Source organism: Rhizobium bangladeshense (genome assembly GCF_001662075.1).
In the GTDB taxonomy this organism is placed as follows: Bacteria; Pseudomonadota; Alphaproteobacteria; order Rhizobiales; family Rhizobiaceae; genus Rhizobium; species Rhizobium bangladeshense_B.
The window spans coordinates 1-114791 of the sequence record NZ_LYPL01000011.1 but is presented as its reverse complement, the minus strand read 5'-3'; the positions used below and the strand labels follow the sequence as shown (position 1 = coordinate 114791).

The following is a 114791-nucleotide window of genomic DNA, read 5'->3' as shown; positions in this document are numbered from 1 at the left end:
GCTCGACGGAATCGATGATCTCGTTTCCCGCCTCACGCACCATTTTAAAACGCCAATACCAGATGACAGCGCCGCTGATCGCCGCGACCAGAATACCGAGAAAAGCCATCACGAAACCCCACGATAAAACCCCCTCGTTTTAGAGCGTGTTCCCTTGTCAGGTTCAAGCCTGCAGTTGCATTCATCACCGCCCCAGATAGTTCTCGATCACCTTAGGATCGGCGCTGACGAAGTCGATCGAGCCTTCCGCCAGCACCGAGCCTTCTGCAAGGCAGGTCACCTTGACGCCGAGGTCGCGGATGAAGCCCATATCGTGTTCGACAACGACGACCGAGCGGGTCCTGGCAATGTCCTTGAGCAGGATCGCCGTCTCCGCCGTTTCCGCATCGGTCATGCCGGCCACCGGCTCGTCGACGAGCAGCAGCTTCGGCTCCTGCGCAAGCAGCATGCCGATCTCCAGCCACTGCTTCTGCCCGTGCGAGAGGTTGGCGGCCAACTCGTCGCGTCGGTGCGTCAGCCGCACCGTCTCGAGAATCTCCTCGATGCGTGCCGTGTCCTCCCCCGAAAGCCGGTATAATAGCGTCGAAAACACCGAGCGGCGGCGGTTAAGCGCCAGTTCGAGATTGTCCCACACCGTATGGCTTTCGAAGACCGTCGGCTTCTGGAATTTGCGGCCGATGCCGAGTTGGGCGATATCGGCTTCGTCCTTCTTGGTGAGGTCGATGGTGCCGTTGAAGAACACCTCGCCTTCGTCAGGCCTGGTCTTGCCGGTGATGATGTCCATCATCGTCGTCTTGCCGGCTCCGTTCGGGCCGATGATGGCGCGAAGTTCGCCCGGTTCGATGACGATCGACAGCGAATTCAATGCCTTGAAGCCATCGAAGGAAACCGAGACGCCGCTGAGATAAAGCACGCTGGTGGGTTTGACGTCAGGGATCATGACCTTCACTCCGCTGCCTGAATTTTCGGCTCGACACCGTCTTCCTGCACCGCCGGCGGCACAGGCTTGCTGACGACTTTCCGCTTGGCGAAATAATGCGAGACCGTGCCGACGACGCCCTTCGGCAGGAACAGCGTGACGGCGACGAAAAGACCGCCGAGCGCAAACAGCCAGAACTCCGGAAAGAGACCGGTGAAGATCGTCTTGCCGCCATTGACGAGGATCGCGCCGATGATCGGCCCGATCAGCGTCCCCCGCCCACCGACCGCCGTCCAGATGACGACTTCGATGGAATTGGCCGGCGCGAACTCGCCGGGATTGATGATGCCGACCTGCGGCACGTAGAGCGCGCCGGCTATGCCCGCCATCATCGCCGAGACGACGAAGGTGAAGAGCTTGAAATGCTCGACGCGATAGCCGAGGAAACGCGTGCGGCTTTCCGCATCGCGCACGCCAACCAGCACCTTGCCGAATTTCGAGCGCACGATTGCCGAGGCGATCGTAAGCGACAGCGCCAGGAAGACCGCGGTCGCGGCAAAGAGGCTGGCGCGCGTGCCGTCGGCCTGGATGTTGAAGCCGAGGATATCCTTGAAGTCGGTCATGCCGTTATTGCCGCCGAACCCCATGTCGTTGCGGAAGAAGGCAAGCAGCAGCGCATAGGTCATCGCCTGGGTGATGATCGAGAGGTAAACGCCGTTGACGCGCGAGCGGAAGGCAAACCAGCCGAAGACGAAGGCGAGCAGACCGGGCACGGCGAGCACCATCAGCGCGGCGAACCAGAACTGGTCGAAACCGTACCAGAACCAGGGCAGCTCCTTCCAATTCAGGAACACCATGAAGTCCGGCAGAACAGGATCCCCATAGACGCCGCGCGAGCCGATCTGGCGCATCAGATACATGCCCATCGCGTAACCGCCGAGTGCGAAGAAGGCGCCGTGGCCGAGCGAGAGGATGCCGCAGAAACCCCAGACGAGATCAAGCGCCAGCGCCAGCAGCGCATAGGTCAGATATTTGCCGAACAGCGCCATGATATAGGTCGGAATGTGCAGCGGATGGCTCGGACCGGTCGCAAGGTTCAAGACCGGCACCAGGATGGCGGCCGCCAGCAACAAGGCGACTGCGACAGAGATCCTACGATCGAGAGACCGGAGAAGGAAGGCCGTTATCATGCTTCCACCGCCCTTCCTTTGAGTGCGAAGAGCCCGCGCGGACGCTTCTGAATGAAGAGAATGATGAGGACGAGCACCAGGATCTTACCGAGCACGGCGCCGGCGAAGGGCTCGAGAAACTTATTGACGACGCCGAGTGACAGGGCGCCAACCAGCGTGCCCCAGAGATTGCCGACACCGCCGAAGACGACGACCATGAAGCTGTCGATGATGTAGTTCTGGCCGAGATTCGGCGAGACGTTGTCGATCTGCGAGAGCGCCACGCCGGCCATGCCGGCAATGCCGGAGCCGAGCGCGAAGGTGAAGGCGTCGACCCAGCCGGTGCGGATCCCCATTGAGGAGGCCATGCGCCGGTTCTGCGTCACCGCGCGCATCTGCAGGCCGAAGGCGGAGCGCTTGAGCAGCATCAGCAGCGCCAGGAAGACGACCATCGAGAAGACGATAATCCAGAGCCGGTTCCAGGTGATGACGAGCCCGCCGAAATCGAAGGCGCCGGACATCCAGCTCGGATTGCGGACCTCGCGATTGGTCGGGCCGAAATAGCTGCGGATTGCCTGCTGCAGGATCAGCGAAACGCCCCAGGTGGCGAGGAGCGTCTCCAACGGCCGGCCATAGAGATAGCGGATCACCGAACGTTCGATCACCAAGCCGACGAGGCCGGTGAAGAGGAAGGCAGCCGGCACCGCAAAGGCCAGCGAATAATCGGCAAGCGAAGGAAAGGCCGAGGCGATCGTTTCCTGCACGACATAGGTCGTATAGGCGCCGATCATCACCATTTCGCCATGCGCCATGTTGATGACACCCATGACGCCGAAGGTGATCGCAAGGCCGATCGCAGCAAGCAGCAGCACCGAACCGAGCGACAGGCCGTACCAGACGTTTTGGACGACATCCCAAAGCGCCAGATCGCGGTTGATCGAACTGATCTCGGCCTGGATCGCCGGCTTCAGATCGTCGGGCGCGGTCGCCATCGCCATCGACAGGATCGTCATCGCATTCCGGCCGCCGCGGCCGGCGATCGTATCGATCGCGGCCTTCTTCTCCTCGATGCCGGCGTCGCTCTTCAGCACCATCACCGCGCGCGCCGCTTCCATGGTGTTTTTGATCTCACCGTCCTTCTCGGCAGACAGAGCCGAACTCAGGAGATCGAGATTGGCGGGATCGGCATCCTTGAGCATGCCCTCGGCCGCTGCGAGCCGCGCGGAGCGATCCGGGCTCAGCAGCGTCAGCTGGCTCATCATGGTCGTAATCGTCGTGCGCAGCGCGTTGTTGATCTTGACCTTCGACATCACGTCGGGGTCGATGTCAGCGACCGCCTCACCGGTGATCGGATCGGAATAAACCGGCTCGTCCTCCGTGCCGCCCTGCACGAGAACGGGGCCGCCTTCCGAATTGACGTAGAGCTGGCCGTCGCTCAAGCGCTGCAGGATCTGGCTGACATGCGAATCCCCGGAAGCGACGAGTGCCCGGATCGCCGCATCGCGCTCGGGAAAGCCGCCGACGCCGAGCGCATCGACAAGGACGTGCACATCGTCCTGGGCGCGAACGCCGGCACCCGGTAGCGTCAGCCCCGAAATCAGGCACAATGTCAGAAGAAAAATCTTGATGGCGCGAAACATCGGCTCTCTCGCCTTGATTGTCGTTGAGCTGGAGGCGCAGCGGTAAGGACGGAGCTTCCGCCCGGATCAGCTCCGGACGGAAGTCTTCAGGCTGTCAACGGATCAGGTCTTCCTCAGGAGCCCTTGCCGCCGCACTTACCGGTCGCAACATTGAAGTTGCCGCAGTTGAGGGGCTTGCGCCAATCGGAGATCAGGTCCTTGGAGTCGGGCAGGTAATCCGACCATTCGTCGCCGACGACGGCAGGCGTCTGCTGGACGATTTCGAACTGGCCGTCGGCCTGGATTTCACCGATCAGCACCGGCTTGGTGATGTGGTGGTTCGGCATGACGGTGGCATAGCCGCCGGAGAGGTTCGGAACGGTGACGCCGATGATGTTGTCGAGGACGGCATCGGTGTTGGTGGTGCCGGCGGCCTGCACGGCCTTTACCCAGGCGTTGAAGCCGATATAGGCGGCCTCCATCGGGTCGTTGGTCACGCGCTTGTCGTTCTTGGTGAACGCATGCCATTCCTTGATGAACTTCTTGTTGGCCGGGCTTTCGACCGACTCGAAATAGTTCCAGGCGGCGAGGTGGCCGACGAGCGGCTTGGTGTCGAGACCGGCAAGCTCTTCTTCGCCGACCGAGAAGGCGACAACCGGAATATCGGTTGCCTTGATGCCCTGGTTGCCGAGTTCCTTGTAGAAGGGCACGTTGGCATCGCCATTGATGGTGGAGACGACCGCGGTCTTCTTGCCGGCCGAGCCGAATTCCTTGATCTTGGCGACTTCCGTCTGCCAGTCGGAGAAGCCGAAGGGCGTGTAGTTGACGAGAATGTCTTCCTTCGGAATGCCCTTGGATTCGAGATAGGCCGCAAGGATCTTGTTGGTCGTGCGGGGATAGACGTAGTCGGTGCCTTCGAGCACGAAGCGCTTCACGCCCTCGGTGTTCATCAGGTAGTCGACGGCCGGGATCGCCTGCTGGTTCGGCGCTGCGCCGGTGTAGAAGATGTTGCGCGAGGATTCTTCGCCTTCATACTGCACCGGATAGAAGAGCAGCGAGTTCAGCTCTTCGAATACCGGCAGGACGGATTTGCGCGAGGACGAGGTCCAGCAGCCGAAGACGGCGGCGACCTTGTCCTTTTCGATCAGCTCACGCGCCTTTTCGGCAAAGAGCGGCCAGTCGGAAGCCGGATCGACGACAACGGCTTCGAGCTTCTTGCCGAGAAGGCCGCCCTTCTTGTTCTGCTCGTCGATGAGCATCAGCATGGCGTCTTTCAGCGTGGTTTCGGAAATCGCCATCGTGCCTGAAAGCGAATGCAGCACGCCGACCTTGATCGTATCGTCGGCGGCAACCGCGCCGCTGAAGGCAGCTGACGCCGCCATGACGGCGCCAAGCGCGGCACCTGTAATAGTAGTTCTGAGATTCATCTGATTGAACTCCCCTCTTTTGTTCCGCAACAGGCCGGAAACGGAAATCAACTGTTGCCGAGGGGACTATCGGGTGCCGCAGCGCAAAAACACATACGCAAAATGACGTAGGCGCAGGGATAAACGGGCAGGCCGGGAAGCAAGGGCATCCCCGCAGCCGGGAACGCCCTCCATCCTGAGACGGAAATCAGCCCTCGATCGTCAGCGTAACCGATGTCGGACCGTAGGAGAGGCTCGCCTTATGGCCGGAGATGGTGAACTTGCCGAAGCTGCCGGTGACGTTGCCCGCTTTCAGGATCTCGATCTTTGTTCCGGGGGTCGGGGTGAAGCCGTCGGCAAGCGTCACGTCGAGGTCGCCGGCGAGCTCTGCCTTGCCGTTGACAACGAGGGTGCCCGCGCCGTTCGCGCCGAGTGCAAGCTTTGCCACTGCATTGGCGATCTGCTGATAATCGCCCCGCACGCTCAACGGCTTTTCGGCCGCCACGACGAGCGAACCGCCGTTCACCGTCAGCGCGCCGGTGCCGAAAGCCGTAGACGAACTGGCGACCAGCACGCCTTCTTCCAGAACGGTACCGCCCGCATAGCTGTTGGCGCCCGATAGCCCAAGGATGCCGCTGCCGCTCTTCACCAACCTGCCCTTGCCGCCGATGTCGTTGCGCCAGGTGTCGATTGCGCTGAAGCCGCCCTTGGCCGCATCCATCGTTACGGTCACGTCCTGGTCGAAAGCACCATAACCGTCGGCGGCAGCAAACAGATTGAGGCGGCCGTAACCTTCCGCGTCGTCGAGGAGCGGATAGCCGGAAGCGATTTCCGTCGTCTTCAGAACCTCGCGGCGCTGTTCGCTGTCGAGATAAGGCAGACGCGTTTCGAGCAGCGCTTCGGCGCCCTGCGGCACGCGGGCCGGCTGGTCGGTTGCATGAATGATCGGCAGGCCGTAGCTCAGGCGCTGCAGCACGTAGGCGCGGTTGGCGTCATGATCGGCGAAGCGGTCCGCGGCGAGCGGTGCGGCATGGGCAGCGACTTCGAGCGCATCCGCATCGGCAACGCCTGATTTGGCGATGAGCCATGACTGCGCCTGGGCATAAGCATCGCTCTTCAGCGCAGCATTATCGGCCTTGTTCAGATTGTAGACGACTGTCGCGGTGCCGAGCATGCGGCCGCCCATCACGTCGAGCGGAGAATGCATGCCGGAAAGAATGCGATCTTCGCCCAGTTCGCTGGCGCGCGTGATCATTTCCTGAAAGCGCTGCGGTACGAGATAGGCCATGGCGAGCGCATCCCGCCAGGCTTCCGCCGTATGTCCGCTCGGGAAACCGCCATCCTCGACCGGCTTGCCGCTCTTGGCGGGCACCAGGGTCGGGACAACCGACACGTCCTGGCTCCAGCGGTAGGGGCGGCCATATTTGAAATAGCGCTTGGCGGGTTCCGTCGAGCCGTCAGCGCTTGCGGCGTTGATGAAGTCGATCGCAAGCCCCATGTCCGGGTTGGCCTCGGTCTTGTTTTCGGTGTCCGGCTTGCTGCCGGCGCCGCGGTTGTTGCCCTTGTCGTCATATTTGACCGTCGTCGCGTCGGCCGCCACCTCGGTGATCGTGGTGGTCTGCTTGGAGCCGGCCTTCCAGGCATCCGTCAGCGGACCGAGGCCGTCGACGATGCTGGCGTTCTTGCCGCGCCGGTCGTCGAGATAGGCGGCAACCGCCTGCTCGTCTGTCCGCGCCTTGGTCACCTTGACGGCATAGGCGATATTGGCGTCATGGACGAGCTTGTTGACGATCTGGCCATCGGTTTTGCTGAGGGGAATGCCGTCCCAATCCGTCTTGGCGACCGCCGGGCAATTGTCCTTGGCCGGCGCTTCGACACCCGCGTCGACAAAAGGCGTGCGCGGGGTCCAGACTTCGAGGAAGCCGGAGAGAAGGTGAACCGCGGCATTGGTGTCCACCGTCGAGAAGCAGGCATCACCGCGTTTGTTGGTGTTTCCGGCCTCGACATAAGGCGATTTCGCCACCGTGGCCTGCTCAGCGCCGGCAAGCGAGGGCACGATCGAAATGAGGCAGACGAGAGCGGTGCTCAGGCGGAAAAGGCTTGAAACAGACATGGGTGGCACCTGAAATGGTTGAAGGAACGGCGGGAGGGTTTAGAGGGCTAGTGTGACAGAGCGGCTTCAAAAATATGGCAGTTCAGTGAATCTCCCAGTGCTCCGCCCCTTGCCTTTCTCACCCATCCCGCCAAAACTGTTTCGAGACGATAGGCCAACCGGAATGCCGGAAGGAAGACATGGCAGCGCGCCAACGCATCATTCCGGTAAGACGCGAGTATAATCGCTGGGTCGCCAACCAGACGCTGGAAGATTACGCGCTGCGCTTTACCGCAAAGAGCGCCCGCCATTTCTCCTCCCAACGCATCGCACAGACGGCGATCGGCGCGATCTCCTTCCTGGCGCTCGAGGCGATCGGCGGCGCCATCACCCTCTCCTACGGCACGACCAACGCCTTATACGCCATCATCGTCGCTTCGCTCGCCATGCTGGCAATCGGTCTGCCGATCAGCCGATACGCCATCCGCCACGGCGTCGATATCGATCTGCTGACGCGCGGCGCCGGTTTCGGCTACATCGGCTCGACCATCACCTCGCTGATCTATGCGAGCTTCACCTTCATGCTGTTTGCGATCGAGGCCTCGATCATGTCCGGCGCGTTGGAGCTGGCGCTCGGCATTCCCCTCTGGATCGGCTATATCGTCAGCGCCGTCATGGTGATCCCACTGGTGACGCACGGCGTGCGGCTGATCAGCAAGTTCCAGCTGATGACCCAGCCCTTCTGGATCGTGCTGAATATCCTGCCCTTCCTCTTCATCGCCTTCATGGACTGGGAGAAATTCGATCTCTGGCGCGCCTTTGCCGGCATCCGCCATGTCTCAGGCCCGCCCGGCACCGTCGCCGATTTCGATCTGGTGGAGTTCGGCGCCGCCTCCGCCGTCATCCTCGCCCTGATGTCGCAGATCGGCGAACAGGCCGACTTCCTGCGCTTCCTGCCGCCGGAGCCGCGGCGCAAGTGGCGCCATCGCCTCGCCGTCTTCCTTGCCGGGCCCGGCTGGGTTGTCATTGGCGCGCCGAAGCTGCTTGCCGGTTCCTTCCTGGTTGTGCTGACCTTGGCCTCGGGCGTGCCGGTCGATCGCGCCGCCGACCCGGCGCAGATGTATCTGACCGCCTTCGGCTATATGGTCCCCTGGCCTAATGCCGCGCTGTTGCTGATGGCGGCCTTCGTCGTCGTCTCGCAGTTGAAGATCAACGTAATGAACGCCTATGCCGGCTCGCTCGCCTGGTCGAACTTCTTCTCGCGGCTGACTCACAGCCATCCCGGCCGCGTCATCTGGCTGGTCTTCAACGTCGCGATCGCCCTTTTGCTGATGGAACTTGGCATCTACCGGCTGCTGGAGGAGACGCTCGGCATCTTCTCGATCGTCGCCATGGCCTGGCTTTGCACGATCTTCGCTGATCTCTTCATCAACAAGCCGCTGGGGCTCGCTCCCCCCGGTATCGAGTTCAAGCGCGCTCACCTCTACGACATCAATCCGGTCGGCCTTGGGGCCATGGCGATGTCGGCAACGGTGTCGCTGATCGCTCATTTCGGCGCCTTCGGCCCGCTCGCCGCCTCTCTTGCCCCCTATATCAGCCTCGCCGTCGCGCTCATCGCCTCGCCGGCACTCGCCTGGGTGACGAAAGGCAAGTTCTATCTCGCCCGCAAGCCGCGCCAGAGCTGGAAGAACCTGACGAACATCACCTGCTCCGTCTGCGAGCACCCTTTCGAGCCGGAGGATATGGCATGGTGCCCGGCCTATGCCGCGCCGATCTGTTCGCTCTGCTGCTCGCTCGACAGCCGCTGCCACGACATGTGCAAGCCGGCCGCCCGTTTCAATGCGCAGGTCGGCACCGTCGCCAAGGTCCTGCTGCCGGAAACCGTTCTCAGCAAACTGACGACGCGCCTTGGCCGATACGGCATCGCCGTCGTTCTGGCCTTGGCCGCCATCGGCGCGATCCTGGCGATGATCGCCCATCAGGTCGCCGCCGCCTCCCCCGAGACGGCCGAGGTGGTCAACCGCACCATCCTGGTCGTCTTCTTCGTCTTTTCGGTGATATCCGGCGTCGTCTGCTGGTTCTACGTGCTCGCCCATGACAGCCGCGTCGTCGCCGAGGAGGAATCCTCGCGCCAGAACACCCTGCTGCTCAAGGAAATCGCCGCCCACAAGAAGACCGACGCCGCCTTGCAGAACGCCAAGGAGATGGCCGAGGCCGCCAACCGCGCCAAGAGCCGCTATGTCGTTGGCCTCAGCCATGAGCTTCGCACGCCGCTGAATGCCGTGCTCGGCTATGCCCAGATCCTGGAGCGTGACGAAACCATTCCTGCGCCGCGCCAATCCTCAATCAAGGTCATCCGCCGCAGCGCTGAACATCTTTCCGGGTTGATCGACGGCCTGCTCGATATCTCCAAGATCGAGGCCGGCCGTCTGCAGGTCTACTCGAACGAGATCAACATCCAGGATTTCCTCGACCAGATCGTCGAGATGTTCCGGCCGCAGGCACAGGCAAAGGGGCTTACCTTCGCTCACGATCGCTCGCCGGCCCTGCCGCAATTCGTCCGCACGGACGAAAAACGGCTGCGCCAGATCCTCGTCAACCTGCTCTCCAATGCCATCAAGTTCACCGACGAAGGCAGCGTCAGCTTCGATGTCGGCTATCGCAGCCAAGTGGCGACCTTTACCGTTGCAGATACCGGCCGCGGCATCACCGAGAAGGACCTCCCTCGCATCTACGAACCCTTCCAGCGCGGCGAGGCCGAAAGCGTGCGGCCGATGCCGGGTCTCGGGCTCGGTCTCACCATCACCCGGCTTCTGACCAACACGCTCGGCGGCGAGATTTCGGTCTCGAGCGTCAAGGACGAGGGTTCGACCTTTCGCGTGCGGCTGATGCTGTCGGCGGTCATGCGCGCTGCCGCCCCGCCGCAAGAAAAGCGCATCATCGGTTATGACGGTTCGCGCCGCACTGTGGTTGTCGTCGACGACAATGAGGATCACCGCGAGATGATGCGCGAAATCCTGGCGCCTCTCGATTTCATCGTCCTGACCGCGGCAGGCGGCACCGAATGCCTGACGCTGATCGACGGCATCATGCCGGATCTCTTCCTCGTCGATATCCTGATGCCCGGCATGAACGGCTGGCAGCTCGTCTCGCGCCTGCGCGAGGCCGGCCAGACGGCGCCGATGGTAATGCTGTCGGCCAATATCGGCGATGCCGCCGTTCTGAGCGATAGCGACGACAGCCACAATGATGCGATCGGCAAGCCGGTCGATATCCGCCAGCTGCGCGACAAGCTCGCTTTGCATCTCGGCCTGAATTGGATCTATGCCGACGACGCCCACGCCGTTGTGGAAGAAACCGAAGCGCCGATGCTCAGTCCTGGACCAGCCCATGTGCAGGAATTGCTGCGGCTCGGCGAGATCGGCTATATTAGAGGCATCGAAGCCAAGCTTTCGGACCTTGCAAAGCTGGAAGCAAATCGGCCATTCACAGAGGAGCTTCGCGCCTATGTCGCCGCGTTCGATATGACCGGCTTCATGGCCTTCCTGCACGACTTCGACGAAAAGGTGGAATCCATTGGCTGAGCCGGCCCTGCCCCGCGACATCGTTCTGCTTGTCGATGACTCGCCCGAAGCGCTCGGCTTCCTGACCGATGCGCTCGAACAGTCCGGCTTCTCCGTGCTGATCGCCACCTCCGGTACGGCTGCCCTTGGGATCGTCGAGCGCATCACGCCCGATCTCATCCTGCTCGACGCTGTCATGCCCGCCATGGATGGCTTCGAGACCTGCCGCAGGCTGAAGGCGAATGCAGCTGTGGCGCAGGTGCCCGTTATCTTCATGACCGGCCTGACCGAGACCGAACATGTCGTGCATGCGCTGGAATCCGGCGGTGTCGATTACCTCAGCAAACCGATCAATATCGACGAGCTGCGCGCCCGCATTCGCGTCCATCTCAGAAATGCCCGCTCGACCCAGAGCGCCCGCGTCGCCCTCGACGCCGCCGGGCGCCATCTGCTGGCAGTCAAGGGCGACGGCGCGATCCATTGGTCGACGCCGCAGGCAACGCGTCTTGTCGATGCCGCCATGGGCAGCGACGACGGCATGGAAATCGTCGTCCGCCATATCGCCGGCTGGATGCGCGACCGCGCAAGTGCTGGGCGCGACGGCATCATCTCGATCGCCCATGCCGGCCGGGCGGCGCTGCAGCTCGCCTTCCTCGGCGCGATCGGCCCGGACGAATATCTGTTTCGCCTCACCGCTGCCAATCGGCGCAGCGACGACGAGGCGCTGCGCCAGCACTTCTCGCTCACCCAGCGCGAGTCCGAAGTGCTGCTCTGGATCGCCAAGGGCAAGGCCAACCGCGACATCGGCGAAATATTGGGATTGTCGGCGCGCACGGTGAACAAGCATCTCGAACAGATCTACGTGAAGCTCGGAGTCGAAAACCGGGCATCGGCCGCCGTGAAGGCGACCCATGTGCTGCACGAGATGTGAGAATAAAGCACGTCGCATCAAATTCGATTCATGCGACGCGCTTTAGCTCTTTGTTTTGATGCATGTCGTTGTCCCGGAACCATACATTAGTTTAGTTGGCGGCATGGGATCGCCGCCGTCGAAATTGCCGAGGATCTTCGCGTGACGGCCGTTTTCGGGCAGCCCCCAGGCAGCAGGTAGGTGGCCCCGCCACGAACGGAAATCGAAACCTTCGTAAAACAAAGAAGCCCGGTCGGAACCGGGCTTCGATCTCAGATCCCAAAGGGGAGGTTTATGCTTACATGCCTTGCGGGACGTAGGTGTACTTGCCGTCCGCGCCCTTCTTCCATTCGTACATGATGTAACCAGGAATCTTCGGGTCGCCCTTTTCGTCGAACGAAATGTCGCCGAGAACCGTCGGGAACGGGCCCTTTTCCTTCATGGCCGTGGCAACGGCTTCAGGATCCACCGAACCGGCAGCCTTGGCCGCACCGGCGATCGCCTGCATCGCAGCGTAGGAGTAGAGCGTGTAGGCTTCCGGGTTGAAGCCGGCGGCCTTGAACTTTTCGACGAGTTCCTTGTTGGCCGGGTTCAGCGTCGGGTCAGGACCGAAGGTATTGAGCGTACCGGCAACGGCGTCACCGGCGATCGAGGCCAGTTCGTTCGAAACGATACCATCGCCCGAAACCAGCGTTGCCTTCAGGCCCTGGTCGGCAGCCTGGCGGATGATGAGGCCGGCCTCGGTGTGCAGGCCGCCCCAATAGATGATCGAGACGCCGGCTTCCTTCATCTTGGCGATGAGGGCCGAAAAGTCCTTGTCGCCGACGTTGATGCCTTCGTACATGACTTCGGTCACGCCGGCGGCATTCATCGCCTTCTTGGTTTCGTCTGCAAGGCCCTGACCGTAGGGGGTCTTGTCGTGAACGACGGCGATCTTGGCGTCCTTGAAGTGGTCGGCAAGATACTTGCCGGCGATGGCGCCCTGCTGGTCGTCACGGCCGCAGGTGCGGAACGTGTTCCAGAGACCGCGCTCGGTGAACTTCGGGTTGGTAGCGGCCGGGGTGATTTCGAGAATGCCGTTTTCGGCATAAACTTCCGAAGCCGGGATCGAAACGCCCGAGTTGAAGTGGCCGATGACGAACTTGACGCCGTCAGCAACGAATTTGTTGGCGACCGAAATGCCCTGCTTCGGGTCGGAGACGTCGTCGCCGAGCTCGATCTTGATCTGCTCGCCGTTGATGCCGCCGGCAGCGTTGATGTCGGCGGCCGCCTGCTCGGCGCCCTTCTGAAGCTGCGCGCCGAAAGCGGCATTCGGGCCGGTCAGCGGACCAGCGACAGCGATGAGGACGTCGGCCCAGGCGTTGCCGCTGAAGGCGACCATCGCCGTCAGAGCCACTGCCGACAGAAGAGACTTCTTCATATTGTTACTCCCAATTTTTGGGCGGGTTCCGGTCCAAGACCCGGCGCATTACCCACCATTGACTGCGCCAGGAAAGCTGTTCCACTCTGAAGGCAATTCATGCCTAGTTTCAACGGACTGTCAATGTTTGTCCTTCCACGAAAACGCGGAAGTTTTTTCGTACAGCCAGTAATAGTTGTTGACCATTTGGTTGGTGCGGCGAAAGCGGAAGCCGGCGGTCGAGAAGACCAGCAACGTCACGAAGTCGATGCCATAATAGAGGGCGCTGAGCATCGGTCCATTGAACAAGGCGTGGTGCAGAAACTGCATCGCCCAGGCGAGCAGGAAGGTATAGACGACCGCCAGCGGATAATTGTTCCAACCGTCGGCGACTGCCTTGCCAGCCCGCCACGCGGTCCAGAAGCCGATCAGCACGACAAGGGCGCGAATGACGAGACGGACGCTGTCATCGCTTTCGAAGAAAAGTCCCTGCATCTCAACTCTCCCTTCGAGCTAGTGTCTTCCGCCTTCGAGATAGGCGGCACGGACCTCGGGATTGGCGAGCAGCTCCTTGCCGGAACCGCTCATCGTCACCTTGCCGTTCACCATCACATAGGCGCGATGCGAAAGCCTCAGCGCCGCGAAGGCGTTCTGCTCGACCAGGAACACGGTGAGGCCTTCCTGCTCATTGAGCTTGCGGATTGCCTCGAAAATGCCCTTGACGATCAGCGGCGCGAGGCCGAGCGAGGGTTCGTCGAGCAGCAGCAGCTTCGGGCGCGCCATCAGGGCGCGGCCGATCGACAGCATCTGCTGCTCGCCGCCCGAAAGCGTGCCGCCGCGCTGGGCGTGACGTTCCTTGAGACGCGGGAAGAGCGTAAAGATCTTCTCGACGTCCTCGGCGAAGTGCTTGAGATTGTCGAGGCCGGCGCCCATCTGAAGGTTTTCCAGCACCGTCATTCGCGGGAAGATGCGGCGTCCCTCAGGCGACTGCGCGATCCGCAGGCGCGCAATCTCGTGTGTCGGCAGCTTGGTGATATCGCGGCCCTCGAAGACGACCGCGCCCTTGCGGGCTTGTGGGCTGCCGCAGATCGTCATCATCAGCGTCGACTTGCCGGCGCCGTTGGCGCCGATCAGGCTGACGATTTCGCCCTTGTTGACCTGGACATCGATGCCGGCCAGCGCCCGGATATTGCCATAATAGGTTTCGACGCCATTCACCTGAAGGAGCGGTTGACCCGTCATTACTTCGTCGCCCATCAGTTTGCGCCTCCTTCGAGCTGCTCGACGGTTGCGATCACTTCTTCCACTTCCTCATCCTCGACGCCGAGATAGGCCGCGATGACCTTCGGATCGTTCTTCACGTGATCCGGCGTGCCATCGGAAATCTTCTGGCCGTATTCGAGGACGACGACGTGGTCGGAGATTTCCATGACAACCGACATGTCGTGCTCGATGAGCAGAATGGAGGTTCCGGTTTCGGCGCGGATGTTCTGCAACAGCGCATTCAGCGTTGCCGATTCCCGCGGGTTGAGACCGGCCGCCGGCTCGTCCAGGCAAAGCAGCTCCGGGCCGGTGCACATGGCGCGCGCAATCTCCAAACGCCGCTGGGCGCCATAGGGCAGATCACCGGCCGGATCGTCGGCGCGGTCGATCAGATCAGCCTTCTCAAGCCAGTGCCGTGCAAGCTCGACCGCAGCCGTCGCCTCTCGCCGATAGGGACCGATGCCGATGAGGCCGAGGATCGTATAACCCGATGCCTGCATCAGCTTGTTGTGCTGGGCAACCAGCAAATTTTCGAGAACGGTCAGGCCGGAGAACAGCCGGATGTTCTGGAAGGTGCGCGCCACCTTGGCTTCTTTGGTGATGCGAAAGTCCGGCAGACGCTCCAGCAGGTACTGTTTGCCGTTACTCTGATTGAGCGTAATCATCCCCATCGTCGGCTTATAGAAGCCGGTGATGCAGTTGAAGACAGTGGTCTTGCCGGCGCCGTTCGGCCCGATCAGCGCGGTGATGTCGCCGCGCTTGGCTTCGAAGGAGAAGTCGTTGATGGCCATCAGGCCGCCGAACTTCATCGACAGGTGCTCGACCTTGAGCAGCGTATCGCTCGACATCGTGTTGGTCACGGGGCTCATCAACCATGGCCCTCCTTGGTAAAGCTTCCGGATATTGCCTTGCGCTCCTTGAGGAAGGCGGTCGGTTCACGCGAGCCGACGAAACCGCGCGGCTTGAACAGCATGACGACGACCATGGCGAGGCCGAAGAGCAGCATGCGGTAAAGTTCCGGCGTGAAGTCCGGCCCGAAGACCGCTTTCAGGAAGTCCATTTCGCGCAGCGCCTCGGTGCCGCCGACCATGACGATCGCAGCGATCGCGATGCCCGTCAGCGAACCCATGCCGCCGAGAACGACGATGGCGAGAACGACCGCCGATTCCAGGAAGATGAAGGATTCCGGCGAAACGAAGCCCTGGCGCGCTGCGAAGAACGAACCGGCGAAGCCGCCGAACATCGCTCCCGTCGCGAAGGCCGTGAGCTTGGTTGTCACCGTGTTAATGCCGAGCGAACGGCAGGCGATCTCGTCTTCGCGCAGCGCTTCCCAGGCACGCCCGATCGGCATGCGGCGCAGCCGGATGGTGACGTAGGCCGTCAGCATGCAAAGCGCCAGGATGAGATAGAAGAGGAAGATCTTATAATAGGCGGAGGACATCGGCAGCTGGAAGAGCTTGGCAAAGCCGCCGGCTGTCGCATCGAAGGGGATGCCGAAGAGCGTCGCCTTCGGAATGCTCGAGATACCGAACGTCCCCCTGGTCACATCGGTCCAGTTGATGAGGACGAGACGGATGATCTCGCCGAAGGCAAGCGTGACGATGGCGAGGTAGTCACCGCGCAGGCGCAGCACCGGAAAGCCGAGGATGACACCCCAGAGTGCGGCCAAGATGCCGGAAAGCGGCAGCAGCACCCAGAAGGACAGGCCGAAATAGCTCGACAGCAACGCGTAGGAATAGGCACCGACCGCGTAGAAGGCGACATAGCCGAGATCGAGCAGGCCGGCGAGACCGACGACGATGTTCAGCCCCCACGCGAGCATCACGTAGATCAGGATCTGGATGCCGAAATTGTCCACCCATTTCAGCGAACCCTGGGCACCGACGAGTGCCACGATGACGACAGGATAGAGCACCAGCGCGAGCAGCGCGATCTTCAGGAAATGGCGATGAAAAAAGCTCTTCTCGGTCGAAATGTCGAGATCGCCTTGCCGTGCCTTTCTGAGCTTGCGGCGGTCGATGTTCGGCTTGATGAATACGACCATGACGAAACGGCCGATCGCGGCGACGGCGACGAAGATCGCAAGCAATCCCCAGCGCTGGACGATGATCAGCTCGTTGTTGATGTTCTGGTCGGTCTTCAGACCAACATAGAGGACGAACATGCCGAGTGACAGGACGGCGGCGAAAAGGGCTTCGGTAAGGCCTTTGCGGACAAGTCCGGCATCGGGCTTGCCTGCAGAATTCTCGATGTTTGCCATGACGTTATACCTTCTCGACTTCCGGCCGCCCGAGGATACCTGTCGGCTTGAAGATCAGCACGAAAGCGAGGATGGCGAAGGTCGCCACATCCTTGTACGCGATGGTGAAATAGGCCGACCACAGCGATTCGATCAGACCGATCATCAGCCCGCCGAGAACGGCGCCCGGCAATGAGCCGATGCCGCCGAGAACGGCTGCGGTGAATGCCTTCACACCCGGCGTAAAGCCATCGGCGAACGAGGCAACGCCATAATACATTAGATACATCGTGCCGGCGACGGCAGCCAGTGCCGCACCCATGACGAAGGTGATCGAAATCGTCTGGTCGACATTGACGCCGAGCAGCGCCGCCATCTTGCGGTCCTGCTCGGTGGCGCGCTGGGCGCGGCCAAGGGCGGTACGATTGACGATATACCAGAAGGCCGCAAGCAGTACCGCTGTGATCACGATGATGATGATCTGCTTCAGCGACACCGAGATATTGCCGAACTGATAGACCGAGCTCACCATCGGCGGGATCGGCTTGTTGCGCGGTCCCTGCGTCACCTGGATGAAGTTGGACAGCACGATCGACATGCCGATCGCGGTGATCAACGGCGCCAGGCGGAATGAACCGCGCAGAGGACGGTATGCGACGCGCTCGATCGTCCAATTCCACAAACTCGTCATCAGCATCGCCACGACAAGCATCGCCAGCAGCAGAATTGCCACCGGAAGACCTGCGAAGATGGATGTGAGGACGAGGAAGACGATAAGAGCGGCGAAACCACCGAGCATGAAAATGTCGCCATGGGCGAAGTTGATCATGCCGATAATGCCATAAACCATCGTATAGCCGATAGCCACAAGGCCATAGATGGATCCGAGCGTCAGCCCGTTGAAGAGCTGCTGGACGAAATACTCCATATGTCGTTTTCCCCTGGATGCGAGCCGAATATGCTGCATCTCTTTTTGGTTCTTCGGTCGCCCGTTTCAGGCAACCTCATGACCGCATGCATAGCGGTTTCGTTGCAAATGTGAAGACAAAAAGGATTTACTCCGGCAGATTCTTGTTCGAACAGGGCTAAATGGCGCATTTTGCACCAAAATCCACAGAAAATCGGCGAAGCCCGTCCTGTTTTTAGCCAAAAACTGGCGTCGAATTAACCATCCGGCGATTTCGCCTTCAATTTCACGAACCTCTTGCGGCGTAACCTATTCCACAGAATTGGAAGATGGAGCAAATTCAGACCCGTAGCGCGGCGCTTTGGCGAATCCCATTCCAGCGAATGACTGCCATCTTCGTCTGACAAGACCGAAAGCTTATGGTAGCATCGCAGACTGCGTTATTGGGGTGCGGAGCGCGGGGCGAAACACCATATAAGATTGACTATGGTGGCAGGGATGGTTTGCGGACGAGCGACAACGGGGTGCTCGCCGCGCGGCGAACGGCAAAGGACAATGCTGAGGACATTCGAAAAGGCGGCGCTCGAAGCCGGCAGGGCCATCATAACGGTCTTGCGCGAAGGCTTTCCCGTCGCCATGAAGGCGGACGCAAGTCCGGTCACGGTCGCCGACGAGGAGGCCGAACGGATCATCCTTGCGCATCTTGCCCGAGACTATCCCGAAATACCGGTCGTGGCGGAAGAGTCGGTCGCGGCCGGCAGGGTGCCCGACATCAGCGGTCGGGGCTTCTTCCTGGTCGACCCTCTTGACGGCACGCGTGAATTCGTCGACGGGCGGCAGGAATTCACCGTCAACATCGCTTATATCGAAAACGGCGCTCCGGTGGCCGGGATCGTCTACGCGCCGGCGCTCGGGCTTGCCTTCTCGGGAGAACGCGGCCACGCCGAAAGGCTCGTGGTTACGGAGGATTTCATCGTCGGCGCACGCAGTGCAATCACCGTGCGCGAACAGCCGGCCGACAGGCTGGCGCTCGCGAGCCTTCGCCACAACAGCCCGGAGACCGGAACCTTCCTCGCCGACCATGCGATTTCCAAGTGCACCAACATCGGCTCGTCACTGAAATTCTGCCTGCTGGCCGAAGGCAAGGCCGACGTCTATCCCCGTTTCACCCGCACGATGGAATGGGACACGGCGGCCGGCGACGCAGTGCTTCGCGCCGCCGGCGGTTCGACCGTGACGCTCGACGGAGCGCCACTGACCTACGGCAAGACCGGAACCGCGGCTGATTTCGATTTCGCCAACCCGAACTTCATTTCCTGGGGCGGCAGGAAACGCGTCCTGGAACCCGCCTGACCGCCCGCGAGAATCGCTGAAAGCCGCGGGCGTGCTTCTTCATCCGTCGCCCTCCCCCACATGCCGACTATCTCAGCTCCGCCGGTCATCAACTGATTCGCATGGCCGGGTGACAGACCTGATTCTGCGCGTTAGCCCCGTGCCCCCACACCTTCTGCCTGCAAAAGCTCGTCGATCCCGCCTTGGTTTTGTCACATTTTGGCACTGTTAGATAACAAGCCGACCGTTCTCGCGAAAAAATTTCGCCCCGGTTTCTGTTAAGAAATGGCGCTTGCGGGCAATGCGGTACGTGCCGTAAAGGCACGTCCTAAGCACCCCGGAAGCCCCCGCCAAGAGCCTAAAAACCTTGACGAAATTCCAATTCTTAACGAAATATCATGAGTTTGCCTCAACTTAACGCAAGTGCGAAAGATTTGTTGCGATGCGATATTTCTCTGGACACCATTACACAATTGTCGCATTTTTCCGTTTTAGTAGGGTTACCAACACCTGAGTGCAGCCCTGGTGACAGGGTAAACCATTGATCGCCTATTGCCGCCGCGCCCCTCGAAGACAACAGAGTACGATCCTTGAGCATCACGGAACTAAACAACACCATTTCGACAGAGTCCTTCCGGCCGAGCCGCCGCCAGCAGCCGAGCCTGAAGATCCAGACCCCTGTAATCCACAGCGATGCGCCGCAGGCGCCGTGGGTGGATCTCGCCCTGAAGCGGGCGTTCGACATTGTTTCGTCGTTGAGCGCCCTCCTCGTCCTCGCGCCCTTACTTCTTCTCGTCGCCCTCTTGATCAAGCTGGACAGCCCCGGACCGGTGCTGTTCAAGCAGACTCGTTGGGGTAGGAACTGCAAGGCCATCAAAGTCTACAAGTTCCGCTCCATGCGCACCGATCTCTGCGATGTCTCGGGCGTTGCTCAGACGGTGAAGAACGACCCGCGCGTCACCCGTATCGGCGCCATTCTGCGCCGCACGAATATCGACGAGTTGCCGCAGCTGTTGAACGTGCTGTTGGGCGACATGTCGGTTGTCGGTCCGCGCTGCCACGCGATCGGCATGCGCGCTGGCGGCATGCTCTATGAAGAGCTTGTGCCGGAATACCACCAGCGCCATGCGATGCGTCCGGGCATGACCGGTCTCGCCCAGATGCGCGGCCTGCGTGGCCCGACCGATCGTCCGGCCAAGGCGCGCGCCCGCATTGCCAGCGATCTCTATTACGTCGAGAATTTCTCGATCTGGATGGATATGCGCATCATCGTCGGAACCGTCGCATCGGAACTGGCCGGCGGAAAAGGCTTCTAAGCTTTTTGTAAGAACGGGCCGGCTGCTCGGAGCAGCCGGTACCGGAAGCTCGGGCGACTGCCCGTATGCGGTTGAGCGAATCACGCCTGCCATCGCATTCCTCAGATACCCCGCGATCATATGCAACGAGAGATCGAGAATCGCCTCTCGTTACGGCTCTTGCCGTCAGCCGACCCAGCGCCGCTTCTCTGAGGCGCTGCCGCACTTTGGATAAGTTCAGGCATCCCCGTTGCCTACTTCCCTGCCGGCATGGGGCCACTGCCTAACAAGGCGAAAATGTATTGTTTCAGGTCAGCGCCATGCAATGCGAAGGCGACGGTATTTCTCACCGCATCCTCGAAGAGCGCGTCGATTTCCTGATTGACCGCCCTCCTCGCAAACGCCCCTTCCACACAGAAGATCGCCGAGATCGTCCGTTCCATCGCCGTCACCGGTCTGCAGCAATAAAAGAGGTCGGAGGCCTGGTAACGCTGACGAGGCTTGGCTGCCGATTGCTGATCAACGTTTTCAATACCGGCGACGAGAAGCGCACGCCGGAGTGTCGACGAAGACCGATTGGCTGCGTAAGCAAGGACAGGAGGCATCAAATCGTACGAATGGGGCCGATACGGGGGGATCGGCGACGAAGTCTTGCGAGCAGACGCCCATTCATCGGCCACTCCGGGCGTCTAAATTTGTTATCAAAGTCTTACGTTGGGCTTAGGCAATTTTTAAATGTGGCAGGCTAGAGTGGCGCTCGTGGTCTTGCGTTGTGTAGAGAGTCCAATGACCGAAATGATACGTCCCCGAGTAAAATATGTCATCGGCCCCGATGGCAGCCCCCTGACCATCGCGGACCTTCCGCCGCCCAATACGCGGCGCTGGGTGATCCGCCGGAAGGCAGAGGTTGTCGCGGCTGTTCGCGGTGGCCTGTTGAGCTTGGAAGAGGCCTGCGAGCGTTACACGCTCACGGTCGAAGAGTTCCTGTCCTGGCAGTCGTCGATCAACAGCCATGGCCTCGCCGGCCTGCGCACCACGCGCATTCAGCAGTATCGCCACTGATCGCACGCCAGAATCGACGATTTATTTCGGGCCGGACGCATCTCCCGTTAGGGAGTGCAGAAGGCCCGAAATCATTGACGAGGCCGCGTAGCACCACAGGCCAGGCTGAGTGAATGCATTCGCCAACCCCGTCGCCTTCGCCGCCGCAATGACGATCGCGACCAGCAGCACGTCCATCATAGACCACTTGGACAGATGCGGCACGACGCGACGATAAAATAGACTGCCGGCCCCGCCGCCGGCACCTGTCGCCTCCGCAGCGATCCCAACCATCTTCAGAATCGGAAGCACGATCGACACCAGTGCGACGATCGCCGCCAGCAGCCCATCCCCGCCCTGCCAGAGCGAGGAGACGATTTCGACCAGCGACGGGGTCTGATCGAAGAAATACAAAGTCTCGAATCGGACCAGCGGCAAGATGAGGCCGAGCGCCAGGAGGAACGGCGCCGCCACGAGCAGTACCGGGCGGATCATCGAAAACGCCCTCATTCGCGCGAACCTTGCACCGATCCGATCCTTTTCATGAACACTCTGTCTCCTCGAGGAATTGCCTCGCGGGCTTGGCATGATCTCGGCGCCATGTCACCGTCGCCGGCGACAATATCCCCATCCCTCTGCGAGGAAAGACAATGGACATTCGAAACGAGGAAGGCCCTTCCGGCGGCCGTTATGCGACCGAGGTGGAAGGGCATGGGGCGGAGATGACCTATTCGCGCACCTCGCCGACACTCGTCATCATCGATCACACCGCCGTTCCCGATGCCCTGCGCGGCAAGGGCGTCGGTCAGGCACTGGCGATGCATGCGGTGGAGGCCGCTCGCACCGGCGGCTGGAAGATCATTCCGCTCTGCCCCTTTTTCAAGGCGCAGGCGCAGCGCCACCCGGAGTGGCACGACGTCGTGAACTGATTCCCGTGGCTTAGCCGCCCGGCTGCGATTTCCAAAGCGCCGCGCGTCTTTTCAGGCGCGCAAAGAGTGCTGCAACACTTCCGCGTGTGCCTTCGAAAAGCGATTTGGATTCTTTTCGTCCCGGTGCGCCAAGCGGGCGATATGGAGACGGAAAACGGCAAACACCAAAAGCCATGTATGACGGACCAGCGCGCCCATCATACATGGCTTCTCTGTGGCGATCCCCGGGGCGCCGAAGCCGGCGCCCTTCGTTTTCACTTACGCCCGTGCTCGAGCGCCGCTGTCACGTTCTTCCAGCGCCGACGCCCTTGCATATTCCGCCTGCATCTCCTCAAGCGCCAATTCCAGCGCCTCTTCCTGCATCTTCAGTTCCTTGACTGAAACCTGCAGGTTGTCGGCCCGCTGACGCGCAGCCTTGGCGAAGGTCGGATAAGCAAAGTGATTCGGGTCGGATATACCGGACTTCTTTTCCTCGACGACGATCTGGCTCTCCAGATCCTTCGTCATCCGTTCGAATTCGGACATCATCATCTGCAATTGCTGCAATTGACGTCGTTTTTCGTTCACCTGAAACTCTTTCAGGCGAACGAGACTTTCTCGCGACTTCATACGCATTACTCCCGTGATGCGAGACCCCGGCTCAACTTGAAACCGCCCTGCGCGCCGCTTTGACACGGTTTGCTAAAAAATTTCCTGCGATATTAACAAAAACCTACCGCTGGTAACCTTTCGTTTACGGGCATCGTTAATGATAGGCCCGATGATTTAAGGGTCGGTAAATGCCGCGGCATGAAGTTCGACCCTTTTCATTGGCGAGTCGGATGAATCACTTAGCGCTGTTTCCTAATGTTAAAATTGAGGAAAGCCTTTTTGAGATTCCTATTGGAAAACAGAGAAATGGAAAAATTATTTAATAAATTCGATACTCCTTGCCAGAGTGAATCAGAATTTGTTAACCATTTCGTGGCAGCTTCCAAATCACGTAGCTTGTTCGGTAGCGTGTAGGGGGCCAGACCACCTTTCGGCGGCGGTAAAGGGGATAATTATGCGGGTACTTCTCATCGAGGACGACAGCGCTACGGCGCAGAGCATCGAATTGATGCTGAAATCAGAGAGTTTTAATGTTTATACCACCGATCTCGGTGAAGAAGGCGTCGATCTGGGCAAGCTGTATGATTACGATATCATCCTTCTCGATCTGAACCTGCCCGACATGTCCGGATATGAAGTGCTCCGCACTCTCCGGCTGTCAAAGGTCAAGACACCGATCCTCATTCTGTCGGGCATGGCCGGTATCGAAGACAAGGTTCGCGGCCTCGGCTTCGGCGCCGACGACTACATGACCAAGCCGTTCCACAAGGACGAGCTCGTCGCCCGCATCCACGCCATCGTCCGCCGCTCCAAGGGCCATGCCCAGTCAGTGATCATGACCGGCGAACTGATCGTCAATCTCGATGCCAAGACCGTGGAAGTCGGCGGCCAGCGCGTCCATCTGACGGGCAAGGAATACCAGATGCTGGAGCTGCTTTCGCTCCGCAAGGGCACCACGCTCACCAAGGAAATGTTCCTCAACCACCTTTACGGCGGCATGGACGAGCCGGAACTGAAGATCATCGACGTCTTCATCTGCAAGTTGCGCAAGAAACTCGCGAACGCCGCCGGCGGCGCCAACTATATCGAGACCGTCTGGGGCCGTGGTTACGTTCTTCGCGAGCCGGATGGCACCGAATATGCGGAAACCGCCTGAGCTTCCAATCTTCCGATCCCCCTTATCGGATGACGAAATCCCGCCCCTCCGGCGGGATTTTTCGTCTTTGGCTGGCAATGAGTGAGATGGCCTGAGGCCCTGGTCGACCTGAAGTCCTTCATCTCGGTAAGGAAAGGAGAAGGAGAGCCACTGCACCAACCGGGCGTCCGCCCTCTTTTGGCGGAACGCTCTGGGAATGGATGATGTCGGCGGAATGCGCCTGCCGTCAGGCAGCGATCGCGCGGTTTCCAAAAACGGCGGTCAGGATCTTGCGATCGAAGGGTTTCAGCAGGAAATCGGTGGCGCCGGCCCGTTTGCCCGCCATCAGTTTCTTCAGATCCGCTTCGATGACGCAATAATAGATTTTGACGTCCTTGCCCCCGTCCATGGCGCGGATGGCGGCAATGAGGTCGAGGGCGCCATCCATGCCGGAATCGACGATCAGATATTCCGGCAATTCCGCCTGGCAGCGCTGCAGCGCCTCGCTGGCATTGGAAGCCTCGCTGACGAGAAAGTCGAGTTCGGAGAGAATGCGCTTGCCGACCTTGCGGACGATGTCCGAATTATCGGTGATCATGAACCTTTGCATGACTGCTCCTTTGCCCCCGCATTCGTCGCAACAAGAGGCCTCTTACAACCCTGGAGGATAGGTCCATCAGGCTAAGGAATCGTTACCGGACGGGCACCCGGACCCGTCCGAGCTCCGATATCAAGCAGCAGCGACCACCGCCGTAAACACCAATTCTTCGGCGCTGGCGCTATGATCGAGCGTCATTCCGCACTCTTCAGCCAATAGCACGGCGTAATAGGGCTGTATCGAATGGGCATCGATTGCCTCCTCGATCGTGCCGGTCGATATTTCAACGAATTTCGGCGGCAAGCGCATCATCTTGCCCTTGGCCGTGAGCGTGAACTTGGCGTCGAATTCGGGATTTTCGAGCGTCACTTCGAGCACGCCGCCGCGTGGAATGGAGGAATAGGCGACGAGGAAGAGATTAAGCAGCAGCTTGACCCGGTTCTTGGCAACGATGGCGCGCGGCCCGTTCCAGATCACCTCGGTTTTCTTCTCCGCCAGCGCAAAATCCTTGGCGGCCCGCTCGGCCTCGCCGGTGTCGATCGAGGCGCCAACGGAACCGGACGCGCCGAAGGCCAGACGCGCGAATTTCAGCCGGACGGAAGCATTGAGCGCACTGGTGCGGATCAGGTCCATCGCATCGGAATCGGCGCCGCCCTCATCGAGAAGTTCCAGACCGTTGTTGATCGCGCCGACGGGCGAGATGACGTCGTGGCAAACGCGACTGCAGAGGAGCGCGGCCAGATCCGGGCCGGACAGGGTAAGGTTCGGGTTCTTGGACATCATCGTCTCCTGAGGGGCGGCAATCTCATCGCGCCCGGTAATATGCGTCATCTAAATTGCGCGAAGTTTGCGATCGTATTCGGTGCCATAATGACACCATATTTGGTAAACCGATTGTTAAGATCATCGGCGCAAAATGCAGCAATTGACGCGAGCGGTTGTCCGCTCCCGACCAACGACGAACGGATGACACCATGCGCCCTCGATTTCCGCACCGATTCATCGGCTTCTGCAGGTTGCTCTCGGCCCTCGTCTTCTCCTCGATGATGGTTGCCGGGCCGGCTGCCGCTCAGAACAACAACGGTCAGTATACGATGCAGGAAATCATCGATACCGGCCACTCCTTCTTCGGCTCCGCCAGCGGCGGTCTTGCCAAGGTGGTGGAAAGCGCCTTCCAGAAATACGGCCTGCCGAACGGTTATATTCTCGGACAGGAAGGCGGCGGCGCCTTCATCGCCGGCCTCACCTATGGCGAAGGCCAGCTGAACACCAAGAATGCCGGCGAGCATCCGCTCTACTGGCAAGGTCCCTCCCTCGGCATCGATTACGGCGGACAGGGCTCGCGCGTCATGATGCTCGTCTACGATCTGCCCTCCATCGATGGCATCTATGCCCGCTTCGGCGGCGTCAGCGGCTCGGCCTATGTGATTGCGGGCTTCGGCATGACGGTGCTGAAGAACAACGACGTGCTGGTCGTGCCGATCCGCACCGGCGTCGGCGCCCGACTCGGCGTCAATGTCGGCTACCTCAAGATCACCCAGGCGCCGACCTGGAACCCCTTCTGAGGCCGCAGGACCGCTGGAAACTGCCGCCACCCGCATCGGCGGCCTTGCCCCGATGCGCCATGCGTGCTTAATCATCACGGATGACCCGGAATAGGACGCCGAAAGCGTAATCGGTTTTCGGATGTGAAGTTCCGGCCAACGGAGAACGGGATCCAGACCTTAGGCCGACTGGGCTGAAATCCTGTTCTAGTATCAACGTCGAATCGATGGCCCCGCCGTGATCGAATACGCTCTCTTGTTCGGACTGGGCTTCCTGACTGCGGCCTTCCTCGTCTTTCTGATTTCGCCGGCCGTACACCGCCGCATCGTCTGGTATACCGAAAATCGGCTGAAGGCGACGATGCCGTTGAGCCCGCAAGAGGTCCGCGCCCAGAAAGATATGGTGCGCGCCCTTTATGCCGCCGAAAACGCCCGCACCACCCAGGAACTTCTGCGTGAACGCGAAAAGTCCCTCTCGCTTCAGCTGCGGCACGATGCTCTCGCCGTCGATGCCGGCAGGCTTGCCGCCGATGTCAGTGAGTTGCAGGCCCAGATCGGCGAGATGCATGTCGAGGCGGCCGAGCAGCGCTCGCACCTGCGCAAGGACGAGAACTATATCAGCCAGTTGAAGACCAATCTGCATATCGCCGAGCAATCCGCTGCCAACAAGGAGAGCGAACTGGCGGCGATGCGGACGCGGCTGAGCAAGCTCAGCGAACAAACCGACGGGCTGAGGATTGATCTGGCCGCGCGTGAAACAGAGGCGGAAAGCCTGAAATCTCGCGCCAACGCGCTGCGCGACGAACGCGACACGCTGCGCCAGGACGTCACCCTGCTGCAGAAGCGAGCCAAGGATGCCGAGCAGAAACTGACGCAGCAGCAGCATATGGTGATCCGCCTGGAAGACAGGGCCTCGCGTGAGAGCGCATCAGCCGCCGAGAAAGAAACCCTGCTCGCCCGCCGTCAGCAGGAAATCGTCAAGCTGAAGGAGCAGTTGAAAGCCGCCAATGCCGAGATCCGCAGGATCAACCGGGTGCTGCGCGACGCCGGCCTGGCCAAATTGGCGGCGGACCTGCCGGCGGAACTGACAGCCGAAGACACAGCCGCGTCCATGTTCGATACAGCCGCGGTGACGGCTGAGATGGGCGAGGATGTCCGCAAGCGCAGCGCCGCCCTTGCCGAGCGCCTGCAGAAGGCAAAGTCCGTCGCTGGACGTGATGGCGCGATCCGCGAGGAGATCGCCTCGATCGCCGCCAACATGGTAGCGCTGACCGCACTCAACGAAGGCCCTTCCTCGCCGATCCGCACGCTGCTGGCGGATGCCGGGACCAAGAACCCGAACGACCGCGTCAGCCTTGCCGACAGGGCGGCCGCCATCATCGCCAATCCGGTGCGTTAAAGCATGTCGCGCAAAAGTGTGCAGCGGTTTTGCGATAACGACATGCGAGAAGATCGCGACGTACTTTAGGGGTCAGATGCGTCCCATGGCCGAGGCCATGGAAAACAACGCGATCCCCGTTGCCGTCGCCGCATTGAGGCTATCGAGCTCGTCCGATTGCGGGATGCGCGCGCTCTGAAAGCGGGCCAGCAGCGCCGCCGGCAAGCCCTCGCCCTCCGTGCCGACGACGAGCGCCATGCGTGCCGCAGCCGGAATGGCGCGAATGTCCGTTTTCCCACGCGGTGAAAGCGTCCAGATGGCAAAACCCCGTTCGGCGAGTGCAAGGAGCAGGTCCAGTGCCTTGCCGCCCCGCCGGTGTGGAACGCTCAGCACCGACCCGACCGAAACACGCAGCGCTTTGCGATAAAGAGGATCACAGGAGGTTTCGTCGAGCAGCACGGCATCTGCCCGGAAGGCGGCGGCGTTGCGGAACATCGAGCCGGCATTGTCGTGATTGGAAATGCCGCAGCCGACGAGGACCAGCGCCCGTTCCGGCAGGGCGTCCAGAAGCGCTGCCTCGTCACGCTCCTCCCGCCGGCCAAGCGCGAGAACGCCGCGATGCAGGTGGAAACCGACAATGCCGGCAAGCGCGTCGGCCTCGGCGACATAGACCGGCACGTCGGCGGGAAACCGGTCCAGGATCGGCAGGATGCCCTCGACGCGATTGCGCAGCAGCAGGATCTTTTCCGCGCGAAAACCGCGGCCTTGCGCATGCGCCTCGGCGAGCATTCTAAGCACGACGGTACCCTCGGCGATGAAGCGGTTTTCCCGTCCGGTCAGATCGCGCTCGCGGATGTCGCGGAATTCCGCGACGCGCGGATCGTCGGCATTCGCGATGTCGATCGGGGGAGCGGCCATGCCGGCCTCAATTGCCCGTAATGATGACGTCGGCGACGGTACGACCGGTCCTAAGGTCGAACACCAGCGCCTTGTTCCGGCCTTCGACCGTCTCGCCGTAAAACAGGATCTGCCCCGCCGAAAACGAGGTCGACTGCACCTTGAAACCCAGCGGCAGGGAAACGGTCGCCGCGAGCGGCGCCTCCGAGGGCACACCAGAGGCGGCGGTAGCGGCAGCCGTGTCCTTCGGCTCGCGCATCGTCTTGTAGACAACTGCACCGAAGACCGCCATAAGGCTGACGAACATGATGGCGCCGGAAACGATCTGCAGGCGGACCATCTTGCGCCGGACACTTTCCATCGCCGGATCAAGGGGCTTCTCTTCCTGGTCGTCTGGCTCGATTGCAGTCATCTGTGCGTCCCGTTCTAAAAATACGTCGGAGAAGAAGCGTCTTGAGCGACCCCTTTAAACAAGCAGTTGGCATTAGAAAAGTCCTGACCGCCGATGAAACCGCGGAAGGCCGGCTCGACGCCTGGCTGACGGCGCAGGTCGGCGAGGATTTTTCCCGCAGCCGCATCAAGGCGCTGATCAAGGACGGCCAGGTTTCGATGCGCGGCCAACCCGTCACCGATCCGCAGCGCAAGGTGCGCGTCGGCGACAGTTTCGAGATCACGCTGCCCGAGCCGGAAGACCCGACGCCCCGGGGCGAGGATATTCCGCTCGATATCCTCTATGAGGACGATGACGTCGTCGTCATATCGAAACCGGCCGGCCTGGTCGTCCACCCCGGCCCCGGTAACTGGACGGGAACGCTGGTCAACGCGCTGATCCATCATTGCGGCGATACGCTCTCCGGTATCGGCGGCGTGCGGCGCCCCGGCATCGTCCACCGTCTCGACAAGGACACGACAGGCGTCATGGTCGTCGCCAAGAATGACATTGCCCATCGCCATCTCTCGCTCCAGTTTGCCGATCATGGCCGCACCATGCCGCTCGAGAGGGCCTATCAGGCAATCGTCTGGGGGCGGCCCCGGTCACTGACAGGCACGGTCGACGCGCCGCTCGGCCGCGCCACCGGCGATCGCACCCGGCGCGCCGTCAAGCGCCCCGACAGCCATGACGCCGACGAGGCGATCACCCATTACGAGGTGATCGAGCGCTTTCATGAAACCCCGGACGCGACGGCGCTCGCCTCGCTGGTCGAGTGCCGCCTCGAAACCGGCCGCACCCATCAGATCCGTGTGCACATGGCTCATATCGGCCACCCGCTGCTCGGCGACACGATCTACGGAGCCGGCTTCAGGACCAAGGCCAATCTGCTGCCCGAAGAGATCCGCAAGGTGGTAAACGGGTTCGACCGCCAGGCGCTGCATGCCTTCATGCTGCAATTCGAGCATCCGCGCACCGGCGAACTCCTGCATTTCGAGGTACCGCTGCCCGAGGATATGGCGGAACTTGTCGAGGCATTGCGGAGTTAGAAGGGACTGCGGAATTCCGCCTCCCCCGTCTCACACGTGCGTGAGCGGCGCCTTGAACCGCCGTTTCGCCATACTTATCTGTATATAGACTTAGTGCGGGCTTGGGTAGAAAGCCGCACGTCCCGGTTTGCCTTTTCGACGCGGGGACGCGTTTTCATCGGGAACCGGAATTCACTTTAGGAGGGTGCACTATGGCCCGAAATACCTTGCCGTCCATTACCGCCGGCGAAGCCGGCCTCAATCGTTATCTCGACGAGATCCGCAAATTCCCGATGCTCGAACCGCAGCAGGAATATATGCTGGCCAAGCGTTATGCCGAGCACGGCGACCGCGACGCCGCCCACAAGCTCGTCACCAGCCATCTGCGCCTCGTTGCGAAGATCGCTATGGGCTATCGCGGCTACGGGCTGCCAATCGGCGAGGTCGTCTCCGAAGGCAATGTCGGCCTGATGCAGGCGGTCAAGAAATTCGATCCGGAGCGCGGCTTCCGCCTCGCGACCTATGCCATGTGGTGGATCAAGGCCTCGATACAGGAATATATCCTGCGGTCGTGGTCGCTGGTGAAGATGGGCACGACCGCAAACCAGAAGCGCCTGTTCTTCAACCTGCGCCGGCTGAAGGGCCGCATTCAGGCGATCGACGACGGCGACTTGAAGCCGGAGCACGTATCGGAAATCGCCACCAAGCTGAACGTCTCGGAGGAGGAGGTCATTTCGATGAACCGCCGTCTCTCCGGTGACGCCTCGCTGAACGCGCCGATCAAGGCGGCCGAAGGCGACAGCGGCCAATGGCAGGACTGGCTTGTAGACGATCACGACAGCCAGGAAGACGTGCTGATCGAGCAGGACGAGCTCGAAACCCGCCGACGTATGCTGAGCAAAGCGATGAGCGTGCTGAACGAACGCGAGCGCCGCATCTTCGAGGCCCGCCGCCTTGCCGAGGAGCCGGTGACGCTGGAAGACCTGTCAGCCGAATTCGACATCAGCCGCGAACGGGTCCGCCAGATCGAGGTTCGCGCCTTCGAGAAGGTGCAGGACGCTGTCCGGAAGGAAGCTCTGGAACGCGCCAAAGCCGTCCGCGTCGTCGAAGCCACAGCCTGAAAAGGCTGAAGTCTGGAATTGGCAACGCTACCTCCCCGGTGCGGGAGGTGGCGTTTTCGTTTGGGTTGTGCGACCGGCTGGATAGTAATTGGCCCCTCACCCTAACTCTGTCCCCGTAAAAACGGGTAGAGGGGACATGCCCTGCGAGAGGTCAGCGAGGAACGGGGAGATGGCGGCTATCCCCTTCGCCCCGTTTACGGGGGTCCGAAGGACGGGTCGAGACCCGTGGCTCGACCTCGGTCGGATGCCGGCAGGCGGATGAGGGACGTGAGCGGCAGAGCCGTGAATGCGCTGAGCGCAAGCGAAGGGCAAGGAACTCCCTTGCCCTTGACCACCTCACTGGCTCGTCGAGACATCCCCGAGCGCGGTCCATTCCTTGATGGCGGTATTGAAGGCATCCGCTCCCGTGCCGCCCTTGTCCACCGTCAGCAGCGCGCGGCGGCCGTTGCGGTAGGTGATCGGGATATCGATCCAGTTGCGGGTCGACATCAGGTCGAGATTGGCCTTGCGCGCATCGGGGTAATCGTTGAGCGCGATCATGTGGAAATCGTCAGTGATCTTGGCGGGAACCGCAATCAGCGCGTCGCCGCGATCCTGTTCCGTGCGCTTCATCGAGATGCGCTGGACGCTGTCGATACTGCCGCCTTCAAAATTGGGCGGCACGGAGAAGACGATCTCGACAAGATGGCTTGCCGGCAGCGACGGATCGGAGTTGCGCTTGAAGGTGACGAGCGCCGAGAGATTGCGCTCGGGCACGGTTATATTGCCCTGGACTGTCGCCTCCTGCCGGCCACCCTGGCCGGCCTCGTGCTGTACACTCCAGACGACCGTTCCCTCGATCGCCGTCGGTGAGCTCTGGCCGATACGCTCCTCGTAGAGGAACATCTTTTCCGACGACCCAACCGGGGCGGCCTGCTGCGGTGATACCGCAGGACCGTTCGGCGTCAGCGTTTCCGGCCGGGCCGTACCACCTTGGGCGCTAGCAGCCGGCGTATCCGCAGCCGCGACATTCTGCTCGGCCACCGATTTCCCCTCGGCGGTCGGCGTTCCCGGCACAGCCGCCGGGCCGCTGTCGACTTCGCTTCCATCGGAAAGCAGTCGCTGGGTGAATTTGGAATTGGTCGCCGCACCGTCACTGTTCAATGACGCCACTTGCTGGTTCGGCTCGGCCGGTGCCGGCGGCGTATTCTGCGCTTCCGGGGTAGCTGGCTCGGCTGGCGTCGGCGTGCTCGTCTGAGCAGGCGTCTCGGGTTCCGCCGGCGTCGTTGCCGCCTCGTTCCTGGTGGACTGCGATGGTGCCGAGCTGACAAGCCCATCGACCATCGCCACCAGCGCCTCTCTGTTCGTCCAGCCGGCATAGACGCCGCCGATCAGGATAAGCGCGAAGATCAGGGTGATCACGGTGCCGATGCCGAAGCGGCGCCGCTTCGGCTCCATGCGGAAATTCTTGCCCTGCAGTTTGGCGGCGACGATCTGATCGATATCCATCGCCGGATTGGCGTCGTCATCGTCGGCGGCGACCGAGCCGGGCCGGTCATAGCCACGCAGTGCCTTGGCTTCGCGCCATCCCTCGTTCGGCGCGCCGGCAGCGGGCGCGGCCTTGCCGTCATGCACTTCAGCAAAGATATCGACATCGTCGAAATGCGAGGAAACCGGTGTCTTCTTGTTGCTGCCGGCCTCGATCGGCGGCAGATCGTCGAAGGCGGCCGTTTCCCAGGAAAAACTTTCCTTGGCAGCCGGCATGACGGCCGCGGGTGCTATCTTCTCGAGGCTCGATATCACCTCTTCGAAGGCGCGCGCCGAAGTGTCGGCGGCGGCCGGAGCGGTTTCCGAATATTGCCGGAGCTCCTCTTCCGCCCATTCGGTCTCAGCATCCTTCGGCGCCGGAGCCAGTGTTTCGGCAGCGGGTTCGGTCCAGACGGGGTCGAAATGCGCCGCCGCATCCGCCTGCAGCGGCTCCTCGCGGCTATGTTCGACGAATTCCTGGGCACGATCGAAATCGGCAACCGGCTCGACCAGCCGATTGGATGCATGCTCTAGGCCGCGTGTGACCGGCTGAAACGATTCGATGGGCTCGTAAGCCGCCTCGGCCTTCGGCTCATGGCTTTCAACAGTTGCCGGTTCGGCCGCGACCTCTTCGGCTTCCGCGGGATGCTGTTCATCGGCACGATCGTCGTCGGCTTGCTCGTAGCCATGCCCGGCAGGCGGCGGTTCGAAGCTGTCATGGTCAGAAGCCACCTCTTCGCCAGCGACCTCACGCGCTTTGCCGGCATGCCATTCCTCGGCCGGCGCCTCCTCCTCATGGGAGGGATGCCAGTATGACTGAGCGGGCACATCCGTCTCAGTGGAAACAGGTCTTTCGACGAACTCGGGCTCTGCAGGCTGAGGTTCCGCAGGCTCGGCTTCCGCGGGCTGCAGCTCCTCGACCACCCCTTCTTCCGGAGCTTGCTCGTGTGCACCGGCTTCTGCGGGCTCTGTTTGCTCGCCGGTCTCTGCCGCCGACGGCTCTGCATCGGCTTCCTCGGCCGGCTCGTCGACGGTCGGCTCTGACACAGGCGCCGGTTCGCTTTCGCCGTGAGCCGCGTATTCCTCAACGGGCTCTGGCACAGCGACGGCGTCAGCCGCCTCATCGAGTGACAGCGCCTCGGAGTGTTCACCCTCCACTTCGCGGATGGCGGCCTCCAGCTTTTCGAGCTGGCGTTGCAGCATGGCTTCCGGCGGACGCGGCTTCATGTTCTCGAGCTGCCGCTGCACTGCGCCGCGAGCACGTTCGTAGACCTTTACCCGCATCTCGGGGGTATTTTCGGCCAGGCCGTCGACGGCCCGCCGAATAACTGCAATAAAATCCGCCATCAGTACTTTCTCAAGAAGTCCGGTACTCTCCCGAACCTATCCTCCGCAGTGACCGGTGACCTTAATCCTCAAACGGATCGGTCACAAGTATCGTGTCGTCCCGCTCCGGGCTGGTGGACAGGAGCGCGACAGGCGCCCCGATCAGCTCTTCGACCTGGCGAACATATTTGATCGCCTGTGCCGGAAGATCTGCCCAACTGCGGGCGCCGACGGTCGATTCCTTCCAGCCCTCCAGCGTGATATAGATCGGTTCGACTCTAGCTTGCGCTCCCTGGCTTGCGGGAAGATGATCAATCTGTTCGCCGTCGAGCATATAGCCGACGCAGATCTTCAGTTCCTCGAGGCCGTCGAGCACGTCGAGCTTGGTGAGCGCGATGCCGGTGATGCCGTTGGTGGCGACCGACTGGCGCACCAGCGCAGCGTCGAACCAGCCGCAGCGGCGCTTGCGCCCGGTCACGGTACCGAACTCATGCCCCTTTTCGCCGAGGAATTGGCCGATTTCGTCGGTGAGCTCGGTCGGGAACGGGCCCTCGCCGACACGTGTCGTATAGGCCTTCGTGATGCCGAGAATATAGCCGAGCGAGCCCGGCCCCATGCCGGAACCGGCCGCGGCCTGGCCGGCCACCGTGTTCGAGGAGGTCACAAAAGGATAGGTGCCGTGATCGATGTCGAGCAGGCTGCCCTGCGCGCCTTCGAAGAGGATGCGGGCACCCTTGCGGCGCTCCTTGTCGAGAAAAAGCCAGACGGTATCGCGGAACGGCAGCACACGGTCGGCGATGGAGGTGAGCTCCTCCATGATCGCCTCGTGGCTGACTTCGGCAACGCCGAGGCCGCGACGAAGTGCGTTGTGATGCGTGAGGATACGGTCGACCTTGCCGGAAAGGCTGTCGAGATCGGCAAGATCCATGACGCGGATGGCGCGGCGGCCGACCTTGTCTTCATAGGCCGGGCCAATGCCGCGGCGCGTCGTTCCGATCTTAGTGCCGCTGTTGGAGGCCGCATCTTCGCGCATCGCGTCGAGTTCGCGGTGCAGCGACAGGATGAGCGTCGCGTTGTCGGCGATGCGCAGATTGTCAGGCGTCACGCTCACACCCTGGGCCTCCAGTCGACCAATCTCGGCGATCAGCGCATGCGGGTCGACGACGACGCCGTTGCCGATAACCGCCATCTTGCCCGGACGCACGACGCCGGACGGCAGCAGCGAAAGCTTGTAGCTGGTGCCGTCGATGACGAGCGTATGGCCGGCATTGTGTCCGCCCTGATAGCGCACGACGATATCCGCGCGTTCCGAAAGCCAGTCGACAATCTTGCCTTTGCCTTCGTCACCCCATTGCGAACCGACCACGACTACGTTCGTCATCTAACTCTTCCTGTTACCGGCGCGGAACCGCGCACCTGCTCAAACCCGCGCATCTATAAAGCTTTGTTTTTGGGAAAGCGACCCTGTTGTCACAGGCGATTGGGCTTTTTACGTGACAAATCAGCAGTCGGCAGGCTATTTCCCCTGGGAAAACGCCGCTTGTTGATCATCAAAAGACGAGGAAGAAACGCTCTTGCAAGCCACGGCCTATATTTGCCTCGTCATTGCCACCCTCTGTTGGGGCGGCAATTCCGTCGCCGGCAAGCTCGCGGTCGGCCATGTCAGCCCGATGATGCTGACCTTCCTGCGCTGGTTCCTTGCCGTCGCGCTGATCACCCTGATCTCGGTGCCGCAACTCAAGAAGGACTGGCCGGTCGCCAGGAAAAATCTGCCGCTGCTGCTGTGCTACGGCGCCATCGGCTACACCCTCTTCAATGCCATGCTTTACTCGGCGGTACAGTATACGACGGCGATCAATGTCGCCATCGAGCAGGCCGGCATTCCCATGCTGATCTTCCTGCTGAATTTCGTCTTCTTCCGCACCGGCATTTCGCTGGCGCAATGCCTCGGCTTCGGAATGACGCTGGTGGGCGTGGCGCTGACAGCGGCGCATGGCGATCTCGCCTCGCTGCTGCAGTTGCAGCTCAACCGGGGCGACGGCCTGATGCTGATCGCCATCGTCGCCTATTCGCTCTACACAATCTTCCTACGCTGGAAACCGCGGGTCGACTGGCGAACGCTGATGGCCTTCCCGGCCTTTGCCGCCATGCTGACATCGCTGCCGCTGCTCCTGTGGGAGGCAGGCCGGGATGCGGCGCAATGGCCCGATCAGGCGGGCTGGGGCATCACTCTCTACACGGCGATCTTCCCCTCGCTGCTGGCGCAGATTCTTTACATCAAGGGAGTCGAGGCAATCGGCGCCAACCGGGCCGGTCTGTTCATCAATCTCGTGCCGGTATTCGGAACCCTGCTATCCGTCGCCCTGGTTGGCGAGACGCTGCAGTCCTTCCATATGGTCGCGCTGGCCCTGACGCTCGGCGGCATCGCCATCGCCGAAAGAGGTCGTCCGAAAGCTTCGGCTCCAACCGTCCCCGCCTCACCGGTGGATTAGCCAAGCTCCAGCGTCGTCACGCCGAAGACGTGCTTCAATGGCGTGGCTGGCGCTGGCCCGCGATACATGCGGATGGTCTGGAACACCGGCTGAAGGCCCATGCCTTCGGCAAGCTTGATCGCCTCGCGGTTCTCGGCGGGAATATCGATGAAGACTGTAGCCCCTTTCGCCTCCGGGACCAGTTCGGCAAGCAGTGCTGCGGCGCTATCGGCATCATTGGCAAAGAGCGGGCCGATCTTGTAGCCCTCGTAGCAGCGGCGGATCGTGCCATAACCACGGATTTTGTGGCTCTTCCGTACGACGGCGGTACGCCGTCCCTTGCGGCCGGTGCACCAGGCGGCAAGAAAGGCTTCCCGCGGCTGCGGAAAGATCGTCGAATCATAACGCAGCAGCCCTTCCAGGCGCGAATCCAGCACCGGATGCGCAACGAGCGTCGATGCCGGCGGCGTGCTGGCGATGCCGCCATAGCGAATGGTGAGATACGCCGGTTCAAAGCCGGCCCTGCGGTAGTTCTGCTGCTGGGCGGCGACGCCGTCGAGACCGATCGTGCGGCCCTCCGCCGTGGCGATCCCCGTTTGCCAGATCGCCTTGCCGTAACCCTTGCCGCGGAAATCGGGGTGGACGATGTAGAGGCCGAGAAAGGCAAAGCTGTCGCCATATTTGACGACCGAGATCGAGCCGACAGGGACTTCGCCGATGGCGCCGACGAAAAAACCCGTCGGATCAGCTTCGAGGAATGCCAGCGAATCGTCGAGGCCGGGATTCCATCCCTCCTGACGCGCCCATTCGAGCACGAGCTCCAATTCGCCGGGCCGCATCGAACGAACGGCAAATTCCGAATTCATGCGACCTTCCCAGATTGAATGTCCTGCAAGTCCATCCCGCCAACGGCAAAGCAATTGTCAGGTCACGCTCCCCCGGATCGCGGCTGCGAATGATGGAGAAGCCGCGCTGATGGTCTTCACGACGCGTATAATCATTTTCAATGCAATGCAGTAAGCTTTGTTTCCGCATTACCATGAAACAATGCCGTTGCAAGCTCAAGAAAATTACTTGCAGCCCAATCATCGTCCTGCCGGTGACGAGCAAGCAATCCCACCGACATTAACCGCTATCAGCGCCCTCGCCTCTGCCATCGTCTTTTGCCGCGCAAGCTCAGCGTTGAGCTGCACGTCGGCCGTCACATCCCACTCGGCGCCGATGAAGGAGGGCGCGCCCTCCGCATCCACATAAAAATGCGCCCGCGAGCGAAGATGCCAGATTTCGCCGCTCGGCAGCACGATCCGGAATTGCGAGTCATAGCGCCGCGCGCAGCGATGGCCTGGTTGAAATCACGTTCGGCCCGCTCGCGATCGTCGGGATGGATCGCATTCGACCAGAACCATACCGGCACTTGCCGACATGTCTCGCCGGTCTCGTAGAGCCGGTGCATCTGTGCGTCCCATAAGATCCCGTCCTTTGCGATGCTGTGCTCCCAGACACCGATTGGATGCGTCGAGAGCGAGTTCGAGCCGGCGCAGAAGATCCTGAAACTCTTGTTCGGATCGTGTGGCTTTATTTTCTGGCAACACGGCCTCAGCCTTCGAAGCTTGCATATTTGCGATATGGTCTTCGGCCGCCATTAAGGAAGCCTTGTCTTATGGACCGAACAAATGACGAGGTGAAATCTTCGTTACGGCTTTCCCCTTTTGGATCAACGGACTTGCGATCTGCCGCAACTAAAGGATCAGTGATTATGTCTTGGTGGTTTTTTCGCGATTTGGCGGAACTCCGCTGCCCCTTCCAGAACGGCACCGTCCGCCAGTTGTGTGACGGAACGGCGGTAGATTTGCTGCCACGGCGTTGCATCCGCCGGCACCGGCGGAATGCCCTCGCCTTTGCGCCGTTCGATCTCGACGCCATCCACCAGCATGTCGCAGCGCCCGTGGTTGAAGTCGATACGGATCGTGTCGCCGCTGCGAAGCCAGGCGAGGCCGCCGCCGGCAGCGCTCTCCGGCGAAGCGTTGAGGATCGAGGGGCTGTCCGCCGTGCCCGATTGACGGCCGTCGCCGATCGTCGGCAGGCTGCGGATGCCGCGCTTCAGAAGATGATCCGGCGGCTGCATATTCACAACCTCGGCCGACCCCGGCCAGCCGAGCGGCCCGGCACCGCGGATCACCAGGATGGTATTCTCGTCGATGCCGAGGGCGGGATCGTTGATGCGACGATGATAATCTTCCGACCCGTCGAAGACGACCGCCTTGCCCTCAAAGACGCCTTCACGCCCCGGCTCCTGGAGATAGCGCCGGCGGAAATCCTCTGAAACCACGCTCATCTTCATGATGGCGAAGTCGAAGAGATTGCCCTTGAGAACGAGGAAACCGGCGCGCTCCTTCAGCGGGTCGTCGAACGGCCGGATGACCTCGCGGTCGCCGGCCTCCCTCCCCTTCAGGTTCTCGGCCATCGTCCTGCCTGTCACGGTGCGACAGTCGCCATCGAGTTTTCCGGCCTGCAGCAGCTCCCACATGATTGCCGGCGTCCCGCCGGCGCGGTGATAACGCTCGCCGAGATAGGCGCCGGCCGGTTGGACATTGGCCAGCAGCGGGATATCGAACCCATGCACCTGCCAGTCATCGGGATAGAGTTCGACGCCGGCATGCTTGGCCATCGCAGCCAGATGCGGCTGTGCATTGGTCGAGCCGCCGATCGCCGAATTGGTGCGGATCGCATTGAGAAAAGCCGCCCGCGTCAGGATATCAGACGGCTTCAGATCCTCGAACACGATCTCGACGGCCCGCCGCCCGGTGCGGTAGGCCATCTGGCCGCGCTCTCGGTAAGCGGCCGGAATGGCACCGCACCCGGTCAGCGACAGGCCGAGCGCCTCGGCCAGCGCATTCATCGTCGAAGCGGTGCCCATCGTATTGCAATGGCCGACGGATGGGGCCGAATCGAGCGCTGCCTGCAGAAACTCCTCGCGATCGATCTCGCCTGCCGCATATTTCCGCCGCATCCGCCAGATCACCGTGCCGGAGCCCGCCAGCTCCCCCTCATGCCAACCGTCGAGCATCGGCCCGCCGGAGAGCACGATAGCCGGAATATCGACCGTCGAGGCCGCCATGATCGCTGAAGGCGTGGTCTTGTCGCAGCCGGTGGTCAGCACGACGCCGTCGAGGGGATAGCCGTAAAGGATTTCGACGAGGCCGAGATAGGCGAGATTGCGGTCGAGCGCAGCCGTCGGGCGCTTGCAGTTTTCGAAGATCGGATGTGTGGGAAATTCGATCGGAATGCCGCCGGCATCGCGAATGCCGTCGCGCACGCGCTTGGCGAGTTCGATATGCACCCGATTGCAGGGTGTAAGATCGCTGCCGCTCTGGGCAATCCCGATGATCGGCCTGCCGGAGCGTAACTCCTCCGGCGTGATGCCGTAATTCATGAAACGTTCGAGATAGAGCGCCGCCATGTCGATATGATCGGGATTGTCGAACCAATCCTGCGAACGCAAGCGGTGTTTCTTCGTCTGGCTGTCCGTCATTACCATCCCCCCGACCGGCCATACTTTTCTTCGAAGTCGAGAAGCGGGTTCAGCCCATCCCACCATCTCCCGCAAGCGCTCCGGCCTTGCATTGCGTATCAGATGGCGGAGGTGAGGCCCGCGCCGATCCTCCCAGCTGCTATCCGTCTTTGATAGTCCCCTCGCCGATGGTTGCAACCGTTTTGATGAACGTGACGCATTTTTGTCGGATATCCGAAAACGATACGGGCGAGAACCTTAGTTCCCGCCCGATTTACTCGACAAAGGAAGGTTGAATTCCGTTTATTCGGCCGCGAGTCTGATGACCTCGGCCTCTTCCGCCTTGTGCTCGTCCGGCTTGTGCTGAACGAGCGGACGGTTGCCCGTCATCCGGCGCAGCAGCACGTAGAACACCGGCGTCATGAAGATGCCGAACAACGTCACCCCGATCATGCCGGAGAAGACCGCGACACCCATGGCGGCACGCATTTCCGCACCGGCGCCGGTCGAGACGACGAGCGGCACGACGCCCATGATGAAGGCCATGGAGGTCATGAGGATCGGGCGAAGACGAAGGCGGCTGGCCTCGACCGCGGCCTCCCGCGGCGTTCTGCCTTCGAACTCCAGTTCACGGGCGAACTCGACGATGAGGATCGCGTTTTTCGCCGATAGACCGACAAGGACGACAAGGCCGATCTGGGTGAAGATGTTGTTGTCTCCACCGGTGAGCCAGACGCCCGTCAGCGCGGCCAGCACACCCATCGGTACGATCATGATGATCGCAAGCGGCAGCGTCAGGCTTTCATACTGGGCGGCGAGCACCAGGAAGACGAGCAGCAGCGCCAGCGGAAAGACGACGACGCTCGAATTGCCGGCCAGTATCTGCTGATAGGTCAGATCCGTCCATTCGAAGTCGATGCCCGCAGGCAGTGTCTCGCGAAGGATCTTCTCGATTGCCGCCTGCGCCTGGCCGGAGGAGAAGCCCGGTGCCGGACCGCCGTTGATGTCGGCGGCAAGGAAGCCGTTATAGCGGTTGGCGCGCTCCGGGCCCGTGCTCGGCTCCACCTTCAGGAGCGCCGACAGCGGGATCATCTCACCCGATGCCGAACGAACCTTCAACTGGCCAATATCTTCCGGCTGGGCGCGGAATTTTGCATCGGCCTGCACCCGGACGCTGTAGGTGCGGCCGAAGGCGTTGAAGTCGTTCACATAAAGCGAACCGAGATAGATCTGCAGCGTCTGGAAGACATCGGTGACGGAAACTCCGAGCTGCTCGGCCTTGGCGCGGTCGAGATCGGCATAGAGCTGCGGCACGTTGATCTGGAAGCTGGAGAACAGCCCGGCAAGTTCAGGCGTCTGATAGGCCTTGGCAAGCACCGCCTTGGTCGCTTCATCGAGCGCCTGGTTGCCGAGGCCGGCGCGATCCTCGATCTGCAGCTTGAAACCGCCTGTTGTGCCGAGACCGTTGACCGGTGGCGGCGGGAACATGGCGATGAAGGCGTCCTGGATGGCGCCGAACTTCTGGTTCAGCGCCATGGCGATGGCGCCACCTGAGAGATCGGGCGTCTTGCGCTCCTCGAAGTCCTTCAGCGTCACGAAGACGATGCCGGCATTCGAGGAATTGGTGAAGCCGTTGATCGACAGGCCCGGGAAGGCGATCGCATTGGCGACGCCCGGCTGGGCGAGCGCGATGTCGGTCATCCGTTTGATGACGTCTTCCGTACGGTCGAGGCTTGCGGCATCCGGCAGTTGGGCAAAGCCGATCAAATACTGCTTGTCCTGCGACGGCACGAAGCCGCCCGGGACGGTGGTGAACATGCTGTAGGTCGCCCCGACCAGCGCCAGATAGACCACCATGACGATGCTCTTGCGCGACACCAGCCCGCCCACACCCTTGCCGTAGGCGTTCGACCCGGCGCCGAAGACACGGTTGAAGCCGCGGAAGAACCAGCCGAAGATGGCGTCCATGAACCGCGTCAGCCAATCCTTCGGCGCATGATGATCCTTTAGGAGAAGGGCTGCCAGCGCAGGCGACAGGGTGAGCGAGTTGAAGGCCGAGATGACGGTCGAAATCGCGATCGTTAGAGCGAACTGACGATAGAACTGCCCCGACAGGCCGGAGATGAAGGCGAGCGGCACGAAGACCGCGACGAGGACCAGTGCGATCGCAATGATCGGGCCTGAGACCTCCTTCATCGCCTTGTAGGTGGCAGCTCTTGGCGACAGTCCGTGTTCGATGTTGCGCTCGACATTCTCAACCACGACGATCGCGTCGTCGACGACGATACCGATCGCCAGCACCAGCCCGAAGAGGCTGAGCGCGTTGATCGAGAAACCAAAGACATACATGACCGCGAAGGTGCCGATGATCGATACCGGAACGGCGATCAGCGGGATGATCGAGGCGCGCCATGTCTGCAAGAACAGGATGACGACGAGGACGACGAGCGCAACAGCCTCGAGCAGCGTGTCGATGACCTTCTCGATCGAGGAGCGCACGAATTTCGTCGTATCGTAGACGATCTCGTATTTGACTCCCTGCGGCATGGCCAGTTGCAGCTGATCCATGGTCGCGCGCACATTGTCGGCGATTTCGATCGCATTCGAACCCGGCGCCTGGAGGGCGGCCACGGCGACGGCCGGCTTGCCGTCGAGCAGCGAGCGCAGCGTATAGTCGGCGGCGCCAAGCTCGATGCGGGCGACGTCGCGAAGGCGGGTTATCTCGCCATTGGCGCCCGTCTTGACGATTATGTTGCCGAACTCCTCGGGCGTGCGCAGGCGGCCCTGGGCATTCACGTTGAGCTGCAGATCCACACCCGGCTGGCTTGGCGACGCGCCGATAATGCCGGCTGCGGCCTGGACGTTCTGCGAACTGATGGCGTTGCTGATGTCGCTGGCAGCGAGATCGTGCTCGGCCGCCTTCTGCGGATCGATCCAGACGCGCATCGAATAGTCGCCGGCGCCGAAGACCTGCACCTGACCGACGCCCGGGATGCGGGCGAGCCGGTCCTTGATGTTGAGGGTGGCGTAGTTGCGAAGATAGGTGATGTCGTGACTTTCGCCGTCGGAGACTAGATTGACGACCATGATGAAGTCGGGCGAGCTCTTGACCGTCGTAATGCCGAGCGCACGGACTTCCGCCGGCAGACGCGGCTCGGCCTGCGAAACGCGGTTCTGCACGAGCTGCTGCGCCTTGTCTGGGTCGGTGCCGAGCTTAAAGGTGACGGTGACGTTAAGCACGCCGTCCGAGGTCGCCTGGCTCGACATGTAGAGCATGTCCTCGACGCCGTTGATCTGTTCTTCGAGCGGTGTCGCCACCGTTTCGGCAATGACGCTCGGATTGGCGCCGGGATAGGTGGCGCGCACGACGACCGACGGCGGCACGACGTTGGGATATTCGGAAATTGGCAGCGCCCGCAGGCCTATCAGGCCGGCAACCACGATGAGGACCGAAAGGACACCGGCAAAGACCGGGCGGTCGACAAAGAATCTGGAGATGTTCATATCAAAGCCCTCTCCGGGGTGAACATGGATGCAAAATCCCTCGCCGGCGGGTGAGGCGCCGGCAGGTCAAATTATTTTGGCTATCGGCCTCCCCGCAGGGGAGGCGGAATCTCACTGAGCGGTCGCGATCTTCTCTTCCATCTGCGGTGCGACCACGGCGCCTGGACGGATGCGCTGCAGACCATTGACGACGATTTTCTCGCCGGCATTCAGGCCGCTTTCGACGATCCGCTGCCCGTCGGCGAGAGCGCCGAGCTGAACCTGGCGATAGGCGACCTTGTTCTCGCCGTCGACGACGAAGACGAACTTCTTGTCCTGGTCGGTTCCGACGGCACGGTCGCTGATGACGATCTTGTTCTCTGCCTTCGGCTGGCCCATGCGCACCCGCACGAACTGACCAGGGATCAGGCGGCCGCCCGGATTGTCGAAGACGGCGCGAACCCCGATCGTCCCGCTGGCGGCGTCGACTTCGTTGTCTATCAGCTGCAGCTTGCCTTTGATCGGCGTGCCATCGTCGGTCAGGGTGCCGATTTCGACGGGGATCTGCTCGACTGGAGGCAGGGCGCTTTCGGTCTGCGGCAATTGGGCAAGCGCCCGCGTCACCATCTCTTCGCTGGCGTTGAAGCTTGCGTAGATCGGATCGACCGAAACAAGCGTCGTCAGGGCCGGCGAGGTCGACCCGGCTGCAACGAGGTTGCCGGCCGTCACCTCGATCTTGCCGATACGGCCCGACACCGGAGCCCGAACCTGCGTATAATCGAGATCGAGCTGGGCCGACTGCAATGTGGCCTGCGCCGAACGCAGCCCGGCCTGCGCCTCGGCCAGCGCGCTCTGGCGCTGATCGAGGTCACTCTGGGAGATGGTGCGGTTGTCGGAAAGCCTGCGGCCGCGATCGAGCTCGGTCCGCGCCAGGCTGACCTTGGCTTCGGCCGAAGCCACCTGGCCTTGCGCCTGCGCCACGCTCGCCTGGTAAGGCGCCGGATCTATCGTGAAGAGCAGATCGCCCTGTTTGACCAAGGCGCCTTCGCGGAACGCCACCGAGAGGATGGCGCCGGCGACGCGGGAGCGCACCTGCACGCGGTCGACCGCTTCCAGGCGGCCGGAGAAGCTTTCCCAGGTCGTGACGTCGCGCGCAGCGACGACGGCAACCGTCACCGGCACAGCAGGCGCTTCCGCCGGGGCGGAAGCGGCCGTGGCAGTGGTGCTCATCGGCAACTCGAAAAAAAATGCAGCGCCGGAAACCGACGCAATAAGACCTAAGCCGGCGCCCACCAGGGCCCAGCGCTTGCTTCTGGACGTCATCAGTACTCTCCTTGCGGCCTCAAGCCGCTGAAATATCAGATCTTCTTCAATGCAATTGCGGTTGGACGCTTACGTCCTGAAGGAAACTTCCGAAATGGCGGCTGACGTGCTCCTGCCAGTCGGGCGCTTCCCCGGATTTCCCACCATAAATCGAGGGCCAGCCCGTCCCGGCGGGAAGGACATGCTGGCGGACACCGACACCGGCCGTTTTCAGGCGGGCACCGTAACCAATCGTTTCGTCATGCAGCGGATCATCCTCGGCGGTGAAGATCAGCGCCGGCGCGACGCCTGCAAGACGCGAACAGAGGCAAGGCGCCGCATAAGGGTGGCAACCGCCACCGCTCAGGTAATGACTCCAGCCCTCGGTCCAGCGCTGCCGCATGCCGACGGCTTCCGCCTTACGGATGGAGGACGTGCCCATGAAGGGATCAAGCAGCGGCGAAATCAAAACTTGGCCGTCGAGCGCATCTGGCAACTGGTCGCGCGCCTTCAGCGCCACACCGGCGGCAACATTGCCGCCCGCCTCTTCGCCGGCGACGAAGAGCAGCGACTTGCGGTCGCCGAGACCGGCGGCGCGCTTGTTGGCGAGGTAGGTGAAAACGGAGAAGGAAACTTCCAGCGCCTTCGGAAACAGGTTGCCGGACAGGCTGCTGTAATCGACGGCAGCGACGATGGCACCCGCTTTGGCCAGACTTATCGCCACCGGCCGATCGACATTCGTCTCGCTGTCGAGAAAGGCGCCGCCATGCAGGTAAAGCACGATCGGGGGACCCTTGCCATAATCGGCGCCTTGGTAGATACGCGCGGAAACGGGGCCGATGGCCACCTTATCCAGCATCATATCTTTCCACTCAACCGTCATGCTTCTCATCTCTTTTCGGATCGGTACAAACAGGCAGGCTCCGCCGCTTGCATTTTGCATAAAAAAGATATTGTTATTCAACCTAGGGAATAAGAAGCAATATCGCGATTACACTGTTCCGATTTTCGAATAATGGTGCAACGCAAACTGCGGACTTGAAACCGATGGATCAGCTTTCGGCAATGCGCGTCTTCATCCGTGTGGTGGAGACGGGCAATTTCACCCGCGCCGCCGACATGCTCGCCATGCCCAAGGCGACGGTAACCAATCTTATCCAGGGCCTGGAGGCGCATCTGCGCACCAAGCTTCTGAACCGCACCACGCGCCGGGTGATGGTGACCACGGACGGCGCGCTTTATTACGAACGCGCCGCCCAGCTTATCTCCGAACTGGAGGAACTTGACGGCAGCCTCTCCAACTCGCAGAGCCTGCCGAGCGGGCGGCTGCGCGTCGAAATGAGCGGCGCCTTTGCTGACGCAATCGTCGTCCCGGCCCTATGTGACTTTTATCAGCGCTATCCCGATATCCGCCTGGACCTCGGCGTCAGCGATCGAACGGTGGATTATCTGGTGGAAAACGTCGATTGCGCGTTGCGGGCCGGCACGCCCACCGACCAGTCGCTGATCGCCCGGCGCGTTTCGGAGATGGAACTCATTACCTGTGCTTCGCCAAGTTACATTCAGAAATTCGGTATGCCCGAACGCCCCGAGGATCTGGAGGCCGCACATTACTCCGTCAACTATTTCCGCGCTCAGAACAACCGGACGCTGCCCTTCGAATTTCGCAGGGACAATGAGACGATTGAGACCAACCCGCGCTATATCGCCTCTGTCAACGACAGCCGCACCTATCTGACCGCGGCGCTGACGGGGCTCGGTGTCGCGCAAGTACCAACCTTCATGGCGCGCGAGCCGATGCGGCGGGGCGAACTCGTCCGCGTGCTGCCGGAATGGCGCCGCGATCCGATCCCGCTCTATGTCGTCTATCCGCCGAACCGCCACCTCAGCAACAAGGTCCGCGTCTTCGTCGACTGGCTGGTGAAACTTCTGATCGACGCCAAGCTGAACGACTATTGAGCGGCAAAACAGATACGGCCCGGAAGGAGGGGTACCTTCGACGGGCCGCAATATTTTGAACATCGGGCCTGTCGCGCCGCAGAGCGGGCGCGGCAGGCTCTGGAGGCTCGTAAGAGAGCGTCAGGGAACGCCACTCTCTCGCGATAAAACGGTTATAAACACTCTCCATAAGATTGTAAGAGGGAAAACCCACAAGCGTCGTTCACATAATCGCGATGAGGTCGCCTTCGTCAGATCATGCCGCCATTGGCGGTGTACGCCTTCCAGCGCGACGCGCCATGTCAGCCCGACGCTCGACGGCGAGGCCTATTATCAGCGCTGCCTGTCGATCCTCGCCGACATCGAGGATGCCGAAGGCGCCCTTGCCGGCGCCAGACCGAAGGGCTGCTCTGCGTCGATGTGCACGGAGGCTGGTTCGCGTGCTCGAGGATTTTCCGCTGACCCCGACGCCGGTATCCCTGCTCTACCCCCACCACCGCCAGCTTTCACCGCGCGTGCGCGTCTTCATCGACTGGCTGGTGAAGGTCTTCGCTCGACAAAATCCGGAAAGCGCGCATCATTAAGACGCGCCTTGCTAATGGAAGCGCTGTTTTGTGGGGGTAGGCCATGGCACTCAGCGACATCACTGTCTACCAGACGGAGGACGGCTTCGTCGTCGAATTCGGCGGCGAGGGCGAAGACAGCATTGCCGTAACGCTGCGCAGCAGGCCCGAGCTGACCTCGGAAAACGCCGTCTCGCGCGCCAAGGCCCTGCTTGCGACAGCCATCGAACCCGCCCATGGCGACGGTCCGCGCAGCAAGGATGCCGCCCTGCTCGAAGAAGAACTGGAGGAGGGCCTCGAAGATTCTTTTCCGGCAAGCGACCCTGTTTCGGTCACCATCTCCTCGATCCCGATGCGCGATCCGAATGCGGGCCGGTAACACGCGCTTGTCACGTCAAACGGTTTTGACGTGACGCCAAGCGCCCCGAATGGTATCTGCCCCGGCCATGACAGATGGTGGAATGACAAGGGGCGCGATCGGCGCCGGCACGCTTGCCGGCGAAAGCCTTAAGGCGTTTTTCGAGCGCAATGCGATCACTGTTGCCCGGGCTCTGCTCGGCTGCCATCTCACAGTCGACGGCGTCGGCGGCCGCATCACCGAGACGGAAGCCTATTTCCCCCATGACGAGGCCTCGCACAGCTTCCGCGGCCCGACCAGGCGCAACGGCGCCATGTATGGCCGCCCCGGCAATGTCTACATCTACCGCATTTACGGCATGTACTGGTGCCTGAACTTCGTCTGCCATCCGGGTTCGGCCGTGCTCATTCGGGCGCTTGAGCCGGAAACAGAAATCCCTCTGATGATGCAGCGGCGCGGCACCGACATGCTGACGGCGCTCTGCAGCGGCCCCGGCAAACTCTGCCAGGCACTCGGCATCGATATCGAGATCAACGACCGGCTGCTCGACCGCCCGCCCTATGCGCTGACGCCCTCCGCGCCGGTGCCGATCGTTTCGGGAAAACGCATCGGCATCACCAAAAATGCCGACGCGCCATGGCGCTTCGGCATCCAGGGATCGCGTTATCTCAGCAAACCGTTTCGCTGACTATTCCACGACGGCACTGTGGTCGATGCGGGCGCCGCTTTCGGCTTGCGCAGCAGCAGAACCAGCGGAATGACGGCGAGCGACATCAGCATCAGCAGCTTGAAATCGTCCATATAGGCGATGATCGTCGATTGCAGCGTGATGATCTCGTTGAGCGAAGTGCGCCCGGCTGCCGTCACAATATCGGCCTGGATATAGGCGTTGTCGGTCGACATCACCTGGCCGCCAGGGCGAACAGGATCGGCCGCGTGAGACTGCGCCCGCGGTGGACCTTGTTGCCGCCAGACGCAGCCGCGGCGGCAGCCGGCGCTGAACTGGATGAAGGCGCTTCGGCTACCGTTTCCTGCTGTTTGATTTGGTTTTCGTCAGATGTCTTGGCATTTGGCGTCGGCAACGACGCGGAGGTTGGGTTGATCAGCCATCGTTCATCTCATTCTCTTCAACCGGTGTTCGGCAAGCCTGCACCAGGTTCGTCTTCATTGCGGATAGGACCTGGCAAAGCTGCTCGCGCTGCTCGGCCGAAACGCCTTCCAGCGCCTCGGCGCGGGTTACATGGCCGAGCTCGCGCATTTCGGCGAGCAGCGGATGGGCTTCTTCGCGCATGTAGAGCAGCCAGATGCGCCGGTCGGTCGGGTGTTGCCGGCGTTCGATCAGCCCGCACTCGGCGAGCTTGTCGAGAATGCGCACCAAAGTGATCGGCTCGATTTCAAGATTTCGGCCAGGCCGCTCTGATGAATACCCTCATTGTTCGAGAGATAGGCAAGCGTCTGCCATTGCGACCGGGTCAGCCCAAGGCACTTCGCGCGCTGCTCGAACCGCTTGCGCAGCAGCCGCGCGACATCATGGAGAAGGAAACCGAGTGTGGGTAGCGCTCATGAAACTTCTACCCAAGAACGCAGGCGGCAGATTCAGCAAGGTCGGATGAAATGCCGGAGCTTTGGGCTCGAGCCCGTTTGACAGTGGCCGCGACCCTACGCCGCCCTAATTCCGCGGCAGGAACGTCTCCGCGGGAGGCGCATATTGGGGGTTTGATGGCGTTCTTCGAAAGCATGCTGACCTTGCTGCTGGTGGCGATCGTCTTTCTGCAATTCTCCAGGAAGTTTCGGATCCCCTATCCGACAATGCTGTCGATTGCCGGCGCCATCGTCGCGGCTGTGCCCTGGGCCCCCGAGGTTGCAATCGATTCCGACCTTGCATTGGCCCTGCTGGTCGCGCCCGTGCTCTTCGACGCCGCTTATGATCTGCCGCCGAGGACATTGAGGCGCAACTGGCTACCGCTCTTCTCGCTCGCCGCGATCGCCGTGATCCTGACAGCGGCAGCCGTCGCCGTCGTCGGGGTGACAATGGCCGGCCTGCCGCTGGCCGCGGCCGTCGCGCTCGGCGCCATCGTCGCGCCGCCGGATGCCGCCGCCGCCACCGCCATGCTCGATCGCTTCGCCCTGCCGCGCCAGACCTATGTCGTCCTGAAGGGCGAGAGCCTTTTGAACGATGCCGTCGCGCTTCTGATCTTCAGCGCTGCGGTTTCGGCCGCGGCCAGTCCGGCCTTCTTTTCCGGCGCTCTGGCGGAACTGGCTCTCGCCGTCCCCGGCGGCCTCGCCTTCGGCTATCTCATGGGCCGTCTCTACATGGTCGTCGGCCTGAGGCTCGCCGGCACGCTCGGCGGCACGCTGCTCGAATTCGTCGCCACCTTCGGCACGTGGATCATCGCCGAGCGGCTGCATCTTTCGGCGATTCTGGCCATCGTCGTCTACGCGATGGTGATTGCCCGCTACATGCCGGAACGGCAGACGGCCCGCCACCGCATCCACTCCTATTCTGTGTGGGAGGCTGCGGTCTTCCTGCTCAATGTGCTCGCTTTTCTGCTGATGGGCCTGCAGGCCCGCCAGATCGTCCTCGACCTCGATCCCGGCCGACTGAGTTTCGCGATCGGCTTCGCCGCCGCGGTCTTCGGCACCGTCGTCATCGTCCGTCTCGCCTGGGTGCTCTTCTACAACCGGGCGATCAAATTTCTCGCAGCGCGCAGACGCACCGCACAGGCCGCGCCGACGTTTGCGGCCAGCCTGCTTGCCGGCTGGTGCGGCATGCGCGGCCTCGTCACCCTTGCGACCGCGCTCGCCCTGCCGATCGATTTTCCCGATCGCGACATCATCCTGCTCAGCGCGCTCGCGGTCGTCCTCGGCACGCTCATCGTCCAGGGACTGACGCTCGGACCACTGATCCGTTTTCTGAAATTCGATCCGGACACGTCCCTGGAGCGCGATCTCGCCAGAGCCCGCGTGGCGTTGATCGATGCAGCGCTGGCCGAGCTTACAGGCGGCGAGGACGATTCCACCCGCATCCTGCGCGACGTCTACACCTCGGAGCGTAAGATCGCCGCGGACGGGAAACATCCACGCGAGGTCAGCAGGCTCGATAAACAGCGCCGCAACGTCATCGTCGCAAAACGCGCCAAGCTTGCGGCGATGCGTCGCGCCGGCGAGATCGACGACGATGTCTTTCACATGCTTGAACAGGAGCTTGACTGGGCCGAACTCGGCGCGCTTCCGCCCGGCAGGGACGAGATCGTCGAGAGCTGAGGCCTTCCGCGCAGTCTCGATGGATTCAGGAACCGCCGCCAATTGGCATTTGCAATTTTTCGCCGCTGCCGTTTATAGTCCAATTCCATAGGGTTACGATTTTTCTGATCTGCATTGCCTGCCGGCCTTCCAAGGTCTTGGACGCCGGAGAATTCAAGGGGGCGGACGCCTCCGATCACGCAGCAAGACATGAACGACATCACTTCATCTTAGGTTTGGCGGCAGCAAAAAGCGGGCGCCGAGATTGGAGGACCGGTATGACTTACGCGCTTCGACAGATCGCGGTGTTTGGCTGCATGGCGGCGTTGATGCCTCTGGCCGCGCTGGCCCAGAACGCGCCGCCGCCCCCGCCCGTCACCGTTGCCAAGCCGGTCGTTCGCGACGTCGTCGACAGCGACGAGTTCATCGGTCGCTTCGAACCGGTCGACGAAGTCTCCGTTCGCTCGCGCGTTGGCGGTTACCTGCAGGAAATCCATTTCCAGGACGGCGCGCTGGTCAAGCAGGGCGATCTGCTCTTCGTCATCGACCAGAGACCCTTCATAACGGCCCTCAACCAGGCAAAGGCGACGCTTGAGGCCTCACAATCCACCCTGGTCTTTGCCGACGCGCAGTACAAGCGCGCCCAGTCGCTTGCCTCGAGCGGCAGTCAGTCGGCGCAGACGCTGGATGATCGCCGCCGCGAATTCGATTCAGCCGAGGCCAATGTCCGCGGTGCGCAGGCCGCAGCCGATCGTGCGTCGCTCGACATGGAATATACGGAAATCAAGGCGCCGCTCAGCGGCCGTATCGACCGCCGGCTGATCTCGGCCGGCAATCTGGTGCAGACCGACCAGACCGTGCTCACAACGATCGTTTCTCTCGACCCGATCGATTTCTATTTCGACGTCGACGAGCGCCGCCTGCTGAATTTTGCCGACACGGCCCGTAAATTGGGCAAGGATCTCCAGCAGGGTGGCGGCGGACTGGATGTGTCAGTCACAATCTCGGATCCCAATGCCAAACCGTTCAAGGGAAAGCTCGATTTCGCCGAGAACCGGGTCGACAACCAGAGTGGCACCATTCGTCTGCGGGCTCGTTTCCCCAACCCTGACCTTGTCCTGCAGCCTGGCCTCTTCGGCCGCATACAGGTCGAAGCCTCCAACACCTATCAGGCCATTCTTGTCCCCGATGAGGCAATCGGCTCGGATCAGAACGAGCGCGTCGTCTATGTCGTCGGCGACGACGGCACGGTTTCGAGCAAGCCCGTCAGGCCTGGACCGCGGCTCTACGGCTACCGGGTGATACGCGAGGGTCTCGACGGCACCGAGACGATCATCGTCAACGGCGTGATCCGCGCCCGTCCCGGCTCGAAGATCACGCCTCAGATGACCGAACTGCCGAAGGAGCGGCAGGACACGGCGCCCGAAACCGCCGGCGCGGAGAGCGGACAATGAGATTCGCTCATTTTTTCGTGGACCGGCCGATCTTTGCGGCGGTGATTTCGATCGTCCTTCTCGTCGTCGGCGGCATCGCCTATACCCAGCTGCCGGTCTCGCAATATCCGGAGATCGCGCCGCCGACCATCGTCGTGCGCACCTCCTATCCGGGCGCTGATCCGCAGACCATCGCCGATACGGTTTCGACGCCGCTCGAGCAGCAGATCAACGGCGTCGAAGACATGCTCTACATGTCTTCCTATTCGAGTGCCGACGGCGCCATGTCGCTGACGATCACCTTCAAGCTCGGCACCGACCTCGACAAGGTCCAGGTGCTTGTCCAGAACCGCGTCTCCATCGCCCTCCCCCGCCTTCCCGAGGAAGTCCAGCGGCTCGGCGTGACAACCGACAAAAGCTCGCCGGATCTGATGATGGTCGTGCACCTGCTGTCGCCGACGCACCGTTATGACCAGCTTTACGTCTCCAACTACGCCCGCAACCGCATCCGCGACGTTCTCGTTCGCCTCGATGGCGTCGGCGACGTGCAGCTGTTCGGCGAACGCCAGTATTCGATGCGAGTCTGGCTGGACCCGGAAAAGCTCTCTGCCTACGGCATGACATCCGATGACGTCGTCGCCGCCCTCAGAGACCAGAACGTCCAGGTGTCGGGCGGCAAGATCGGCGCGCCGCCGGTCACCGGCAGGAACGCGTTCGAATATACCGTGCGGACGGACGGCCGCTTCTCCGACGTGCGCGAGTTCCGCTATGTCATTGTCAAATCGACGGATAGCGGCCGGCTCGTGCAGTTGCAGGACGTCGCCCGCATCGAGCTCGGCGCGCAGGACTACGTCACCAACAGCTATCTCAACAACGATCCCGCGGTCGCACTCGGCATCTTCGCCCGGCCGGGGACCAATGCCCTCGACACCGCCCATCAGGTCCAGACGATCATGAAGGACTTGTCACAGAATTTCCCCCAAGGGCTGGAATATCGCATCGTCTACGACACCACCGAATTCATCTCGGATTCGATCTCCGAAGTGTATCGAACCATCGTCGAGGCGGCGATCCTGGTGGCAATCGTCGTTCTCGTCTTCCTGCAATCCTGGCGCACTGCGATCATTCCGATCATTGCCATCCCCGTCTCGCTGATCGGCACCTTCGCCGTTCTCTTGGCCTTCGGCTTCTCGCTCAACATGCTCACACTGTTCGGCCTGGTGCTGGCGATCGGCATCGTCGTCGACGACGCGATCGTGGTAGTGGAAAATGTCGAGCGCAATCTCGCCCGCGGCATGACGCCGAAACAGGCCTCGCACGTCACGATGGACGAAGTCGGAACCGCCGTCATCGCCATCTCGCTGGTCTTGATCGCCGTCTTCGTGCCGACAGCCTTCATTCCGGGCATTTCGGGACAGTTCTACCGGCAGTTCGCGGTCACCATCGCCGTCACCACCGCGATATCAGCCTTGAACTCGCTGACGCTTTCGCCCGCCCTCGCAGGCATATTGCTCAAACCTCATGACCATGAAACCAGACGCACCAATGTGGCCACACGCCTGGGACGCGGCCTTGCCGATGGCTTCAACCGTGGATTCGACCGGATGAGTTCCGGCTATTCATGGACCGTTCGGCACCTGGTCAGCAGCTGGGTCGGCTTGAGCGCGGCAATGCTCGCCTTCGTTTGCCTGCTGGGGGCAACCTGGTACATGGGCACGCGCGTTCCCTCGGGTTTCATCCCGACCATGGACCAAGGCTACGCGATCATCGTCATACAGCTTCCTGACGGCGCCTCGCTCGCGCGTACCGACGCCGTCGTCAAACAGGTGGGCGATATCGCCCGCACCGTGCCCGGTGTCGGCAATGCCGTGCAGTTTGCAGGCTTCAGCGGGGCGACATTCACCAATGCCTCGAATGCCGGCGTCGTCTTCGTCCCGTTCAAATCCTTCGCCGAACGCGAAGAAGGCGGCGACAACGCCAACAAGATCATCGGCGAGCTTTTCGGCAAGCTGCAAAGCATCCAGGAAGCCTTCATCATCGCCATACCGCCGCCGTCCGTGCGGGGTGTCGGCAATTCCGGCGGCTTCAAAATGCAGATTTCCGATCTTGAAAACGCGGATATGACGCGGGTGCTCGCCCTCGCCCGCCAGATGATGGGTGCGGCAGCGACGACGGAGGGGTTGACCGGCGTCTTTACGACATTCTCCGATGCAAGCCCGCAATATTTCCTGGCGATCGACCGCGACAAGGCACGCTTCCTGAATGTGCCGATCCCCAATATCTTCAATGCGCTTTCCATCAATCTCGGCGTCGCCTATGTCAACGATTTCAACGCGTTCGGCCGCGTCTACCAGGTTCGCGCCCAGGCCGACCGGCAGTACCGCATGGATAGGGAAGATATCCTCGCCCTGAAGGTTCGATCGGCGACCGGCGCGCTGGTTCCGCTTGGAACCTTGATGGATATCCAGGATGCCAGCGGCCCGGCGCTCGTCCAACGCTACAATATGTATGTCTCGGTGCCTCTTCAGGGCAATCCGACGCCCGGCACGTCGACGGGCGACGCCATCGCGAAGATGGAAGCGCTGGCGGCGAAGATCCTGCCGCAGGGAACGACCTTCGAATGGACGGAACTCGCCTATCAGGAGACCCATACCGGCAACACCGCCGTCTACATCTTCGCCCTGTCGGTGATCTTCGTCTTCCTGGCGCTGGCGGCGCAATATGAAAGCTGGGTTCTGCCGCTGGCGATCATCCTCATCGTGCCGCTGGCGGTTCTGGCGGCGCTGATCGGGGTTTCGCTCCGCGGCATGGACAACAATGTCCTGACGCAGATCGGCCTGATCGTGCTGATCGGCCTTGCAGCCAAGAACGCCATTCTGATCGTCGAGTTCGCGAGACAAGCGGAAGAAGAAGGCAAATCGCCGGTCGACGCGGCGATCGAGGCCAGCCATCTTCGCCTGCGCCCGATCCTGATGACGGCTTTCGCCTTCATCTTCGGCGTGCTGCCGCTTGCCATTGCCACCGGCCCCGGCGCCGAAATGCGCCAGTCACTCGGCACTGCCGTCTTCTCAGGCATGCTCGGCGTGACGATCTTCGGCCTGTTCCTGACGCCGGTTTTTTACGTCGTGCTGCGCGGCCGGCGTCGCAACCGCTCAGCTGAAAGGCCGGTCGAAGCGGTCCCGACCGAAAGGGAGACGGTTTGATCACTCCAGTGACAATGCCTGTCAGGTGGAAAACAGATGCACTTGGCCCTGCCACAGACGGGCGACGGTCAGCCTGCCGCTGCGATAGGCGCGCGTATCGAGATTGAGCCGCCTCGCGCGAACCTCCGGCTCGTCGTTCGGCGTATGACCATGGACGACGAGTTTCGGCAAAGGGATCCTGCTTTCGAGAAATCGGTGGCGGATGAGCACCAGATCCTCGTCGGTTTGCGCCGCGATTGGCCGCGCCGGATCGATGCCGGCATGGACGAACAATACGCTCGGCGTGTCCAGCATGATCGGCATCGCCCGCATGAAATCTATATGCGTATGCGGCAGCGAATGACGGAGGAAGGCGTCGAGCTGTGCGCCGGAGGGGAAAACCAGCGGCAGGTGTTCCGGATCGAGCCCATAGGATTTCAGCGAGTGCGCCGATCCCATCCGCATCCAGTCGTCATAGGAAAGCCAGCCGTCGATATAATCGAGCATGGCGATCTCGTGGTTGCCGGCAAGGCAGATCCGATCGAAATCTTCCGGCGGCGGCTCCATGAGGTGGGCGATGACCTGCGCCGATTCCGGGCCGCGGTCGATATAGTCGCCGAGCGTCACGATCAGCTTGCGCCCGGGCAGCCGTGCCGCATCGCGCAGGATAGCCTGTTCGGCCTTCACGAGCAGATCGCACCGGCCGTGAATGTCGCCGATGGCATAGGTTGGAATATCAGCGATATCCAGCGCCGGACGCGGTCTCGGCTCGCGTGCCATTTTCGAAACCTCGCTGCGGCGAGCAAGAGAGTCGCTCATCATGTTTCTCAATCAAGGAAGCCCCGGTTAACCATAAGTAGCGTCGAGGGCAAGGCGATCAAGCTGGTTAGAAAATTCGAAGCATCGGTTTTTTCTAGAAAATCCGTTCTTATCATCCGGAGCGAAATCCCTCACTCCTGTTATCCGTCGAGGAAAGAGTGATCGATGGGAACCGTATCGCAGTTTCGTGACCGCGTAAGACCGCCAGCGCAGCGCATCGAGAGCGAAGAGGCGGCCATATCCACGGCCCGTGACCTCGCCACCGCCTTCCGACGCGAGGCGAGCGAACGCGATATCAACCGCATTCTGCCGTTTGCCGAGCTCGACGCGCTGTCGATATCGGGGCTGACCGCAATCACTGTTCCGCCCGACCATGAAGGGCTCGACGTGCCGAATGCCCTGCTTGCCGAAATCGTTGCAATAATCGCCGAGGCCGATGCCTCGATCGGCGAGACTCTGGAAAATCATTTTTCCGCGCTGGAAACACTCCGCGTTCAGGCCGGAGAGGAGCTTAAGGCCTCGCTGTTTGCCCGTGCGCTGCTCGGCGACCGCTTCGCGTCCGCCACTTTCGCCGAGGGATGCGAGGTAACGGACGAAGGCCCGGGCTATCGCCTCAGCGGCCGCACTCGGCAGGCCGCCGGTATCCTCTATGCCGACTGGATCGCCGCCGCCCTCACACTTCCTCCCGACCGCCCGGCGACTCTCTACCTCACAGGCAACGATGAAGACCTGCAGGTGGTCGATGATTGGGACGGCTTCGGCCAGCGCACCAATGGAGCGGCAACGACGATCGCCGGCGCACTCCATGTCAATACCGCTGCTATCGCGCCGGCGTCTTCGCTTGGATATTCGACCGGCATGTCGCTCCGCCTGCTGCTCAAGGCCGGGGTAAGCCTCGGTATCGCGCGAGCCGCGTGGGCCGACCTGATGACAGCGATCGGCGATCGCGCCGCCGTCCTCTCTCACCTCGGCAAACACGCCGTCGGCATCGAAGCGGCGGCAGCGGCCTTGGAGCGGGCTGGCCGAAAACTCGACTTTGCCCAGGTCAATCCCGTGGAGGCGGCGATGGCGGACGCGCATTTTTCCGCTTCGGCGGCCGCGATCACAGCCGGCGAAACGGCGCTCGCCGCCGCCAATGCGCTGTTCGAACACGCAGGGCAGGCATCGGCCGGCATCGGGCTCAATCTCGACCGCCATTGGCGCAATGCTCGCATTCACGCGCTTTCGCTGCCACGGGATAGGCTGCTGGCCAGCGCAGGCGAGTATATGTCGAAGCAGGCCTGAATGACTGCCACAAGGCATCGTCGTTGTGCGGGACGATGTGGAAACGAAGAGATCTCAGCTGGCGGCAGAGATCGGAAAGTCTTCCGTGGCGCCCTCGACATGGCCGCCGGCCGCAACGAATTGTTCGAGGGTCATATTGTCGAGGATGGCGGCGATCGCGTCCCGAACATCGGTCATCGAACGGCGCACCTGACAGGTTTCCGGATCGGCGCAATCGTCGCAGGCCTCATAGGCCGTGCGGCTGGCGCAGCGGATCGGCGCTAAGGGCCCGTCAAGCGTGCGGATGACATGACCGATGCGGATTTCGGAAGCCGGCCGCGACAGGGAATAGCCGCCGCCGGGTCCCTTCTTCGAACGCAGGATGCCGACATTGCGCAGCTCCAGCAGGATCGTATCGAGAAACTTCTTCGGGATATTGTTGCGGGCGGCGACGTCGTTGATGAAGGCAGTCTCGCCAGGCGGCAACCGTGCCAGGTCGACCAATGCCTTCAAGCCGTACTTTCCCTTTTTCGTCAGCATTGTCTTTGTCCTGTCGAAAACGCAATATTTATCCCGCCAATAGCAGGCAAATAGCGTCGAAAGCGTGAAGATACAACAAAATAGCTATTATTTATAGCTTATCTCCACAACGTCCGCAGTGGCAGGACTCAGATCTTAAGCCGAACGGCCTAAGATCATCCGGTTTTCGCGGGTAAAGTCGAGAGAACCTGTCCGCGGCGCTGCTCGCGGCAGCTTCAATCAGATCGTCTTCAACATGCCGCCGTCAACGAAATAGGTGGAGCCGATGCAATAGCTCGCACGCGCCGAGCTCAGGAAGACGAAGACATTCGCCAGCTCCTCCGGCGTGCCGAAGCGTTTGGAGGCGGCGTGCTCATTGGCGACGCTCTGCAGATACCCTTCCCAGTTTCCGCCGGTTTCGGCCGTCAGCTGCTTGGCGGTCTTGATCCAGTCGGGCGTCAGGATCAGGCCGGCATTGATGCAGTTGACGCGGATATTGTCCTCGATGAGCTCGGTCGAGAGCGTCTTCGAAAACATCATCAGCGCCGATTTGCTGACATTGTAGATCGGCTCGTACCAGAGCGGCTGAACGGCGCAGATCGAGGCATTGTGCAGGATGACCCCACCGCCGCGTCTCTTCATCTGCGGCGCGATGCCGCGCGCAAGCCGCACGGCGGCCATCACATGCAGGTCCCAATAGGCCTGCCATTTCTCGTCCGGCGCCTCCATCACCGTCTCGTTCGATCCGGTTCCGGCATTGTTGATGAGGATATCGGCGCCGCCCTTTTCGGCAGCCGCCGCAATGATCGCCTCCGTTCCCGCTACCGTCGCGACGTCGGCGACAACGGCGGTGGCGCTGACGCCGTATTTCTCGGCAATACGGGCGGCCTCCGCCTCGAGCCGCTCACTGCCGCGGGCTGCCAGCACGAGGTCGGTGCCCTCAGCTGCCAGCCCCTCGGCGATCGCCAGCCCGATGCCGACCGATGCGCCGGTTATGACGGCGATCTTTCCCCTCAATCCCAGATCCATATCTTCCTCCTGCAGCGCCGGCGAGCCCGGCTCGATCTAGCGAGTGTTCCGCCAATGAATCCGGGCGTCAAGCCTTGCGGCAGGCTCAGATCTCGCGCAGCCTGCGCCCCGCACACGGGAGGAATTTTCATGCGACGTTATTCGGCCTGCATAGAGTGGCTGTTTGCCGAAGCGGGCGACCATTTTCCCGACCGCATCCGCCGCGCCCATGCCGGCGGCCTGACGGCGGTCGAATTCTGGCGCTGGAGCGACAAGGACCTGGATGCGATCGAGGCGGCGCTTGATGAAACCGGCCTTGCGGTGACCAGCCTCGTTGCCGAACCGATGATCGCGCTGACCAACCCCGCCAATCGGCACACTTGGCTGAAGGGCCTGGTGGACTCCGCTGCCGTCGCCAGACGTCTCGGCGCGCCGGTGCTGATCGCCCAGGCGGGAGACGATCTTCCCGGCTTCACCCGGCAGGCGCAGCGTCTGGCTCTCACCGAAACGCTGAAAGCCGGCGCCGACGTCCTCGCCGGCAGCGGCGTGCGCCTCGGCGTCGAGCCGCTCAACACCCGCATCGACCATATCGGCTATTTCCTCGCGTCAACACGCGAAGGCCTCGACATCATCGATGACGTCGCCCGCCCCGAGATCGGCATCGTCTACGACATCTACCATTCCGCCGTGATGGACGAACGCACCGAAGAGGTGCTGGAGGGCCGTCTCGACCGCGTCTTTCACGTTCATGTCGCTGATCATCCCGGCCGCAACGAACCGGGCGCCGGCGGCATCGACCTCGCCCACCGCCTCAACTGGATATTCGCCAATGGCTATGACGGCGCCGTCGGCCTGGAATACCGGCCGACCCGGTCCGGCGCTGAAGCAGTGAAAGCCGCGATCGTCTCGCTCGGCGGCTAAAGCATGTCCCGCAAAGTGTGCAGCGGTTTTGCGGCAACGACATGCGTAAGACAACGACGTAAAGCGAGAGGAGCGAAGGATTGCGACGCGCTTTAGGCCGGGCCGGCGCCTTCTGCGAAGGCCTCAAGCTCGGGGTCGAAATCGACCTCGACGACATTGTTGAACACTGCGGTCGCCAGCATGATGCCGGCGAAGGCGACGAGATCGACGAGCGCCTTGGTATCGTAGCGTTCTTTGAGCTTCACCCAGAGCTCAGCCGGAACGGCGTTGGAATCGGCGACGATCGCCCTGCCGAACGCGTCAAGCAGGGCCTCCGCTTCGGAAAGCTCCAGTGCATCGGGGTCGAAACCCTTGTTGATCAGCGCCCGGCGAAAGAAGGTGATGGCGATCTTCGAGTTCGCCGCTTTCGAGATCGCATGCGAAAAGATCCAGATCTCCCGGTCGCTGATCACAGGATCGAGTTCGGCCCGCAGCGCAAACCACTTGGCATAGATGCGATGGGCGACAGGCGAATGGAGGAGCGTCCGCTTCATGTTGGTCATGCGCCCGCGCAGCCTGATTTCCTCGTCGTACGCCGCGCGAACCTCTTGGGAAGCGGTGTCGTAATCGATCTGCGGGAGGTGGCTCATCGGGTGAACTCTTTCCTGATGCACGAAGATAATCCGCTTGGCCGCCGCGCCGCTCCCACCTAGATTGTTTATATCAAAGGCGGAGGCAAGGCATGAGCGGCGACCACGAGCATTCTCACATCGACTGGCGGGAACATGGCGTCAAGGTCATTCCCGGCAATTCGCTCGATCCCAACACGGCGCAGACGCCGGGCATGAACCGCGCAACCGCGATCAACAATGCGCGCGCCGGCGCCGAGAAGATCTGGGCCGGCACGGTGACGATCCATGCCAATGCCAAGACAGGCGCCCATCACCACGGCGATCTCGAAAGCATCATCTATGTCGTCAAGGGCAAGGCCCGCATGCGCTGGGGCGAGCAACTGGAATTTACCGCCGAGGCCGGCCCCGGCGATTTCATCTATGTTCCGCCCTACGTGCCCCATCAGGAGATCAACGCCAGCCGCGACGAGACGCTGGAATGCGTACTTGTCCGCTCAGGCCAGGAGCCCATCGTCGTCAATCTCGATATCGAGCCGGTCGAGAAGCCGGAAGACGTCCCCTGGATCGATCCGATCCATCGCTGACGCCGACTGGCGATGAATTCGTCAGGCGTGGACGGCGCCGGCGCTGCTCATGGCAGGGTTCTCGATGATCCGGCCGGTATCGGCGGCATAGAGGTGGATCGCATTGTGGTCGATCGCGATGCCGATCGGGTCGCCCGATTTCACGCTCACGGCATCCGTCAGCGCCACGGCAAAAGGCAGCCCGTCGAAATCGGCATGAACGACGCGGCTCGCGCCGAGCTCTTCAATGAAATCGGCCGTCGCGATCAAGGCGCCGGGCGCATCCGGCGCCACCAGCCGGGCGGCCTCGGCGCGCATGCCGAGCACGACGCGCCTGCCCTTCAGGTTCGAGGCGCGTTCGCGCGGCAGTGCGATCTTGCGGCTCTGATCGTAGACGAAGACGCCCTCGTCGTTGATCGTGCCTTCGAGCAGGTTCATCGCCGGCGTGCCGACGAAACCGGCGACGAAGCGCGAGACCGGATGATGATAGACCTCTTCCGGCGTGCCGACCTGCTCGACCCTGCCGCCGTTCATCACCACCAGCCGGTCGGCCAGCGTCATCGCCTCCGTCTGGTCATGCGTGACGAAGATCGAGGTGGCGCCGAGTCGGCGGTGCAGGCGGCGGATTTCGGCGCGCATCGCGATGCGCAGCTTGGCGTCGAGGTTCGACAGCGGCTCGTCGAAGAGGAACACTTTCGGCTCGCGGATCATCGCACGGCCCATGGCGACGCGCTGGCGCTGGCCGCCGGAAAGAGCGGCCGGACGGCGGTCGAGGAAGGGTTCGAGGCTGAGCGCCCTGGCAACCTCGTTGATGCGTCGCTGACGCTCAGCCTTCGCGACGCCGGCCACTTTCAAGGCGTAGCCGATATTCTCGGCGACGGTCATATGCGGATAGAGCGCATAGTTCTGGAACACCATGGCGCAGCCGCGCTCGCGCGGCTCCAGCTGGTTGACGACGCGGCCGTCAATGGCGATTTCACCGCCGCTGATTTCCTCGAGGCCGGCGATCATGCGTAAGAGCGTGGACTTGCCGCAGCCGGAAGGGCCGAGGATGACAACGAATTCACCGGATTTAATCTCCAGATCGACGCCGTGAACCACGGGATGTTTGCCGTAGCTCTTCTTCACATCACGGATTGAGATCGGTGCCACAGGACTGTTCCTTCACTTCTCGGTGGAGATAAGGCCGCGCACGAACCAGCGCTGCATCAGGATGACGAGCACCAGCGGCGGCGACATGATGATTAGAGTACCCGCCATGGCGACGTTCCAATCGGGCAGACCGAATTCGGACGGGATCAGGGTTTTGAGCTGCGTCACCGCAATGCCGAAATTCGGATCGGTGGTGATCAGCAGCGGCCAGAGATATTGGTTCCAGGCCCAGACGAACATGATCGTGAACAGTGCGATCATGTTCGGTCGCGACAGCGGAACCAGAATGTCCCAGAAGAACCGGACCGGGCCTGACCCATCCATTTTCGAGGCCTCGGCAAGTTCATCGGGAACCGTCAGATAGAACTGCCGATAGAGGAAGGTGCCTGTTGCGGTAGCGACCATCGGGAGGACGAGACCTGGATAGGAATTCAGCAGGCCCCATTCGAGCTTGATCTGGATCCCGCTGATCTGGGCGACAAGCCAGCTGATGCCCGTGACATCGAGGATCGCTTGGAACGGCTGTAGCGCATTGGCCGCAATCGAATAGGTCGGCACGATGCGGACTTCCAGCGGCAGCATCAGCGTGATGAAGATGATCCAGAAAATCAGGTGCCGTCCGCGGAAGCGGAAATAGACGATCGAGAAGCCTGCCATGGCGGAAAGGATGACCTTGCCGGCAGCGACCGACGTGGCGAAGATGATGCTGTGCAGCAGTTTGGTGCCGAGATCGGCGCGAACCCAGGCCTCCCGAGCGTTTTCCCAGAAATGCGAACCCGGCGTCAGCGGCAGCGGCACGCGGTTGACCGTCTCCAGATCGAGCGTCGATGCGATGATGACGATGACGAAAGGCAGAAGCGCGATCAGCATGCCGAGTGCCAGAAGCGTGTAGCAGATGAAGTTGAATATCGGCGTGCGTTCGATCATGTCCGCGACCTCACTTGTAGTGCACGCGCCGCTCGATGAAGCGGAACTGGAAGATGGTGAGCATGACGACGAGCAGCATCAGGATGATCGATTGCGCCGCAGCGCCTGAATAATCGAGACCCCGGAAGCCGTCGAAATAGATCTTGTAGACCATGAGTTCCGTCGCCCGTGCCGGACCGCCCTGCGTCATGACGTCGACGATACCGAAGGAATCCTGGAAGCTTTCGGTGATGTTGATCACCAGCAGGAAGAACAAAGTCGGCGTCAGCAGCGGCAACTGGAGATCCCACATGCGGCGCAGCGGCCCGGAGCCGTCCATGGCGGCCGCTTCGATCAGCGAGCGCGGAATCCCCTGCAGAGCCGAAAGGAAGAAGATGAAGTTGTAGCCGATATATTTCCAGGAGAAGGCGACGATGACGGCGATCATCGCGTCCTTGCCGTCGAGCGCGGGGTTCCAGAGGCCCGGCCAGATATGGTTGATGACCGAGAGAAGGCCGGCCTCCGGCGCCAGGATGAAGCGGAAAGCAAGCCCGAGAGCGGGCGCGGCGATCGCGTAAGGCCAGATGAAGACTGACCGGTAGACCTTGTGGCCGCGCAGTTCACGATCCGTCAAAAGCGCCAGAATGAGAGCCAGCCCCATGGCAATGATCGTCGAGCTGAAGCCGAAAACCATGCTGCGGGTGATCGATTCCCAATAGATCGGATCGCTGAGCAGCAGTTTGAAATTGTCGAAGCCGACCCAGGCATTGCCGCCGCCCCACGGCTGCTCGAGCGTGAAAGCCCAATAAAGCGCCTGCGCGCTTGGCCAGTAGAAGAAGACGAAGATCAGCAGCAGCATCGGGAATGCAAAGAGCAGGCCGATCGTCGTCGAGGAGAAAGTGACGCGCTTTTCCATGGGTGGTCGTTTTCGCCCTGATTTGACTTCAGGCGCGGGCGGCAGCGCATCCGCGACTGGTTGGGAGAACTTACAAAGACGCACCCGGCACGCGCAAGGCGGGCCGGGTGCGGCTCAATCAGGCGATCAGGGGAGCTGAACGTTCTTGTAGGTCTGCTGGAAGCGGCGCAGGAGCTGGTTGCCGCGTTCAGCAGCAGAGTCGAGCGAGGCCTGGACGTCGGCATTGTTGACGAAGATCGCCTGCAGGCCGTTGGCGATCTCGGTGCGGACCTGCAGCAGGCCGCCGAGACGGATGCCCTTGGCGGCTGCGTCGCCAGCCGGGGAAGCGGTCAGGCTCTGAATGGCGAGTTCACGGCCGGCGTAAGGCGCCTTGTCGTAGAAGCCCTGCTTCTTCAGATATTCGAAGCCGGAGTTGCGCACCGGGATGTAGCCGGTAACGGTCGACCAGGTCAGAGCTTCTTCCGGCTTCGCGATGAAGTTGAAAAAGGCAGCGGCTGCCTTGTATTCGACGTCCGAATGACCCTTCAGAACCCAGAGCGATGCGCCGCCGACATAGGAGCTGTGACGGGTTGCATCACCATAGGTCGGGAGCATGGCAACGCCCCAGTTCATGCCCTGCTTGGCGGTGCGGCCGATATTGCCGTGGTCGCCGACTGAAGTCAGGATGACCTGGCAATCGCCGGCAGCGAAGGCTTCGACGAAGGTCTGGCCGACGGCCTTGTTCTTGATGACGGCGAGCTTGTTGTCGTACCAGGACTTGAGGTCCTTGATGTAGCTGACGAGAAGCGGGTTCTTGTTGAAGACCAGTTCGGCGTCGAGGCCTTCGAAGCCGTTCTTCTTCGTGGCGATCGGCTCGCCGTTGACGGCTTCGAACTGCTCGATGTACTGCCAGACTTCGTTGCTGGAGATGTCGAAGGCGAGCGGGCATGCATAGCCGGCGTCCTTCAAAGCCTTGAAGTCCTCACCGGCTTCCTTCCAGGTCGCCGGAGCGTGATCCTTGCCGATCTTGGCGAAGGCGTCCTTGTTCCAGTAGAGCAGAGCGGTCGAGGAGTTGAAGGGGAAGGAATACATCTCGCCTTTCGAGGTGGCGTAGTAGCCTGATATACCCGAGAAGTAATCGTTCCAGTCGACGGTGTAGCCCATGTCGGCCATCAGCTTGTTTGCCGGGTAGTAGGCGCCGGAGAGCATGATGTCGAGCGTGCCGGCGTCGGAAACCTGGGCGATGGTCGGCTGCTTGCCGGCGCGGAAGGCGGCAATGGTGTTCTGCAGAGAAGCGTCGTAGCTGCCCTGGCTGGTGCAGACGACTTCGTAATCGGCCTGCGACTGGTTGAAGCGATCGCACTGTTCCTGGACACGCTTTGCGATGTCACCGGAATTGCCGAACCAGAAGTCAATCTTGGTCTTTTCGGCGGCGGCAGCAGGGCCAGCAAGAAACGCTGTGGCGAGAAGGGCGCCGACGGCGCCGAGAAGCTTGGCTTGCATTAGAACCTCGAACGTAAAAGGGACGCGCACTTTCAGCGCACGCCCTATTAGCTGGTCCAAATTGCCGCGGCCAATGAATATTCCATGACATGAAACAACCGAAATCGTGCCGTCACGAAACCTTCATCCGGATGTTATTTGCCACGGCTGAAGGCTATATTGAGAGAAGCCTCGCCAACCACCCCAGCGCACTGCCGAATAATTATATCTATACCAGAATTCCTGTAAACTTCAATGATTTTCAATATTTGCCTATACTTCGATGGCATCTCTTTATTCGGTGGCAATGGTCGCTTGAGACTTACAAAGAAGACCATTTTTCTGCCGCTGCACTGCTGTGCAACGCCCGGTTTCATCCTCGAAATCAGCGGGAATCCTTCAAAATTGCTGCAAAATGCGGATCGAATGCCCGGCTGATCGGTCCGGCCGCGGCCCCGAGCGCCACAGACCAGGGATCCGCCATGCCGGGCTGCAGGCGCGGCAGGGTTCGTCCGCGTCGTTCGGCGATCGAGGGAAGCAGTGGCCCGATCGCCGCAATCAGCCTGTTCACCAGTCCTTCCGGCGCGCTGCCGCACAGGATCACCGTCTGCGGATCGAAGATTGTTTCGATCAGATGGATGCTCCAGCGCAGATCCGCTGCGGCCGTCCGGATCCAGGCCTCGATGCTGGGATCGCGCCGCGAGGCGAGGTCGTCTATGCGCGCGTGGAGAACGGGATCTGCGGGGTCGGCAGACAGATGCTGGTAAAGCGAGGCGAGCGAGGCGCGGTGTTCGAGCGGCGTCGATTTGCCAGCGGCAAAGAGCAGCGCCATGCCGATCTCGCCGGCATTGCCGTTGCTGCCGCGGTAGAGTTCGCCGTTTAAAATGAGGCCGGCGCCGATGCCGTAACCGACAAAAAGGCAAACGGCATGGTCGAGGCCGTGGGCGGCTCCCACCATGCGCTCGGCAGTCGCAGCCGCAGCCGCATCGTTCTGCAGGCCGACATCGAGCCCGGTGCCTGCGGTAAGAGTTTCCAGCAGCGGAAACTTCTGCCAGGCCCCCATCATCCACGGATCGTCGCCGCTGCCGTCGATTCCGAAGGGGCCGGGCATCGCAACGCCGAGGCCGACCAGCCGCTTCTCCGATTGCCGGACGATCCCGGCGAGCTTCGAACGCACGCCGGCGACGAGGTCGAGAATGACCGTCGCTCCCGTCGACGGGCCTCCCGTCGGCAAACCGGCCTCCGCGCGCACCAGAACGCTGCCGACGAGATCGACGGCGACCGCCCGCGTCACATGCCGGTCGATCTGCAGGCCGATCGCGAAGGCGCCCTCGGGAACGAGCCGATAGGGCGTCGAGGGCTGGCCCCTACCCTTTCGCACCGCCTCCTGTGAACTGACGAGACCGTCACGTTCGAGTTCCTCGATGATGTTCGACACCGTCTGCTTGGTCAGCCGTGTCGCCCGCGCCAGATCCGCGCGCGAGAGCGCACCGTTGATCCTCAGGGCATCGATCATCACACGCCGGTTATGCGCGCTGGTGCCTTCGTGATTGGTGCCGCTCTTGGCCCGGATCGGCCTGACGTCATTCATGTGCAATTGCCTCTTGACTCCAGTAGAATGTTGAAGAAGTAATAAGTCAAGACATTTGACTTAATAAGGGACCGAAGAGTTCCAGGGAACGCAGGAAGCCGCACAGGGCTTCCAACGACGCTCCGAGATGAGCAACCGGCACGTTTTCGTTTCACGCGTGCCTTCTCGAAAACCGATGGCGGAAAAACCGCCCTCGGCCATGCGTAAATGTCAAAAACTGGAGGCTGCAATGCTGAAATCCTTGAACAAGACGCTTTTGGGTGCGGCCTTGATTGGCGTATCCCTTGCCCCGCATGCTTTCGCCGAGACGACGCTCAACGCGCTGTTCATGGCGCAGGCCGCTTACAGCGAGGCCGATGTGCGCGCCATGACCGATGCCTTCGCCAAGGCGAACCCCGACATCAAGGTCAATCTCGAATTCGTTCCCTATGAAGGGCTTCACGACAAGACGGTGTTGGCACAGGGTTCCGGTGGCGGTTACGACGTCGTCCTCTTCGACGTCATCTGGCCGGCCGAATACGCCACCAACAAGGTGCTGGTCGACGTCTCCTCCCGCATCACCGATGAAATGAAGAAGGGCGTGCTGCCGGGCGCCTGGACCACTGTGCAGTATGACGGCAAATATTACGGCATGCCGTGGATCCTCGACACCAAATATCTGTTCTACAACAAGGAGATCCTGGAAAAGGCCGGCATCAAGGCGCCGCCGAAAACCTGGGACGAACTGGCCGAGCAGGCAAAGACGATCAAGGACAAGGGCCTGCTTGCCACCCCGATCGCCTGGAGCTGGTCGCAGGCCGAAGCCGCAATCTGCGATTATACCACGCTGGTCAGCGCCTATGGCGGCGATTTCCTGAAGGACGGCAAACCTGCCTTCCAGAGCGGTGGCGGCCTTGACGCCCTGAAATATATGGTGGCCAGCTATACGTCAGGCCTGACAAATCCGAACTCCAAGGAGTTCCTGGAAGAGGACGTCCGCAAGGTCTTCCAAAACGGCGATGCCGCCTTCGCGCTCAACTGGACCTACATGTACAACATGGCGAACGACCCGAAGGACAGCAAGGTCGCGGGCAAGGTCGGCGTCGTGCCGGCGCCGGGCGTCGCCGGCAAGAGCGAGGCTTCGGCCGTCAACGGCTCGATGGGCCTCGGCATCACCTCGGCCAGCAAACATCCCGACGAGGCCTGGAAATACATCACATTCATGACCTCGCAGGCGACACAGAACGCCTACGCCAAGCTCAGCCTGCCGATCTGGGCCACCTCCTACGAGGACCCTACCGTCACCAAGGGCCAGGAAGAGCTGATTTCCGCCGCCAAGGTCGGTCTTGCCGCCATGTATCCGCGCCCGACGACGCCGAAATATCAGGAGCTGTCGACCGCGCTGCAGCAGGCGATCCAGGAGTCGCTGCTCGGCCAAGCCACGCCTGAGGACGCGCTGAAATCGGCCGCCGAAAACAGCGGCCTCTGAAGCCGGCATGAACCCCGGGCGGCGCCTGCCGCCGCCCGGCCCTCCCAAATTGTGAATGAAAGAAGGGTCGCCTCGATGTCGGGCACATGGCTGACAACCCGCGCGTGGCTTCTGATGCTGCCGCTTCTCGTGGTCATGATCTCGGTCATCGGCTGGCCGCTCATCGATACCGTCGGCCTCTCCTTCACCGATGCCAAGCTCGTCGGCACAGGCGGCAGTTTCGTCGGCATCGACAATTACGTGAAGATGCTCTCCGGCTCGAATTTCCAGCGCACGCTGGTCACGACCTCATGGTTCGCGATCGTCTCGGTCGTCGCCGAAATGGTGATCGGCGTCCTTGCGGCGCTGTTGCTGAACCAGCAGTTCCGCGGCCGCACCGCGCTGCGCGCCCTGATGATCCTGCCCTGGGCGCTGCCGACCGTGGTCAACGCCACGCTCTGGCGGCTGATCTACAATCCGGAATACGGTGCGCTCAACGCCGCGCTGACACAGCTCGGCCTGCTCGATGCCTATCGCTCCTGGCTCGGCGAGCCCGGCACGGCGCTCGCCTCCCTCATCGTCGCCGACTGCTGGAAGAATTTTCCGCTGGTGGCGCTGATCGCGCTTGCCGCACTCCAGGCCGTGCCGCGCGATATCACCGCTGCCTCCCTCGTTGACGGCGCCGGCCCCTTCGCCCGCTTCCGCTTCGTCATCCTACCCTATCTCGCCGGCCCGCTGATGGTGGCGCTGGTGCTGCGCACGATAGAAGCCTTCAAGGTATTCGACATCATCTGGGTCATGACCCGCGGCGGCCCGGCCAACAGCACCCGCACGCTGTCGATCCTCGTCTACCAGGAAGCCTTCTCCTTCCAGCGGGCAGGTTCGGGCGCGTCACTGGCCTTGATCGTCACACTGCTGGTGACGCTGCTCGCCGTCGGCTACGCCGCCCTGGTGCGCAAAACCGCAGGGAGTGCCGCCTGATGGAACGCCAGAGCCCGCTCTTTTCCGCTTTCATTCACCTCTGCGCGCTGCTGCTTGCCGCCGTCATCCTGGCGCCGATCTTCTGGCTCTTCATCATGAGCATCTCGCCGGCCGCCGACCTTGCGGCAAAGCCGCTGCGCTGGTGGCCACAGGCGGCGGATTTCTCACGATACCAGCTCTTGCTGTCGACACTTGAAAACAGCGCCGGCGCCGCCTTCACCGCGTCGCTACGCAACAGCATCGAGGTGGCCGGCATGGCGACCATCGCCGCCATCGCGCTTGCAATTCCGGCCGGCTGGGCAGTGTCGCGCTCGCCTTCGGTGGGCTGGTCTCTGTCGATGGTGATCGCCACCTATATGCTTCCGCCGGTCGCGCTCGCCGTGCCGCTCTATATGGCTCTCTCCCATCTCGGCATGCTCAACAACGTCTTCGGCCTCGCCCTCGTTTATCTCACCATCCTGGCGCCCTTCACCACCTGGCTGATGAAATCGGGCTTCGACTCCATCCCGCGCGAAATCGAATCCGCCGCGATGATCGACGGCGCCGGCCTGTTCCAGACGCTGAGGATCATCACGCTGCCGCTCGCTGCCCCCGTGGTCGCGACATCGAGCCTCTTTGCATTCCTGCTGGCCTGGGATGAATTTTTCTATGCGCTGCTCTTCACCTCGGACCAGCGCGCCAAGACGCTGACCGTCGCCATTGCCGATCTCGCGGGCGGGCGCGTTTCCGATTACGGACTGATCGCCACGGCAGGCGTGCTCGCCGCCCTGCCCCCAGTGCTGATCGGTCTCGTCATGCAACGCGCCCTGATTTCAGGGCTCACCAGCGGCGGCGTCAAGGGATAAACATGACAACGGAAAGAAACCCGCCCGCCGGACTTGCGGCGATCGACCGCGAAATGGCGCGCCAGCACGCCGATGCGCTCGCCTCTTATGAAGCCGCCGCACCGATGGCGGCAAAAGCCGCCGCCTCGCTTGAGAAAACCGGCCGGCTGCTTTTGATCGGCATGGGCGGCTCGCATGCGGTTAACCGCGCCGTCGAGCCGCTCTACCGTGCACTCGGCATCGACGCCGTCGCTTTGCCGCTCTCCGAACAGCTCGGCCAGCCGCTGCCGATCGCCGGCAGGACAATCTTCGTCACCTCGCAATCCGGCGAAAGCGCCGAAGTCCTGCGCTGGTTCAACGAAACCGGCGGCACGGAGGAAACCTTCGGCCTGACGCTCGAAGGCAGCTCCTTCCTTGCCAGAACCGCCCCGTCGCTGATCGGCTGCGGCGGCACAGAGCTTGCCTTTGCCGCAACCCGCAGCCTGACAGTGACCTTCGCCCTGCACCTCGCGATCTTGGCTGCCCTCGGCGAAGATCCCGCGGCGGCACTTGCCGTCCTCAAAGCGCCCGAAGACCACGACATCTCAGCGGCCCTGTCCGCACTCCAAAACGTCGTGACCGTCGTGACCTCAGGCCGCCGCCTGCAAGGAGTCGCCGAGGCTTTGGCCCTTGGGCTAACGGAGCTTTCGCGCCGCCCCTGCTTCTCGCTCGAAGGCGGCCAGCTGCGCCATGGCCCGATGGAGATGCTGGGGCCGGAAATCGGCGTGGTGCTGTTCCGCGGCCTCGACGAGACTGCCGGCCTCGTCACCGCCATGGCGGTGTCCGCCGTCGAGACCGGCGCGCCTGTCATCCTGTTCGACGCCTCGAGTGAAGCCCCGGTCACCGGGGCGGTGACGATCCGTTTTGCGCCGGCGACGGGCCTTGCCGCGATCTTCGCCATGCTGCCGGTCGCCCAGCGGCTGATGATCGCCTTCGCCGAAACCCGCGTGGAGAATGCCGGAACGCCGGTCCGGTCCACCAAGATTACCCGGAGTGAATGAATGCGGCCGCTTGCAGTCATCGGCAACGTCAATGTCGATCTCATCCTTGGACCGGCCGCCCCCTGGCCGAAGGCCGGCACGGAAATCATCGTCGATCATGATGAGCTGAGGGTTGGCGGATCGGCTGGAAACAGCGCGCTCGCCTGGCAGGCGCTCGGCATCGAATTCGAGATCGCCGCGAATATCGGCAGCGACCAGTTCGGCCGCTGGCTTGCCGAGGCCTTCGGCCGGCGCTCCGAGAAGTGGCCCGTGCGTCCTGAGAAAACGACGCTCTCCGTCGGCATCACTCATCCGGACGGCGAGCGCACGTTTTTCACGACGACCGGCCACCTGCCGCGCTTCAGCCTCGCCGACGTCTTCGCCGTCATCGACGGCGAAAGACTGCGTGGCGGTTACGCGCTTCTCTGCGGCGGCTTTCTAACCGACGACCTGGCGAGCGAATATGACGCTTTCTTCGACTGGGCCGACAGCCACGATATCACCGTCGCACTCGATACCGGCTGGCCGCTCGACGGCTGGACAAAAGAAAATTGTGCGGCCGCCCGCGCCTGGCTTTCGCGCAGCGGCATTGCACTGCTGAACCAGGTCGAGACGACGACCCTTGCCGGCATCGCCGATCCGATCGAAGCCGCCCGTGAGATCAGGTCGCATATGCCGGAGGGCGCGATCGTCGTCGTCAAGCGCGGCCCGGACGGCGCCATCGCCATAGGGCCGGACGGCCTGCCGGCATCCGCAACTGCACCCGTCATCAAGGTCGTCGATACGATCGGCGCCGGCGATGTCTTCAACGCCGGCTTCCTGGCAGCATTGGCAGATGGCAAGCCGCTGGCTTCCTGCCTGGTGGCTGGGACGCAGGTCGCCTCGCGCGCCATCTCCACCCTTCCCCGCAGCTATGGCGAGCCATCGTCTCGTCAGGAGCCCATGTCATGAGCGCGCTCGACATTGAAAACATCCGCAAGACCTACGGCGAGGTGGAGACGCTGAAAGGCATCGACATTTCGCTGGAAAGCGGCGAGTTCCTTGTGCTGCTCGGCTCGTCGGGCTGCGGCAAGTCCACGCTGCTCAACATCATTGCCGGCCTTGCCGAAGCGACGAGCGGCGACGTCAGGATCGGCGGGCGCTCGGTGCTCGGCGTGCACCCGAAAGACCGCGACATCGCTATGGTCTTTCAATCCTACGCGCTCTATCCCAATCTGACGGTGCATCGGAACATCGGCTTCGGCCTGGAAATGCGCAAGGTGCCGGCGGGCGAGCGCGACAAGGCCGTGCGCGATGCCGCCAAGCTCCTGCAGATCGAAAACCTCCTCGACCGCAAACCGAGCCAGCTCTCCGGCGGTCAGCGTCAGCGCGTCGCGATCGGCCGCGCGCTGGTGCGCAAGCCGGAAGTGTTCCTGTTCGACGAACCGCTCTCCAATCTCGACGCCAAGCTGCGCATGGAGATGCGCACCGAGATCAAGCGGCTGCATCAGATGCTGAAGACCACGGTCGTCTATGTCACCCATGACCAGATCGAGGCGATGACCCTTGCAAGCCGCATTGCCGTTATGCGCGACGGCCGCATCGAGCAGCTGGGCACACCTGAGGAAATCTACAATCATCCGGCAACACTCTATGTCGCCACTTTCGTCGGCGCTCCGCCGATGAACCTGCTGAAAGCGACGGTACGCGATGGCCGGCTGGCGATTGCAGGTTCCGATGCCAGCCTGCCCCTGCCGGCCCGCTTCGCCGAAGCCGCCGTCAAAGGCCGCGACGTCATCCTCGGCATCCGCCCCGAGGCCCTTCGCACGGACGGCGCCGGCCCGTCGCTCGAGGCAACCCTGGAGATCGCCGAGTTGACCGGCCCGGAACTCGTCGTCACCGCCCTCGCCGGAAATCAACGGCTGATGGCCTGCTTGCCGCCGCGCACGCCGATCCGGGGCAACGAAACGCTCACCCTCTTCTACGACGAGGAGGCGATGCATCTCTTCGATCCGCAAACGGGTCTCAGCTGTCTTCGCGAGGGATAACGGACGATGCGTCCTCGCGGACGCAAGAAGTTGCAGGACGCTATTGCCTACACAACGAAATAGCGCGACACGTCCGATCGATGCCCCTCCGGTCGGCCGGGACCGCCTGCACCTAGCGGCTACGCTAGATCGTCCGCTCGCTATGGCGCTATAGAACGCACGCGTCGCGAGCGGTCTTCGCCACATCGGACTGGCTTGGTTTCGCCCCGCCGATGACAATAAACTTGTGAAAAATCCGATACTAGGGCACAATTTGCGAACGCATCTGAAGTTGCGGCGTAAACTCAAAACCGGCCGTCTCGCGCCGAGTTGACAGTTCGCGTCGGAGGGTCGGCGTCGATGGATCAGGGGTTCTTTCTTCTGTTCGCTGCGGTGTCCGTGATCACCGCCCTGACGGTGGTCCTGGCGCGGAATCCGGTTCACAGCGCATTGGCGTTGATGGCGTGTTTCCTCAATATCTCGGCCATCTTTGTCTTGCTCGAGGCGCCGTTCCTCGCGGTCATCCAGATCTTTGTCTATGTCGGCGCGATCATGGTCCTGTTCCTGTTCGTGATCATGATGATCGATGTGCGCGAAGCGGTGTTGCAGCGGTTCTTGCCGGGCGGCAACCTGTCGGCTCTGGTGCTGGTCGTCCTGCTTGGGGTCGAGATGCTTGTGCTGGTGCTCTGGAGTGACCGCTTTTCGGTCATCGAACCTGTCGCCATGCGCGGCGGTGATCAGATCAGGCAGCTCAGCACGACACTTTTCGCCGACTATCTCCTGCCGTTTGAAATCGCCTCCGTGATCCTTTTGGCTGCCCTGATCGGCGCCATCGTGCTGGCGCGGAAGGAGCAGGAGTGATGGTTCCGCTCTGGTGGTATATTGTGCTTGGAGTGATCCTGTTCGTGATCGGAGCAGCGGGCGTACTGATCAGGCGCAATATTCTAGTGGTGCTCATGTCGCTGGAGCTTTTGCTCAACTCGGTCAATATCAACTTCATCGCTTTCGGGCATTACTACGACGATTTCCGCGGGCAGATCTTCGCGATCTTCGTCATCGCAATCACCGCGGCGGAGGTTGCCGTCGCCCTCGGTATCCTGGTCGCCCTCGTGAGGAACAAGTCCACCCTCAAGGTCGACGACGTGACCATGATGAAAGGATAGCGGTTTGGACCCGGTGATATCGATCCGGCCGCTGCTTGCCGTTGCCGTCGCAGGTCTGGCGGCCCTTGCGATTCTCCTTCTGAACAACCGCGAGAAACTCCGCGATGTCGTCTCGCCGGTGGCCGCGATCGCCATGTTCGCTATTGTCGCCTCGATGGCACCCACCGTGCTGGCGGGCGGGACGATCGATTTGCGCCTGTTCGAGATCCTGCCGGGGATTGACTTCGCTTTCCGGGTCGATGCGCTCGGCATGGTGTTTGCCACCGTCTCGTCGCTGCTGTGGATCGTGGCTGCGATTTATTCCATCGGCTACATGCGGCACTTGAACGAGCACGCGCAGACCCGGTTCTTCGCCTGCTTCGCCAGCAGTCTGGCGGCCGCCGCCGGGGGTGCCTTCGCCGCCAATCTGTTTACACTGGTGATCTTCTACGAGATGCTCAGTCTCGTTACCTATCCCCTCGTCTACCACCACGAGGACGAGGCGGGATGGACGGGCAGCCGCAAGTACCTCGTCTATCTGATGGGCGCGTCGAAAAGCGTGTTGCTCGCCGCGCTGGCGCTGACCTACCACATTGCGGGGTCGCTCGACTTTGTGACGGGCGGGCTGCTGGCGGGAGCGGATGCCTCCGCGCTGCTGCTGACGGTCGTTTATTTCGGCTATCTCTTTGGCTTCGCCAAGGCCGCGGTGATGCCGATGCACGCCTGGCTGCCTGCCGCGATGGTGGCTCCGACACCGGTCAGCGCGCTCCTGCATGCGGTGGCCGTGGTCAAGATGGGCGTGTTCTGCGTGCTGCGAGTGGTCTTCCATGTCTTCGGCGTCGAGCTGGTGGGGAAGCTGGGCCTCGGTATCGCCACGGCCTATCTGGTTTCGTTCACGATCCTCATGGCGTCGGTCTACGCCCTCACGCGGGACGACCTGAAGGCGAGGCTCGCCTATTCGACCGTCAGCCAACTATCCTACATCGTGCTGGGCGTGGTTCTGTTGTCGCCGGTCGCGATGGTCGGCGGAATCGTTCACATCGCGGCGCATGCGTTCTCCAAAATCACACTCTTTTTCTGCGCAGGTTCAATCTATTGCGCATCTGGCAAGCGCAACATCAGCGATATGGCTGGGATCGGCCGCAGGCTGCCCTGGACGATGGGGGCGTTCTTCGTCGGTTCGCTCGGCATGATCGGGGTGCCGCTGACCGCGGGCTTCGTCAGCAAGTGGTATCTGGCACGGGGTTCGGTGGAGGCGGGGGAAATCCCATTCCTGATCGTGCTCCTCATAAGTTCGGTCCTGAACGCCGCCTATTTCCTGCCAATCAGCTATCTCGCCTTTTTCGGGACGGAGGCACAGGAGAGCCCCGCGACGGTTCGGGAAATTCCGATGGTCACGATTCCGCTGGTCGCGACCGCCATCCTGTCGGTGCTGATGGGCATCTTCCCCGGCTATTTCCTCACCTTGGCGGACGGAGTGGTCAGATGATCAAGCGAGTGGTCGATTTCTTTGGTGCCGAAGAATATGCGCAGCAGCGGCGCCGGCTGTTCTATCTGGCGCTCGTACTTATCGTCATCGCCGACTTTCTGGTTCCCCGCGAACACGCCGAATACCTGTGGGACCGCGTGCCGGGCTGGTCGGCCGTCTACGGCTTCGGCTCCTGCGTGCTGCTCATCTTCGTTTCCAAGTTTCTCGGCCATCAGGCTGGGTTGATGCGGCGCGAGGACTACTATGACTGACTTCATCCATCCGGCCCTGCTCTTCATTCTCGGCGCTCTGCCGATCCCATTCCTCAGAGGATCGATCCGCAAGGCTTATCTGTTGCTGATCCCGGCGTTGGCGATCCTCGCCGTCGTTACGATGCAGCCGGACAACTACGGCGCGGCGTCGTTCCTCGGGCAGCAAATCCAGGTCGCGAAGGTCGACAAGCTGAGCAGGGTCTTCGCCACGGTTTTCACCATCATGGCTCTGATCGGAACGGTCTACGCGCTGCACTTGCCTCGCCCCGGCCAGCACGTCGCTGCGTTCGTCTACGTCGGGAGCGCGCTTGGCGTGGTATTCGCCGGCGACTACCTGACGCTGTACCTGTTCTGGGAAGGCATGGCGTTTGCCTCTGCCTATCTCGTCTTCGCACAGGGCGGCCGGCAAGCGATCAGCGCCGGGTTCCGGTATCTCATGGTTCATATCACCGGCGGTGTCGTCCTGCTTGGCGGCATCATTCTCTACGGGCTTTCAACAGGCTCGCTACTCCTGGGCCCGATCGAGGAAGGGATGGGCGCCGGCGCCTACCTGATCCTTGCCGGGTTCCTTCTGAACGCCGCCGTGCCGCCGCTCAACGCCTGGCTGACCGACGCTTACCCTGAGGCAACAGTCACCGGGGCGGTATTCATGAGCGCCTTCACCACCAAGACCGCCGTTTATGTGCTGGCGCGCGCATTTCCGGGAACCGAGCTTCTCGTTTGGCTCGGCATCGCGATGGCGCTTTACGGCGTCATCTATGCAGTACTGGAGAACGACTGCCGACGCCTGTTGGCCTATCACATTGTCAGCCAGGTGGGTTATATGGTGGCGGGCGTCGGTATCGGGACCGAGATGGCTGTCAACGGCGCCACCAGTCATGCCTTCGCGCATATCCTCTACAAGGCGCTTCTGTTCATGGGTGCCGGGGCGGTGATCTACGTCACCGGCCGTCGCAAGCTCACCGAGCTTGGCGGGCTCTACAAGACCATGCCGCTGACAGTGGCGCTCTACATGGTCGGCGCCTTCGCGATCTCGGCATTTCCCTTCTTCTCGGGCTTCGTCACCAAATCGATGGTGATCGCCGCTGCCGGACAGGATCATCGGGCGCTGGTGGTGCTGGCGCTGACAATGGCATCGTCCGGGACGTTCCTGCACACGGGCTTGAAGCTGCCGTATTACATGTTCTTCGGCACGGACCGGAAACTGGAGGCGAGGGAGCCGCCGCGCAACATGCTGGTCGCGATGGGAATGGCGGCGGTGCTTTGCATTGCGATCGGAGTGTTCCCGCAGCCGCTTTATGCGCTTCTGCCCTATCGGGTCGACTTCGAACCTTACACCGGCCTCCATGTCACGGAGAGCCTCGGCGTACTGATGTTCACGGCCTTCGGGTTCGTGCTGTTCCTGCGGGCGCTCGACCCAGCGAACACCATCAGCATCGACACCGACTGGTTCTATCGCAAGGGCGCGCGGGTCTTCATGTGGCTCGCCGAACGACCGCTGGCGCGCTACGAGAAGGCGGTGAGCGAGGTGTCCGAAACCGCGGCGTTGCCCCTGTTGCACGGGGCGGCACGGGCGGGACTGCGGATCGATCTCACCGGGGTGGACGCTGTCGTGAACGGCGTTGCCCGCTCGATCCTGCGCGGCGGCGGGCGGCTCCGGCGACTCCAGACCGGCGTCGTGACCCACTACGTGCTGGCGATGATCGTCGGTGTGATCGCGGCCACCGCCATCTTCGCCGTAGCGTGGCGGTAGGGGGTCGCATGGGGTTACCGCTACTCAGCCTCATCGTATTCACACCCGCCGCCGGGGCAGCGGTTCTGATATTTCTGCGCAGCGACGCTGCGGTGCGGTGGATGGCGCTGGGTGTCACCGTCATCGACCTCGTTCTCTGCATTGCTATGTTGGTCGGTTTTGACACCACGACCCACGCGATGCAGTTTACCGAGACGCGCCCGTGGGTTCCTGCGCTCGGGATCACCTATGCGCTTGGCATCGACGGAATCAGTGCGCTGTTCGTTTTCCTGACCGCCCTGCTGGGCTCGACCTGCGTGCTCGCTTCGTGGGTCGCGATCGACCACAAGGTGAAGGAATTCATGGTCAGTCTGCTGGCCATGGAGGCGCTGATGCTGGGGGTTTTCTGCGCCCTCGACCTGTTCTTGTTTTACGTCTTCTGGGAGGCGATGCTGATCCCAATGTACCTGATCATCGGCGTCTGGGGCGGCGACGGCCGGGTCTATGCGGCTTTCAAGTTCTTCCTTTACACGCTGGCAGGCAGCGTCCTGTTCCTCGTCGGCGTCATCGTGCTCTATTTCAACGGCGGCGAGACCTTCGACATTCTCGCTCTGACAGCACAGGATTTGCCGTTCCGGGTCCAGTCGTGGCTGTTCTTCGCTTTCCTGATCGCCTTCGCGGTCAAGGTGCCGATGGTCCCGGTCCACACCTGGCTGCCGGACGCCCATGTGCAGGCGCCGACAGCCGGCAGCATCATCCTCGCCGGCGTGCTGCTGAAGATGGGCGCCTACGGCTTCCTGCGATTCTCGCTGCCGATGCTGCCGGAGGCGTCGGTGTATTATTCGACCCTGATGCTTTCGCTGTCGGCGCTTGCGATCGTCTATGGCGGGTTGCTTGCGCTGGCGCAGGACGACCTCAAGAAGCTGGTGGCCTATTCCAGCATCAGCCACATGGGCTTCGTGACGATGGGGATTTTCGCGCTGAACCTGCGCGGGCTCCAGGGCGGTATCCTGCAAATGTTCAATCATGGCGTGACGACGGGCGCGTTGTTCCTGTTCGTCGGCCTGATCTACGAGCGGACCCACACCCGCAGCATCGCCGATTATGGCGGGCTGATGAAGGCGGCACCCGTGTACACCACGTTTCTTGCCTTGTTCATCCTGTCGTCGATGGCGCTGCCGGGAACGAATTCGTTCGTGGGCGAGTTGCTCGTGCTGTCTGGCGGGTTTGCGGCCAACCTGGCCGTCGGCGCGGCCGCCGTTCTGGGCGCATTGCTGGGCGCGGCCTATCTGCTTGGCATGTATGGGAAGGTCGCGCTTGGTCCGGTGAGCGTCGGCGCCCGGTTCAAGATACGTGACGTAAACGCCCGCGAGGTCGCTGCGATCCTGCCGCTGACCGTCTTCGTGCTTTGGGTCGGGCTCTATCCAAAGCCTTTTCTCAACATCATCGATGCCTCGGCGAAACATCTGCTCGCGCAGGTGCACGGTGAGGAGGGCGGCCAATGACCGCTGCTGCGCTTCTCCAGTCGGCCCTTGCGAGCCTGCCCGAGATCGTGGTGATCACGGGGGCCTGCATCCTGCTGATCCTGGGACAGTTTGTACAAAAGAGACAGGAACATTTCCTTGTCTGGGCTTCCGTTGCCATCGTGCTGATTGCCGCCTTGGCGACACTCATGCTGGCGGGCGAGGTGCGGCCGGCCTACACGGGCATGTTCGTCGCCGACCGCTTCGCGGTCTTCTTCAAGTTCGTGTTCTATTTAGCCACCGTTCTGACATTCCTCCTCTCGCGAAAATATGCCGATATCGAAGGGATCGGCAGCAGCGAATACTATGTCCTGCTGCTCTTTGCGCTTTCGGGAATGATGATCATGGCGTCGGCTACCGATCTCATGTCGATCTATGTAGGCCTCGAACTGATGGTGCTCTGTACCTATGTGCTGACCGGTTTCCTGCGGCAAGAGCGGCGGTCGAACGAAGCGGCGCTGAAATATGTGATCCTTGGCGCGGTCTCGACCGGGATTTTCCTTTACGGCGTTTCGCTGGTCTACGGGCTGACCGGCACCACGCAACTGGACGCAATGGCTGCAGCAGTGACAGGGGATCCGCTCGATCCCGGATTGCTGCTGGCGGTAGTCTTCATTGTCGCGGGGCTGGTCTTCAAGGTCGGCGCGGTGCCGTTCCATATGTGGGTTCCGGACATCTACGAAGGCGCGCCGACGACGATCACCGCCTTCATGTCGGTCGGGCCCAAGGCGGCGGGATTCGCGGTCATCCTGCGGGTGTTCCTCAACCCTCTGGTCGCAGCCTCGGATGTCTGGATCATCGTCGCCGTCATTGCGGTGGTGACGATGGCGCTCGGCAGCTTCGTGGCGCTGGTCCAGGATAATTTCAAGCGCCTCCTGGCCTATTCCAGCATCGCGCATGCCGGCTTCGCCATTTTCGGCGTGGCCGCTGGCGGCGCCGATGGGATCGCCAGCGTGATGCTCTATCTGCTGATCTACGCGTTCATGAATCTCGGCATTTTCGGCGCCGTCATCATGATGCGGAACGGCGATTTCTCGGGCGAGGTCATCGACGACTATGCGGGTTTCGCCAAGTCACATCCAGGGCTGGCGCTTTTGATGCTGCTCTATCTCTTCTCGCTGGCCGGCATTCCGCCGACGGCCGGGTTCTTCGCCAAGTTTTACGTGCTGGTTGCCCTCGTCGAGCGTGGTTTTGTCATGCTGGCGGTTATCGCAGTACTGCTCAGCGCCGTCGCCGCCTATTTCTACATTCGCATCGTGATGGTGATCTACATGCGCGAGCCGAAGAGGGCGTTCGCGCCGGCGCTGACGCCTCTGGTGGGCGCGACACTCGCCGTCACCGCTGCCGGCACCATCGGCATCGGCCTATTTCCGTCGTGGTTTCTAAAGCTTGCCCAAGATTCGGTCTTTGGCGGGTGAGCGATTGGGTTTGCAATGATCACACCGACGGAATAGACTTGAAGACAGAGGAAGGATTGCCCAAGTCGCGCCGCGGCGTGGTCGATGGGCGACCGGTGCAGTGATATGACTGCAATGGAATTTTTGCCGGTTCTTTTCATGGTCGCCGGAGTCGCTCTGGTGGCGGGGGTGACGTTGTTCGTCTCCTCGCTGCTGCGCCCATCCAATCCTTATCCCGCCAAGAACATGCCCTATGAATGCGGCATGGACGCAGCGGGCGAGGCGGCGGCGGGCCGCTTCAGGGTGCCGTTCTTTATCCTCGCGATCCTGCTCGTCGTTTTCGATGTCGAAGCGATGTTTCTCTTTCCCTGGGCCGTCGTCCTGAAAGAGATCGGCCTGGTCGGCTATATCGAGATGTTCATCTTCATCTTGCTGCTTCTCGTGGGTTTCGCCTACGCCTGGCTGAAAGGAGCGCTGGAATGGGAGGCGTAAACAACGCGATCCGCGACAGCGTGCTGTTCACTACGGCCGACAGCGTCATCAGTTGGAGCCGAAGTTCGGCGCTGTGGCCGGAGACCTTCGGCATTGCCTGCTGCGCCATCGAGATGATCTCGGCCGGTTGCGCCCGCTACGATCTCGACCGGTTCGGCGTGGTCTTCCGCCCTTCGCCGAGACAATCGGACGTCATGATCATTGCCGGCACCGTGACCCGGAAATTCGCGCCCGTCGTGCGGCGGCTCTATGACCAGATGCCTGAGCCGCGCTGGGTGATCGCCATGGGCACCTGCGCTATTTCGGGCGGGGTCTACAACACCTATGCCGTGGTGCAGGGATCGGAAACCTTCGTGCCCGTCGATGTGCATGTGCCCGGCTGTCCGCCCCGGCCTGAGGCGCTGATGCACGGCTTCCTTCTGCTTCAAGAAAAGATCAAGAGGTCGCGGGCACTCGCCGGCACCCCTCTCGATCGGGTTATAGCGTCATGAGTGCGGAGCCGTCCCTCAATCGCGCTCCGATCATGGAGCGCTTCGGAGCAACAATCGAGGACCTCGGCACTGCGCACGATATTGACGCCTTTGCCGTTCCGCCCGAGAGGATCGTCGAGTTCTGCCGGTTCCTGAAGGAGCATCCGGCGCTGCAATTCAATTTCCTCTCAGACATTTGCGGGGTCGATCATTATCCCGAAACACCGCGGTTCGAGGCGGTCTACCATCTCTATTCGCTGCCCAACAGGTGGCGGATTCGCATCAAGTGCCGGCTTGGCGATCCTCCTGAAGTGCCCTCGGTCACGGGAGTCTGGCGCACCGCCAACTGGCATGAGCGTGAGGCCTGGGACATGTACGGCATCCGGTTCGCGGGACATCCCGATCTGCGCCGGATCTATATGTGGGAGGGCTTCGAGGGCTTTCCCCAGCGCAAGGATTTCCCCCTCAGGGGCTATAGGGACAAGTTGAACCCCTTCGGTGCAGAAGGTCCGCCGCCAACGCAGCCCGACCTTGCCACCAGGGACATTCCGTAAGGGAGGCCGTTCTACGCCGGAACGTTGAGATGACTGAAGTCACCGAGCTCAGCAGGCCTGAGGGCGAAGCGCTCAATACCAGGGAAGTGCTACTCAACCTCGGTCCGCAGCACCCCAGCACCCATGGGGTTCTTCGGCTCGTCCTCGAACTGGACGGCGAGTTCGTCGAGCGCGTCGATCCGCATATCGGCTACCTCCATCGAGGCACCGAAAAACTGGCGGAGAGCTTCACCTATACCCAGATTTTCCCGCTGACGGACCGGCTCGACTATCTCTGTCCGCCCTCGAACAACCTCGCCTTCGCGCTGGCGGTAGAGAAACTCCTTGGCATAGAAGCACCGATCCGGGCGCAATATATCCGCGTGATGATGGCCGAGCTGGCACGGATCTCCGGTCACCTCCTGATCACGGGCGCTCTGCCGATGGACCTCGGCGCCATGACCGCGCTGCTTTACGTCATGCGCGAGCGTGAAATGATCATGGACCTCCTGGAAATGATCTCCGGTGCGCGCATGCACACCTCGTTCTGCCGGGTCGGCGGAGTGCGCGAGGACCTGCCTGACGGATTCTTCCCCAAAATCCGGGAGTTTTGCGACATCTTCCCGAACCGGATCCGCGACTATGAGCGACTGCTCGAAGATAACCGGGTGTTTCTCAATCGCACCAAGGGGATCGGCGTGATCTCCGCCGAGGATGCTGTCGATCTCGGCCTCAGCGGCCCGAACCTGCGGGCTTCCGGTGTCGACTGGGACATCCGGCGCGATGAGCCCTACGAGATCTACCACCGGCTCGATTTCAACGTCATCACCCGTGACGAGGGCGATTGCTATGCACGCTGGCGATGCCGCGTCGACGAGATGCGCGAAAGCATAAGTATCATCGAACAATGCATCGACCAGATGCCTGAGGGGCCGTTCCAGATCGATATGCCGACAATCGCCTTCCCGCTGGACAAGGATCGGGTGCACTGCTCGATGGAGGCGCTGATCCAGCATTTCGACCTGTCGGCCTACGGCTTCGAGGTGCCGAAGGGCGAGGTCTATTCGGCGATCGAGGCGCCAAAGGGCGAGCTTGGCTTTTACATCATCAGCGACGGGTCGCCAAAACCGTTCCGCATGAAGGTGCGGGCACCCTCATTCGTCAATCTTCAGGCCCTCTTTGGGGTCACCAACGCCCGCTATCTGGCGGACATGATCGCCGTGCTCGGCAGCCTCGACCCCGTGATGGCGGAGGTGGACAAGTAGCAGAGGATTTGGACGTGATGACCATGCGCGAAAAGATCGAAGAGGCGGCGGCGCGGTATCCCGACCAGCGCTCGGCGATCATGCCCGCGCTTCGGATTGCGCAGAGAGAGCATGGCCATCTGCCTGGTCCGGTGCTGGAGGAGGTCGCCAACATTCTCGGAGTCGAGCGCATCTGGATCTACGAGCTGGCGACCTTCTACACGCTCTTCCATACCGAACCGGTGGGCATGTTCCATCTGCAGCTTTGCGACAACGTCTCCTGCATGCTGTGCAGATCCGAGGACCTGCTGAGGCATCTGGAGGAGGTCCTCGGGATCAAGAAGGGCGAAACCACCCCGGACCGGCTGTTCACGCTTTCGACCGTCGAATGCCTCGGCGCCTGCGAGATGGCTCCAGTGATGCAGGTCGGCGACGACTATCACGGCGACCTCGATATCGCGCGAATCGACGCGCTTCTCGACAGGTTGCGAACGGAGGCGGGACAAGCGACTGGCGCCGATCTCGTCTCGGCAGCACCGCCGGGAGAATAGCGTCATGTTCGAACCGATCCTCCTCAAGCACGTCGATGTTCAGGATGGCCATCTGCTCTCCACCTTCGAGGCTGGCGGAGGCTACCAGGCTCTGGCCAAGGTGCTGCGCGAAAACACGCCTGAGGAGGTTATCGACCTCGTCAAACGGTCCAACCTGCGCGGTCGCGGCGGTGCCGGATTCCCGACGGGCATGAAATGGGGTTTCGTGCCGAAGCGGACCGGCAAGCCGACATATCTGTGCTGCAACGCCGATGAGGGCGAGCCGGGCACCTTCAAGGACCGGATCATCATGGAACGCGACCCGCATCAACTGATCGAGGGGTTGGCGGTAAGTGCATACGCGATTGGGGCCGAAACCGCCTATGTCTACATTCGCGGAGAATATGTGACGGCGATCCGTCGTCTGGAGCAGGCGATCGCCGAGGCCCACGCAAAGGGTTATCTCGGAAAACACATTCTGGGCTCGGATTTCAATTTCGCCGTACACATCCACTGCGGCGCCGGCGCCTATATCTGCGGCGAAGAGACTGCGATGCTCGAGTCGCTTGAGGGCAAACGGGCGCAGCCGCGATTGAAGCCGCCATTTCCGGCCGTGGCCGGGCTCTACGCCAGCCCGACAGTGATCAACAATGTCGAGACGCTCGCTTGCGTGCCGCATATCGTTATGCGGGGGCCGGAATGGTTTCGGGGCATCGGCCCGGACAAGAGCCCCGGCCCGAAGCTCTACTGCCTCAGTGGGCAGGTGCGCAAACCCGGCCTCTATGAATTGCCCATGGGCATACCGCTGCGCGAACTGGTCGAGAACCACGCTGGCGGCGTGCTGCCGGGACGCAGAATCAAGGCGGTGATCCCGGGCGGGGTCTCAGCGCCGGTGATACCGGAGCACGGGCTGGAGGTCGGGATGGATTTCGACTCGCTGGCTGCCGCCGGCTCGATGCTCGGTTCGGCTGGCGTTATCGTGATCGACGACTCGACCTGCATGGTCAAGGTCGCGACCCGGATCATCGAATTCTTCCATCATGAGTCCTGCGGCAAGTGCACGCCATGCCGGGAAGGATTGAACTGGGTCGTGAAGGTCCTGCGCCGGGTCGAGGCCGGCGAAGGTGCTGCCGGCGATCTGGAGCAGCTGGAGATGCTCTGCAAGGGCATTTTCGGCAATACGTTTTGTGCTCTGGGCGACGGGGCGGCGATGGGGTTGCGGGCGGCACTCGCGCATTTTCGCGCTGAGTTCGTCGCCCATATCGAGGAGCACAGGTGCCCCTTTCACTGAAGGCCTGTACCGCGACAGGACTGCGAGGAAGTATGGTTAGCATTACGATCGATGGACAAACGCTGGAAGTTGAGGCTGGCTCGACAGTGCTGCAGGCCGCCCGGCGTTTGGGCATCGATATCCCAACCTTCTGCTATCTGAAGCGTCTGCCGCCGCTGGCCTCCTGCCGCATGTGCCTGGTGGAGATCGAGGGGCAGCGGCGGCTGCAGCCGTCCTGCGCCACCGCCGTCACCGAGGGCATGGTGGTGCGGGCGAACACAGCTCTGATCGAGGAAACGCGCTCTTCCATGCTCGACATGCTGCTCGCCAACCACCCCCTCGACTGCCCGATCTGCGACAAGGGCGGCGAATGCGAGCTTCAGGACATGGTGATGGCCTACGGACCCCGCAAAAGCGAGTTCCACGACCCCAAGCGGGTCTTCCACTCGCAGGACATCCGTCTCAGCCCTGTCGTCATCATGAACGTCAACCGCTGCATCCAATGCCAGCGCTGTGTGCGGATGTGCGAGGAGGTCGTCGGCGCGGTGGCGCTGGGCACCGTCGAAAAAGGCATGGATACCGCCGTCACCGGCTTCGAGGGCAGTCTGGCAAGTTGCGACCAGTGCGGCAACTGCATCGAGGTCTGCCCGGTCGGCGCGCTGATGAGCTTCCCCTATCGCTACAAGGCACGCCCCTGGGATCTGGTCGAGACCGACACGGTCTGCCCGCATTGCGGCACCGGTTGCCAGCTGACGGTGGGCACGCGCAAGGGTGAGTTCATGCGGGTGCGCTCGAAGTGGGACGAGGGTGTGAACCGCGAAACGCTCTGCGTACGCGGACGCTTCGGTCTCGATTTCGTCACCAGCCGCGACCGGATCAAGCGGCCGATGATCCGTCGTGACGGCGCCCTGGTGCCGGTTTCCTGGGACGAGGCGGGCGACTATCTGCGCCGGCGGCTATCGGCCGTCGAGGGCAAGGCGACCGGCGGGCTGGCGTCGCCGCGACTGCCCAACGAGGTGCTCTATCAGTTCCAGAAGCTGTTGCGCACGGTGTTCCGGACCAACAATATTGACTGCTCTTCTCGCTGGTCCGCGCCCTTCGATACGCTCGGCCCGCTGGTCGGAGGGTTCTACAGCCGCGCACCGCTCAGCGAGGTAATCGGCAACGACTGCATACTCATCGTCGGCGGAAACGTGACCGAGGAGAACCCGGTCACCGAATACCTGTTGCGCGATGCCGCGCGGCGGCGGCAGGCCGGACTTCTCATGCTCTCCGCGCGGCCATCCCGTCTGGACGACGATGCCAGGGTGGTGGTTCGCGCAGTGCCCAGCGGAGAGGCGGCAAGCATTGCGACTGTGGTAGCCGGACTCGTGACAGCGGCTGGCCAGGCCTTGCCCGGCAACGCGCTTGCGGCCATCGGAGCAACAATCGAGAGGTCAGCGGCGGATGCCAGTGATGGGCCGGGTCGTCTGGCGGGCGCGCTCAAGGAAGCTGGCAGCGTCACCGTGCTTGTCAGCGTCGATCTCCTGAGATCACCCGACGCGCGGGCAACGCTGCAGCAGATCAACAACCTGCTGCAGCTTCTGCGCCTGCTCGGCAAAGGCCCGGCGATGCAGTTCCTCTTCGACCGTGCCAACCAGCTGGGCGCCTGGGACATGGGTGGGCTGCCCGCGGCTCTGCCGGGGCTGCGGCCGGTCGCCGATGATGCGGCGCGCGCAACTCTTGCACGCAACTGGGGCGCCGAAATTCCGTCTGAACCGGGCGCGGGGCTCGATGCCATGCTGGAACTCTGCGTCGGCGGGCAGATGGGTGCGCTCTATATTGCCGGAACCGACCCCCTGATCAGCTATCCCGACCGGGCGTTCGTAGAGCGGGCGCTTGGCGCCGCCGGGCTCCTGATCGTCCAGGACGCCTTTCTTACGGACACGGCCGGGCTGGCCGAGGTCGTCCTGCCCGCCGCGGCTTACGGCGAAGAGCCCGGCACGTTCACCAATAACGAGGGCCGGATCCAGAAGGTTCGTAAATTCCGTGAGCTCGTTTTCGAGGCACGAGGCAATCTGGCGATCTTCGACTTCGTCGCCGCGCTGCGCAACCAGGCGCTGCAGCCTTCGACGCAAGGCGAAATTTTCGATGAGATTGCCCGGCTGGTTTCGGGCTATCAGGAATTGACGCAGGAGGGGCTTGGCGCCGACGGGGCATTCACCAAGGCAGTGCCAACACCACCGACCGGCGTGTTCTTTGCGCCGCCCCCCGTCCCGATAGCCGCCGACCGGCTGATGCTGATCACCGGCGACTGCCTGTTCCACAACGGATATCTTTCCGAACGGTCTGATATCCTGAACACGGTCGCCAACGATCCCTATGCCGCAATGAGCGCGCAGGATGCCGCACAGCTTGGCCTTTCGGATGGCGATCAGGTGATCGTGAGTTCAGCTGTGGGCGAACTGACGGCACAGCTCAAGGTCGACAGGCGGTTTCCCGATGGCCTCGTCTTCATTCCGGAAAACTATAGAGCCTTGCGGCTCAATAGCCTGATGCGGCGGGGCGAATACCCGTGCCCGGTGGAGGTCCGGAGGGCTCATTCCATTCTCCATGCCGACGGCACGGACCGGATCTGGCGTGGGGTCTGAAGGTTTTGGGTCGGGCATAGCAAGGCCCCGGCAAGCCGCCGTGTCCAAGCGTCTTTACATCGGTCCGGCGACGTCAGTGATATCTGTTCCCGCAGATATAATCCTGCAAATCCTGTTCCGTGCGCTGTGCTTCGTCGAGCCTGTGTTTAACCACGTCCCCGATACTGACCACGCCGATAACCTCGTTCCCGTCCATGACCAGCACATGACGCGTCCGTCGATTGGTCATGATCCCCATCGCGACGGGTAGCAAATCATGTGTCGAACAGGTCGCCACACTGCGGTTCATGACGTCCGCGGCCCGCATCATCGCCGCCTCGGCCCCGTATTCCGCCACCGCATTGCAGCAATCCCGCTCCGACAGCGTTCCCAAGTATTCGTTGTTCGACCGGCTGACAACGACGAAGCCGATATTGTTGCTGCGAAACAACCTCAGAACTTCCACCATCGTCTGATCGGGAGCGACCGTGATGACACCGACACCTTTGTTCTTCATTATATCGCCGACAAACATCTAAACCTCCTGTCCGAGCACTTTTGTCGTACAACTGGAGCGCTTTCACGTTCTGCGAATATTCCGCCACCAGTTGTAGCCTTGCGTCACTTTCGTTTCGACGAGCACGTCCTTCTTCGTATTCAGGCGCGCGGCAACCACGCCGCCGCCGGTTGCCGCCTTCCCGGGCTTCGCGAGCAGATCGTCTCGTCCGATCACCAGGTCGGATGAGGAAAAACTCGAGAATTCGTACTGCTGGCCAAGCGCGATTGCATCTGCCGGGCAAGCGTCCTCGCACAGGCCGCAGAACAGGCAGCGGGCCGTGTCGATCTCGAACTTGGCCGGGTGCCGGTTGCCCTTCTCGTCCTCATAGGGAACGACTTCAATGCAGTAGCAGGGACAGATCCGCGCGCAGAGTTCGCAGGCCACGCATTTGATCTCGCCTGCTTCATCACGCTTCAGGAAGTGATGCCCGCGATAGCGGGAATAGGGCAACCACTTTTCCTTATCCGGATATTGCATGGTGACCGGCTTGGAGAACATGTAGCCGAAGGTCAGAGCCAAGCCGTTCGCCAGATCGGCGAAGAAGGCCCAGCCGATCCATCTTCCAGCTTTGTCCTGCGCGCGCGACATCGCCGCCTCGCTACGGAGCCGCTACGGCCCCTAAAAGTACACCGGTTACAATTATGTTCGCCATCGACAGAGGAAGCAAGACTTTCCATCCGATCGCCATCAGTTGGTCGTAGCGGTAGCGGGGGAAAGTGAAGCGGAACCAGATGAACACATAGACGAAGAATGCGACCTTGAGCACAAACCAGAGCAGTGGTGGCAAGGGGATTAGGACGCCGTTCCAGCCGCCGAAAAACAGGATCACCACCAGGACCGACACCAGCAACACGATGGCATATTCGCTGACCATGAAAAACGCAAAGCGGATACCGCTGTATTCTGTATGGAAGCCGGCGCCCAGATCGCCTTCCGCTTCCGAAAGATCGAAAGGAATACGCTGCGCTTCGGCCAATCCGGCGACGAAGAACACGAAGAAGCCGACCGGTTGGTAGACGATGTTCCAGACATCGGTTTGGGCCCGCACGATGTCGAGCAGGCTCATGGATTGCGCCAACATGACCACCCCGATCACCGCGAACCCCATCGGAATCTCGTAGCTGATCATCTGCGCGCAGGTCCTGAGGCTGCCGAGGACCGCGTATTTGCTGTTAGCGGCCCAGCCACCGAAGATGACGCCATAGACCTCGATCCCGATCACCGCAAAGACGAAGAGTAATGCTACATTCATGTTGGAGACGTAGAGCGTGATCTCGGCGCCGAGGACCGAGATACTTTCGCCGAAGGGGATCGCGACGAACACCACAAAGGGAGGGGCGAGCGCCAGTATTGGCGCCAATTTGAACAGGAAGCGATCGGCCTCGGCCGGGATGTGGTCCTCTTTGGTTAAGAGCTTGATTCCGTCCGCCACCGGCTGCAGGAGCCCGTGCCACCCCACGCGCATCGGCCCCATCCGCTGCTGAATGTGCCCTGCGATCTTGCGTTCCAGCCAGGTCAGCGGCAAGGGCAGCAGCAGCAAGATCGCAATCAGGAACGCGACCTTGAAAACGATCAGGCCAAGGGCGACGGTAAGCTCCATGATCCGCGGCTACTTATTCATCGGGTTGAAACGCGCAACCGGGCTTTGGCTCCGGCTATACGCTGAGCACTCGTACACTTTGTCAGACTACATAGTATAACGGTGACGCAGTTCTTACAACGCCATTACAGTTACGTCGTCGCTGGCGATAATGTGTCCGAGTTCAGGACGTTCGAGACGCCTGGTTCGATGCGCACGTCTCTGTATGGCGCCACTTCAGGACAAACGGTGGTTTGTTTGGGAATCACCTGAAGCTGGCCATTGCGGGCCTCTGTATGGCCTTCCTTGAGAAGATGAAGTCACCGTGTCAGCGATTTGCTCTGATGTGTTTTGGAATCAAAAAGCCCGCGCGAGGCGGGCTTTTTGGATATTGCCTATCGAAGAGTTTGGATGCGGGGGCCCGATCGCACGGAGATTTGTAAAACTGGTTGAGATTGGAGGCCGAAGTTACCAGCAGGTGAATCCTGCATCGACATTGACTATTGCCCCGGTCATCAGGCTGGCGGCGCCCGATGCGAGGAAGAGGACCGCGCTTGCAACCTCCTCCGGCGTTCCCATCCTTCCCATCGGCGTATCGGCGAGCCACAGCGGAATCCGCTCGCGATTGGCTTCGACGGCCACCACCATCGGTGTCTCGATATAGGTGGGCGCGACGGCGTTTACCCTGATGCTGTGATGCGCCCACTCCGCGGCCAAGGAGCGCGTGAGATGATGGACCGCCGCCTTGGAGACATTATAGGCCGTCTGGGGCTGAGGTCGGTTGCAGATGTGTCCCGACATCGAGCCAAGGTTGACGATGGCGCCGCGTTTCAGCGAAATCATGGGACGACCGAAGGCGCGCGAGCACCAGAAGACGCCGTTGAGATTGACGTCCATCATGCGCAGCCAGTCCGCATCGGAGAGCTCCTCCGCCGGGATGCCACTCTGGCCAATTCCAGCGTTGTTGACGAGGATCGTCGCCGGCCGCCCTTGATCGGCAAGTTCGGTCGCGATCGCATCCATGCGGGCCGCATCGGTGACGTCCCCCACCTGGACTTCGACGTCGTAGCCCTTATCGCGCAGCGCAAGCGCTTGCTGGGCGTCGGCCTCACCGCGTTCGATGACGACGACGGCGGCACCCGCCTCCGCCAGCGCCTCGGTGCAGCACAGGCCGATCGCACGCCCTCCGCCTGTGACCACCGCACATTCGCCGTCGAGGCGAAATTTCCCCTGGTAGCTCATGTCAGGCTCCTTCAGATATCGAATGCGCTGGGAAGCACCACGATATCGCGGATGGTGACGTTGCGCGGCCGGGTCAGCATGAAGATGATCGCGTCGGCGACTTCCTTGGGCTCGATCAAAGCCCCAGCTTCCTTGGCTTTGCGAAGGTTTTCCTCCGGCCAATCTGCGAGCAAAGCGCTGATCACCGGCCCTGGAGAAACCGACCCCACACGGACGCCATTTTTCAGAAGTTGGCGTCGCATCGTCTGGACGAAGCACGTCATCGCCCACTTCGATGACGAATAGACCGGCTCCCACTGAACCGCCGAATGTCCCGCGACCGAGCTGGTGACGACGATGTCGCCAGTGCCACGTTCGATCATGTGAGGAATGACATTTCGAACGTTCTTCATGACGACGTTCACGTTGAGATTGAGCATCCGATCGATGGCATCGAGGTCGGTTTCCATGAGATCGCCGCCGATATAGGTGCCTGCATTGGCATGCAGAATGTCGAGTTTTCCGGTCTTCGACAGGACGCCTTCGAGCAGGCCCGCACACTGGTCCAGATCCAGCAAGTTGATCACCAGCGGAATAGCGCGCTCGCCAAGCCGGGCGCAAATCGTCTCAAGGGCCTTCTCATCCCGGTCCACCAGCACGACCGTCGCACCGGCGGCGAGCATCGCCTCGGTCGAGGCCAATCCTATGCCCGACGCTGCACCCGTGACCGCCGCAATCTTCCCATTCAATTCGTTCATCGGTTTCTCCTCCTGTCTTGATCTTGGCTTGCTAATTGTTCTCGACGCCGCAGGCGGCGTGATAGGCCGAGAGACACTTCGTCACTCTCCAGATCAAAACCTGTTCCGGATCGAGCGGCGCATCTGCGAAATCTTTTGCGGCCGGCATATGCTGCCAAAACAATGGCAGTGGTACGGATTGCCATCGAAGCGCCTCGCATAGGCGCCGGACGGCGTCTTTTGCTTCAGTAGACGCCCAATAATAGCGGATGCGGTCTGAGAGCGAGTAGTGCCGCAGCCAGCGGTTCTCGGCATTTGTCCCGTGGTAGTGGCGGCTCCAATTGCTTGGCTGCTCGAGCATCAGAGCTTCCATTGCCTCATAGAGCGGACGCTGGCCGTAATCGGGCAAGAGGTCCGACGCGATCGCATCCAGCGCATAGAGCGCCTCGCGTAGGGCGAAGGTCAGCTCGGGACCGACCTTCAGGATGGGAAACCCGTCCTCCACCAGCGCGGTCAACGGTCGGCTTCCCTGATAATCCGTCGAGTGAGCCTCGAACACGAATTGCGGCTCCTTGATCAGCACTGATTTCAGCGTGTCTATCTTGTTGCGGTTATACAGGATGACGTTGTGATTGCCGAACTCGACGCCTGGCTGAACGACCAGCCCGATGGCGCGTCCAAACGCTTGCCCGAGTCCTGCCTCCGCAAAGATCCGACGATGGACATCGATCGTCTTCAGTGCCGCTGCCGCAGCCGTCGGTTCGATCGCTGTCAGGGAATGATCGGCTCCGCCCGGCGGCGGCACTTCGGTGCCGATCACGTAAATCGGCATTGCGCCGCCGACCTTCTTCGCTGCAGCTTCGGCGACTGCTGCCAGTCGGGCGGCGCGACGGGCCGTGGTTTCGTCATCGAGCCCCTCAGGCTCGCCATTGCAGCCCATCGAGGCGTCGAGGTGAAGCTTGCGGAAACCGGCCGCGACATAGGCTGCAATCATCTTCTCAGCCTCGACCATGGCCTCTTGCGCCGGGCGGTCGCGCCAGGGATTGGGGCCGAGATGGTCACCGCCGAGAAGGATGAGTTTGTCGGGGCACCCTTCTTCCGCGGCGATCCTCATCACGAGGGACGCGAAATCGTTTGGCGTCATTCCGGTGTAGCCGCCGTGGTGATTGACCTGGTTGCAGGTAGCCTCGATCAAGACGGTGCTTCCCTGTTGCCGCCCGTGCCGGAGCGCGGCGCGCAGCACGATCGGATGGGCCGAGCATACAGAGGTTACGCCTTTCGGATAGCCTTCGATCCTCAGCCTGGCCAGTTCGTTGAGATGCACCTGCATCACCGCCGCCTTTCCGTTGAAGCGATAAACGCGTCGAGTTCCTGCCGGGTGCCGGCACCTTCCATCGGACCCAGGACCGTCACGTTGCGGGCGCCGGCAGCCGAAGCATAGGTCAACGCTAGCGTCTGAGACATTCCGAGCCGCCGGCAGGTGAGATAGGCTCCGCCGAAGCAGTCGCCGGCGCCTGTGGGGTCGACCTCCTGAACAACGAATGCCGGAGCGTCGATGCGGTCTCCTCGCCCGCCGAAATAGGTCGCGCCATCGGCTCCGCGCTTCAGCACGATCTCCTTGACGCCCATCTCGAACAAGCGGCGGATCGCTTCTGCCTCGCCTTCGACACCCGCCGCGCGCTCAAGCTCCTCTCCGGACGGCAGAAGGAGATCGGCGGCGGCCACAAGCTTGGAAAACCGGCGCTCGGTGTCCTTGTCCAGCTTCAATTCCTTGCGAATGTTCGGATCCACCGAGAGCGTTCCCCCGCGTGCCTTGACGATATCGACCGCCTTGTCGATCACTTCGCGCGCGCTGGGGACCGACAGAGCCGAGCCCATCACGTGAAGATGTCCGCTCCGATCGATGAGATCGCCGACTGTTTGAGACCAGCCGAAGCGTGCCGCTGCGGATGTGACGATGTTGTAGACGAAATCCCGGGAGCCATCCTTGCGATAGCGGACAAACGCGCTTCCCGTGGGATAATCCGCATCGATCGAAATCGCCGAAACATCGACGCCGGCGCGCTTCAGGCGGTCCATATTGACACGGCCGAAATCATCATCGCCGACGGCGCCGACCATGGCCGCCTTGCCACCCAGGCGACCGCATTGCGAGATGAAGATCGCCGGCGCCCCGCTCGCGAACGGACCGACCAGCGGCTGGGCTTCGAGAAACCCGTATCCAACGGTCGTGGCGACGATCTCCACAAGGATCTCGCCCACGCAAACCGTGGGACCAAGCGCGTCCGGGGCCAGTGCTGAAGCCATTTGCAATCCTGCTTTCGATAGTTCTTGTCATCAACTCGGCGCCGACTGGACCGGCGCACTGTCCTCGCTGCCGAACTCTTCGCTCTCCAGCGACAAAAAGCGTTGGTGCAACATACATGCCGCCCCGAAGGCGGAGCCGAACTCCGCATCATCGTCCACGACGATCTCAGGCGTGGGGAAAGGGATGTTCTGGCCCTCCGCCATGTGGACCGCCACCCGGGCGGCCACCATCGGGTAAAGCGATGCCACGGAGCCGCCCAGTACGATCCTGTCCGGATCGAGCAGACGACAGGCCTGCAGCAATGCGTATGCGAGATGCCGCGACCAGCTTTCGGCGATATTGACGGCAGCCGGGACACGGTCGCGAACGCCGCCGAGGAATTCCTGCAGATCCGCATCCTCGCGTGCGACAGCCTCGCGATACTGCCTGATAAGCACCTCGCGACCGATCAGCTGTTCAAACTTCTGACCGCCGCTTCCCGGCACCAAAGTGTGGCCGATTTCTCCCGCCAGACCGTGACCGCCGCGGAACAGCTTGCCGTCGATCATGATGCCGCCGCCGACGCCCGTTTCCATGAGCAGGAACAGGGTCACACCTGCGGCGCCATGACGATAGCTGTCACCGATCGCAAAGGCATTGGCGTCGTTTTCGACCGCGATCGGCACGGCGGTGGGGAAGGCGGCCAAGAAGGCGGATTGGCCAATCTCCTTCAACGGTACGTCTCGCCAGCCAATGATGGGTGCGAGGGTGACAAATCCATCCGGCCGGATATGGGCCGGCGTCGATATGCCGAGACCTTTGCACTTTCCGATCATCCTCTTTGCCATCGCACTGACAATAAGCTCGACACCCTGCGCCATGGCCTCCTCCACCGTCGAGGACGGCGTGTCGAACGCCATTTTCCGACATGCCCGGACTTCGGCGGAAAGATCGATAACGACCGCTGATATATGCTCGACGCCAATCTCGATTCCCACGAAGAATGCGGCATCGGGGACCAGTTCGAGCATGATGCCCGGACGCCCTGCACGGGAGTGCTCCAAGCGCTGCTTACCGCTCTCGTCCGACTCCTGAACGAACCCGCCTTCCGTCAGTTCGGCGACGATCTCTCCCGAGGACGAGCGATTCATGCCGAGCTTGCGGGCGAGATCCGCCCGGCTGAGGCTCCCGTGGGCGTAGATCGTCTGCAAGGCGGCGACGATATTGTTCTGTCGGATCCTGCGCGGCGAACTTCCGATGGAGACGGTGTCGTTCATATCTTAATTCCCTTCAGTCGGCCCAACCCTTACACGACTGGAACAGGCTGTCAGAAGGATAATTAGGGCCGCGCGTTTGTGGCGCGGCGACGCTTGGCTTCGTCATATTTCATCTCGATGTAGCGCTTCGCGTGCGCCGCAAGCGGATCATTATCCTCCCAGGTGTCGCGCCAGATCGCGCAGGCGAGCGACAGGCCTTCATCGACGACCGTCGTCGAGAAACTCTCGAACACGATGTCGCGCTTGTAGTCGATGTCGAGCAGCGCGTCGAAGATCAGGTCGAAGTTGATAACGCCGTCGCCGAGATAGCCGCGATTACTCTCGCCGATGTGGAAGTAGCCGATCTTGTCGCCGCCCAGACGGATCGCGGCGGCTGGGTTGGCTTCCTCGATGTTCATGTGGAACGTGTCGAGATGGAGACGGACATGCTCCGATCCGGTCTCGGCGATGAACTTGAGCCCCTGCGCCGTTGTGTTCAGCAGGTTCGTCTCGAACCGGTTGACGATCTCCAGGACGAGGTCGACGTTTGCCTGCCTGGCGACTTCGCCGGTCGCAGCGATCGCAGCGACGCTGTTGTCCCAGCCCTTCCTCGTCGGCTGGCGATTGTACTTGGTGTGCGCGGAATACAGAATCCCGCCGAGCTTGTTGCCGCCGATATCGCGCACCGCACGAACAGCATCGGCCAACGTCTGCTTGCCAGCGGAGACAACAGATCTGTCCTCGCTCGATACATCTTTGTCGAGCGGCAGACCCATGGTCACGCCAATCTCGACGTCAAGGGACTGGGCAAGCTTGGCCAGTCGATCGATGTTGAATTTCTCAGGGCGCAGATAGGCAAATTCGATCGTGCGATACCCGTGTTCGGCCGTTTTGTTGACGGCCATCTCCAGCCCTTCCTGCGTTTGGCCACCTGTCCATACAAATGAATGGATACCCAATCGACGCATTAGCCTTTCCTCCACGAAATGCCCTTGATTGCGGACAGTGCTAGGCTATTTAGTTTGGCTAGGCAACAAATAATTTATGGTGCCAATTTTTTGCTGCTTTGCGAAAGTTCCTTGCAACGCAACATATTATCTCGTTTGACGCTACCCCGGGGTTTCCTGCGGAAATTAGTTTCTGCGAAAATCAATAGGATAGACAGAGCATTTGCATGTTTAGACAACAAATGTTGCACTGCCGGTTTTTTTGGCCTACACAAAGCACCGGCGAAATGATCTCGCCGCACTCTGGGAGGATTGGAAATGAACTATGCTTTGAAGGCTAGCGCGCTTGCGCTGACGCTCAGCCTCGCCGCCACCGCTTCACCGGCCTGGGCCGATTTCTGGTCAGACGCCGGCGCTAAATTCAAGGGCGTGACCCTGCACGGAGTCACCGAAAGCACCCCGCCATCGAACTACATCAAGAACGTGCTTGCCCCGGAATTCGAAAAGAAGACCGGCATCAAGGTCGACATCGAGACGACGTCCTGGGATCAGATGTACGACAAGGCCATCAAGGATATGGAAGCCAAGACCGGCATCTATGACATGGTCTACATCGAGCAGGACATTATCTACTCCTATCTCGCCAGGAATTTCCTCGTCGACATCACGAAGACGCTGAAAGACCAGCCGGATCTGAAAGCCCCGACCTACGACGATGCGAACTTCACCAGCTTTGCCGACTACTTCAAGGACACGAGCGGCGATCTCTTCGGCGTCCCGATGGAAGCCTTCCTGAAGACCTATCTCTATCGCAAGGACCTCTTCGACGATCCGAAGATCAAGGAAGCCTTCAAGAAGGAAACCGGCAAGGACCTGAAGCCGGCGACCACCCACGAGGAGTACACCCAGATTGCCGAATTCTTCACGAAATACGGCAAGGACAATGGCATGGAGCTCTGGGGCACGACTGCTCAGGCACATACAGGCCATGCTGCGTCGTGGTATGAATTCTTCGAGTCCATCGTGCCAACCTTCGGCGTCTATAATTGGGGCATCGACGCCAAGAACAATTATGCGGCGACGGTCGAACATGGCGGCGCGATGAACGGCGACAAGGCGAAGGCAGCACTGAAATATTGGCTGCACCTGCGCGACATCGCTCCGCCGGAATCGACGCAGTCAACCTGGACGGAAACCGCAACGACGTTTGCCGCGGGCCGTGTCGCCCAGGGGCTGATCTATGGTGAGAACGCCGCGTGGATCGCCAGCGATCCGGCGCAGTCGAAAGTGGTCGGTCAGGTCGGATTTGCTCTGCCGCCGCTCGAGCCGGGCGTGCTGGACGATGCGAAAGCCGGAAAGGGCTATATCGGCTACTACGATGGCGGCGCCTTCGGCGTGCCGGTCACGTCCAAGAACAAGGAAGCGTCGCTGCTCTTCCTCGAATTCATCGGTCAGAACGAAGTGCAGCCCGATTGGGCGATCGCCGCACCGCGCATCACCAATACGGCGACGTTCGACGATCCGAAGGTGAAGGAGATGGACGCCAAGCTCGGCGGCTTCTACACAATGCTGAAGGACGAGGGCAAGCTCTTCGCCGGCGCTCCTCCCTACCCCTTCCATGCGCAGGTACGTGAAGCGACCGCACCGATCTTCTATGACATCCTGACCGGCAAGATCGGTCCCGATGAAGGGCTCGACCAGATGGCGGCCAAGGCTGAAGAGGAGCTCACCTCGCTCGGCTATCGCAAATAAAACATCCTCCCCAACTGACGGGTCGTTCCGACGACCCGTCATCTTGCCCTCCGGAACGGAGCGGACGTCCACATAACGTTCAATGGGGATAAGCGATGCATTCGCAGAAGCTCGGGTGGCTGTTGCTGTCACCGACCATAGTGATCCTTGGACTGTTCGGGATCTTCCCGTTCATCTACGTCCTCTGGGTCTCGTTCCATGCATGGAACCCGTTCGCGGCCAATCCCGGCATGGTCTTCAACTGGGCTGACAATTATCGGCGGCTGGTCTTCGACGCGCAATTCCTGGCATCGCTCGGCATAACCCTGGCATTCGTCTTCTTCGCGGTCGTGTCGGAACTGGTCCTCGGCTACATCCTCGCCCAGGCGCTGCTCAAGGACTTTCCCGGAAAAGCAGTGTTTCGCACGATCCATACCCTACCGCTGATCATGGCGCCGATCATCGTCGGTTCCGTCTGGAAGCTGATGACCACGCCATCTATCGGCATCATTCCCTATCTACTGAGGAACTGGTTCGGGTACGATCTGAATATCGGCCAGAGTGCTGTCGCGGCATTCACCGTGACGGTGATCATGGACATCTGGCACTGGACGCCGCTCGTCACCCTGTCGCTGATCGCCGCACTCGTCTCGCTTCCGTCAGACCCCTTCGAACAGGCGCAGATCGACGGCGCGGGCAAGAGCCAGATCTTCTGGCACATCACGCTCCCCCTGATCCGCCCGGCCTTGCTCGCCACGGTGTTCATCCGGCTGATGGATGCGCTCCGTACCGTCGACGAAGTCCTGATGCTGACCGGAGGCGGCCCGGGTTCATCGACCCGCTACATCGGCGTCCATATCTTCCGGGAGGTCTTCCCCAAGACGAATTACGGCTATGGTTCGGCCATCTCCGTCATCGTCCTTTACCTCACAATCGTCGTCTGCTGGCTGCTCTATGTCGGCTTGATTGCGCCCCGCGTGAAGAGAGGTTGAAGCGATGAAGAAGCAGAACCCCTGGCTTCCGGCCGTCCTGTGGACCCTGATAAGCTTTGTGACCCTTTTCCCGATCTACTGGCTGTTCGTCATATCGGTGAAACAGCCCTTCGACCTGTTCTCGACGCCCGATGTCATTCTCCGGAGCTTCTTCTGGAAGAATTACCAGGACGTGCTGACCAATCCGACCTTGCGCGGATACATGCTCAACTCGATGATCATCTCGTCGGGCAACGCGCTGCTCGTGACGACGCTCGGTTTTTTTGCCTGCTACGCCCTGACGCGCTTTGACCTCGCCGGCAAGGAAAGCATCTTCTTCTGGACGATCACCAACCGCATGGCGCCGCCGGCGGTCTTCCTCCTGCCGCTCTTCCTGCTGCTGACGCAGGTCTACAAGATCGGCGACTTCTCGCTCGCCGATTCCCGGCTAGGCATGATCCTCGTCTACTGCTCCTTCAACCTTCCCTTCGCCATCTGGACGCTGCGCCCCACCGTGGAAGGCATTCCGAAGGAGTTGGATGAGGCCGCCTATATGGACGGCGCCAGCCCATGGGTCGTCCTCTACGACATCGTCTTTCCCTTGGCACGGCCCGGACTTGCGGTGACGCTGATCCTGACCTGGGTGTTTGCGTGGAACGAATATCTGCTTGCGGCGACGCTCACCAATTTCAATGCGCGGACGCTGACCACCGGACTGTCGGAATATGTGACGACCACGGGGACTGCCTGGGGCATCATGGCGGCAATCTCAATGCTGACACTGGTCCCGGCGCTCATCGTCTTTTCGGTGGTGCAGCGTCACATCGTTGCCGGCCTGACCTTCGGCGCCGTGAAAGGATGAAGCCATGACGTCTCCATCAGGAAATGACGAACGCAAGCCTGGCTTTCTGCCGATCGAAACGAACTGGTTCGACCGGCTCTTCATCTCGGTGGTGATCTGGGTGGCGCTCTCGCTGTTCTGGATGCGGTTCATCGAGCCGCTCGGGCCTTCGGTATGGTTTGCGGCGGCAATCTCGGCAGTCCTCGGCGCCTATCTCGTCTGGAAGGGATGAGCCGATGAATTCCGTCAACACCATCACGACACGACAGCCAAGCGCGTCTTCTCAGATGCGAAAAGGACGCTGTGGCACGTCAAATTGCTGCTTTAGGGAGGCACGGCATTGGCAAACGTACAGGTGAGCGACGTCACCAAGAGATATGGCGCGCTTCAGGTCATGCACGGCGTCAGCGTCGACATCGAAGACGGCGAATTCGTCGTGCTGGTCGGTCCATCCGGATGCGGCAAGTCCACGCTGCTGCGCATGATCGCCGGTCTCGAGACCGTCAGCGGCGGCGACATCCGGATCGGCGGCCGTGTCGTTACCAACGCTCCGCCGAAGGAGCGCGACATCGCGATGGTCTTCCAGAGCTACGCGCTCTATCCGCACAAGACGGTCGCCGAGAACATGGGCTTTCCGCTGAAGATGGCCAAGCGCCCTAAGGCGGAGATCGATGAGAAGGTCGGCAGGGCAGCCGCGATTCTCGACCTGACGCCCTATCTCAACCGCTATCCGAAGCAACTGTCGGGCGGGCAGCGTCAGCGCGTGGCGATGGGCCGCGCGATCGTCCGCGATCCGAAGGTCTTCCTGTTCGACGAGCCGTTGTCGAACCTCGACGCCAAGCTTCGCGTCACCATGCGCGTCGAGATCAAGGAGCTTCACCAGCGGCTGAAGACAACCACCGTCTACGTCACGCACGATCAGATCGAGGCCATGACGATGGCCAACAAGATCGTGGTGATGCGCGACGGCAGGGTCGAGCAGATCGGCAAGCCACTCGATCTCTACGACTTCCCGGTCAACCTCTTCGTCGCCGGCTTCATCGGCAGCCCATCGATGAACTTCTTGCAGGGCCGTATCGCGACCCGCGACGGCAGGAAGGTCGTCATCTCCGACCAGGGTATCGCCCTTCCCATAGGGAATACAAATGCGGATGAAGGCAGGGCCGTTACCTACGGCATCCGGCCGGAGCATATCACGATCGGCGAGGATGGCGTTCCGGTCGAAGTCTCGGTGTTCGAGCCCACGGGTTCGGAGACATTGATCTTCGGCCGCACCGGAGGCGTACCGATCGACGCCCTCATTCGCGAACGCATCGAGATCGATCCCGGACGGACGATGTATTTCCACATCGATCCCCGGCGTGCGCATATCTTCGATCGGGAAACAGGCCAGAGGCTGTAAGGGGAGACGACCGATGGAGTTCAAAGGAAAGACGGTAATCGTGACCGGCGCCGGAAAGGGCATTGGACGTGAAATCGCGAGGATGCTTGTCGAAAGGGGCGCGCATGTCGTCGCCCTGACCCGGAGTGCCACCGATGTCGAAGCGCTGCGAGGGGAATCCGGCTGCCGGGCCATACAGGTCGATCTCGCGGACGTCGATGCGACAAGAGAGGCGGCGATCGCCGCCCTTCCCGCCGATTTCCTCGTCAACTGCGCCGGCACGACCGAGCTCCAGCCGTTCCTGGAGACAACAGTCGAAGCATTTGACCGTCTTGTCGCGGTCAACACGCGTGCTCCGATGATCGTCGCCCAGGAATACGCCCGATCGCTGATCAAGGACGGTCGTCAAGGCGCCATCGTCAATGTCTCGTCGGTCGCCTCCTTCATCGGCATCCCCGACCACGCGGCCTATTGTGCCTCAAAGGGTGGGTTGGATGGCTTGACCCGGGTCATGGCCAAGGAGCTTGCGCCTCACGGCATACGCACGAACGGCGTCCACCCAACCGTCACGATGACGCCGATGGCGGTAAAGGCATGGAGCGACCCCGAGAAGGCCGCGGGGATGATCAAGCGAATTCCTGTCGGTCGCTTCGCTGAACCAACGGACATTGCCGAGGTTGTCCTTTTTCTCCTCTCCGACGAAGCTGCCATGGTAAACGGCATATCGATGCCGGTGGACGGCGGCTATATGATTGCTTGAGGCATTCTGGATTCGCAAATCAGCTTATCGCTCATCGCTGAATGCTAGCCTTGACGTGTTGTGGAATCAAAAAAGCCCGCCGAATCGGCGGGCTTTTTGTGAGTCGATGCCTTCCTTGCTCGTCACCGCGCGCGCCATGCGCACGGCAAGATCATTGGCCTCCGAGCCCGCGCACACGAAGATCCAGGTATCGAGATGCGACGGCAGCGTCGCCGACAGGCGATTCTAGGTGCTCGACTTAATGCCTGAGGTCTGGAAGCACATGCACATTAAAGCAACATAGAGGCGCCACGGTCGAGATAGGTATCGAGGAATTGTTCAAGGCGGGGATTTCTCGGCTTCTTAAAGACCTCCTGGGGCGATCCGCTAAAGAGCACCTTGCCGTGGTCGAGAAAGATGATCTGCTGGCCGACGGTCGCAGCAAAACCTATCTCGTGCGAGACAACGACCATGGTCATTCCCTCGGAGGCCAGATCGCGCATGACGTTCAAGACTTCGCCAGTCAGTTCCGGATCAAGGGACGAAGTGGGCTCATCAAACAGCATGATCTTGGGCTTCAGCGCGAGGGCCCGGGCTATCGCCACGCGCTGCTGTTGTCCGCCGGATAGCTGCGAGGGATAGTGCCCTGCTCGGGCTTCCAGTCCGACCTTAACGAGTTGCGCCATCGCTGCATCCTCGGCTTCCTTCCGGCTCATCTTGTGAACCATCTTCAGCGCCTCGCTGACATTGCCGAGCGCCGTCATGTGCGGCCAGAGATTGAACTGCTGGAATACCATGCCTATCTGAGCGCGGATCGCACGGTTCGCGGCGCCCGAAATGCGCTCTCGCCGTCCCCGAGAATCCTCGGTGAAGCCAAGCACTTCACCATTGATGGAGATCGTCCCGCGCGTTGCCTCCTCGAGAAAAGCCATGCAGCGCAAAAGCGTGCTCTTGCCGGAACCCGATGGACCGATGAGGCAGGAAACCTGCCCGGGCTCGATGACAAGATCGATGCCATGAAGGACCGTGGTCTCTCCGAAAGTCTTGATGAGATTTTTGACTGCGATCGCAGGGACGCTCATGCGTTGAAAAACCTGAATCTGGAAAGTTTCGTTTCGGCAAGATTGCCAAGCCAACCGGTGAGTTCGACGAGCACCCAATAGAAGAGCGCCAGCACGGACAATGCTTCGACGAAGGCATATTGCTGCGATCCGATAGCGCTCAGCGTTGCCGTCAACTCCGGCACGGTGATGATGGATAAGACCGCCGTCTCCTTCATCAGGATAACCACCATGTTCACGGATGGCGGCAACACCAGCATCGTCATTTCCGGCAACAGAATGCGCCAGACGATCTGCCTCCGCGTCAAGCCGACGCATTCGCCGGCCTCGATATGGCCCTTCGGCACGGCCTGAAAGCCCGAACGGAAGATCTCGCTGAAATAGGCCGCGCCATAGATCGAAATGCCGATCAATCCCGCGGGCACGGGATCGAGATCAAGGCCGACGAAGGGACCGCCGTAATAGACCAGAAATATCTGGATGAGAAACGGCGTGCCGCGCAAAACAGCTACGACGGCACCCAGCGCCTTGTCGATCAGGACGCCGCCATATTGCCTGGCGACTGCCACCAGGAAGCCGATGACGGCGGCAGCGATGGTGCCGAGGATCCAGATCATGATCGTCACGCCCGCCCCGCTGACGATGCCGGGCCACTGTCCGATGATGACATTGATGTCGAAGGTCATCGCGGCACCCCAGGCAATCTGTTTTCGATCATGCCGCCGGCAAGCGCGACCAGCCAGTTGATCATCAGATAAATGAGGCCTGCAGATGCGAAAATCTGCAGGGGCAGGAAGGTGCTGCCGGCCAGGTCCTGCGCCATGCGCGTCAATTCGACAATGCCGACGACCGATACCAATGATGACGCCTTGAGGATCAGGATCGCCTCGTTGACGAGAGCTGGAAACGTGAGGCGCAGGGCGATCGGAACTTTGATGCGGCGGAAGAGCTGGCGCGGCGTCAGACCGACCATTTCAGCCGACTCCAACAGGCCCCGAGGCACACTGGCAAAGCCGCCGCGCAAATTCTCGGCCTGGTAGGCTGCCGTGCAGAGCGACAGGCCGATGATCGCGGCAACGATGCTCGGCACGTTGATGCCGACAGCCGGAAGCAGATTGTAGATCAGCAGCAATTGCACCAGCAGCGGCACGCCGCGGAAGAAGCTGATGAAAATCTGAGCAGATCGCACGAAAAGTCTACGCCCCGATAGCAGCATTCCAGAAAGAAGGATCGCAATCGCGAAGCCGATGAGGATCGACACGACACTGATCGTCACCGTGTAGATCGACGCCTGGAGAAGCAACTCGAAGAGTTTGATGGACATGATTCAGATTTCGCCCGCTTGGCGGCAAGGAGGAGTCCGCTCGCGTTCCTCGGCCATGCCTCGGCGCTAACGCAGGCATGGCCGATTTCCAGTCACCAATTAGAATGCCGGGTCCTTGACGGAATCCGGCGTGTCGAAACTCGCGCCGAACCACTTCTTCTGCAGCGTCGCCATACGGCCGTCAGCCTTGATCTTCAGCATGGCGGCATCGATCGCGTCCATCAGCGGCGCATGATCGGCGTCTTTTAGGCCGATAAAGCCGAAATAGGATTTCTTGCCGAAGGCCGGCTGAACGACTTCGAACGTGCCTTCGCGCTGTTTGGCGACGAAAGCAATATTCGGAAGCGAGTTGGCAACGCCGGCGATGCGGCCGGCCGCGAGGTCCGCATAGGACTCCGTAAAGGCCGGATATTCGCGAACGTCCACCTTGGCCGGCAAGCTTTCGGAAAATTCCTTGAGCTGATCGAGCTGCGCGGTCGCCTTGCCAACGCCGATCTTCTTCCCAGCGATATCCTCAGGCTTGTTGATCGTCTTGTCGTCGGCCTTTTTCAGGATCGCGATGGTCGCCTCGGCCAACGGTGGTGTGAAGCGATAGCGCTCCATCCGCTTCTTGGTGATCGTCGCTGGGCCTGCGACGACATCGAACTTGCCGGCCTCGAGCGCCGGGAAGACGCCATCCCAGGGTAGCGTTACCCATTCGATTTTCACTCCGAGTTCCTTGCCGATCTCGTTAAAAAGATCGACGTTCAAGCCGACATGTTCCCCAGCATCGATAAAATCGAACGGCGCGAAAGCCGTCTCGGTGCCGACCTTCAGGGTGCCGGCAGCCTTCGCGGCGGCAAGCGTATCGGCGGCATGGGCAGAAATCGTCGCGCCGAACAGAAATGCAGCGCCGACCAGCCCCGTCACAAGCGAATTCTTTCTCATATTTCTCTCCAGCTTTTTGTCATTCCGATGGAAGGTCCGGTTCCCCAAGCGTTGTCCCCGCTTTTGTCTATACAAATAGATACAGGCTGGCCTACACTGTCAAACAATAAACTCGATGAACGCAAGATTTGTGCCGCATAGCGGCAGTGGACTCAGTGAAAGCGGGCTTTCGCGGAAAATTGGATGTCATCATTGGATCGAGGTGAGTGTTGATCTCAATTCATCGGAGAATTTTCGAAGACCTCGAAGCCTTGATCGTAAGCGGTGCCTGGCCGCCCGGTTATCGCATCCCCATCGAACACGAGCTCGTACAACAATATCAATGTTCCCGGATGACCGTGAACAAAGCGCTTTCGGCCTTGGCAGGGCGCGGCATGATCATACGCCGCCGGAAGGTTGGTTCCTTCGTCGCCTCGCGACAGATCGAGCGCACTGTGATGGATATTCAGGACATTTCCACGGAGGCGGAGCTGGCGGGGCATGACCACAGCTACAGGATACTGATGCGAAAGATCGAGACGCTGGATTCCGCGACCGCAGCGCAGCTCGGCGAACCAATGGGGGCGCAAATCCTGCGGCTTCACTGCCTGCATGCGGTGGACGGCAAGCCGAATGCGCTGGAACGGCGCATCATCATGCTCGCCATGGTGCCGTCTGCCAGAACCGAAAACTTTGCTTCAGTTCCGCCCGGCAAATGGTTGCTGGACATGGTGCCCTGGTCGAAGGCAAGGCATGTCATTCGCGCCGTCTCGGCCGATGCGGCCATGGCACGCCTGCTTGAGACCGAGCGCGGCGCGGCCTGCCTGACACTGATCCGCCAGACGTGGCAGAGCAGCCGCACGGTTACTTATGTCGAGATCATCCATCCCGGCGACCGTTTCCAGTTCGCCGGCGACTTTCATCCGAGTGAGAGAGGCGTCATGGATCAACTGCCGCGGGGAAGCGCCTCTTGATCGAGAAGCAAGCTATCAGGACAGTTCCGCTCAAGGGCCTGCAGGTCTTCGAGGCTGTGGGCCGTTGTGGCAGCGTGAGCGCCGCGGCTCTGGAGCTGAACGTTTCCCCCAGCGCGATCAGTCAGCAGATCCGCAAGATCGAGAGCTTTCTCGGCGTCACCTTGCTGGAGCGCAATGGCCGTACCGTGGAGCTCAACCAGTGGGGGCGGCTCTATCATCATGAAATTTCGAAGGGCTTCGAGCAGTTCGTGCTTGCGGAACAGATTTTGGAGCGGGCGCGCAACGAGAATGCCCTCGTTCTCAGTGCGCTGTCTTCCGTCGTCAACAAATGGATAGGACGCCGGATCTTCGACTGGCAGGCCCTACATCCGAGCGCCCATGTCAGGATCGTCGGCCGTGACAAGGAACCGCGTATGGGTTTCGACGACATCGATTTCCGCATCAGCTATGGATCAGATGTGCAGCAGCATGAACACTATACGGAGTTGTTCCGCGACTGGGTCGTCCCGGCCTGCTCGCCGGCGCTGATCAAGGGCAAGGCTCTCTCCGCGGCGCGGCTTCTCGAATATCCACTCCTGCATGTCGAATGGGAGCGGCATTTCACGCCCTATCCGAGCTGGCGCGAATTCGCCGCCAAGACGGGCGCAGCGCTCGAAGAGAGGAGCGCCGGTCTTTCCTTCACCCTGTCGAGCAGTGCCATCGATGCGGCCGTCAACAAGCGCGGCATCGTTCTCGCGCAGATGTCGATGATCGCGGATGAACTGGAAGCGCAGACGCTTGTCATTCCCATCGATATCCGCATTCCGTTGCAAGAGAGCTATTTTCTCGCCTGGGACAGGGCGGCATTGCAGAAGCCCTTCGGTCCCGCATTTCGCGAGTGGTTTGTTTCGATCTCCCGCCAACAGGCGCGCATATCCGCACCGTCGACCACGGCATAGACTTTTAGAAAAACTAAAACGAAAGACAGCGCTGCGATATTGATGAAAAATACCGCAGGACGATAATCCGCGCACGCTTTGGGCTTGACGATCAGGAGAACGGAATGGCGCGCACCGACAAGATGAAGCTGGGCACTTTTGTCTACACCTTCGGCTTTCATCCAGCCTCCTGGCTTCATCCGGCCAGCGACGTCAACGGCGCCAATGATTTCAGTCATCTTCTCAGCGTCGCCAAGCTATCCGAGGAAGCCAAATTCGATTTCATGTTCATGGCGGATTCGCCCGCCGCAGCCGTCGGTGATCCCGATGCGCTTGCCCGCATTCCGACCAAGATGAATCGCTTCGAGCCGTTGTCGCTGCTGGCGGCGCTGTCCGTTACCACCAGCAATCTCGGCCTCGTCGCCACCGTCTCGACGAGCTACTACGAGCCCTACAACGTTGCTCGCCTCTTCGCATCGATCGACCACTTGAGCGGCGGCCGCGCCTGCTGGAACGTCGTGACCTCCGATCACGACGAGACCGGCTACAACTTCAACCGCGAAGGGCTGGACCCGCATGCACTGCGCTATGAGCGCGGCAATGAATTCATCGATGTCGTGTTCGGCCTATGGGACAGCTTCGAGGAGGATGCCCTGCTTCTCGACCGGGAAAGTGGCATCTATTACGACAAGACGAAGCATCACACGTTGAACCACAAGGGCAAGCACTTCCAGGTGCGCGGTCCGCTCAACATCGCCCGCTCGCCGCAGGGTCGGCCGGTGATCGCGCAAGCCGGCGGATCCGAACCCGGCATGGATATGGCGGCGCGCACCGCCGAGATCGTCTTCAGCCTCGCCTCCAACATCGACCGCAATCGCGACTTCTATGCCAATGTCAAAGGCCGCATGCCTGCCTACGGGCGCGATCCGCAAGATCTGAAAATCATGCCTGGCGTGGTCATCAACGTCGGGGAGACGCAGGCCGAAGCCGAAGCCAAGGTCAATTATCTCATCGACCGGATGCATCCGGATGTCGGCCGGCTGATGCTTTCGGAATTTCTCGAGGCCGATCTGCGCGGCGTACCGCTGGATCAGCCCTTCCCCATGGACAGGCTTCCCTCGGAACCCAAGGGCTCGCGCGCTTTATTCGACGAACTCGTCGATTTCGTCAAAAGCGGGCGCACGGTCGGTGAGCTTGTCCGCCATTATGCGGAAAAGCATACCGGCAACGGCATTACCGGCACAGCGACGCAAATTGCCGACTTCATGGAAGAATGGTTCGAGACGCGCGCCGCCGACGGCTTCATCCTGATGTTCCCGACCCTACCCTCCAGCCTTGACGACTTTATCAAGCTTGTCCTGCCGGAATTGCGGCGTCGCGGTCTCTTCCGCGAAGAATACGAAGGACGGACACTACGCGAGAATCTCAGCCTTTCCAGGCCCATAAATCGCTATGCGAAAGGTCCCGTTACCGCATGAAGAAGGAGTTGCTCCGATGACGAACGGATCCTCGATCGATCAGGACAGGTTCAAGCTTTCCATGCGTCATCTCGCGGGCGCGGTCAGCGTCATCACCGTTGGCGAGGGCGAGGAGCGTACCGGTTTCACCGCGACATCCGTCTCATCGCTTTCGGCAGACGTTCCCTCGGTTATCGTCAGCCTGAACCGAGCATCCTCCTCATGGACGATTCTCGAACGCCACCATTGCTTTTGCGTCAACGTACTCGCCGAGGACCAGCAGCATATCGCACGGTCCTTTGCCGGCGTTGGTGGGCGCCACGGCGCCGAGCGCTACCGCGATGCCAACTGGCATCACCTGAAAACCGGGGCGGCCGCGCTGGAAAACGCTCTGACGGTGCTGGATTGCGAGCTGGAGAAAGCGATACACCATCACACCTATGTAATCCTGATCGGCCGGGTCTGCGCCATCGCCGTGCGACCCCATACCAGTCCGCTCTTATACTGGGACGGTGGCTATCGCAGGCTCGGCGCAGCGGCTGATCTCGTTCATACCAATTAGCTTTGTTTCAACGAAGGCGATTGGACAGGAGCCTAATGGACGCCGCGTCGGCATTGGCGAAGGCAAGCCGCAGATAGCGTTCCTGTCCCACGCCGAAATAGCTTCCAGGGATACTGACGATACCCGCCTGCTTCGCCAGCCTCTCGGCCACCTCGACAGAAGATTGGTGGGCAAAAGGGTGGCGCACGAACGCGAAATAGGCACCGATCGCGGCGATGTCCCAACCAGGTAGATCGGATAGAACGGCCTTCAGCGCCTCCGCTCGGCGGGCGATCTCGAGCCGATTGCCTGCGCGCCAATCTGCAAGCACCGGCAAGGCGGCAGCTACCGCCACCTGGGCGGAGCGCGGGGCGCAAATCTGCATATTGTCCATAATCTTGGCGATCTCGCCCAAAAGCTTGGGCCCCGCCGTCACCGCCCCCAGCCTGTGACCGGGAATACAGAACGATTTCGAGAAACTGTAAAGCAGAACGAGCGTCTCCTCCCAGCCGGGCTCGGACAGAAGCTCATGCGGCCGACCGTAATCGCCCTGAAGAAAGTCGCGATAGGTCTCGTCCAAGACAAGCCAAGCGCCATATCTCCGGCACAGCGCAAAAAGATCATCCAGCAGTGACGGCGGGTAGACGGCCCCGGTCGGATTGTTCGGCGTGACGACCGCAAGCGCCCGCGCTCCGGCAGCAAGCGCCTGCTCAGCCGACGCAACATCCGGCAGGAAGCCGCTGGCCGCATCACACTCGACAAGCATGCGCTTGATGCCGAGCATGGACAATGTCGTCTCGTGATTGAAATAGAAGGGGTTTGTGAGTGCGATCGCGTCACCGGCGCAAGCAAGGGCGATGGCGGCACACATGAAGGCTTGATTGCAGCCGGAAGTGATTTGGACATTGCCAGCCTGGATCGGCGCGCCGTAGATGTCGCTCACATGCCGCGCATAGACTTCGCGCAGCACCATTTCTCCCTCGATCGGCCCATAGCCCGTCATGGCTTGTGAAGCCGCCGCTTCGCCGAGGAGACGCAGCATCTCGGGATGGGCGGGATAGCCGGGAACGGCCTGCGACAGGTCGATCAGCGGCCCGTAAGCACCGGCATAGTCGCGCGCCCATGCAAAGACCGAGGGAATAGGCGGCGGAGAAAGCCGCGTCACGAAACGATTGAGAATTGCGGATGGCATGACGATGGGTTCCTTGGAGACCGATTGCTACACCGATATCGACAGCAATCTCAACTTTATTGTCGGATCATATTGCTCCTCCCCGCGTGTTCCCTCGTCCTTCGCCCGATTCTCTATCAGGGCATCGGCTTTGCCAGGCCGACCGATGCTTGGCCATATGCTGCGCGACTGCCTGCGTCACGTGCAATCGAGGGACAACGTCTGGATCGCGACTAGCGCACGTGGGCATCGGCGAGGTCAAGGACGTGTATGTAATCGCGCACGCAGGTGCCATCACGGGTCTCGTAGTCGGTTTCGAACACCTTAAAGCCTTCGCGGCGGCCAAGGGCGGCGTCGATCGCCAGCGGTATGGCGTGCGTTTCCGGCTGATGCCAATCGCCGATCCGGCCTTCGAAGTCGGCCCCGGCGGCGTTGAAGAAGCGAAGCACGACCGATCGAAAGCCCGTGTACGCGTCGTATTCGGCAAGCGCCAGCTCGACGATGTACTTTGTGCGGCCGCACGGATTAATCGGCAGCTGCCGGTGCGTGTCGTCGAGCGGCGCGCTCTGCGGCAAGCCATAAGTCGCGCATGTCGACGAAAAGACGAACGACTTGGCGCCAGCCGCCTGCAACCGGGTCTTTAACCGATCCGCCGACCTCTATGAGTGCGGCAAAGTGCAGGATGGCAGCCGGTTTATGCTTTGCCAGAACCTCATCAAGACGCATCCGGTCCCGGAGATCTCCCTCTTCCGCGGGGCCAGTGGCAGCATCGGAATCCAGCAACGGCTGCCACTTCGGCCCTGCGTCGGCCGTCGTCACCAGTTTCGGCGGCGGCTTCACGGCTGCGTTGAGTCAGATAACCTGGCCGCCGGAAACTTCAATCCGCTGTGCAGTGATCCAACGGTTGTCCGGACCCAGCAGGCTTGCCACCATGGGACCGATATCGTCGGGGACGCCCACACGACCGAGCGCAATCATGCCGGCAAACTGCTTGTTGAGATCGGGCATGTCACGAACGGCGCCGCCGAGGAAGTCGGTTTCGATCGCGCCCGGCGCCACCGTATTGGCGGTGATGCCGCGGTCGGCAAGTTCCTTGGCCATGTAGAGAGTCAGGATTTCGACGGCACCCTTGGCCGCGGAATAGGCCGAGAAGCCAGCAGCCGAGACGCGGGTGAGGCCTGAGGAAAAATTCACGATGCGGCCACCATCGGCCAGCAGCGGCAGCAGCGTCTGGGTGAGGAAAAAGACGCCTTTGACATGGGTGTTGAAGAGAGCGTCGAACTGGGCCTCGGTCGTTTCGGCAAAGCTCGCCATTTCGCCCTGGCCGGCATTGTTGACCAGGTGATCGAAGGTGTCGCGGCCCCAGGTCGCCGACAGGGTATGCCGAACGGTGTCTGCGAAGGCCTTGAACGAGGCGACGTCCGTCACGTCGAGCTGCAGGGCTACCGCCCTGCGACCGAGAGCTTCGATTTCGGCGACGACGGCTTGCGCGTCGGCAGCACCGCTGCGGTAAGTCAGGATGACGTCGCCGCCATGACGCGCGATGCTGACTGCGGTGTTGCGGCCGAGACCACGGCTACCGCCGGTGATGATGGAAACTGTATTCATGTCCGTTCTCCTTCAATCGGTTTGTTGGTGACAGGAATTTTATGACAGAGGTCGCGACCAGCGGTTGCCGGATCCTCGGCGAGCCTTGCCTATTTCTCCAGACCGGAGCGCGGTGCGGGCTGCAGAATGCGATCAACCATCTGCGATGCAGAGCCGAGATAATTTGCGGGATCGGTGAGGTGGTGCAGACGCTCGCGACCGAGCGGGATCGCCATGTCCTGCGTCTCCGCAAGCACCTCGAGGAGTGGCCTGCCAGCGTCCACCGGGCGCCGGCAGGCCGCGTAGAGAAGATCATGGGCGGTCTAGCGACCGGTCAGGGGTTCGAGTGCCATCATCACCGCTTCTGCGACGATCGGACCTTTCGATACCCCAGATTCGTCAGTATCCGGCCAGGATGGACGACGAGGCCGGAGAGCATGAAACTCGCCTGTAAAAGAGCCCCGGAGGTGAGGATAAAACTCTTTCAGGGATGGCGGACCAGTCGACATGCCACGGCCCTCGCGGTGCTCACCGTTTATCAGAAGCTGAAACCCGCTGCTCATGGCAATGTCATCCTGTCTGTTCGTTGAAACCAGGGACGGCTTTCCTCAGCCATGTCAGGGCGTTCACGATCGCCTTCGTGAAGGCTGGGATGTCGGAGGGCATCCCGCTGGTGATGAGGTTGCCATCCACCACCACTTCGGCATCGACCACGGTCGAGCCGGCGTTCCTGAGGTCGGTCCGGATCAAGTACCAGGCCGTGGCATGACGACCGCGCAGGACATCGGCCTCCACCAGGAGCCATGGGCCGTGGCAGATGGAGGCGATCGGCTTGCCCGCCGGTGGCGAAGTCCTTCACCAGCGCGATGGCGTTCTCATCCCATCCGCAGCTTGTCGGGGTTGACCACGCCGCCAGGCAAGACAAGCGCGTCGAGGTCTGCCTCGTCGATACCGGCGATCAGCCGGTCTGGCGTGATCGTCTCGTTGGACTCATCCGAATTGCCGGTCTCGGCATTGTAGACGCAGCCGCGGATCGACCCGCCTTTGGGAGAAGCAAGCCAATATCAGGATGTTGCAGCCCTTCGGGCCGGTCATGGACACTTTCTCCTTGCTTAAAACTCTAGAAGCTGCTGCTTCCGTCCTGTGACTTAACTACCGCAAGCCATCCCGGTCGGCACTGTCGTGGGATCCAGAATCCTTGCTCAATCCGCCAAGCCCGGTTGCGGGGAGGTGCGCTCGCACTTTAGGATGTCTGCATTCTGGTCGATCGGAGTGGAACACGATGAACAGCACCCTCCTCGCATGCGTGCGCCGTTTCGCCGACGCCCACGCTGATAAGTATGGTGTTGCGCGCACGCCCATCTCCGGGCTTTTTACCATGCGGGCGACGGCGCCGAGCGAAATGCAGTATGCGATTTCCAAACCGCTGGTGGCCCTCGTTCTTCAGGGAGCCAAGCGCGTGACCATGGGCAGCACGACCTTCGATTTCGGGGCTGGAGATTCCTTGCTGATTGCCGCCGACGTTCCCAATGTCAGCCAGATCACGCGGGCCAATGCCGGCGTCCCTTACTACTCGCTTGTTCTCGATATCGATCTGGCGGTGACGCAGTCGCTCGTCCTGGAAATCGGTATTGCTCAAGCGGAAACGGGCGTTCCAATCCGCGTTGACCCGACCGAAGCGGAAGTCGCCGACACGGCACTGCGCCTGATGCGACTTCTCGATCGTCCGGCCTCGATCCCGCTGCTGCAAAGCCAACTGATCCGCGAGATGCACTACTGGCTCCTGGCGGGATGCCACGGCGCAGGCATCCGTGCACTCGGCGTTACCGATAGTCATGCCAACCGGATTGGGAGGGCCGTTGCGCTCATCAGGAACGCATATGCGGAGGCTCTGACGGTCGAACTATTGGCCGACGTCGCCGGAATGAGCCTTTCTTCATTCCACCATCACTTCCGCGTGGTCACATCGCTGTCTCCGCTCCAGTTCCAGAAGCAACTGCGCCTGATCGAGGCGCGGCGGATGATGATCGCTGAAGGCGCACCGATCAGCAATGCGGCCTACGCCGTCGGCTATGAGAGCGTCCCCCAGTTCACGCGCGAATATGGCCGGTTGTTTGGGGCATCACCGGCGCGAGATGTACGGGAAAGTTTCGGCAAGACCCAGGTCGCGGCATGAGCCCGCCATCACCCTAACTTTGACACACCTTTCTATGCACCGTCTTGGGTCACGCCGGAGCGCCGCCCAAGAACTGGAAATGGGGAATGTGCACAAAGCGCTGTTCCACCTTATGCTTCGACGGTGGCGCAACGAATACGCGCCGATATTCTCGTGAGAATTGATATGGGCTCGAATACCGAAACCGGCGCTGGCGGCAATCCAGATCTTCACTCAACATCAGACGCCGCGCTTGCTGCAGTCTCAACTGCGTGCGAAATTCCACCGGGCCCAACATCGTAATAGCCTAGAACCGCGGGTGAAAGGCCGACCGGCTCATAGTGGCAACCTCGGCGGCATCCTCCACCGAACAATTTTCGCGGAAATGCTCTCGCATCCAGACGATCGCGCGCGCGATTTGTATCAGCGGGAGGGCAGGATTTGAACCGTTCAATGCGTCGGCTTTACCGTCTCGCGAGGGCGTTCACTCCTCGACGCTCTACCAGAAACGCCAAAAGCCCGCACGAGGCGGGCTTTTTGAGTATTGTCTATTGAGGAGTTTGGTTGCGGGGGCAGGATTTGAACCTGCGGCCTTCAGGTTATGAGCCTGACGAGCTACCGGGCTGCTCCACCCCGCGG

The 114791-nt window shown here is 61.4% G+C and carries 103 protein-coding genes, 1 tRNA gene and 8 pseudogenes (1 of these 112 running past the window's edge); 54 read left to right on the top strand and 58 right to left on the bottom strand.

What is annotated here, in order from left to right:
* The 6 genes and pseudogenes from A7X77_RS21225 to A7X77_RS21200 form a co-directional block, all read right to left on the bottom strand.
* Positions 1-109 carry the start of a hypothetical protein gene (locus A7X77_RS21225; protein ID WP_064684816.1) on the bottom strand. 410 nt of this gene lie to the left of the window's left edge, so only the first 109 of its 519 coding nucleotides appear in the window; it begins with the start codon at positions 107-109; the stop codon falls past the left edge of the window.
* Between the two features lie 75 nt (positions 110-184).
* On the bottom strand, positions 185-940 hold the full coding sequence (gene urtD / locus A7X77_RS21220; RefSeq protein ID WP_064684942.1) for an urea ABC transporter ATP-binding protein UrtD: 756 nt from the start codon (positions 938-940) through the stop codon (positions 185-187).
* A gap of 77 nt (positions 941-1017) precedes the next feature.
* A pseudogene (gene urtC / locus A7X77_RS21215) lies at positions 1018-2109 on the bottom strand (urea ABC transporter permease subunit UrtC); the annotation flags it as partial.
* Positions 2106-3728 (bottom strand): urea ABC transporter permease subunit UrtB, encoded by a 1623-nt coding sequence (gene urtB, locus A7X77_RS21210; RefSeq protein WP_064684814.1) that lies wholly within the window; start codon positions 3726-3728, stop codon positions 2106-2108. The gene urtB and the pseudogene urtC, both read right to left, overlap by 4 nt.
* Before the next feature lie 113 nt (positions 3729-3841).
* Positions 3842-5134, bottom strand: coding sequence for an urea ABC transporter substrate-binding protein (gene urtA / locus A7X77_RS21205; RefSeq protein ID WP_064684813.1), 1293 nt, complete (start codon positions 5132-5134; stop codon positions 3842-3844).
* A 187-nt stretch (positions 5135-5321) separates the two neighbouring features.
* On the bottom strand, positions 5322-7226 hold the full coding sequence (locus tag A7X77_RS21200) for an acid phosphatase (protein ID WP_064684812.1): 1905 nt from the start codon (positions 7224-7226) through the stop codon (positions 5322-5324).
* A 179-nt stretch (positions 7227-7405) separates the two neighbouring features.
* On the opposite strand from A7X77_RS21200, the gene A7X77_RS21195 reads away from it, so the two are divergent.
* Positions 7406-10789, top strand: coding sequence for a hybrid sensor histidine kinase/response regulator (locus A7X77_RS21195; protein ID WP_064684811.1), 3384 nt, complete (start codon positions 7406-7408; stop codon positions 10787-10789).
* On the top strand, positions 10782-11699 hold the full coding sequence (locus A7X77_RS21190; protein ID WP_064684810.1) for a response regulator transcription factor: 918 nt from the start codon (positions 10782-10784) through the stop codon (positions 11697-11699). The genes A7X77_RS21195 and A7X77_RS21190 overlap by 8 nt, the downstream gene beginning before the upstream one ends.
* 277 nt (positions 11700-11976) lie before the next feature.
* Here the strand turns inward: A7X77_RS21190 and A7X77_RS21185 are convergent, their stop codons facing one another.
* The 6 genes from A7X77_RS21185 to A7X77_RS21160 form a co-directional block, all read right to left on the bottom strand.
* On the bottom strand, positions 11977-13098 hold the full coding sequence (locus A7X77_RS21185; RefSeq protein ID WP_038690865.1) for a branched-chain amino acid ABC transporter substrate-binding protein: 1122 nt from the start codon (positions 13096-13098) through the stop codon (positions 11977-11979).
* Between the two features lie 120 nt (positions 13099-13218).
* Positions 13219-13572, bottom strand: a complete 354-nt coding sequence (locus A7X77_RS21180) for a DUF6867 family protein (protein WP_037141013.1) — start codon at positions 13570-13572, stop codon at positions 13219-13221.
* 18 nt (positions 13573-13590) lie between these two features.
* Positions 13591-14334: an ABC transporter ATP-binding protein gene (locus A7X77_RS21175; RefSeq protein WP_197486870.1), complete on the bottom strand. Its 744-nt coding sequence runs from the start codon at positions 14332-14334 to the stop codon at positions 13591-13593.
* Complete coding sequence (locus tag A7X77_RS21170) at positions 14334-15209, bottom strand: ABC transporter ATP-binding protein (RefSeq protein WP_064684809.1); 876 nt, start codon at positions 15207-15209, stop codon at positions 14334-14336. The genes A7X77_RS21175 and A7X77_RS21170 overlap by 1 nt, the downstream gene beginning before the upstream one ends.
* Positions 15209-16600: a high-affinity branched-chain amino acid ABC transporter permease LivM gene (gene livM, locus A7X77_RS21165; RefSeq protein WP_064684808.1), complete on the bottom strand. Its 1392-nt coding sequence runs from the start codon at positions 16598-16600 to the stop codon at positions 15209-15211. The genes A7X77_RS21170 and livM overlap by 1 nt, the downstream gene beginning before the upstream one ends.
* A gap of 4 nt (positions 16601-16604) precedes the next feature.
* On the bottom strand, positions 16605-17507 hold the full coding sequence (locus A7X77_RS21160; protein ID WP_010051810.1) for a branched-chain amino acid ABC transporter permease: 903 nt from the start codon (positions 17505-17507) through the stop codon (positions 16605-16607).
* Positions 17508-18041: 534 nt separating this feature from the next.
* Between A7X77_RS21160 and cysQ the strand changes: the two genes are divergently transcribed.
* Positions 18042-18839, top strand: coding sequence for a 3'(2'),5'-bisphosphate nucleotidase CysQ (cysQ, locus tag A7X77_RS21155; protein WP_064684807.1), 798 nt, complete (start codon positions 18042-18044; stop codon positions 18837-18839).
* Between the two features lie 569 nt (positions 18840-19408).
* A complete protein-coding gene (locus A7X77_RS21150; RefSeq protein ID WP_064684806.1) occupies positions 19409-20134 on the top strand; it encodes a sugar transferase in 726 nt (241 codons plus the stop codon).
* 233 nt (positions 20135-20367) lie between these two features.
* Here the strand turns inward: A7X77_RS21150 and A7X77_RS21145 are convergent, their stop codons facing one another.
* Positions 20368-20556: a hypothetical protein gene (locus A7X77_RS21145; RefSeq protein WP_064684805.1), complete on the bottom strand. Its 189-nt coding sequence runs from the start codon at positions 20554-20556 to the stop codon at positions 20368-20370.
* Between the two features lie 343 nt (positions 20557-20899).
* Between A7X77_RS21145 and A7X77_RS21140 the strand changes: the two genes are divergently transcribed.
* On the top strand, positions 20900-21175 hold the full coding sequence (locus tag A7X77_RS21140) for a DUF1153 domain-containing protein (protein WP_007533628.1): 276 nt from the start codon (positions 20900-20902) through the stop codon (positions 21173-21175).
* 21 nt (positions 21176-21196) lie between these two features.
* On the opposite strand, the gene A7X77_RS21135 is transcribed toward A7X77_RS21140, so the two are convergent.
* Positions 21197-21742: a paraquat-inducible protein A gene (locus A7X77_RS21135; protein ID WP_197486869.1), complete on the bottom strand. Its 546-nt coding sequence runs from the start codon at positions 21740-21742 to the stop codon at positions 21197-21199.
* 62 nt (positions 21743-21804) lie between these two features.
* Between A7X77_RS21135 and A7X77_RS21130 the strand changes: the two genes are divergently transcribed.
* Complete coding sequence (locus A7X77_RS21130) at positions 21805-22083, top strand: GNAT family N-acetyltransferase (RefSeq protein ID WP_064684803.1); 279 nt, start codon at positions 21805-21807, stop codon at positions 22081-22083.
* A gap of 258 nt (positions 22084-22341) precedes the next feature.
* On the opposite strand, the gene A7X77_RS21120 is transcribed toward A7X77_RS21130, so the two are convergent.
* Positions 22342-22692, bottom strand: a complete 351-nt coding sequence (locus A7X77_RS21120) for a hypothetical protein (RefSeq protein ID WP_064684801.1) — start codon at positions 22690-22692, stop codon at positions 22342-22344.
* A gap of 436 nt (positions 22693-23128) precedes the next feature.
* On the opposite strand from A7X77_RS21120, the gene ctrA reads away from it, so the two are divergent.
* A complete protein-coding gene (gene ctrA, locus A7X77_RS21115) occupies positions 23129-23830 on the top strand; it encodes a response regulator transcription factor CtrA (protein WP_007533606.1) in 702 nt (233 codons plus the stop codon).
* 226 nt (positions 23831-24056) lie between these two features.
* Here ctrA and A7X77_RS21110 read toward each other — a convergent pair whose 3' ends face one another.
* Entirely contained in the window at positions 24057-24419 is a 363-nt protein-coding gene (locus A7X77_RS21110; protein ID WP_064684800.1) for a response regulator, read from the bottom strand.
* Between the two features lie 120 nt (positions 24420-24539).
* Entirely contained in the window at positions 24540-25187 is a 648-nt protein-coding gene (gene chpT, locus A7X77_RS21105) for a histidine phosphotransferase ChpT (protein WP_064684940.1), read from the bottom strand.
* 194 nt (positions 25188-25381) lie between these two features.
* Here chpT and A7X77_RS21100 point away from each other — a divergent pair, with 194 nt between their 5' ends.
* Entirely contained in the window at positions 25382-25972 is a 591-nt protein-coding gene (locus tag A7X77_RS21100; RefSeq protein ID WP_064684799.1) for a DUF1134 domain-containing protein, read from the top strand.
* 217 nt (positions 25973-26189) lie between these two features.
* Positions 26190-27350, top strand: coding sequence for a hypothetical protein (locus A7X77_RS21095; protein WP_064684798.1), 1161 nt, complete (start codon positions 26190-26192; stop codon positions 27348-27350).
* A gap of 72 nt (positions 27351-27422) precedes the next feature.
* Here the strand turns inward: A7X77_RS21095 and A7X77_RS21090 are convergent, their stop codons facing one another.
* Positions 27423-28247, bottom strand: coding sequence for a TrmH family RNA methyltransferase (locus tag A7X77_RS21090; protein ID WP_064684797.1), 825 nt, complete (start codon positions 28245-28247; stop codon positions 27423-27425).
* A gap of 7 nt (positions 28248-28254) precedes the next feature.
* Positions 28255-28638: a hypothetical protein gene (locus A7X77_RS21085; protein ID WP_064684796.1), complete on the bottom strand. Its 384-nt coding sequence runs from the start codon at positions 28636-28638 to the stop codon at positions 28255-28257.
* A gap of 41 nt (positions 28639-28679) precedes the next feature.
* Here A7X77_RS21085 and A7X77_RS21080 point away from each other — a divergent pair, with 41 nt between their 5' ends.
* Together A7X77_RS21080 and rpoH are read left to right on the top strand one after the other, a co-directional pair.
* Positions 28680-29705: an RluA family pseudouridine synthase gene (locus A7X77_RS21080; RefSeq protein ID WP_064684795.1), complete on the top strand. Its 1026-nt coding sequence runs from the start codon at positions 28680-28682 to the stop codon at positions 29703-29705.
* Positions 29706-29896: 191 nt separating this feature from the next.
* Positions 29897-30805 (top strand): RNA polymerase sigma factor RpoH, encoded by a 909-nt coding sequence (gene rpoH, locus A7X77_RS21075; RefSeq protein ID WP_012484996.1) that lies wholly within the window; start codon positions 29897-29899, stop codon positions 30803-30805.
* A gap of 336 nt (positions 30806-31141) precedes the next feature.
* Here rpoH and A7X77_RS21070 read toward each other — a convergent pair whose 3' ends face one another.
* Together A7X77_RS21070 and A7X77_RS21065 are read right to left on the bottom strand one after the other, a co-directional pair.
* Entirely contained in the window at positions 31142-33658 is a 2517-nt protein-coding gene (locus A7X77_RS21070; RefSeq protein WP_064684794.1) for a hypothetical protein, read from the bottom strand.
* A gap of 61 nt (positions 33659-33719) precedes the next feature.
* Positions 33720-35018: an adenylosuccinate synthase gene (locus tag A7X77_RS21065; RefSeq protein ID WP_064684793.1), complete on the bottom strand. Its 1299-nt coding sequence runs from the start codon at positions 35016-35018 to the stop codon at positions 33720-33722.
* A gap of 193 nt (positions 35019-35211) precedes the next feature.
* Here A7X77_RS21065 and A7X77_RS21060 point away from each other — a divergent pair, with 193 nt between their 5' ends.
* Positions 35212-36129: a DMT family transporter gene (locus tag A7X77_RS21060; RefSeq protein ID WP_064684792.1), complete on the top strand. Its 918-nt coding sequence runs from the start codon at positions 35212-35214 to the stop codon at positions 36127-36129.
* On the opposite strand, the gene A7X77_RS21055 is transcribed toward A7X77_RS21060, so the two are convergent.
* The 6 genes and pseudogenes from A7X77_RS21055 to A7X77_RS21035 form a co-directional block, all read right to left on the bottom strand.
* A complete protein-coding gene (locus A7X77_RS21055) occupies positions 36126-36974 on the bottom strand; it encodes a GNAT family N-acetyltransferase (protein ID WP_064684791.1) in 849 nt (282 codons plus the stop codon). The two genes, A7X77_RS21060 and A7X77_RS21055, sit on opposite strands and share 4 nt — an antisense overlap.
* 270 nt (positions 36975-37244) lie before the next feature.
* Positions 37245-37724, bottom strand: a pseudogene (locus A7X77_RS34050) (PAS domain-containing protein); the annotation flags it as partial.
* A gap of 131 nt (positions 37725-37855) precedes the next feature.
* Entirely contained in the window at positions 37856-39640 is a 1785-nt protein-coding gene (locus A7X77_RS21050) for an IlvD/Edd family dehydratase (RefSeq protein WP_064684790.1), read from the bottom strand.
* A 282-nt stretch (positions 39641-39922) separates the two neighbouring features.
* Positions 39923-43123 (bottom strand): efflux RND transporter permease subunit, encoded by a 3201-nt coding sequence (locus A7X77_RS21045; protein ID WP_064684789.1) that lies wholly within the window; start codon positions 43121-43123, stop codon positions 39923-39925.
* Between the two features lie 111 nt (positions 43124-43234).
* Positions 43235-44425: an efflux RND transporter periplasmic adaptor subunit gene (locus A7X77_RS21040; RefSeq protein WP_064684788.1), complete on the bottom strand. Its 1191-nt coding sequence runs from the start codon at positions 44423-44425 to the stop codon at positions 43235-43237.
* 46 nt (positions 44426-44471) lie between these two features.
* Entirely contained in the window at positions 44472-45287 is an 816-nt protein-coding gene (locus A7X77_RS21035; RefSeq protein WP_064684939.1) for an alpha/beta hydrolase fold domain-containing protein, read from the bottom strand.
* A 164-nt stretch (positions 45288-45451) separates the two neighbouring features.
* Between A7X77_RS21035 and A7X77_RS21030 the strand changes: the two genes are divergently transcribed.
* The 5 genes and pseudogenes from A7X77_RS21030 (at position 45452) to A7X77_RS21020 (ending at position 47951) form a co-directional block, all read left to right on the top strand.
* The gene (locus tag A7X77_RS21030; RefSeq protein WP_064684787.1) at positions 45452-46363 is read left to right on the top strand and encodes a LysR family transcriptional regulator; all 912 of its coding nucleotides are present in this window, start codon (positions 45452-45454) and stop codon (positions 46361-46363) included.
* A 271-nt stretch (positions 46364-46634) separates the two neighbouring features.
* Positions 46635-46771, top strand: a pseudogene (locus A7X77_RS34440) (LysR family transcriptional regulator); the annotation flags it as partial.
* Positions 46772-46782: 11 nt separating this feature from the next.
* A complete protein-coding gene (locus tag A7X77_RS34045; protein ID WP_432431347.1) occupies positions 46783-46926 on the top strand; it encodes a hypothetical protein in 144 nt (47 codons plus the stop codon).
* 43 nt (positions 46927-46969) lie between these two features.
* Positions 46970-47284 (top strand): hypothetical protein, encoded by a 315-nt coding sequence (locus A7X77_RS21025; RefSeq protein ID WP_064684786.1) that lies wholly within the window; start codon positions 46970-46972, stop codon positions 47282-47284.
* 49 nt (positions 47285-47333) lie between these two features.
* A complete protein-coding gene (locus A7X77_RS21020) occupies positions 47334-47951 on the top strand; it encodes a DNA-3-methyladenine glycosylase (protein ID WP_064684785.1) in 618 nt (205 codons plus the stop codon).
* On the opposite strand, the pseudogene A7X77_RS33145 reads toward A7X77_RS21020, so the two are convergent.
* The 3 pseudogenes from A7X77_RS33145 to A7X77_RS21005 form a co-directional block, all read right to left on the bottom strand.
* Positions 47952-48130 (bottom strand): annotated as a pseudogene (locus A7X77_RS33145) (EmrB/QacA family drug resistance transporter); the annotation flags it as partial. It lies immediately after the preceding gene.
* Positions 48128-48373: pseudogene (locus A7X77_RS21010) on the bottom strand (HlyD family secretion protein); the annotation flags it as partial. The pseudogenes A7X77_RS33145 and A7X77_RS21010, both read right to left, overlap by 3 nt.
* A pseudogene (locus A7X77_RS21005) lies at positions 48366-48781 on the bottom strand (MarR family winged helix-turn-helix transcriptional regulator). The pseudogenes A7X77_RS21010 and A7X77_RS21005, both read right to left, overlap by 8 nt.
* A 201-nt stretch (positions 48782-48982) precedes the next feature.
* Between A7X77_RS21005 and A7X77_RS21000 the strand changes: the two are divergent.
* From A7X77_RS21000 to A7X77_RS20990, 3 genes are all read left to right on the top strand, one after another.
* Positions 48983-50527, top strand: coding sequence for a cation:proton antiporter (locus tag A7X77_RS21000; RefSeq protein ID WP_064684782.1), 1545 nt, complete (start codon positions 48983-48985; stop codon positions 50525-50527).
* A 257-nt stretch (positions 50528-50784) separates the two neighbouring features.
* Positions 50785-51960: an efflux RND transporter periplasmic adaptor subunit gene (locus tag A7X77_RS20995; protein ID WP_064684781.1), complete on the top strand. Its 1176-nt coding sequence runs from the start codon at positions 50785-50787 to the stop codon at positions 51958-51960.
* Positions 51957-55142, top strand: a complete 3186-nt coding sequence (locus tag A7X77_RS20990; protein ID WP_064684780.1) for an efflux RND transporter permease subunit — start codon at positions 51957-51959, stop codon at positions 55140-55142. The genes A7X77_RS20995 and A7X77_RS20990 overlap by 4 nt, the downstream gene beginning before the upstream one ends.
* A gap of 21 nt (positions 55143-55163) precedes the next feature.
* Here A7X77_RS20990 and A7X77_RS20985 read toward each other — a convergent pair whose 3' ends face one another.
* Positions 55164-55940: a metallophosphoesterase gene (locus A7X77_RS20985; protein ID WP_197486868.1), complete on the bottom strand. Its 777-nt coding sequence runs from the start codon at positions 55938-55940 to the stop codon at positions 55164-55166.
* A gap of 165 nt (positions 55941-56105) precedes the next feature.
* Between A7X77_RS20985 and A7X77_RS20980 the strand changes: the two genes are divergently transcribed.
* A complete protein-coding gene (locus A7X77_RS20980) occupies positions 56106-57224 on the top strand; it encodes a monooxygenase (protein WP_064684779.1) in 1119 nt (372 codons plus the stop codon).
* A 54-nt stretch (positions 57225-57278) separates the two neighbouring features.
* Here A7X77_RS20980 and A7X77_RS20975 read toward each other — a convergent pair whose 3' ends face one another.
* On the bottom strand, positions 57279-57743 hold the full coding sequence (locus tag A7X77_RS20975; protein WP_012485016.1) for an RrF2 family transcriptional regulator: 465 nt from the start codon (positions 57741-57743) through the stop codon (positions 57279-57281).
* A gap of 219 nt (positions 57744-57962) precedes the next feature.
* Positions 57963-58751, bottom strand: a complete 789-nt coding sequence (locus A7X77_RS20970; protein ID WP_064684778.1) for an SDR family NAD(P)-dependent oxidoreductase — start codon at positions 58749-58751, stop codon at positions 57963-57965.
* A 129-nt stretch (positions 58752-58880) separates the two neighbouring features.
* On the opposite strand from A7X77_RS20970, the gene A7X77_RS20965 reads away from it, so the two are divergent.
* Complete coding sequence (locus tag A7X77_RS20965) at positions 58881-59651, top strand: TIM barrel protein (protein ID WP_064684777.1); 771 nt, start codon at positions 58881-58883, stop codon at positions 59649-59651.
* 92 nt (positions 59652-59743) lie between these two features.
* Here the strand turns inward: A7X77_RS20965 and A7X77_RS20960 are convergent, their stop codons facing one another.
* Positions 59744-60280, bottom strand: a complete 537-nt coding sequence (locus A7X77_RS20960) for a hypothetical protein (RefSeq protein ID WP_064684776.1) — start codon at positions 60278-60280, stop codon at positions 59744-59746.
* A gap of 92 nt (positions 60281-60372) precedes the next feature.
* Here A7X77_RS20960 and A7X77_RS20955 point away from each other — a divergent pair, with 92 nt between their 5' ends.
* Positions 60373-60846 (top strand): cupin domain-containing protein, encoded by a 474-nt coding sequence (locus A7X77_RS20955; RefSeq protein ID WP_064684775.1) that lies wholly within the window; start codon positions 60373-60375, stop codon positions 60844-60846.
* 21 nt (positions 60847-60867) lie between these two features.
* On the opposite strand, the gene A7X77_RS20950 is transcribed toward A7X77_RS20955, so the two are convergent.
* From A7X77_RS20950 to A7X77_RS20930, 5 genes are all read right to left on the bottom strand, one after another.
* On the bottom strand, positions 60868-61977 hold the full coding sequence (locus A7X77_RS20950) for a sn-glycerol-3-phosphate import ATP-binding protein UgpC (protein ID WP_064684774.1): 1110 nt from the start codon (positions 61975-61977) through the stop codon (positions 60868-60870).
* A 12-nt stretch (positions 61978-61989) separates the two neighbouring features.
* Positions 61990-62904 (bottom strand): ABC transporter permease subunit, encoded by a 915-nt coding sequence (locus A7X77_RS20945; RefSeq protein ID WP_064684773.1) that lies wholly within the window; start codon positions 62902-62904, stop codon positions 61990-61992.
* A 10-nt stretch (positions 62905-62914) separates the two neighbouring features.
* On the bottom strand, positions 62915-63799 hold the full coding sequence (locus A7X77_RS20940; protein ID WP_064684772.1) for a carbohydrate ABC transporter permease: 885 nt from the start codon (positions 63797-63799) through the stop codon (positions 62915-62917).
* Positions 63800-63925: 126 nt separating this feature from the next.
* Entirely contained in the window at positions 63926-65281 is a 1356-nt protein-coding gene (locus tag A7X77_RS20935; protein ID WP_064684771.1) for an extracellular solute-binding protein, read from the bottom strand.
* Between the two features lie 364 nt (positions 65282-65645).
* On the bottom strand, positions 65646-66851 hold the full coding sequence (locus tag A7X77_RS20930; RefSeq protein ID WP_064684770.1) for an ROK family transcriptional regulator: 1206 nt from the start codon (positions 66849-66851) through the stop codon (positions 65646-65648).
* A gap of 229 nt (positions 66852-67080) precedes the next feature.
* On the opposite strand from A7X77_RS20930, the gene A7X77_RS20925 reads away from it, so the two are divergent.
* From A7X77_RS20925 to nuoG, 20 genes are all read left to right on the top strand, one after another.
* Positions 67081-68319, top strand: a complete 1239-nt coding sequence (locus A7X77_RS20925) for an extracellular solute-binding protein (RefSeq protein ID WP_064684769.1) — start codon at positions 67081-67083, stop codon at positions 68317-68319.
* Positions 68320-68394: 75 nt separating this feature from the next.
* Positions 68395-69279, top strand: a complete 885-nt coding sequence (locus A7X77_RS20920) for a carbohydrate ABC transporter permease (RefSeq protein ID WP_064684768.1) — start codon at positions 68395-68397, stop codon at positions 69277-69279.
* A complete protein-coding gene (locus A7X77_RS20915) occupies positions 69279-70124 on the top strand; it encodes a carbohydrate ABC transporter permease (RefSeq protein ID WP_064684767.1) in 846 nt (281 codons plus the stop codon). The genes A7X77_RS20920 and A7X77_RS20915 overlap by 1 nt, the downstream gene beginning before the upstream one ends.
* On the top strand, positions 70121-71143 hold the full coding sequence (locus A7X77_RS20910; RefSeq protein ID WP_197486872.1) for an SIS domain-containing protein: 1023 nt from the start codon (positions 70121-70123) through the stop codon (positions 71141-71143). The genes A7X77_RS20915 and A7X77_RS20910 overlap by 4 nt, the downstream gene beginning before the upstream one ends.
* Positions 71144-72073 (top strand): PfkB family carbohydrate kinase, encoded by a 930-nt coding sequence (locus A7X77_RS20905; protein ID WP_064684765.1) that lies wholly within the window; start codon positions 71144-71146, stop codon positions 72071-72073.
* Positions 72070-73149 (top strand): ABC transporter ATP-binding protein, encoded by a 1080-nt coding sequence (locus A7X77_RS20900; protein WP_064684764.1) that lies wholly within the window; start codon positions 72070-72072, stop codon positions 73147-73149. The genes A7X77_RS20905 and A7X77_RS20900 overlap by 4 nt, the downstream gene beginning before the upstream one ends.
* A gap of 339 nt (positions 73150-73488) precedes the next feature.
* On the top strand, positions 73489-73989 hold the full coding sequence (locus tag A7X77_RS20895) for an NADH-quinone oxidoreductase subunit J (RefSeq protein WP_064684763.1): 501 nt from the start codon (positions 73489-73491) through the stop codon (positions 73987-73989).
* Positions 73989-74291 carry an NADH-quinone oxidoreductase subunit NuoK gene (nuoK, locus tag A7X77_RS20890; RefSeq protein ID WP_064684762.1) on the top strand — a complete coding sequence of 101 codons (303 nt, stop codon included), beginning with the start codon at positions 73989-73991 and terminating at the stop codon, positions 74289-74291. The genes A7X77_RS20895 and nuoK overlap by 1 nt, the downstream gene beginning before the upstream one ends.
* Before the next feature lie 4 nt (positions 74292-74295).
* Positions 74296-75759: a monovalent cation/H+ antiporter subunit D family protein gene (locus A7X77_RS20885; protein WP_064684761.1), complete on the top strand. Its 1464-nt coding sequence runs from the start codon at positions 74296-74298 to the stop codon at positions 75757-75759.
* Positions 75756-76010: a hypothetical protein gene (locus A7X77_RS20880; RefSeq protein ID WP_064684760.1), complete on the top strand. Its 255-nt coding sequence runs from the start codon at positions 75756-75758 to the stop codon at positions 76008-76010. Before A7X77_RS20885 ends, A7X77_RS20880 begins: the two co-directional genes overlap by 4 nt.
* On the top strand, positions 76003-77763 hold the full coding sequence (locus tag A7X77_RS20875; protein WP_064684759.1) for a Na(+)/H(+) antiporter subunit D: 1761 nt from the start codon (positions 76003-76005) through the stop codon (positions 77761-77763). Before A7X77_RS20880 ends, A7X77_RS20875 begins: the two co-directional genes overlap by 8 nt.
* 8 nt (positions 77764-77771) lie before the next feature.
* A complete protein-coding gene (locus A7X77_RS20870) occupies positions 77772-79247 on the top strand; it encodes an NADH-quinone oxidoreductase subunit M (protein WP_064684758.1) in 1476 nt (491 codons plus the stop codon).
* Positions 79244-80683 (top strand): NADH-quinone oxidoreductase subunit N, encoded by a 1440-nt coding sequence (locus tag A7X77_RS20865; protein WP_064684757.1) that lies wholly within the window; start codon positions 79244-79246, stop codon positions 80681-80683. Before A7X77_RS20870 ends, A7X77_RS20865 begins: the two co-directional genes overlap by 4 nt.
* Positions 80684-80788: 105 nt before the next feature.
* Positions 80789-81154 (top strand): NADH-quinone oxidoreductase subunit A, encoded by a 366-nt coding sequence (locus A7X77_RS20860; protein WP_064684937.1) that lies wholly within the window; start codon positions 80789-80791, stop codon positions 81152-81154.
* Positions 81142-81645 (top strand): NuoB/complex I 20 kDa subunit family protein, encoded by a 504-nt coding sequence (locus A7X77_RS20855; protein WP_064684756.1) that lies wholly within the window; start codon positions 81142-81144, stop codon positions 81643-81645. The genes A7X77_RS20860 and A7X77_RS20855 overlap by 13 nt, the downstream gene beginning before the upstream one ends.
* Positions 81642-82178, top strand: a complete 537-nt coding sequence (locus A7X77_RS20850) for an NADH-quinone oxidoreductase subunit C (RefSeq protein ID WP_064684755.1) — start codon at positions 81642-81644, stop codon at positions 82176-82178. Before A7X77_RS20855 ends, A7X77_RS20850 begins: the two co-directional genes overlap by 4 nt.
* Before the next feature lie 29 nt (positions 82179-82207).
* The gene (gene nuoD, locus A7X77_RS20845; protein WP_064684754.1) at positions 82208-83422 is read left to right on the top strand and encodes an NADH dehydrogenase (quinone) subunit D; all 1215 of its coding nucleotides are present in this window, start codon (positions 82208-82210) and stop codon (positions 83420-83422) included.
* A gap of 17 nt (positions 83423-83439) precedes the next feature.
* Positions 83440-83952 carry an NADH-quinone oxidoreductase subunit NuoE gene (gene nuoE / locus A7X77_RS20840; RefSeq protein WP_064684753.1) on the top strand — a complete coding sequence of 171 codons (513 nt, stop codon included), beginning with the start codon at positions 83440-83442 and terminating at the stop codon, positions 83950-83952.
* 4 nt (positions 83953-83956) lie between these two features.
* Positions 83957-85222 (top strand): NADH-quinone oxidoreductase subunit NuoF, encoded by a 1266-nt coding sequence (gene nuoF, locus A7X77_RS20835; protein ID WP_064684752.1) that lies wholly within the window; start codon positions 83957-83959, stop codon positions 85220-85222.
* 32 nt (positions 85223-85254) lie between these two features.
* Positions 85255-87831: an NADH-quinone oxidoreductase subunit NuoG gene (nuoG, locus tag A7X77_RS20830; RefSeq protein WP_064684751.1), complete on the top strand. Its 2577-nt coding sequence runs from the start codon at positions 85255-85257 to the stop codon at positions 87829-87831.
* A gap of 73 nt (positions 87832-87904) precedes the next feature.
* On the opposite strand, the gene A7X77_RS20825 is transcribed toward nuoG, so the two are convergent.
* The 9 genes from A7X77_RS20825 to A7X77_RS20785 all read right to left on the bottom strand — a co-directional run bounded on the left by A7X77_RS20825 (position 87905) and on the right by A7X77_RS20785 (position 96417).
* Positions 87905-88345, bottom strand: coding sequence for a CBS domain-containing protein (locus A7X77_RS20825; protein WP_064684750.1), 441 nt, complete (start codon positions 88343-88345; stop codon positions 87905-87907).
* A gap of 45 nt (positions 88346-88390) precedes the next feature.
* Positions 88391-88957: an NADH-quinone oxidoreductase subunit I gene (locus tag A7X77_RS20820; RefSeq protein WP_064684749.1), complete on the bottom strand. Its 567-nt coding sequence runs from the start codon at positions 88955-88957 to the stop codon at positions 88391-88393.
* 10 nt (positions 88958-88967) lie between these two features.
* Positions 88968-89969, bottom strand: coding sequence for an NADH-quinone oxidoreductase subunit NuoH (nuoH, locus tag A7X77_RS20815; RefSeq protein ID WP_064684748.1), 1002 nt, complete (start codon positions 89967-89969; stop codon positions 88968-88970).
* Positions 89970-90416: 447 nt separating this feature from the next.
* On the bottom strand, positions 90417-91190 hold the full coding sequence (locus A7X77_RS20810; protein WP_064684747.1) for an SDR family NAD(P)-dependent oxidoreductase: 774 nt from the start codon (positions 91188-91190) through the stop codon (positions 90417-90419).
* Positions 91191-91201: 11 nt separating this feature from the next.
* The gene (locus A7X77_RS20805; RefSeq protein ID WP_064684746.1) at positions 91202-91927 is read right to left on the bottom strand and encodes an SDR family oxidoreductase; all 726 of its coding nucleotides are present in this window, start codon (positions 91925-91927) and stop codon (positions 91202-91204) included.
* A gap of 31 nt (positions 91928-91958) precedes the next feature.
* The gene (locus A7X77_RS20800; RefSeq protein WP_064684745.1) at positions 91959-93236 is read right to left on the bottom strand and encodes a class II D-tagatose-bisphosphate aldolase, non-catalytic subunit; all 1278 of its coding nucleotides are present in this window, start codon (positions 93234-93236) and stop codon (positions 91959-91961) included.
* Entirely contained in the window at positions 93236-94213 is a 978-nt protein-coding gene (locus tag A7X77_RS20795; RefSeq protein ID WP_064684744.1) for a tagatose kinase, read from the bottom strand. The genes A7X77_RS20800 and A7X77_RS20795 overlap by 1 nt, the downstream gene beginning before the upstream one ends.
* A gap of 30 nt (positions 94214-94243) precedes the next feature.
* A complete protein-coding gene (locus A7X77_RS20790; protein ID WP_064684743.1) occupies positions 94244-95470 on the bottom strand; it encodes an ROK family transcriptional regulator in 1227 nt (408 codons plus the stop codon).
* 62 nt (positions 95471-95532) lie between these two features.
* Positions 95533-96417 carry a sugar phosphate isomerase/epimerase family protein gene (locus tag A7X77_RS20785; RefSeq protein ID WP_064684742.1) on the bottom strand — a complete coding sequence of 295 codons (885 nt, stop codon included), beginning with the start codon at positions 96415-96417 and terminating at the stop codon, positions 95533-95535.
* A 297-nt stretch (positions 96418-96714) separates the two neighbouring features.
* Between A7X77_RS20785 and A7X77_RS20780 the strand changes: the two genes are divergently transcribed.
* The 6 genes from A7X77_RS20780 to A7X77_RS20755 all read left to right on the top strand — a co-directional run bounded on the left by A7X77_RS20780 (position 96715) and on the right by A7X77_RS20755 (position 102080).
* Entirely contained in the window at positions 96715-98148 is a 1434-nt protein-coding gene (locus A7X77_RS20780) for an extracellular solute-binding protein (protein ID WP_064684741.1), read from the top strand.
* Positions 98149-98243: 95 nt separating this feature from the next.
* On the top strand, positions 98244-99119 hold the full coding sequence (locus A7X77_RS20775) for a carbohydrate ABC transporter permease (RefSeq protein WP_064684740.1): 876 nt from the start codon (positions 98244-98246) through the stop codon (positions 99117-99119).
* Positions 99120-99123: 4 nt separating this feature from the next.
* Entirely contained in the window at positions 99124-99960 is an 837-nt protein-coding gene (locus A7X77_RS20770) for a carbohydrate ABC transporter permease (protein WP_064684739.1), read from the top strand.
* A gap of 4 nt (positions 99961-99964) precedes the next feature.
* Positions 99965-100171 carry a DUF2160 family membrane protein gene (locus A7X77_RS20765; protein WP_064684738.1) on the top strand — a complete coding sequence of 69 codons (207 nt, stop codon included), beginning with the start codon at positions 99965-99967 and terminating at the stop codon, positions 100169-100171.
* Positions 100172-100279: 108 nt separating this feature from the next.
* Positions 100280-101341 (top strand): ABC transporter ATP-binding protein, encoded by a 1062-nt coding sequence (locus A7X77_RS20760; RefSeq protein ID WP_064684737.1) that lies wholly within the window; start codon positions 100280-100282, stop codon positions 101339-101341.
* Between the two features lie 13 nt (positions 101342-101354).
* Positions 101355-102080, top strand: a complete 726-nt coding sequence (locus A7X77_RS20755) for an SDR family oxidoreductase (RefSeq protein WP_064684736.1) — start codon at positions 101355-101357, stop codon at positions 102078-102080.
* Positions 102081-102349: 269 nt separating this feature from the next.
* On the opposite strand, the gene A7X77_RS20750 is transcribed toward A7X77_RS20755, so the two are convergent.
* The 4 genes from A7X77_RS20750 to A7X77_RS20735 all read right to left on the bottom strand — a co-directional run bounded on the left by A7X77_RS20750 (position 102350) and on the right by A7X77_RS20735 (position 105371).
* Positions 102350-103141, bottom strand: coding sequence for an amino acid ABC transporter ATP-binding protein (locus A7X77_RS20750; protein ID WP_064684735.1), 792 nt, complete (start codon positions 103139-103141; stop codon positions 102350-102352).
* Positions 103138-103806: an amino acid ABC transporter permease gene (locus tag A7X77_RS20745; RefSeq protein WP_064684734.1), complete on the bottom strand. Its 669-nt coding sequence runs from the start codon at positions 103804-103806 to the stop codon at positions 103138-103140. The genes A7X77_RS20750 and A7X77_RS20745 overlap by 4 nt, the downstream gene beginning before the upstream one ends.
* Entirely contained in the window at positions 103803-104444 is a 642-nt protein-coding gene (locus tag A7X77_RS20740) for an amino acid ABC transporter permease (RefSeq protein WP_064684733.1), read from the bottom strand. The genes A7X77_RS20745 and A7X77_RS20740 overlap by 4 nt, the downstream gene beginning before the upstream one ends.
* A gap of 99 nt (positions 104445-104543) precedes the next feature.
* Positions 104544-105371: a transporter substrate-binding domain-containing protein gene (locus A7X77_RS20735; protein WP_064684732.1), complete on the bottom strand. Its 828-nt coding sequence runs from the start codon at positions 105369-105371 to the stop codon at positions 104544-104546.
* Between the two features lie 209 nt (positions 105372-105580).
* On the opposite strand from A7X77_RS20735, the gene A7X77_RS20730 reads away from it, so the two are divergent.
* The 4 genes from A7X77_RS20730 (at position 105581) to A7X77_RS20715 (ending at position 109260) form a co-directional block, all read left to right on the top strand.
* Complete coding sequence (locus A7X77_RS20730; RefSeq protein ID WP_064684731.1) at positions 105581-106324, top strand: UTRA domain-containing protein; 744 nt, start codon at positions 105581-105583, stop codon at positions 106322-106324.
* Positions 106321-107262, top strand: a complete 942-nt coding sequence (locus A7X77_RS20725; protein ID WP_064684730.1) for a LysR family transcriptional regulator — start codon at positions 106321-106323, stop codon at positions 107260-107262. The genes A7X77_RS20730 and A7X77_RS20725 overlap by 4 nt, the downstream gene beginning before the upstream one ends.
* Positions 107263-107366: 104 nt before the next feature.
* Entirely contained in the window at positions 107367-108719 is a 1353-nt protein-coding gene (locus A7X77_RS20720; RefSeq protein WP_064684729.1) for an LLM class flavin-dependent oxidoreductase, read from the top strand.
* Positions 108720-108735: 16 nt separating this feature from the next.
* Positions 108736-109260, top strand: a complete 525-nt coding sequence (locus tag A7X77_RS20715) for a flavin reductase family protein (protein WP_064684728.1) — start codon at positions 108736-108738, stop codon at positions 109258-109260.
* Positions 109261-109267: 7 nt separating this feature from the next.
* Here A7X77_RS20715 and A7X77_RS20710 read toward each other — a convergent pair whose 3' ends face one another.
* The 5 genes and pseudogenes from A7X77_RS20710 to A7X77_RS20695 form a co-directional block, all read right to left on the bottom strand.
* A complete protein-coding gene (locus A7X77_RS20710; protein ID WP_064684727.1) occupies positions 109268-110431 on the bottom strand; it encodes an aminotransferase in 1164 nt (387 codons plus the stop codon).
* 215 nt (positions 110432-110646) lie between these two features.
* Positions 110647-111169, bottom strand: a pseudogene (locus tag A7X77_RS20705) (NAD-dependent epimerase/dehydratase family protein); the annotation flags it as partial.
* A gap of 93 nt (positions 111170-111262) precedes the next feature.
* Positions 111263-112018, bottom strand: coding sequence for an SDR family NAD(P)-dependent oxidoreductase (locus A7X77_RS20700; protein WP_064684726.1), 756 nt, complete (start codon positions 112016-112018; stop codon positions 111263-111265).
* 89 nt (positions 112019-112107) lie between these two features.
* Positions 112108-112308: pseudogene (locus tag A7X77_RS33570) on the bottom strand (3-carboxy-cis,cis-muconate cycloisomerase); the annotation flags it as partial.
* Between the two features lie 259 nt (positions 112309-112567).
* A complete protein-coding gene (locus tag A7X77_RS20695; protein ID WP_197486871.1) occupies positions 112568-112825 on the bottom strand; it encodes a DJ-1/PfpI family protein in 258 nt (85 codons plus the stop codon).
* 454 nt (positions 112826-113279) lie between these two features.
* Here A7X77_RS20695 and A7X77_RS20690 point away from each other — a divergent pair, with 454 nt between their 5' ends.
* Entirely contained in the window at positions 113280-114173 is an 894-nt protein-coding gene (locus tag A7X77_RS20690; RefSeq protein ID WP_064684724.1) for an AraC family transcriptional regulator, read from the top strand.
* A gap of 540 nt (positions 114174-114713) precedes the next feature.
* Here A7X77_RS20690 and A7X77_RS20685 read toward each other — a convergent pair.
* Positions 114714-114790 (bottom strand) — tRNA-Met (locus tag A7X77_RS20685).
* Position 114791: the final 1 nt, after the last annotated feature.

Excerpts from the sequence above, each read along its gene's own strand:
- A7X77_RS20945 (WP_064684773.1), bottom strand. The coding sequence starts at position 62,904 with ATGATCGAACGCACGCCGATATTCAACTTCATCTGCTACACGCTTCTG.
- rpoH (WP_012484996.1), top strand. The coding sequence starts at position 29,897 with ATGGCCCGAAATACCTTGCCGTCCATTACCGCCGGCGAAGCCGGCCTC.
- A7X77_RS20930 (WP_064684770.1), bottom strand. The coding sequence starts at position 66,851 with ATGAATGACGTCAGGCCGATCCGGGCCAAGAGCGGCACCAATCACGAA.
- A7X77_RS20720 (WP_064684729.1), top strand. The coding sequence starts at position 107,367 with ATGGCGCGCACCGACAAGATGAAGCTGGGCACTTTTGTCTACACCTTC.
- A7X77_RS20690 (WP_064684724.1), top strand. The coding sequence starts at position 113,280 with ATGAACAGCACCCTCCTCGCATGCGTGCGCCGTTTCGCCGACGCCCAC.
- A7X77_RS20805 (WP_064684746.1), bottom strand. The coding sequence starts at position 91,927 with ATGAACGAATTGAATGGGAAGATTGCGGCGGTCACGGGTGCAGCGTCG.
- nuoH (WP_064684748.1), bottom strand. The coding sequence starts at position 89,969 with ATGGAGCTTACCGTCGCCCTTGGCCTGATCGTTTTCAAGGTCGCGTTC.
- A7X77_RS20865 (WP_064684757.1), top strand. The coding sequence starts at position 79,244 with ATGACCGCTGCTGCGCTTCTCCAGTCGGCCCTTGCGAGCCTGCCCGAG.
- urtD (WP_064684942.1), bottom strand. The coding sequence starts at position 940 with ATGATCCCTGACGTCAAACCCACCAGCGTGCTTTATCTCAGCGGCGTC.
- A7X77_RS21050 (WP_064684790.1), bottom strand. The coding sequence starts at position 39,640 with ATGACGGACAGCCAGACGAAGAAACACCGCTTGCGTTCGCAGGATTGG.
- A7X77_RS21065 (WP_064684793.1), bottom strand. The coding sequence starts at position 35,018 with ATGACGAACGTAGTCGTGGTCGGTTCGCAATGGGGTGACGAAGGCAAA.
- A7X77_RS20900 (WP_064684764.1), top strand. The coding sequence starts at position 72,070 with ATGAGCGCGCTCGACATTGAAAACATCCGCAAGACCTACGGCGAGGTG.
- A7X77_RS21040 (WP_064684788.1), bottom strand. The coding sequence starts at position 44,425 with ATGACGTCCAGAAGCAAGCGCTGGGCCCTGGTGGGCGCCGGCTTAGGT.
- A7X77_RS20700 (WP_064684726.1), bottom strand. The coding sequence starts at position 112,018 with ATGAATACAGTTTCCATCATCACCGGCGGTAGCCGTGGTCTCGGCCGC.
- A7X77_RS21175 (WP_197486870.1), bottom strand. The coding sequence starts at position 14,334 with ATGGGCGACGAAGTAATGACGGGTCAACCGCTCCTTCAGGTGAATGGC.
- A7X77_RS20735 (WP_064684732.1), bottom strand. The coding sequence starts at position 105,371 with ATGAGAAAGAATTCGCTTGTGACGGGGCTGGTCGGCGCTGCATTTCTG.
- A7X77_RS20790 (WP_064684743.1), bottom strand. The coding sequence starts at position 95,470 with ATGAACGACACCGTCTCCATCGGAAGTTCGCCGCGCAGGATCCGACAG.
- A7X77_RS20925 (WP_064684769.1), top strand. The coding sequence starts at position 67,081 with ATGCTGAAATCCTTGAACAAGACGCTTTTGGGTGCGGCCTTGATTGGC.
- nuoF (WP_064684752.1), top strand. The coding sequence starts at position 83,957 with ATGTTCGAACCGATCCTCCTCAAGCACGTCGATGTTCAGGATGGCCAT.
- A7X77_RS20795 (WP_064684744.1), bottom strand. The coding sequence starts at position 94,213 with ATGGCTTCAGCACTGGCCCCGGACGCGCTTGGTCCCACGGTTTGCGTG.
- A7X77_RS20800 (WP_064684745.1), bottom strand. The coding sequence starts at position 93,236 with ATGCAGGTGCATCTCAACGAACTGGCCAGGCTGAGGATCGAAGGCTAT.
- A7X77_RS20970 (WP_064684778.1), bottom strand. The coding sequence starts at position 58,751 with ATGGATCTGGGATTGAGGGGAAAGATCGCCGTCATAACCGGCGCATCG.
- A7X77_RS21045 (WP_064684789.1), bottom strand. The coding sequence starts at position 43,123 with ATGAACATCTCCAGATTCTTTGTCGACCGCCCGGTCTTTGCCGGTGTC.
- A7X77_RS20870 (WP_064684758.1), top strand. The coding sequence starts at position 77,772 with ATGGGGTTACCGCTACTCAGCCTCATCGTATTCACACCCGCCGCCGGG.
- A7X77_RS20940 (WP_064684772.1), bottom strand. The coding sequence starts at position 63,799 with ATGGAAAAGCGCGTCACTTTCTCCTCGACGACGATCGGCCTGCTCTTT.
- cysQ (WP_064684807.1), top strand. The coding sequence starts at position 18,042 with ATGCTGAGGACATTCGAAAAGGCGGCGCTCGAAGCCGGCAGGGCCATC.
- A7X77_RS21170 (WP_064684809.1), bottom strand. The coding sequence starts at position 15,209 with ATGAGCCCCGTGACCAACACGATGTCGAGCGATACGCTGCTCAAGGTC.
- livM (WP_064684808.1), bottom strand. The coding sequence starts at position 16,600 with ATGGCAAACATCGAGAATTCTGCAGGCAAGCCCGATGCCGGACTTGTC.
- A7X77_RS20995 (WP_064684781.1), top strand. The coding sequence starts at position 50,785 with ATGACTTACGCGCTTCGACAGATCGCGGTGTTTGGCTGCATGGCGGCG.
- A7X77_RS20980 (WP_064684779.1), top strand. The coding sequence starts at position 56,106 with ATGGGAACCGTATCGCAGTTTCGTGACCGCGTAAGACCGCCAGCGCAG.
- A7X77_RS20985 (WP_197486868.1), bottom strand. The coding sequence starts at position 55,940 with ATGAGCGACTCTCTTGCTCGCCGCAGCGAGGTTTCGAAAATGGCACGC.
- A7X77_RS21055 (WP_064684791.1), bottom strand. The coding sequence starts at position 36,974 with ATGAATTCGGAATTTGCCGTTCGTTCGATGCGGCCCGGCGAATTGGAG.
- A7X77_RS21140 (WP_007533628.1), top strand. The coding sequence starts at position 20,900 with ATGACCGAAATGATACGTCCCCGAGTAAAATATGTCATCGGCCCCGAT.
- A7X77_RS20895 (WP_064684763.1), top strand. The coding sequence starts at position 73,489 with ATGGATCAGGGGTTCTTTCTTCTGTTCGCTGCGGTGTCCGTGATCACC.
- ctrA (WP_007533606.1), top strand. The coding sequence starts at position 23,129 with ATGCGGGTACTTCTCATCGAGGACGACAGCGCTACGGCGCAGAGCATC.
- A7X77_RS20880 (WP_064684760.1), top strand. The coding sequence starts at position 75,756 with ATGATCAAGCGAGTGGTCGATTTCTTTGGTGCCGAAGAATATGCGCAG.
- A7X77_RS20875 (WP_064684759.1), top strand. The coding sequence starts at position 76,003 with ATGACTGACTTCATCCATCCGGCCCTGCTCTTCATTCTCGGCGCTCTG.
- A7X77_RS21195 (WP_064684811.1), top strand. The coding sequence starts at position 7,406 with ATGGCAGCGCGCCAACGCATCATTCCGGTAAGACGCGAGTATAATCGC.
- A7X77_RS21085 (WP_064684796.1), bottom strand. The coding sequence starts at position 28,638 with ATGACTGCAATCGAGCCAGACGACCAGGAAGAGAAGCCCCTTGATCCG.
- A7X77_RS21135 (WP_197486869.1), bottom strand. The coding sequence starts at position 21,742 with ATGCCAAGCCCGCGAGGCAATTCCTCGAGGAGACAGAGTGTTCATGAA.
- A7X77_RS20990 (WP_064684780.1), top strand. The coding sequence starts at position 51,957 with ATGAGATTCGCTCATTTTTTCGTGGACCGGCCGATCTTTGCGGCGGTG.
- A7X77_RS21200 (WP_064684812.1), bottom strand. The coding sequence starts at position 7,226 with ATGTCTGTTTCAAGCCTTTTCCGCCTGAGCACCGCTCTCGTCTGCCTC.
- A7X77_RS20750 (WP_064684735.1), bottom strand. The coding sequence starts at position 103,141 with ATGAGCGTCCCTGCGATCGCAGTCAAAAATCTCATCAAGACTTTCGGA.
- A7X77_RS20785 (WP_064684742.1), bottom strand. The coding sequence starts at position 96,417 with ATGCGTCGATTGGGTATCCATTCATTTGTATGGACAGGTGGCCAAACG.
- A7X77_RS20955 (WP_064684775.1), top strand. The coding sequence starts at position 60,373 with ATGAGCGGCGACCACGAGCATTCTCACATCGACTGGCGGGAACATGGC.
- A7X77_RS21090 (WP_064684797.1), bottom strand. The coding sequence starts at position 28,247 with ATGGCCGCTCCCCCGATCGACATCGCGAATGCCGACGATCCGCGCGTC.
- A7X77_RS21130 (WP_064684803.1), top strand. The coding sequence starts at position 21,805 with ATGGACATTCGAAACGAGGAAGGCCCTTCCGGCGGCCGTTATGCGACC.
- A7X77_RS20920 (WP_064684768.1), top strand. The coding sequence starts at position 68,395 with ATGTCGGGCACATGGCTGACAACCCGCGCGTGGCTTCTGATGCTGCCG.
- A7X77_RS21160 (WP_010051810.1), bottom strand. The coding sequence starts at position 17,507 with ATGGAGTATTTCGTCCAGCAGCTCTTCAACGGGCTGACGCTCGGATCC.
- A7X77_RS21000 (WP_064684782.1), top strand. The coding sequence starts at position 48,983 with ATGGCGTTCTTCGAAAGCATGCTGACCTTGCTGCTGGTGGCGATCGTC.
- A7X77_RS20850 (WP_064684755.1), top strand. The coding sequence starts at position 81,642 with ATGAGTGCGGAGCCGTCCCTCAATCGCGCTCCGATCATGGAGCGCTTC.
- A7X77_RS20755 (WP_064684736.1), top strand. The coding sequence starts at position 101,355 with ATGGAGTTCAAAGGAAAGACGGTAATCGTGACCGGCGCCGGAAAGGGC.
- A7X77_RS21030 (WP_064684787.1), top strand. The coding sequence starts at position 45,452 with ATGGATCAGCTTTCGGCAATGCGCGTCTTCATCCGTGTGGTGGAGACG.
- A7X77_RS20975 (WP_012485016.1), bottom strand. The coding sequence starts at position 57,743 with ATGCTGACGAAAAAGGGAAAGTACGGCTTGAAGGCATTGGTCGACCTG.
- A7X77_RS20745 (WP_064684734.1), bottom strand. The coding sequence starts at position 103,806 with ATGACCTTCGACATCAATGTCATCATCGGACAGTGGCCCGGCATCGTC.
- A7X77_RS21020 (WP_064684785.1), top strand. The coding sequence starts at position 47,334 with ATGGTATCTGCCCCGGCCATGACAGATGGTGGAATGACAAGGGGCGCG.
- A7X77_RS21070 (WP_064684794.1), bottom strand. The coding sequence starts at position 33,658 with ATGGCGGATTTTATTGCAGTTATTCGGCGGGCCGTCGACGGCCTGGCC.
- A7X77_RS21025 (WP_064684786.1), top strand. The coding sequence starts at position 46,970 with ATGGCACTCAGCGACATCACTGTCTACCAGACGGAGGACGGCTTCGTC.
- A7X77_RS20860 (WP_064684937.1), top strand. The coding sequence starts at position 80,789 with ATGACTGCAATGGAATTTTTGCCGGTTCTTTTCATGGTCGCCGGAGTC.
- A7X77_RS20855 (WP_064684756.1), top strand. The coding sequence starts at position 81,142 with ATGGGAGGCGTAAACAACGCGATCCGCGACAGCGTGCTGTTCACTACG.
- chpT (WP_064684940.1), bottom strand. The coding sequence starts at position 25,187 with ATGTCCAAGAACCCGAACCTTACCCTGTCCGGCCCGGATCTGGCCGCG.
- A7X77_RS20780 (WP_064684741.1), top strand. The coding sequence starts at position 96,715 with ATGAACTATGCTTTGAAGGCTAGCGCGCTTGCGCTGACGCTCAGCCTC.
- urtA (WP_064684813.1), bottom strand. The coding sequence starts at position 5,134 with ATGAATCTCAGAACTACTATTACAGGTGCCGCGCTTGGCGCCGTCATG.
- A7X77_RS20715 (WP_064684728.1), top strand. The coding sequence starts at position 108,736 with ATGACGAACGGATCCTCGATCGATCAGGACAGGTTCAAGCTTTCCATG.
- A7X77_RS20960 (WP_064684776.1), bottom strand. The coding sequence starts at position 60,280 with ATGAGCCACCTCCCGCAGATCGATTACGACACCGCTTCCCAAGAGGTT.
- A7X77_RS21185 (WP_038690865.1), bottom strand. The coding sequence starts at position 13,098 with ATGAAGAAGTCTCTTCTGTCGGCAGTGGCTCTGACGGCGATGGTCGCC.
- A7X77_RS20820 (WP_064684749.1), bottom strand. The coding sequence starts at position 88,957 with ATGTCGCGCGCGCAGGACAAAGCTGGAAGATGGATCGGCTGGGCCTTC.
- nuoE (WP_064684753.1), top strand. The coding sequence starts at position 83,440 with ATGACCATGCGCGAAAAGATCGAAGAGGCGGCGGCGCGGTATCCCGAC.
- A7X77_RS21100 (WP_064684799.1), top strand. The coding sequence starts at position 25,382 with ATGCGCCCTCGATTTCCGCACCGATTCATCGGCTTCTGCAGGTTGCTC.
- A7X77_RS20765 (WP_064684738.1), top strand. The coding sequence starts at position 99,965 with ATGACGTCTCCATCAGGAAATGACGAACGCAAGCCTGGCTTTCTGCCG.
- A7X77_RS20810 (WP_064684747.1), bottom strand. The coding sequence starts at position 91,190 with ATGAGCTACCAGGGGAAATTTCGCCTCGACGGCGAATGTGCGGTGGTC.
- nuoD (WP_064684754.1), top strand. The coding sequence starts at position 82,208 with ATGACTGAAGTCACCGAGCTCAGCAGGCCTGAGGGCGAAGCGCTCAAT.
- A7X77_RS20740 (WP_064684733.1), bottom strand. The coding sequence starts at position 104,444 with ATGTCCATCAAACTCTTCGAGTTGCTTCTCCAGGCGTCGATCTACACG.
- A7X77_RS20905 (WP_064684765.1), top strand. The coding sequence starts at position 71,144 with ATGCGGCCGCTTGCAGTCATCGGCAACGTCAATGTCGATCTCATCCTT.
- A7X77_RS20770 (WP_064684739.1), top strand. The coding sequence starts at position 99,124 with ATGAAGAAGCAGAACCCCTGGCTTCCGGCCGTCCTGTGGACCCTGATA.
- A7X77_RS21180 (WP_037141013.1), bottom strand. The coding sequence starts at position 13,572 with ATGCAGGGACTTTTCTTCGAAAGCGATGACAGCGTCCGTCTCGTCATT.
- A7X77_RS21110 (WP_064684800.1), bottom strand. The coding sequence starts at position 24,419 with ATGCAAAGGTTCATGATCACCGATAATTCGGACATCGTCCGCAAGGTC.
- A7X77_RS20915 (WP_064684767.1), top strand. The coding sequence starts at position 69,279 with ATGGAACGCCAGAGCCCGCTCTTTTCCGCTTTCATTCACCTCTGCGCG.
- A7X77_RS20710 (WP_064684727.1), bottom strand. The coding sequence starts at position 110,431 with ATGCCATCCGCAATTCTCAATCGTTTCGTGACGCGGCTTTCTCCGCCG.
- nuoK (WP_064684762.1), top strand. The coding sequence starts at position 73,989 with ATGGTTCCGCTCTGGTGGTATATTGTGCTTGGAGTGATCCTGTTCGTG.
- nuoG (WP_064684751.1), top strand. The coding sequence starts at position 85,255 with ATGGTTAGCATTACGATCGATGGACAAACGCTGGAAGTTGAGGCTGGC.
- A7X77_RS21120 (WP_064684801.1), bottom strand. The coding sequence starts at position 22,692 with ATGAAGTCGCGAGAAAGTCTCGTTCGCCTGAAAGAGTTTCAGGTGAAC.
- A7X77_RS21035 (WP_064684939.1), bottom strand. The coding sequence starts at position 45,287 with ATGACGGTTGAGTGGAAAGATATGATGCTGGATAAGGTGGCCATCGGC.
- A7X77_RS21145 (WP_064684805.1), bottom strand. The coding sequence starts at position 20,556 with ATGGAACGGACGATCTCGGCGATCTTCTGTGTGGAAGGGGCGTTTGCG.
- A7X77_RS20825 (WP_064684750.1), bottom strand. The coding sequence starts at position 88,345 with ATGTTTGTCGGCGATATAATGAAGAACAAAGGTGTCGGTGTCATCACG.
- A7X77_RS20965 (WP_064684777.1), top strand. The coding sequence starts at position 58,881 with ATGCGACGTTATTCGGCCTGCATAGAGTGGCTGTTTGCCGAAGCGGGC.
- urtB (WP_064684814.1), bottom strand. The coding sequence starts at position 3,728 with ATGTTTCGCGCCATCAAGATTTTTCTTCTGACATTGTGCCTGATTTCG.
- A7X77_RS20935 (WP_064684771.1), bottom strand. The coding sequence starts at position 65,281 with ATGCAAGCCAAGCTTCTCGGCGCCGTCGGCGCCCTTCTCGCCACAGCG.
- A7X77_RS20775 (WP_064684740.1), top strand. The coding sequence starts at position 98,244 with ATGCATTCGCAGAAGCTCGGGTGGCTGTTGCTGTCACCGACCATAGTG.